At 60.1% G+C, this 115343-nt stretch carries 109 protein-coding genes and 2 tRNA genes (2 of these 111 only partly in view); 69 read left to right on the top strand and 42 right to left on the bottom strand.

Annotated features, from left to right (window positions below; all coding sequences use genetic code 11):
- From ASG68_RS03230 to ASG68_RS03175, 12 genes are all read left to right on the top strand, one after another.
- On the top strand, positions 1-1034 hold the 3' portion of the coding sequence (locus ASG68_RS03230; RefSeq protein WP_062609128.1) for a pyridoxal phosphate-dependent aminotransferase. The gene continues 157 nt to the left of window position 1, outside the view; 1034 of the gene's 1191 nt are visible here — the last part of the coding sequence; its start codon lies beyond the left edge, outside the window; the stop codon is at positions 1032-1034.
- Positions 1031-2644, top strand: a complete 1614-nt coding sequence (locus tag ASG68_RS03225; RefSeq protein WP_062583185.1) for a 5-guanidino-2-oxopentanoate decarboxylase — start codon at positions 1031-1033, stop codon at positions 2642-2644. Before ASG68_RS03230 ends, ASG68_RS03225 begins: the two co-directional genes overlap by 4 nt.
- A 149-nt stretch (positions 2645-2793) precedes the next feature.
- Entirely contained in the window at positions 2794-3222 is a 429-nt protein-coding gene (locus ASG68_RS03220; protein WP_156373768.1) for a hypothetical protein, read from the top strand.
- A 108-nt stretch (positions 3223-3330) separates the two neighbouring features.
- Positions 3331-5865 carry a protein translocase subunit SecD gene (secD, locus tag ASG68_RS03215; protein ID WP_062609126.1) on the top strand — a complete coding sequence of 845 codons (2535 nt, stop codon included), beginning with the start codon at positions 3331-3333 and terminating at the stop codon, positions 5863-5865.
- A 499-nt stretch (positions 5866-6364) separates the two neighbouring features.
- On the top strand, positions 6365-6595 hold the full coding sequence (locus ASG68_RS03210) for a hypothetical protein (RefSeq protein ID WP_062583190.1): 231 nt from the start codon (positions 6365-6367) through the stop codon (positions 6593-6595).
- 153 nt (positions 6596-6748) lie between these two features.
- Positions 6749-7213 (top strand): RrF2 family transcriptional regulator, encoded by a 465-nt coding sequence (locus tag ASG68_RS03205; RefSeq protein WP_062583192.1) that lies wholly within the window; start codon positions 6749-6751, stop codon positions 7211-7213.
- Between the two features lie 142 nt (positions 7214-7355).
- On the top strand, positions 7356-8366 hold the full coding sequence (locus ASG68_RS03200; RefSeq protein ID WP_062583686.1) for a KpsF/GutQ family sugar-phosphate isomerase: 1011 nt from the start codon (positions 7356-7358) through the stop codon (positions 8364-8366).
- A gap of 81 nt (positions 8367-8447) precedes the next feature.
- Positions 8448-9749, top strand: a complete 1302-nt coding sequence (locus tag ASG68_RS03195; protein ID WP_062583194.1) for a capsular polysaccharide biosynthesis protein — start codon at positions 8448-8450, stop codon at positions 9747-9749.
- 158 nt (positions 9750-9907) lie between these two features.
- Positions 9908-10678: an ABC transporter permease gene (locus ASG68_RS03190; protein WP_062583195.1), complete on the top strand. Its 771-nt coding sequence runs from the start codon at positions 9908-9910 to the stop codon at positions 10676-10678.
- A complete protein-coding gene (locus ASG68_RS03185; protein ID WP_062583197.1) occupies positions 10675-11334 on the top strand; it encodes an ABC transporter ATP-binding protein in 660 nt (219 codons plus the stop codon). Before ASG68_RS03190 ends, ASG68_RS03185 begins: the two co-directional genes overlap by 4 nt.
- Positions 11334-12695, top strand: a complete 1362-nt coding sequence (locus tag ASG68_RS03180; protein WP_062583199.1) for an RkpR, polysaccharide export protein — start codon at positions 11334-11336, stop codon at positions 12693-12695. The genes ASG68_RS03185 and ASG68_RS03180 overlap by 1 nt, the downstream gene beginning before the upstream one ends.
- 138 nt (positions 12696-12833) lie before the next feature.
- Complete coding sequence (locus ASG68_RS03175; protein ID WP_082478225.1) at positions 12834-13550, top strand: acyltransferase; 717 nt, start codon at positions 12834-12836, stop codon at positions 13548-13550.
- On the opposite strand, the gene ASG68_RS03170 is transcribed toward ASG68_RS03175, so the two are convergent.
- From ASG68_RS03170 to ASG68_RS03150, 5 genes are all read right to left on the bottom strand, one after another.
- Positions 13531-14811, bottom strand: coding sequence for a capsule biosynthesis protein (locus ASG68_RS03170; protein WP_062583202.1), 1281 nt, complete (start codon positions 14809-14811; stop codon positions 13531-13533). The genes ASG68_RS03175 and ASG68_RS03170 overlap by 20 nt on opposite strands.
- 42 nt (positions 14812-14853) lie before the next feature.
- Positions 14854-16434 (bottom strand): LTA synthase family protein, encoded by a 1581-nt coding sequence (locus ASG68_RS03165; protein ID WP_062583687.1) that lies wholly within the window; start codon positions 16432-16434, stop codon positions 14854-14856.
- Positions 16435-16660: 226 nt separating this feature from the next.
- Positions 16661-17461: an SDR family oxidoreductase gene (locus tag ASG68_RS03160; RefSeq protein ID WP_062583205.1), complete on the bottom strand. Its 801-nt coding sequence runs from the start codon at positions 17459-17461 to the stop codon at positions 16661-16663.
- A 57-nt stretch (positions 17462-17518) separates the two neighbouring features.
- Complete coding sequence (locus ASG68_RS03155; protein WP_062583206.1) at positions 17519-18934, bottom strand: aminotransferase class I/II-fold pyridoxal phosphate-dependent enzyme; 1416 nt, start codon at positions 18932-18934, stop codon at positions 17519-17521.
- Entirely contained in the window at positions 18931-26529 is a 7599-nt protein-coding gene (locus tag ASG68_RS03150; protein ID WP_062609125.1) for a type I polyketide synthase, read from the bottom strand. The genes ASG68_RS03155 and ASG68_RS03150 overlap by 4 nt, the downstream gene beginning before the upstream one ends.
- A gap of 414 nt (positions 26530-26943) precedes the next feature.
- Here ASG68_RS03150 and ASG68_RS03145 point away from each other — a divergent pair, with 414 nt between their 5' ends.
- Positions 26944-28131 carry a polysaccharide biosynthesis/export family protein gene (locus ASG68_RS03145; RefSeq protein WP_062583210.1) on the top strand — a complete coding sequence of 396 codons (1188 nt, stop codon included), beginning with the start codon at positions 26944-26946 and terminating at the stop codon, positions 28129-28131.
- Positions 28132-28218: 87 nt separating this feature from the next.
- Here ASG68_RS03145 and ASG68_RS03140 read toward each other — a convergent pair whose 3' ends face one another.
- From ASG68_RS03140 to ASG68_RS03110, 7 genes are all read right to left on the bottom strand, one after another.
- Entirely contained in the window at positions 28219-28977 is a 759-nt protein-coding gene (locus ASG68_RS03140) for a FadR/GntR family transcriptional regulator (protein WP_062583212.1), read from the bottom strand.
- 5 nt (positions 28978-28982) lie between these two features.
- On the bottom strand, positions 28983-30086 hold the full coding sequence (locus tag ASG68_RS03135; RefSeq protein WP_062583214.1) for a four-carbon acid sugar kinase family protein: 1104 nt from the start codon (positions 30084-30086) through the stop codon (positions 28983-28985).
- Positions 30083-31075: an ABC transporter ATP-binding protein gene (locus ASG68_RS03130; RefSeq protein ID WP_062583215.1), complete on the bottom strand. Its 993-nt coding sequence runs from the start codon at positions 31073-31075 to the stop codon at positions 30083-30085. Before ASG68_RS03130 ends, ASG68_RS03135 begins: the two co-directional genes overlap by 4 nt.
- Positions 31075-32106 carry an ABC transporter ATP-binding protein gene (locus ASG68_RS03125; RefSeq protein WP_200943250.1) on the bottom strand — a complete coding sequence of 344 codons (1032 nt, stop codon included), beginning with the start codon at positions 32104-32106 and terminating at the stop codon, positions 31075-31077. Before ASG68_RS03125 ends, ASG68_RS03130 begins: the two co-directional genes overlap by 1 nt.
- Positions 32106-33050 (bottom strand): ABC transporter permease, encoded by a 945-nt coding sequence (locus tag ASG68_RS03120; RefSeq protein WP_156373808.1) that lies wholly within the window; start codon positions 33048-33050, stop codon positions 32106-32108. The genes ASG68_RS03125 and ASG68_RS03120 overlap by 1 nt, the downstream gene beginning before the upstream one ends.
- A 17-nt stretch (positions 33051-33067) precedes the next feature.
- Complete coding sequence (locus ASG68_RS03115; protein ID WP_062583219.1) at positions 33068-34024, bottom strand: ABC transporter permease; 957 nt, start codon at positions 34022-34024, stop codon at positions 33068-33070.
- 144 nt (positions 34025-34168) lie between these two features.
- The gene (locus tag ASG68_RS03110; protein ID WP_062583221.1) at positions 34169-35821 is read right to left on the bottom strand and encodes an ABC transporter substrate-binding protein; all 1653 of its coding nucleotides are present in this window, start codon (positions 35819-35821) and stop codon (positions 34169-34171) included.
- 298 nt (positions 35822-36119) lie between these two features.
- Here ASG68_RS03110 and ASG68_RS03105 point away from each other — a divergent pair, with 298 nt between their 5' ends.
- A complete protein-coding gene (locus ASG68_RS03105; protein ID WP_062583223.1) occupies positions 36120-37025 on the top strand; it encodes a dihydrodipicolinate synthase family protein in 906 nt (301 codons plus the stop codon).
- Positions 37026-37035: 10 nt separating this feature from the next.
- Entirely contained in the window at positions 37036-38232 is a 1197-nt protein-coding gene (locus tag ASG68_RS03100) for a sialidase family protein (RefSeq protein WP_062583225.1), read from the top strand.
- Positions 38233-38418: 186 nt separating this feature from the next.
- Here ASG68_RS03100 and ASG68_RS31080 read toward each other — a convergent pair whose 3' ends face one another.
- Positions 38419-38565 (bottom strand): hypothetical protein, encoded by a 147-nt coding sequence (locus ASG68_RS31080; protein ID WP_156373769.1) that lies wholly within the window; start codon positions 38563-38565, stop codon positions 38419-38421.
- A gap of 102 nt (positions 38566-38667) precedes the next feature.
- Between ASG68_RS31080 and ASG68_RS03095 the strand changes: the two genes are divergently transcribed.
- Both ASG68_RS03095 and pdxA read left to right on the top strand, forming a co-directional pair.
- Positions 38668-39801: an iron-containing alcohol dehydrogenase gene (locus tag ASG68_RS03095; protein ID WP_062583227.1), complete on the top strand. Its 1134-nt coding sequence runs from the start codon at positions 38668-38670 to the stop codon at positions 39799-39801.
- 72 nt (positions 39802-39873) lie between these two features.
- Entirely contained in the window at positions 39874-40851 is a 978-nt protein-coding gene (gene pdxA / locus ASG68_RS03090) for a 4-hydroxythreonine-4-phosphate dehydrogenase PdxA (protein ID WP_062583228.1), read from the top strand.
- Between the two features lie 12 nt (positions 40852-40863).
- Here the strand turns inward: pdxA and ASG68_RS03085 are convergent, their stop codons facing one another.
- From ASG68_RS03085 to ASG68_RS03065, 5 genes are all read right to left on the bottom strand, one after another.
- Positions 40864-41130, bottom strand: coding sequence for a hypothetical protein (locus tag ASG68_RS03085; RefSeq protein WP_062583230.1), 267 nt, complete (start codon positions 41128-41130; stop codon positions 40864-40866).
- Between the two features lie 203 nt (positions 41131-41333).
- Complete coding sequence (locus ASG68_RS03080) at positions 41334-41729, bottom strand: hypothetical protein (protein ID WP_062583232.1); 396 nt, start codon at positions 41727-41729, stop codon at positions 41334-41336.
- Positions 41730-41876: 147 nt separating this feature from the next.
- Positions 41877-42059, bottom strand: a complete 183-nt coding sequence (locus ASG68_RS03075) for a hypothetical protein (RefSeq protein ID WP_062583235.1) — start codon at positions 42057-42059, stop codon at positions 41877-41879.
- Between the two features lie 103 nt (positions 42060-42162).
- Entirely contained in the window at positions 42163-44052 is a 1890-nt protein-coding gene (locus ASG68_RS32130) for a M10 family metallopeptidase C-terminal domain-containing protein (RefSeq protein ID WP_244484082.1), read from the bottom strand.
- Between the two features lie 149 nt (positions 44053-44201).
- Positions 44202-44276, bottom strand: a tRNA-Thr gene (locus ASG68_RS03065).
- 153 nt (positions 44277-44429) lie between these two features.
- Here ASG68_RS03065 and ASG68_RS03060 point away from each other — a divergent pair.
- The 13 genes from ASG68_RS03060 to ASG68_RS03005 all read left to right on the top strand — a co-directional run bounded on the left by ASG68_RS03060 (position 44430) and on the right by ASG68_RS03005 (position 52444).
- Complete coding sequence (locus ASG68_RS03060; RefSeq protein WP_062583238.1) at positions 44430-44660, top strand: hypothetical protein; 231 nt, start codon at positions 44430-44432, stop codon at positions 44658-44660.
- A gap of 254 nt (positions 44661-44914) precedes the next feature.
- Positions 44915-46207 carry a UDP-N-acetylglucosamine 1-carboxyvinyltransferase gene (murA, locus tag ASG68_RS03055; RefSeq protein WP_062583239.1) on the top strand — a complete coding sequence of 431 codons (1293 nt, stop codon included), beginning with the start codon at positions 44915-44917 and terminating at the stop codon, positions 46205-46207.
- Positions 46208-46326: 119 nt separating this feature from the next.
- Positions 46327-46767 carry a DUF2948 family protein gene (locus ASG68_RS03050; protein ID WP_062583689.1) on the top strand — a complete coding sequence of 147 codons (441 nt, stop codon included), beginning with the start codon at positions 46327-46329 and terminating at the stop codon, positions 46765-46767.
- A gap of 62 nt (positions 46768-46829) precedes the next feature.
- The gene (gene hisD, locus ASG68_RS03045; RefSeq protein ID WP_062583241.1) at positions 46830-48134 is read left to right on the top strand and encodes a histidinol dehydrogenase; all 1305 of its coding nucleotides are present in this window, start codon (positions 46830-46832) and stop codon (positions 48132-48134) included.
- Positions 48131-48607, top strand: coding sequence for a UPF0262 family protein (locus ASG68_RS03040; protein ID WP_062583243.1), 477 nt, complete (start codon positions 48131-48133; stop codon positions 48605-48607). Before hisD ends, ASG68_RS03040 begins: the two co-directional genes overlap by 4 nt.
- Before the next feature lie 68 nt (positions 48608-48675).
- Positions 48676-49092 (top strand): low molecular weight phosphatase family protein, encoded by a 417-nt coding sequence (locus ASG68_RS03035; RefSeq protein WP_112406212.1) that lies wholly within the window; start codon positions 48676-48678, stop codon positions 49090-49092.
- A 125-nt stretch (positions 49093-49217) separates the two neighbouring features.
- The gene (gene infA / locus ASG68_RS03030) at positions 49218-49436 is read left to right on the top strand and encodes a translation initiation factor IF-1 (protein WP_004435948.1); all 219 of its coding nucleotides are present in this window, start codon (positions 49218-49220) and stop codon (positions 49434-49436) included.
- A gap of 50 nt (positions 49437-49486) precedes the next feature.
- Entirely contained in the window at positions 49487-50107 is a 621-nt protein-coding gene (locus tag ASG68_RS03025; protein ID WP_062583246.1) for a Maf-like protein, read from the top strand.
- Positions 50108-50111: 4 nt separating this feature from the next.
- Entirely contained in the window at positions 50112-50318 is a 207-nt protein-coding gene (yacG, locus tag ASG68_RS03020) for a DNA gyrase inhibitor YacG (protein WP_062583248.1), read from the top strand.
- A gap of 187 nt (positions 50319-50505) precedes the next feature.
- A tRNA-Phe gene (locus tag ASG68_RS03015) sits at positions 50506-50581 on the top strand.
- A 388-nt stretch (positions 50582-50969) separates the two neighbouring features.
- Entirely contained in the window at positions 50970-51113 is a 144-nt protein-coding gene (locus ASG68_RS31075; RefSeq protein ID WP_156373770.1) for a hypothetical protein, read from the top strand.
- A 102-nt stretch (positions 51114-51215) separates the two neighbouring features.
- Positions 51216-51680: a hypothetical protein gene (locus ASG68_RS03010; protein ID WP_062583249.1), complete on the top strand. Its 465-nt coding sequence runs from the start codon at positions 51216-51218 to the stop codon at positions 51678-51680.
- A gap of 314 nt (positions 51681-51994) precedes the next feature.
- Positions 51995-52444 carry an NUDIX hydrolase gene (locus tag ASG68_RS03005; RefSeq protein WP_244484081.1) on the top strand — a complete coding sequence of 150 codons (450 nt, stop codon included), beginning with the start codon at positions 51995-51997 and terminating at the stop codon, positions 52442-52444.
- Between the two features lie 69 nt (positions 52445-52513).
- Here ASG68_RS03005 and ASG68_RS03000 read toward each other — a convergent pair whose 3' ends face one another.
- The 4 genes from ASG68_RS03000 to ASG68_RS02985 form a co-directional block, all read right to left on the bottom strand.
- Positions 52514-52738, bottom strand: coding sequence for a hypothetical protein (locus ASG68_RS03000; protein WP_062583253.1), 225 nt, complete (start codon positions 52736-52738; stop codon positions 52514-52516).
- A gap of 159 nt (positions 52739-52897) precedes the next feature.
- Positions 52898-54244, bottom strand: coding sequence for an NAD(P)/FAD-dependent oxidoreductase (locus ASG68_RS02995; protein ID WP_062583256.1), 1347 nt, complete (start codon positions 54242-54244; stop codon positions 52898-52900).
- Positions 54241-55740 (bottom strand): aldehyde dehydrogenase, encoded by a 1500-nt coding sequence (locus ASG68_RS02990; protein WP_062583258.1) that lies wholly within the window; start codon positions 55738-55740, stop codon positions 54241-54243. The genes ASG68_RS02995 and ASG68_RS02990 overlap by 4 nt, the downstream gene beginning before the upstream one ends.
- 2 nt (positions 55741-55742) lie before the next feature.
- Positions 55743-56648, bottom strand: coding sequence for a dihydrodipicolinate synthase family protein (locus tag ASG68_RS02985; protein WP_062583260.1), 906 nt, complete (start codon positions 56646-56648; stop codon positions 55743-55745).
- A gap of 235 nt (positions 56649-56883) precedes the next feature.
- Between ASG68_RS02985 and ASG68_RS02980 the strand changes: the two genes are divergently transcribed.
- Together ASG68_RS02980 and ASG68_RS02975 are read left to right on the top strand one after the other, a co-directional pair.
- Positions 56884-57210 carry a hypothetical protein gene (locus tag ASG68_RS02980; protein ID WP_062583262.1) on the top strand — a complete coding sequence of 109 codons (327 nt, stop codon included), beginning with the start codon at positions 56884-56886 and terminating at the stop codon, positions 57208-57210.
- Positions 57211-57284: 74 nt separating this feature from the next.
- Positions 57285-57656: a hypothetical protein gene (locus tag ASG68_RS02975; protein ID WP_062583264.1), complete on the top strand. Its 372-nt coding sequence runs from the start codon at positions 57285-57287 to the stop codon at positions 57654-57656.
- Between the two features lie 11 nt (positions 57657-57667).
- Here ASG68_RS02975 and ASG68_RS02970 read toward each other — a convergent pair whose 3' ends face one another.
- Positions 57668-57940 (bottom strand): DUF982 domain-containing protein, encoded by a 273-nt coding sequence (locus ASG68_RS02970; RefSeq protein ID WP_062583266.1) that lies wholly within the window; start codon positions 57938-57940, stop codon positions 57668-57670.
- 326 nt (positions 57941-58266) lie between these two features.
- Here ASG68_RS02970 and ASG68_RS02965 point away from each other — a divergent pair, with 326 nt between their 5' ends.
- Positions 58267-59922, top strand: coding sequence for a sensor histidine kinase (locus ASG68_RS02965; protein ID WP_162243569.1), 1656 nt, complete (start codon positions 58267-58269; stop codon positions 59920-59922).
- Positions 59923-59942: 20 nt separating this feature from the next.
- Here ASG68_RS02965 and ASG68_RS02960 read toward each other — a convergent pair whose 3' ends face one another.
- Positions 59943-61787 carry a diguanylate cyclase gene (locus ASG68_RS02960; RefSeq protein WP_274534201.1) on the bottom strand — a complete coding sequence of 615 codons (1845 nt, stop codon included), beginning with the start codon at positions 61785-61787 and terminating at the stop codon, positions 59943-59945.
- A gap of 179 nt (positions 61788-61966) precedes the next feature.
- A complete protein-coding gene (locus ASG68_RS02955) occupies positions 61967-62998 on the bottom strand; it encodes an AraC family transcriptional regulator (protein WP_244484079.1) in 1032 nt (343 codons plus the stop codon).
- 195 nt (positions 62999-63193) lie between these two features.
- On the opposite strand from ASG68_RS02955, the gene ASG68_RS02950 reads away from it, so the two are divergent.
- The 11 genes from ASG68_RS02950 (at position 63194) to ASG68_RS02900 (ending at position 74940) form a co-directional block, all read left to right on the top strand.
- On the top strand, positions 63194-63961 hold the full coding sequence (locus ASG68_RS02950; RefSeq protein ID WP_062583272.1) for a 3-hydroxyacyl-CoA dehydrogenase: 768 nt from the start codon (positions 63194-63196) through the stop codon (positions 63959-63961).
- Positions 63962-63982: 21 nt separating this feature from the next.
- The gene (locus tag ASG68_RS02945) at positions 63983-65170 is read left to right on the top strand and encodes an acetyl-CoA C-acyltransferase (RefSeq protein ID WP_062583274.1); all 1188 of its coding nucleotides are present in this window, start codon (positions 63983-63985) and stop codon (positions 65168-65170) included.
- 13 nt (positions 65171-65183) lie between these two features.
- Positions 65184-66311: an acyl-CoA dehydrogenase family protein gene (locus ASG68_RS02940; protein ID WP_062583276.1), complete on the top strand. Its 1128-nt coding sequence runs from the start codon at positions 65184-65186 to the stop codon at positions 66309-66311.
- A 66-nt stretch (positions 66312-66377) separates the two neighbouring features.
- Positions 66378-67610, top strand: coding sequence for a 3-methyl-2-oxobutanoate dehydrogenase (2-methylpropanoyl-transferring) subunit alpha (locus tag ASG68_RS02935; protein WP_062583279.1), 1233 nt, complete (start codon positions 66378-66380; stop codon positions 67608-67610).
- 1 nt (position 67611) lies between these two features.
- Entirely contained in the window at positions 67612-68625 is a 1014-nt protein-coding gene (locus tag ASG68_RS02930) for an alpha-ketoacid dehydrogenase subunit beta (RefSeq protein ID WP_062583281.1), read from the top strand.
- 2 nt (positions 68626-68627) lie between these two features.
- On the top strand, positions 68628-69905 hold the full coding sequence (locus ASG68_RS02925; protein ID WP_062583282.1) for a dihydrolipoamide acetyltransferase family protein: 1278 nt from the start codon (positions 68628-68630) through the stop codon (positions 69903-69905).
- Positions 69906-69909: 4 nt separating this feature from the next.
- The gene (gene lpdA, locus ASG68_RS02920; RefSeq protein WP_062602596.1) at positions 69910-71301 is read left to right on the top strand and encodes a dihydrolipoyl dehydrogenase; all 1392 of its coding nucleotides are present in this window, start codon (positions 69910-69912) and stop codon (positions 71299-71301) included.
- Complete coding sequence (locus ASG68_RS02915; RefSeq protein WP_062583287.1) at positions 71285-72388, top strand: enoyl-CoA hydratase/isomerase family protein; 1104 nt, start codon at positions 71285-71287, stop codon at positions 72386-72388. Before lpdA ends, ASG68_RS02915 begins: the two co-directional genes overlap by 17 nt.
- Positions 72385-73275, top strand: a complete 891-nt coding sequence (mmsB, locus tag ASG68_RS02910) for a 3-hydroxyisobutyrate dehydrogenase (protein ID WP_062583289.1) — start codon at positions 72385-72387, stop codon at positions 73273-73275. Before ASG68_RS02915 ends, mmsB begins: the two co-directional genes overlap by 4 nt.
- Positions 73276-73306: 31 nt before the next feature.
- Entirely contained in the window at positions 73307-74077 is a 771-nt protein-coding gene (locus ASG68_RS02905) for an enoyl-CoA hydratase (protein ID WP_062583692.1), read from the top strand.
- A gap of 80 nt (positions 74078-74157) precedes the next feature.
- Positions 74158-74940, top strand: a complete 783-nt coding sequence (locus tag ASG68_RS02900) for an SDR family oxidoreductase (RefSeq protein WP_062583291.1) — start codon at positions 74158-74160, stop codon at positions 74938-74940.
- Between the two features lie 73 nt (positions 74941-75013).
- On the opposite strand, the gene ASG68_RS02895 is transcribed toward ASG68_RS02900, so the two are convergent.
- Genes ASG68_RS02895 through ASG68_RS02885 form a run of 3 tightly spaced genes read right to left on the bottom strand, consistent with a single transcriptional unit; the run spans position 75014 to position 78287 of the window.
- Positions 75014-75655, bottom strand: a complete 642-nt coding sequence (locus ASG68_RS02895; RefSeq protein ID WP_062583293.1) for a hypothetical protein — start codon at positions 75653-75655, stop codon at positions 75014-75016.
- A 10-nt stretch (positions 75656-75665) separates the two neighbouring features.
- Positions 75666-77825, bottom strand: a complete 2160-nt coding sequence (locus ASG68_RS02890; RefSeq protein ID WP_062583295.1) for a xanthine dehydrogenase family protein molybdopterin-binding subunit — start codon at positions 77823-77825, stop codon at positions 75666-75668.
- A 3-nt stretch (positions 77826-77828) separates the two neighbouring features.
- Complete coding sequence (locus ASG68_RS02885; RefSeq protein WP_062583297.1) at positions 77829-78287, bottom strand: (2Fe-2S)-binding protein; 459 nt, start codon at positions 78285-78287, stop codon at positions 77829-77831.
- 90 nt (positions 78288-78377) lie between these two features.
- Between ASG68_RS02885 and ASG68_RS02880 the strand changes: the two genes are divergently transcribed.
- Positions 78378-78605: a hypothetical protein gene (locus ASG68_RS02880; protein ID WP_062583299.1), complete on the top strand. Its 228-nt coding sequence runs from the start codon at positions 78378-78380 to the stop codon at positions 78603-78605.
- Here ASG68_RS02880 and hydA read toward each other — a convergent pair.
- From hydA to ASG68_RS02855, 5 genes are all read right to left on the bottom strand, one after another.
- Positions 78594-79994: a dihydropyrimidinase gene (gene hydA, locus ASG68_RS02875; RefSeq protein ID WP_062583301.1), complete on the bottom strand. Its 1401-nt coding sequence runs from the start codon at positions 79992-79994 to the stop codon at positions 78594-78596. The two genes, ASG68_RS02880 and hydA, sit on opposite strands and share 12 nt — an antisense overlap.
- A gap of 17 nt (positions 79995-80011) precedes the next feature.
- Positions 80012-81292, bottom strand: coding sequence for a cysteine desulfurase-like protein (locus ASG68_RS02870; protein ID WP_062583303.1), 1281 nt, complete (start codon positions 81290-81292; stop codon positions 80012-80014).
- Positions 81293-81321: 29 nt separating this feature from the next.
- Complete coding sequence (locus ASG68_RS02865; protein WP_062583305.1) at positions 81322-82059, bottom strand: amino acid ABC transporter ATP-binding protein; 738 nt, start codon at positions 82057-82059, stop codon at positions 81322-81324.
- On the bottom strand, positions 82056-82730 hold the full coding sequence (locus ASG68_RS02860) for an amino acid ABC transporter permease (protein ID WP_062583307.1): 675 nt from the start codon (positions 82728-82730) through the stop codon (positions 82056-82058). The genes ASG68_RS02865 and ASG68_RS02860 overlap by 4 nt, the downstream gene beginning before the upstream one ends.
- Positions 82731-82798: 68 nt before the next feature.
- Positions 82799-83599 (bottom strand): ABC transporter substrate-binding protein, encoded by an 801-nt coding sequence (locus ASG68_RS02855; RefSeq protein WP_062583309.1) that lies wholly within the window; start codon positions 83597-83599, stop codon positions 82799-82801.
- A gap of 187 nt (positions 83600-83786) precedes the next feature.
- Here ASG68_RS02855 and ASG68_RS02850 point away from each other — a divergent pair, with 187 nt between their 5' ends.
- The 3 genes from ASG68_RS02850 to ASG68_RS30205 all read left to right on the top strand — a co-directional run bounded on the left by ASG68_RS02850 (position 83787) and on the right by ASG68_RS30205 (position 85314).
- Positions 83787-84476, top strand: a complete 690-nt coding sequence (locus ASG68_RS02850) for a FadR/GntR family transcriptional regulator (RefSeq protein ID WP_062583311.1) — start codon at positions 83787-83789, stop codon at positions 84474-84476.
- The gene (gene recX, locus ASG68_RS02845) at positions 84473-85045 is read left to right on the top strand and encodes a recombination regulator RecX (protein ID WP_274534199.1); all 573 of its coding nucleotides are present in this window, start codon (positions 84473-84475) and stop codon (positions 85043-85045) included. Before ASG68_RS02850 ends, recX begins: the two co-directional genes overlap by 4 nt.
- A 65-nt stretch (positions 85046-85110) precedes the next feature.
- Positions 85111-85314, top strand: coding sequence for a hypothetical protein (locus ASG68_RS30205; RefSeq protein ID WP_062602600.1), 204 nt, complete (start codon positions 85111-85113; stop codon positions 85312-85314).
- Positions 85315-85329: 15 nt separating this feature from the next.
- Here the strand turns inward: ASG68_RS30205 and ASG68_RS02840 are convergent, their stop codons facing one another.
- Positions 85330-85860, bottom strand: a complete 531-nt coding sequence (locus ASG68_RS02840; protein ID WP_062583313.1) for a hypothetical protein — start codon at positions 85858-85860, stop codon at positions 85330-85332.
- Positions 85861-86013: 153 nt separating this feature from the next.
- Between ASG68_RS02840 and ASG68_RS02835 the strand changes: the two genes are divergently transcribed.
- A complete protein-coding gene (locus ASG68_RS02835; protein ID WP_062583315.1) occupies positions 86014-86484 on the top strand; it encodes a ferritin-like domain-containing protein in 471 nt (156 codons plus the stop codon).
- A 50-nt stretch (positions 86485-86534) separates the two neighbouring features.
- On the opposite strand, the gene ASG68_RS02830 is transcribed toward ASG68_RS02835, so the two are convergent.
- Positions 86535-87746 carry an adenylate/guanylate cyclase domain-containing protein gene (locus ASG68_RS02830; RefSeq protein WP_062583318.1) on the bottom strand — a complete coding sequence of 404 codons (1212 nt, stop codon included), beginning with the start codon at positions 87744-87746 and terminating at the stop codon, positions 86535-86537.
- Positions 87747-87930: 184 nt separating this feature from the next.
- The gene (locus ASG68_RS02825) at positions 87931-88971 is read right to left on the bottom strand and encodes a glutamine synthetase beta-grasp domain-containing protein (protein WP_062583694.1); all 1041 of its coding nucleotides are present in this window, start codon (positions 88969-88971) and stop codon (positions 87931-87933) included.
- Positions 88972-89437: 466 nt separating this feature from the next.
- Here ASG68_RS02825 and ASG68_RS32935 point away from each other — a divergent pair, with 466 nt between their 5' ends.
- Positions 89438-89659: a DUF2735 domain-containing protein gene (locus ASG68_RS32935; RefSeq protein WP_082478229.1), complete on the top strand. Its 222-nt coding sequence runs from the start codon at positions 89438-89440 to the stop codon at positions 89657-89659.
- Between the two features lie 605 nt (positions 89660-90264).
- On the opposite strand, the gene ASG68_RS02815 is transcribed toward ASG68_RS32935, so the two are convergent.
- The 6 genes from ASG68_RS02815 to ASG68_RS02790 form a co-directional block, all read right to left on the bottom strand.
- Positions 90265-90654 carry a DUF930 domain-containing protein gene (locus tag ASG68_RS02815; protein ID WP_062583329.1) on the bottom strand — a complete coding sequence of 130 codons (390 nt, stop codon included), beginning with the start codon at positions 90652-90654 and terminating at the stop codon, positions 90265-90267.
- Between the two features lie 136 nt (positions 90655-90790).
- Positions 90791-91252 (bottom strand): YbaK/EbsC family protein, encoded by a 462-nt coding sequence (locus tag ASG68_RS02810; protein WP_062583332.1) that lies wholly within the window; start codon positions 91250-91252, stop codon positions 90791-90793.
- 40 nt (positions 91253-91292) lie between these two features.
- A complete protein-coding gene (locus tag ASG68_RS02805; protein ID WP_062583334.1) occupies positions 91293-91481 on the bottom strand; it encodes a hypothetical protein in 189 nt (62 codons plus the stop codon).
- Between the two features lie 56 nt (positions 91482-91537).
- On the bottom strand, positions 91538-91792 hold the full coding sequence (locus ASG68_RS02800) for a GlsB/YeaQ/YmgE family stress response membrane protein (RefSeq protein WP_062583336.1): 255 nt from the start codon (positions 91790-91792) through the stop codon (positions 91538-91540).
- Positions 91793-91973: 181 nt separating this feature from the next.
- Complete coding sequence (rhaI, locus tag ASG68_RS02795; RefSeq protein WP_062583338.1) at positions 91974-93266, bottom strand: L-rhamnose catabolism isomerase; 1293 nt, start codon at positions 93264-93266, stop codon at positions 91974-91976.
- Between the two features lie 12 nt (positions 93267-93278).
- A complete protein-coding gene (locus tag ASG68_RS02790; protein WP_062609123.1) occupies positions 93279-95378 on the bottom strand; it encodes a bifunctional rhamnulose-1-phosphate aldolase/short-chain dehydrogenase in 2100 nt (699 codons plus the stop codon).
- Between the two features lie 200 nt (positions 95379-95578).
- On the opposite strand from ASG68_RS02790, the gene ASG68_RS02785 reads away from it, so the two are divergent.
- From ASG68_RS02785 to visN, 19 genes are all read left to right on the top strand, one after another.
- Positions 95579-96388 carry a DeoR/GlpR family DNA-binding transcription regulator gene (locus tag ASG68_RS02785; protein WP_062583342.1) on the top strand — a complete coding sequence of 270 codons (810 nt, stop codon included), beginning with the start codon at positions 95579-95581 and terminating at the stop codon, positions 96386-96388.
- 137 nt (positions 96389-96525) lie between these two features.
- Positions 96526-97515, top strand: a complete 990-nt coding sequence (gene rhaS / locus ASG68_RS02780) for a rhamnose ABC transporter substrate-binding protein (RefSeq protein ID WP_062583345.1) — start codon at positions 96526-96528, stop codon at positions 97513-97515.
- A 124-nt stretch (positions 97516-97639) separates the two neighbouring features.
- Positions 97640-99187: a sugar ABC transporter ATP-binding protein gene (locus ASG68_RS02775; RefSeq protein WP_062583346.1), complete on the top strand. Its 1548-nt coding sequence runs from the start codon at positions 97640-97642 to the stop codon at positions 99185-99187.
- Complete coding sequence (locus ASG68_RS02770; RefSeq protein ID WP_062583348.1) at positions 99184-100164, top strand: ABC transporter permease; 981 nt, start codon at positions 99184-99186, stop codon at positions 100162-100164. The genes ASG68_RS02775 and ASG68_RS02770 overlap by 4 nt, the downstream gene beginning before the upstream one ends.
- Positions 100161-101165 (top strand): ABC transporter permease, encoded by a 1005-nt coding sequence (locus ASG68_RS02765; protein ID WP_062583350.1) that lies wholly within the window; start codon positions 100161-100163, stop codon positions 101163-101165. Before ASG68_RS02770 ends, ASG68_RS02765 begins: the two co-directional genes overlap by 4 nt.
- A gap of 12 nt (positions 101166-101177) precedes the next feature.
- Positions 101178-101492: an L-rhamnose mutarotase gene (rhaM, locus tag ASG68_RS02760; protein ID WP_062583352.1), complete on the top strand. Its 315-nt coding sequence runs from the start codon at positions 101178-101180 to the stop codon at positions 101490-101492.
- 4 nt (positions 101493-101496) lie between these two features.
- Positions 101497-102873, top strand: coding sequence for an FGGY-family carbohydrate kinase (locus tag ASG68_RS02755; RefSeq protein WP_062583355.1), 1377 nt, complete (start codon positions 101497-101499; stop codon positions 102871-102873).
- 794 nt (positions 102874-103667) lie between these two features.
- Positions 103668-105290 (top strand): globin-coupled sensor protein, encoded by a 1623-nt coding sequence (locus ASG68_RS02750; RefSeq protein ID WP_062583357.1) that lies wholly within the window; start codon positions 103668-103670, stop codon positions 105288-105290.
- 133 nt (positions 105291-105423) lie between these two features.
- Positions 105424-105717: an STAS domain-containing protein gene (locus tag ASG68_RS02745; protein ID WP_062583359.1), complete on the top strand. Its 294-nt coding sequence runs from the start codon at positions 105424-105426 to the stop codon at positions 105715-105717.
- A gap of 3 nt (positions 105718-105720) precedes the next feature.
- On the top strand, positions 105721-106086 hold the full coding sequence (gene cheY1, locus ASG68_RS02740) for a chemotaxis response regulator CheY1 (protein ID WP_018324149.1): 366 nt from the start codon (positions 105721-105723) through the stop codon (positions 106084-106086).
- A gap of 20 nt (positions 106087-106106) precedes the next feature.
- The gene (locus ASG68_RS02735; protein ID WP_062583361.1) at positions 106107-108425 is read left to right on the top strand and encodes a chemotaxis protein CheA; all 2319 of its coding nucleotides are present in this window, start codon (positions 106107-106109) and stop codon (positions 108423-108425) included.
- 4 nt (positions 108426-108429) lie between these two features.
- Positions 108430-108897 (top strand): chemotaxis protein CheW, encoded by a 468-nt coding sequence (locus tag ASG68_RS02730; protein ID WP_062583363.1) that lies wholly within the window; start codon positions 108430-108432, stop codon positions 108895-108897.
- Positions 108894-109793 carry a protein-glutamate O-methyltransferase CheR gene (gene cheR / locus ASG68_RS02725; RefSeq protein WP_062583367.1) on the top strand — a complete coding sequence of 300 codons (900 nt, stop codon included), beginning with the start codon at positions 108894-108896 and terminating at the stop codon, positions 109791-109793. Before ASG68_RS02730 ends, cheR begins: the two co-directional genes overlap by 4 nt.
- Entirely contained in the window at positions 109793-110848 is a 1056-nt protein-coding gene (gene cheB, locus ASG68_RS02720) for a protein-glutamate O-methylesterase CheB (RefSeq protein ID WP_062583369.1), read from the top strand. The genes cheR and cheB overlap by 1 nt, the downstream gene beginning before the upstream one ends.
- 1 nt (position 110849) lies before the next feature.
- The gene (locus tag ASG68_RS02715; protein ID WP_062583370.1) at positions 110850-111239 is read left to right on the top strand and encodes a response regulator; all 390 of its coding nucleotides are present in this window, start codon (positions 110850-110852) and stop codon (positions 111237-111239) included.
- Entirely contained in the window at positions 111236-111790 is a 555-nt protein-coding gene (gene cheD / locus ASG68_RS02710; RefSeq protein WP_062583371.1) for a chemoreceptor glutamine deamidase CheD, read from the top strand. Before ASG68_RS02715 ends, cheD begins: the two co-directional genes overlap by 4 nt.
- 115 nt (positions 111791-111905) lie before the next feature.
- Positions 111906-112298: a chemotaxis protein CheT gene (gene cheT / locus ASG68_RS02705; RefSeq protein WP_062583372.1), complete on the top strand. Its 393-nt coding sequence runs from the start codon at positions 111906-111908 to the stop codon at positions 112296-112298.
- 312 nt (positions 112299-112610) lie between these two features.
- Positions 112611-114305, top strand: coding sequence for a flagellar basal-body MS-ring/collar protein FliF (fliF, locus tag ASG68_RS02700; RefSeq protein ID WP_062583373.1), 1695 nt, complete (start codon positions 112611-112613; stop codon positions 114303-114305).
- Between the two features lie 982 nt (positions 114306-115287).
- Positions 115288-115343: the beginning of a transcriptional regulator VisN gene (gene visN / locus ASG68_RS02695; protein ID WP_413813985.1), read on the top strand. Its footprint extends 634 nt past the window's final position; 56 of the gene's 690 nt are visible here — the first part of the coding sequence; the start codon lies at positions 115288-115290; its stop codon lies off the right edge, out of view.

Here is a 115343-nt window from a genome sequence, read left to right as displayed (position 1 = left end):
AGGCGCAGCGGGCAATGAACGCCGGCCGATACCGCTATTCCAACGGTCGCGGCGAACCCTCCGTCGTCAAGGCGCTGACGGCGCGCTATGCCCGCCGGCGTCCGGACGTCACGGCCGAGAACGTGCTGTGCTTTCCCGGCACCCAGACGGCGTTGTTCGCAGTGATGCTCGGTCTCGTCGAGGCCGGCGACGGCGTGCTGGTTGGGGATCCCCATTACGCGACCTATGAAGGCGTCGTGCAATCGACCGGCGCCCATCGCGTCACCGTACCGCTGAAGCCGGAACACGGTTTTCACATGCAGGCGGCGGATCTGGAAAAGGCGATCACGCCGAAATGCCGGGTGCTGCTTCTCAACACACCGCACAATCCGACCGGCGCCGTGCTGACCGCGCAGGAAATCGGCGAGATCGGTGAGGTCTGCCGCAAGCATGATCTTTGGATCGTCTGCGACGAGGTCTATGAGGAACTGATCTTCGACGCGACCTTTGCCTCGCCCTTCGACAATCCTGATCTCGCCGAGCGCACGATCGTCGTGTCCTCGATTTCCAAGTCGCACGCAGCGCCCGGTTTCCGCAGCGGCTGGGCGATCGGTCCGACGGAATTCGCAAGCCGGCTGCTGCCGGTCTCCGAGACGATGCTGTTCGGTGTCCAGCCCTTCATCGCCGACATGACGGCCTATGCGTTGACCCATGAGATCGGCACGTCAGCGGCCATGCGCTCGTCCTTCAAGGCTCGGGCCGATCTGATCGTCGAGCACCTGTCCAATGTGCCGGGTGTGCGGCCGCTGCCGCCGGAAGCGGGCATGTTCATCCTGCTCGATGTCGTCGGCACCGGGCTGACCGGCGAAGCCTTCGCCTGGGCGCTTCTGGAGCAGGAACATGTCGCTGTCATGCCGGGATCGTCCTTCGGCGTGCATGCGACGCCCTATGTGCGGATGAGCCTGACCGTGCCGGAAGAGGCGATTGTCGAAGCCTGCCGCCGCATCGCCGATCTGGCGCTCCGGCTGGTGTCGCGTCAGGAGCGCCCGGCATGAGCATTGCAGAGATGAAGACCGTTGGCGAAGTGCTGGTCGACCTGCTGGAAGCCAATGGGGTCGATACCGTCTTCGGCATTCCCGGCGTTCATACGGTCGAGCTTTATCGCGGTCTTGCTGCGTCGAAAATCCGGCATGTGACGCCCCGCCACGAGCAGGGAGCCGGGTTCATGGCCGACGGTTATGCCCGCGTCAGCGGCAAGCCGGGCGTGGCGCTTGTGATCACCGGGCCGGGCCTCACCAACACGATCACGGCGATGGCGCAGGCCCGGCAGGATTCGATCCCGATGCTGGTGATTTCCGGCGTCAACCGGCGGGATTCCCTCGGGCACGGGCGCGGGCTTTTGCATGAGCTGCCTGACCAGCACGGCATGATCAAGACGCTGGCGCTTTATTCGCACACCTTGCTCAACCCCGCCGATCTGGCACCGGTGGTCGAGCGAGCCTTCGCCATCCTCACCTCCGGCCGTCCGGGTCCGGTGCATATCGAAATCCCCACGGATGTGATGACGGCGCGGATTTCCACGCCGGCCTTGCGCAAGGCGACGGCAACGCGGCCGCGCGCCGATGCCGAGACGCTGCAAAAGGCGGCGATCCTCTGCGGCAATTCCAGCCGCCCGCTGATCATCTGCGGTGGCGGCGCGATCACGGCGGAGGCGGAAATCCTCGAACTTGCCGAGCGTATCGGCGCGCCGGTGGTGATGACTGTCAATGCGCGCGGCATGCTGGCAGGCCATCCGTTGCGGGTGCCGGCGAGCCCCAGCCTCAAGGCCGTGCGCAGGCTGGTCTCCGACGCCGACCTGGTGATCGCGCTCGGCACGGAAATGGGCCAGACCGACTATGACATGTATGCCGATGGCGGTTTCCCGATTCTCGGCAACCTGATCCGCACGGATATCGATGCGGCACAGCTGGCGCGCGGGCCGCATGCGGCGCTGTCCATCCTGTCGGGCGCCAAGGCAGCCGTCTCGGGCATGCTGGCTTTCCTGACGACGAAGCCTGCGGCAAGGGGCAAGGAGAGGGCCGCCGATGCCCGCAAGGCGGCACTGGCGGAACTGACGGCGAAGATGCGCGCCGAAATCGCCGTGATAGATGCGATCTATCAGGCGCTGCCGGATGCCGTGATCGTCGGGGATTCCACCCAGGCTGTTTATGCCGGCAATCTCTATTGCGATGCGCCGCGGGCCAAATCCTGGTTCAACTCCGCGACCGGCTTCGGTGCGCTCGGTTATGCACCGCCGGCTGCAGTGGGCGCGGCGGTTGCCGATCCGGAAAAGCCGGTGATCTGCCTCGTCGGCGATGGTGGCATTCAGTTTTCGCTGGCGGAACTGGGATCGGCGGTCGATATCGGCGCCAATGTGATCTTCCTCGTTTGGAACAATGACGGCTATCAGGAGATCGAGAACTTCATGGTCGAATCCGGAATCACGCCGGAAGGCGTGAAGCCGTCGGCTCCCGACTTCATGCTGGCGGCCGGTGCCTATGGCGTGCCCGCCGTGCGGCTTTCGAAGGCCGCCGATCTGCCGGCCGCTCTGATCGATGCCCGCAAGCGCGGCGGCACGTCGCTGATCGAAATCCACCAGACGCGGACGACCGGCGTCACAGCGTGAGGCAAGCCGGTGGTGGGATATCCAAACCTGTCGCCGAATGGTAAGATTTGACTTTGGCGTCGAGCGATGGTCTTTAGGCGCGCTTGCGGGCTGAATCGGCGAGCAATGGGGCGATTTTCAGTGAAAACTGTCCGCCAACGGGAAGGAAAATGTCCTTCATGGGCATGAACGGCAACAGGATCGATCGCAGAGGTGCTGGCAAGCTTTTTGCCGTGCTCTGGATTCTGGCGGCTGCCCTTGCCATGCAGTTCGTTGCCTCGGCGCAAGGTTTTTCGTCGCGCCTGTCCACCCAGCAGAATGCCGGCAATGTCGCGGTTCCCGAAAGCGGGCAGTCCGACACGACCCTGTCGCGGCATATCATGCGGGCCTTCCCCGTTGCCGACCTGCGGTTCACCGCGGATCGCGCCGATGGCAAGGCTTCGCCCGGCGGACCAGTGCCGTTCCTGCTGCCAGCTGCTATCGACGTCGCCGCCATTTCCTATGGCGGTATTCCGGCAATGGCCTTTTCGCCGGCTGTCGCCGCTGGCCAGCGCTACGATATCATTCGCGTCCGCGGCCCTCCGGTTCTCGGCGCTTGACGGCTGTCCTTCGGGGCAGCTGATGCGCTGCGGCGCATTTCTCATTTGACTGTCACACCCGCTGTCCTCGGCCCTGCCGATGGATGTGGGCTATAATGGAACCTCAACATGCGCACTTCGAAATGGGCCATTCTGGCCTATGTCGCAGTAACCCTTTTCGGGATACTCGCGGCGCTACCAAACGTGCTGCCGCTGGCTGTCCAGCAGCAATACGCCGCCTTCCTCCCGGTGAAGCCTGTCACGCTCGGGCTTGACCTGAAGGGCGGTTCCCACCTCGTTCTGGAAGTTGATGCGGCCGGCCTGCGCAAGGCTCGTCTCAATACGCTTCTCGACGACATTCGCGGCGCCCTGCGCGGCGTGCGGCTGCCGACCTCGTCGGCGCGCATCGCCGGCGACACGATCGCCGTCAAGATTCCCGATCCGGCCGATCGCGAAAAGGTCATGCCGAAAATCCAGGAACTGGCGGTCCAGACCGGCACACTCGGCTTCGGCACGGTCACGTCGGACATCGATGTTACGACGGCCGATGACACGATCACCGTCAAGCTCACCGAGGCCGGCCTCACCGAGCGCATGACGGCCGCCGTCGATCAGAGCCTCGAGATCATTCGTCGCCGCGTCGACCAGGTCGGCGTTGCAGAACCGCTGATCCAGCGCGTCGGCTCGGACCGTATCCTCGTCCAGTTGCCGGGTCTGCAGGATCCGACGCATCTGCGCGAACTGCTCGGCTCGACCGCGCAGATGAGCTTCCACATGGTCGACACCTCCGTCGATCCGAACTCGCCCAACCCGCCGCCACGTGGCGTCGACATCCTGCCGGGCGCAAACGACGGCGGCAAATATGCCGTCGAAAGCCGCGTCGCCATCGCTGGCGAACGTCTCGCCGACGCCAAGGCCGGCTTCAACCAGCAGACCAACGAGCCGATCGTCTCGTTCACTTTCGACAGCCAGGGCGCCCGCCAGTTCGCCGAAATCACCCGCGACAATGTCGGCCTGCCTTTCGCCATCGTTCTCGACGACAAGGTCCTGACCGCGCCGCGCATCAACGAACCGATCACCGGCGGCCAGGGCCAGATCAGCGGTAACTTTACTGCCCAGGAAGCAACCGTTCTCTCGGCCCTCCTGCGCTCCGGTGCGTTGCCGGCGCCGCTCACCATCATTGAAGAACGCTCGGTCGGCCCGAACCTCGGTTCCGACTCCATCCGCATGGGCATCTATACCGGTCTCGCCGGCTTCGCCCTGGTCGTGACCCTGATGGTCGTGCTCTACGGCGCCTGGGGCATGATTGCCAATCTCGGCCTGCTGCTGCACACCATCCTGACGGTCGGCGTGCTCGGCATGCTCGGCTCGACGCTGACGCTGCCCGGTATTGCCGGTATCATCCTTGGCATCGGCATGGCGGTCGACGCCAACATCCTCATCAACGCCCGTATCCGTGAAGAGACGGAAGGCGGGGCAGGGGCGATGAAGGCGCTCGATATCGGCTTCAACAAGGCCTATGCGACCATCATCGACAGTAACGTCACCACGCTTTCGGGCACGATCCTGCTGTTCATGTTCGGCACAGGCCCGGTTCGCGGCTTCGCGATTACCATGATGCTCGGCATCGTCATCTCGATGTTCACCTCGATCACGGTCGTCCGTCTGGCGATGCGTGAAGTCGTCGTCCGTCGCAAGATGAAGAAGCTGGAAATCCCGTCGCTGTTCGGCGGCGTTCCGCATCTGCCGCAGATTTCCTTCATGAAGGGGCGCTTCGTCGCCATCGGCATGTCGGCTTTCCTGTCGGTCAGTTCCGTCATTCTCTTCTTCCATCCCGGCCTGAACTACGGCATCGACTTCGTCGGCGGTATCCAGGTAGAGGCGACCTCCAAGAACGAGATCGATCTTGCAAAGCTGCGCGGCGAACTGGAAGGCCTGCACCTCGGCGAAGTCGCCCTGCAGGAATTCGGCCAGAACAAGTCCGTTCTGATCCGCATCCAGCGCCAGCCGGGTGGTGAGCAGGAACAGACCGTTGCGCTGAACAAGATCAAGGACAGCGTGGCCCAGGTCATTCCGGACTCAAGCTTCGAGCGGACGGAAGTCGTCGGCCCGACCATCTCGGCGGAACTGGCCCGTTCTGGCTTCCTCGCCGTGGCGCTCGCGATGCTGGCGATCCTGCTCTACATCTGGTGGCGGTTCGAATGGCACTTCGCTGTCGGCGCCATCGCGGTGTTGCTGCTCGATATCACAAAGACGATTGGCTTCTTCGCACTGACCGGGATTGACTTCAACCTGACGGCCATCGCGGCGCTTTTGACGATGATCGGCTACTCGGTCAACGACAAGGTCGTGGTTTACGACCGCATGCGTGAAAACCTGCGCAAGTACAAGACCATGCCATTCTCCGACCTGATCGACATGTCGATCAACCAGGTGCTGGCGCGATGCATCTTCACCTCGATGGCCACGGCGTTCTCACTGGTGCCGATGGCGATCTGGGGTGGCGATGCGGTCAAGAGCTTCGCCTGGCCGATGATCTTCGGTGTCATCGTCGCGACGACGTCATCGATCTATATCGGTGGTCCAATCCTGCTCTTCCTCAGCCGCTGGTGGAAAGATCGGGAAGCAACGCGCGCGCCGGGTACGGAACTGGCCAAGAGCTGATTCCGCCTCCGAGCCGAAGAAAATTTGAAAGGGCAGCCTCGGCTGCCCTTTTTTTGTCCCATGCGGCGCCTACATATCATTGCGGGACGTGAGGAGTTGTCCCGTCGAGCTAGATCATCATTCCAATTTGTCGTGTTTGTTGAAAACAATGTCCCTTTGATCGCTATTATGGCGAAATAATGGGTATTATTTTTCAATAAACGTCAATTTTAATTGACTGAATTGGTGGTCTATTGTAATTCTTGATCATCCGATGACAGGAGAAGTCAGCCGGATGCCTGTAACCCGACCCAAGGTCAAGTGGCTTGGGTCATTGCCAAGGAGAGTGTCATGTTTGCCAATCATCACGTCGCCACTCTTCGCGGCACGCGTTCCTATTGTCGCGCAACGAAAGACCTTTGCATTCGCCTCATTACGCGAATGTGATCTGAAAACAGTCCTTTCCTTGAATTTGCACGATTGAGAATGATCCGCGTCCCGGCGTGGAAGGAGCGTATATATGAACAAGCAGGTTATAGAATTTGGCGGCGAAGCCGTCGGTGTCGTCGTCCCGGATGCGGGTCGCATGAAGTTTGTCGCGGTCAAGTATCACGTCTGGGATCTCGATTCGCGTTACTTCCGTTCTGCGGATGAAGCGCGATCCGCGGTCCGCCAGTTGGTGGCAGCCCAGAGCGGAAAGTCGGCAGTGTTGCGATCCGCTGACACTTCGGCGCTTTATGCAGTGGCGTAAACCATAAATGTGCGTGAAAACCGCAGTTTGGCCATCTTTTGACTAAATCGGTATATTGGCAAGGCTTCTCTTGTGATATGCCGGTTTATGACGATGGCAATCAGCAGATCGAAGCCATTTTTGAGCGCTGATCTGTGGAAAGAGCGAACTGCGATGCTGACGAAAAAGGGAAAGTACGGACTGAAGGCTCTGGTTGATCTTGCGCGGCTTGATCCGGGCGAGACGGCCTTTATCACCGAGATTGCGAGCCGCAACAATATCCCGAAGAAGTTTCTCGATACGATTCTTCTGGAATTGCGCAATGCAGGCATCCTGCGCTCGAAGAAAGGCCCCGGCGGCGGCTATTCCCTGTCGCGTCCTGCATCTGAAATCCGCATCGGTCAGGTCGTGCGCACGCTGGATGGCCCCCTCGCGCCGATCCGTTGTGCAAGCCGTACGGCCTATGAGGTCTGTGATGACTGTCATGATCCGGATACCTGCGAAGTTCGCCACTCCATGACGATCGTCCGCGATGCGATTGCCGACATTCTCGACACGATGACGCTTGAAACCTTCGTCAACAACCCGGGAAAATCCCTGCTTGCGGACGACGACATCGTCGAAAAGCGTGCAAGCTGAGGCCTCTCCAGCACATTTTGTGGTTTTTCTGACGTTTTTCGCGCCACCGTCGCGGGGAAAACGCATGATTTGGCCATTTTGATTTGATCTGGGAGCGCTCTGGTTATAACCGGGCACTTGATAAGGGTCTTGGAGCGTGATGATGGGTCTCAGGCAGGTCGATAACAACACCCCGGAAGAGCGTGCCGTGCTCGAATCGATCGGTCGGTCGATGGCGACCGCTGTCGATGGCATCAATGCGCTTGCCTCGCATTTCGCCACGGATCCCGCGCTCTCGCATAATCTCGTCGAAGCGGTCAGCCTGATCGCCCGTAGCCGGGGCCGCGTGGTGGTATCCGGCGTCGGCAAGAGCGGGCATATCGGCCGCAAGATCGCCGCGACCATGGCTTCGACCGGCACATCGGCCTATTTCGTCCATCCGACGGAAGCAAGCCACGGCGATCTCGGCATGATCACCTCAGAGGATTTGCTGATCCTCCTTTCCTGGTCCGGCGAAACCGTCGAACTCGGCAATATGCTGACCTATGCCAAGCGTTTCAATGTTTCGATCATTTCCGTGACCTCCAACGCTGAAAGTCTGCTGGCGCGCAACTCAACCGTTGCCATCACCCTGCCGAAGGTCCAGGAGGCCTGCCCGCACGGTCTGGCGCCGACGACCTCCGCCATGTTGCAATTGGCCGTCGGCGATGCCTTGGCGATCGCGCTGCTGGAGCGGCGCGGATTTTCGGCGCAGGACTTCAAGACCTTCCATCCCGGCGGAAAGCTCGGCTCGCAATTGCTGCTGGTTCAGGAACTGGCGCATGACGGCGATGCCATCCCGCTCCTGCCGCTCGGTAGCCCGATGGGCGATGCGGTCATCCAGATGTCGTCTAAAGGTTTCGGTGTTCTCGGCGTGACCGATGAAATAGGAAAGCTGGTCGGCGTGATCACCGATGGAGACTTGCGCCGCCACATGTCGCGTGATCTGCTGCTGGAAACGGTCGATACGGTGATGTCGCACAAGCCACGGGTCATCAAGGGGTCCATTTTGGCGAGTGCTGCGATGGAACTGATGCAGGCGCAAAAGGTCACGGTTCTGTTCCTCGTTGAAGATGATGGTGTTCCCAGTGGCATCCTGCATATTCACGACCTGCTGCGCGCGGGTGTCGCCTGAGTTTCGGTAGCGACCGTACGCCAGCGGCCGTCGCGACGTTGATGCCGGTCGTTGGGAAAACGATTTTGCGAGCGAACGCCATTGCCTGAACAGCAACATTTCCTTCAAACGGATCAGGGCGCGGAGAGCGCTCCGGTCGTCACGTTCGCGTTTCACATTCACGGCTGGAAGCAGGCCGTTTTCCAGCGCTACTTCCCGGAATGCGACTTCGTCTTTGTTCCCATGTACGCGCGGGAAAACGAGTTCGAGGAGGAATGGGCGGATCGCATCCTTTCGGCAGACAAGCCGCAGATTTTCGTCTGGAGCCTGCGCGCGCCGGATGGATTGCGGTCCTTTGCAACACAGAACGGCATACCGGTCTACTTCATCGAGGATGGGTTTATCCGCTCGGTCGAAGCCAATGCCAGCCGCACGCCGCCGCTCTCGCTCGCCTTCGATCAGGGAACGGCCTATTTCGACTGCCGTACGGCGTCGGATCTCGAGCGCCTGCTTGCGACCTATGATTTTGACGCCGATCCAGACCTTCTGGAGCGTGCCCGAAACGGAATCCGGTTTTTGCTGGAATCGGGCGTCAGCAAATACAACAGCGATGCCAAGACGGATATCGACAGTGTCTATGGCCCGAAAACGGGCAAGCGCGTTTTGGTCATCGGCCAGGTCGAGGATGACGCCTCCATCCAGTTCGGCTGCCTGCCGCCGATCACCAACAATGATCTCGTACGGCTAGCAGCGGCGGAAAACCCGGATGCACAGATCATCTATAAGCCACATCCCGACATCCTCAATCGTGTGCGCCTTGCGCAATCCGACCCGCAGGATGTTCGTCATCTCTGCCAGATCCTGGCGGAACCGCTGCCGATGGCGCGCGCGTTCGAAACGATCGATCATGTTTACACGATCACCTCGCTGGCGGGCTTCGAGGCGTTGTTGCGCGGGCTAAAGGTCACCGTGCAGGGATGTCCGTTCTATGCAAGCTGGGGTCTGACAGATGATCGCCAGCCCAATCCGCGCAGGGGACGAACCCTATCGATCGAAGCCTTATTCGCCGGCGCCTACCTTCTCTATCCGCGCTATTTTGAACCGGAAACGGGCAGATCGGTTTCGTTCGAGGAAACGGTCGAAAGCATCCGCCGTCATTTCGCCGCACCGGCCGTTCCGGTCAAACCCTATCGGGCGCCCGGACCGAAGTGGCAGGCCTGGGGACCCTATGGCATTCTCGGCTGGCGGCATCTGCTGACGCCGATCGTATCGCCGTTCATCGCCGGGATCGGCCACGGTCGTGACGCCGAGAATTACCGCGAGGATCCGATCCAGTTCTTCCGAGAGCTCTCGAATCCCAAGTTCAGATTGATCGGCCGAATACTCTATCCGTTCGACAAATAGGTCGTGGCAGTTCTTTGCAAGAAGGACGTGATATAGTGTCGGCTCGAAAATGTGGCGGCATCGCATGGCGATATCGCGCGGATTGGTTTATGGAATGACGCGGCTGCGTCGCCCTCAGGCGGTGATGTGGCCAGAGGCACTGGAAGAAAGCAGCTTGTTTGGGACATGTGGCCACACATACGCGAGTCGTTTCCGCCTTGCTCGTCCGCGAAATGGAAGCCCGTTTCGGCAACAAGCCCGGCGGATATGTCTGGGCATTCCTTGACCCGGCCGCAAATGTCGCCCTGTTGACGCTCATCTTTCAAGCCATCGCCCGGGCTCCACCTCTCGGCACCAGCTTTCCCCTGTTTTTCGGAACAGGCTATATCGGGTTCCAGTTTTACCAAGCCATGGCGACCTATCTCAACGGTGCCGTCCGGGCAAATAAGTCGCTTTTGAATTACCCCAACGTCGCCCCCGTCGACACCATAGTCGCGCGATATATTCTGCAGTTGGTTACGACTGTGGCCGTTGCCGTTGTGGTCATGTCTGTCATCATCGCCACGATGCGGGTCCCGCCGGAAATATCATGGCCACCGATCATCGAAGCGGCCTTTATTGCCAGCATCCTGGGATTGGGCGTCGGACTGTCGAACAATGTCCTGTTCATCAAGTATCCGCTTTATGAGAAGGTCTACGCCATCATCAGCAGGCCGATCTATCTGATTTCTGGCGTGTTCTTTTTACCGGATGCCATTCCGCATCCCTACAAGGATATCGTGCTTCTCAATCCGCTCATTCATGTGACCATGCATTTCAGGACCGGCTTTTATGACGAATATCGGGCTTTGGGTTTGGATATAAACTATGCTTACGGCTTCGCATTTTTGACATTCTTTTTTGGAATGGTGCTTTTTTCCATGTCTTCCGCTGTTTTGAGAAACGAATGATCAGGCTTGAGCAGGCGACAAAATTCGCGCGCACCAGAGGCATCAACAAGCCCATTATCGAGCGCGCTTCCCTCGTCTTGCAGCGCGGAAAAAGCATCGGCCTGCTCGGTCGTAATGGCGCCGGCAAATCAACTTTGCTCAAGCTGATCGCAGGCACAATCCGATTGGACAGCGGGCGTATCATCCGGCAGGGGAAGATTTCCTGGCCGCTGGGCTTTGCGGGAAGTTTCCAGAGCACGATGACCGGCGAGCAAAATGTACGCTTTGTTGCTCGTATCTATGGCGTGGATACCCGCGAACTAATCCAATACGTGGAAGAATTCGCTGAACTGGGGCCTTTCTTCAAGGCGCCGGTTGGTACATATTCGTCGGGCATGAAGGCCCGTCTTGCCTTCGGTTTGAGCATGGGTGTGAATTTCGACTACTATCTCGTCGATGAAATCACTGCTGTTGGCGATGTGAATTTCAAGAAGAAGTGCAGGGTTGTTTTTGAAAGCCGTCTGCAGGAATCCGACGTCATCATGGTTTCTCACAGTACAACAACCATTCGCGATTACTGTGATTGTGGCGTGGTTCTGGAAAATGGCAAATTAACCTATTATGATGATATTGAGGACGCGATCAGCGCTCACAACAGGAATATGAAGGAACGGTAATGGCGGTCATCAAGAATGCGGCTTCGAATGCCGCGCCGACGGACCTGACTGATAACCGTCTGGCTGGCAAAGAAGTCGTAAAGCCTAGAAGCGTTCACCTCCTGGAAGGTCTGTTGGGTAATGACGATCGTCTTCTGGTTCCGACCAGACCCGCGCCGATTGCCAAGGTTAACCCGACCCGTAACAAGATTCACACGATCATCACGCAGGAAGTCAAAAAGCGGAGCTTTTTGGGGTCGCTACGGCTGCGCCATGCGATGATCATCGTCAGTTTCATTCTGTTCGTCGCGATCCCGGGTACCCTCGCGTCCATCTACATGATCTTTTTTGCGGCTGATCAGTACCACAGCACGGCTTCGTTTTCCGTCAGAAGCATAGAAGCTGCCGGTGGGTCGGATATTCTGGGCATGTTCACTCAGGCATCCACAGGCAACACGCAGTCCGACAGCTACATCCTGATGGATTACATCCGAAGTGAGCGCATGTTGGCCGACGTTGAAAAGAAGTTCGACCTGGAAAAAATCTATGAAGCCCGTGGGGTCGACTATTTTTACGGGTTGGGGGCTGGTCTCCCGATCGAGAACAAGCTCGAATACTGGCGCAGTATGGTCGACGTAAATTACGACCATGCGTCGGGCATCATGCAGTTGCAGGTCAGGGCATTCGATCCGAAGCAATCGCAGGAAATTGCCCAGTTCGTGATCGAAAAGAGCGACGATCTTGTCAATAACCTGTCGGCAGAGGCTCGCAATGGCGTCTTGAAGACGGCTGGCGACGAAGTTCGTTCGGCGGAAGAACGCCTCACCAAGGCGCGTGTCGCAGTCCGAGACTATCGCGATGTTTCCCAAGAGGTCGATCCGGTTGAGGGAGCGAAGCTGGCGGCTCAGTTGATTGGTGGACTGGAAGCGCAGTTGGTGCAGATGAACGCCGATCTGGCGACCGCCCTGACACAGATGGGCGAAGATACGCCGCGTGTCCGTGTGCTGAAGGCACGAATTGCAAGTGTCGAGCAGCAGCTGGATTCCGAACGCCGGCGGCTTGGTAGCGGGAATGTCGCCGAGAAGTCGGCGCGTGGAAGTGCAACGGGCGATGTCGCTGGCCGAATTCAGCAGTTCGAAGAGCTGGAAACGGAGCGCGAATTTGCTGAGCGCGCCTATACCGCATCCTTGGCGAGCCTGGAAAAGGCCCGTCTGGATGCCAGCAGCAAGCAGCGCTACCTTGCTGTTTTCAACCAGCCAACCCTTTCGCAGATGGCGCAGTATCCAGCGCGCTACCTGAATTCGTTCCTGGTTTCGCTTGGGCTTCTCTTCGCTTGGGCCGTGTTCGTCATGGGCTATTACAACATTCGAGATCGAACCTGAGCGCCCAACTCGCCGGATGAGATTGGTGAATCTCGTCCGGCGCTCCATGCATCAGTCTCACGCCGGCTATCCTCCCATCTACGCATGATCTATGAGGAGTCTGCTCCAGAGCGCTTGTACTTCTACGGTAATCAATAAATGAATGTCTTTGCGAGGGTTGGCAGCTTTTTAAAATCGCTGCCGAAGGTTCGATTTCTCAGGCCACTCGCAGTGCTGGTCGATCAGGGCGAAAGCAATACCATTGACGCCAAGGGGCGGCTGGTTGCAACGATTCGCCTTTCCGGCAGTGGGCACAGTATCGAGCTTCCGAAATCCTCGACTTTTACCGGGCATATCACGATCCGCGGTCGTGGGAACCGCATTGTCGTCGGCGAGAACTGCCAGCTTTCAGGTGAAGTGATCATCAAAGGCGCGCGCCAGACAGTGATGATTGGCGAAGGGACGACTTTCGAATCTGTTTATGTCCTCAGCCAGGAGCGCTGCGATGTGACCATCGGGCGCTGGTGTATGCTTTCGCGCGGCATCGAAATCCGCACGAGTGATGCCCATTCGATTCTTCGTAAAGCGGATGGTCGTCGATTGAACCGTGCCCGATCTGTTGTCGTTGGCGATCATGTCTGGGTCGGGGTCGGTTCCATGCTCAGCAAAGGAACTGTGATCCCGGACGATTGCGTCATCGGCGCGAAATCCTTCGTCAACAAATCCTTCACGGAAAGTGGCGTTGTCATCGCGGGGACGCCAGCAGTTGTCGTGAAGCGTGGAATTACTTGGCACAGGCGCCGGCTCCGCCAGTTTTCGAAGGAAGAAATGCAGGAATGGCGCACGGTCGAAACTGTCAATGACGACGACGATTGATTTTTTGCGGCTTTTGCCTCGGGGGTGGATCGACAAAGGCGCCGGGCTGGTTGACGGATCGCTCATGCAGCCGTTTGGCTATGGCATCTGCGCCTGCGTCCGTTCCATCAGTTGAGTAAAAATTACCGCGGACCTGAATGGCCGCCGCCAGCAGTCGAAAGAATGCCTTCCGAATTTTTTCATCAGGCGGCGCAGGCGATCGCCAAAACGTGTCGAGGTCTGCCTGATCACTCAAACCCTTGACGTCGAAGACCGCCACGCCCAATACCTTGATCGGTTTGCCCACCTGCAGGGCGCTGAGCCCCACCGTCGAGTTGACGGTTACAGTTCCCGCAGCCTTCGCAAGCAATGCGTTCAGGTCTCCTCCGTCGAGAAATTGTACGCGATTGCCCACACCCAATCCTCTTGCCAGATCATTGATGAAAGCTCGCCAGGAGATCAATCCGTTATCGAGTGGATGAACCTTGGCGATCAGCTGAGATGTCGGCGGGGCACATCGAGCAAAGGAAGAGAGGACCGTTTCGATAGCTTCCCGCTGGTCATTATAGGGGGAATGTGCTCTCAACTGAAAATCGGTCTGGAGTTGCAGCGGGTAGACGAAAAACGGCTCCCTGCCGGCGAAGATTGCGTTGACGAGCGCCGCGGCCTCCGAACTCCTCCTACGGGCACCGATAAGCCGTGTCACCCAACCCGCATACTCCGCCAAGGGATGGAATAGGGCGTGCCTGCGGTAGTGGGGGAAGAGAAACCACAGGAAGACATTGGGCAGATTGTAGAGGAGATCGTAGGCGGCCTCTGCAAGAAAGCTCTGCGTGTAACGTCGTTTCCAGTCCGGTTCCGGCAAGGCACGGGCAGCCTCGATGATCAGGCCGGGATCAGCAGGAAAATGCGAATTGGATGACATGCCGCCGCGTTCGAGCGTCAGCCAGTCCGGGCGCAGGTACCCCATCTCGATGACCGAAACCTCGATTTGCCGCTCCCGGGCGATCTCAATCGCCTGCTGATGGTAAGCGCGCTCTTCACCAAGGAGCACGAGATCTGTGACGCCGTGATCCTGCACGAAGCCTGCAAAATAAGCTTGCCAGGCAGGACCGCCGTGCCCTCGATAGTTGAACCCGTTCTTGCGTCTCCAGAAAATCTGGTCGCCGGCGTTGAGATTGATCCTCAGGCATCGATGCCCGAGCCTGTCGAGGCGATCGGCAATCTTGGCGAAGATCGGCGAGGACGGCCCTTGTAGGAAGAGAAAGACACGCCGTGTCACGGCTGAAAAACCATTGTCATTCTCCTGAAATCCGCGCCGGCACTAGATCAGATCGTCCTTGCGCAGATTGGCATGCCTGAGCAATACCTCCAACAGTTTCCACGGCTCCTCGCTGCGCGCCGATGTCGGTACATGGTCCGACTTGCGAGCCTTTCCAAGGGGCACGATGAAATAGTCGGTCCGCGGATCGGGAAAAGGATCAGCAAAGGATTTCAGCAACGGTGCATGATCGCCGTAAAACAGCAGCCAGACAGGGCGGTCAAGCGTATTCAAATGATCCACCAGTTTGCCCAAGGCCTCGTCGGATTGCTGAAGAATGTCGAGGTAGATCTCGACAGGATCGGTTAGATCCCTGACACGACCGGGTTCCCAAGGTCCGTGATTGGCCATCGAGGCGACAAAGAGGAAACTGCCCTCCGCGACGGTTTGCTTGTCGAGGTCGGCGATTACCTTCTGGGTCAGCACGAAATCGGAAACGTAGGGGCCATCGGCCTGCGGATCATGATCGAAGTCGTCGAGCATGGTCATTTTCTCGAAACCAAGCTGCGGCATCGCCTTGTGACGCAGGAAGAAGGTCCTGTCATAGGGGTGCATGAAATGCGTGTTCCATCCGGCCTTCTTCAGTTTCGTCGGCCAGACGACATCGGTGTAATGGCTCGCGCGCAGATAGGGATAGCTGGCATCGATATGAAGATCGTCGGGAACCAGCCCGCTGAGTACGGCGAACTCCGTTCTCAGGGTGTACCCACCCTCGAAGACCGTTGCCAGGCGTCCCCACTGCGCGGCCTTTTTCTGCAGCCGGTCGATCGTCGGCAGCTTGATGCTGTCGACACCGCAATGGCGCATATCGATGAACGATTCCGACTGCCAGACGATAACCAGTGGTGCTTTGTTATCGTCGTCGTGTCCGATCAGGTCCTGCACCGCCGCCAGGAAGCGCTCGGAGAGTTCGGCGACGATCTTTTCGCGGCGGCGACCGAGCCAGATAATGAAGTGAAAGATCACCGAGGCGAAGGTGCCAAACCGGATCGTGCTGACCTTCACGTTCGGCTTGCCGACAAGACGTTGCGCCAGATCAGCCACGGGGCGGTTGACCGGGCCGTAGAACAGCAGAATCCACGGCAGGTCTGCGATCAGGAACATGAGAAGGATCCACAGAGGCCTGTTGCTCGACGGCAGCAGGTGCGGCTCGAAATACATGTAGAGTGCTGAAACGCCGAATACATAAAGGAAAGCTACAAGCCAAAAAACGATGTTTAGTGAATTGGCATAGAAGATCGATTTGTATTTAAAGACGTCGGCGACCAAGGCGATATCGGAGAAAACCAGAGGTTCACGAATGAACTTGTATTTCGCGCGCGAAATACCGGTGAAGATGACGAAGAAGCTCATTGCGCCGGCACCGGCATAGAGCGGACGCCAGGAGATCGCGAAAAAGCCTGCAAAGACAAGCGCGATGATGGGAAGTCTCGCAAGGATATCGACGATTGCGCGCTTCACGCTAGCCGGCGGTCGATTGCGGCGACGCTCGCGCTTCGGCAACGCAAAGCGGTCGGTAAACAGGACGACGGAGCAGGCCAGAACGTAGCAGAATAACGTCAGCGCCACGGGATGGTCATGCATGTGGAGCGACGTCAACGCCAAACCGATACCTTCATATTCGTTCGCTTGCCGCAAATCGTATTCGTTTCGGCGCAACAGGACGACACTTAGAATATTTCAAGCCTAACCGAAAGCGATTCTACGAGAATCTGGCCGCCGGTTCGTCCGTTACCTTGGATAACCGCCATCTACTCAAAAAACATGACAGAATCTGATTCTGCCGCTGATGCACGGGGATTGCGCCCATTCAAGGGCGACGGCTGATTTTGAGGATCGCGCGATCGAACCACCAGTTGAGGAAGGGCTTGAGGGTGGAACCGAAACGTCCGAGAGAGCCAAGCGACAGGCCGAAGAAGACCTCGAACGAGCGCTTGTCTATTGCGCGGACGATTCGCGCTGCCACGGCAGAGGACGCCCATGGCGCGACGCTCCCCATGATCACGGCCGCCTCGAGCGGCCGATGCTCAAGCTCGCGTGTGAACTGGGGTGTTTCCGTATCTGGTGGAAAGCAGACGGAAACGCTGACACCTTGTGGTCGTGCTTCAGACCGAAGTGCTTCCGCAAACCCGTGCAACGCAAACTTCGAAGCGGAATAGGCGGCATAACCGTAAATCCCGATCAGACCTGCTCCGGACGAGACCAGCATGATCCTGCCACAGCGACGCTGCTTCATGCCGGCATAGACAGCGCGCACCGCATTGACGCTGCCTGTGAAATTGGTTCGCATCTGTCGTTCGAATGCTTCTGTAGAGATTGTTTCGAAGACACCCGGCTCGACTATGCCCGCGGAGGTGATGAGGATATCGCAGGGGCCGAAGGATTCTTCGCAGCGGCGGATTGCTTCCACCGTCTGGATTTCGTCGGTCACATCCGCGCTGTCGATAAGGACTTTCGCTGTCGCGTTCGTGCGCGCGAGTTCGGCTTGCGCTACCTCGAGCGTCGACAGTGTGCGAGCCAGAAGGGAAATCCGCGCCCCCCGGTCGGCATAGATCCGGGCGATCTCCAGGCCGATCCCGCTTGAGCCGCCCGTAATGATCACATGAGTCATTCTGAAAGACCAGTTCGGTTGATGGTCGATGGAACCGGCTGCCAGATAAACGCCAGATTATCGAGAGGCCAGCATCTTCATCATCTGCTGGATGTCGATCGAGGCCAATCCGAAGTTTCGCTCGGTCAAATCCTTCAGCTTGTCCGCTGTTACGGCGACGGTCTGGCGAATCTGCTCTTCCGTATGTTCGCTGGTGATGAAGAAGCGCAGACGTGCCATCCCCTCCGGCACCGCCGGATGGATGATCGGCAGGGCATTGATGCCGGCGGCAAGAAGGTCGTTCGACAGTTGCACGGCCCGCAGGGAATCGCCCACCAGAACGGGCACCACTGAAAAGCCAGCGCTCAATCCGGTATCGAGGCCTGCTTCCTGCGCGAGTTTGAGGAAGAGCGCACCATTTCGTCTCAAGGAGGCCACTCGCTCGGGCTCGTTTTCCAGGATGTCGAGGCTCGCGATTGCCGATGCCGTCAGCACCGGTGCGAGACCAACGCTATATACGAAGCCGCCAGCTGTTGCTTTGAGAATGGCGGCAAGCGCGGCACTGCCGGCAATGTAGCCTCCGCAGCTTGATGTAGTCTTGGAGAGCGTCCCCATCCAGATATCGACCTGTCGCGGATCGATTCCGAAATGTTCGAAAGTGCCCCGGCCGCGCCTGCCGAGAATACCCAGCGAATGGGCTTCGTCGACCATGAGCCAGAACCCGTATTCGGCTTTCAGCTTCATGATGGCCGGCAGGTTGGCGATATCGCCATCCATCGAATAGACGCCTTCGACGATCACCAGGATATGGCGATAGTCGCCGGAAACAGTGCGCAGCACGTGTTCCAGGTCATTGGCATCGTTATGCTTGAACAGGCGCCGCGTCGCGCCGGACAGCTTGATGCCGGCCAGCGCGCTGTTGTGAATGAATTCGTCATGCACGACGAGGTCCTTCGGACCCATCAGGCAACTGATCGCCGCCACATTGGTCAGATAGCCGCTGACGAAACAGACGGCAGCATCAACGCCGTAGAAAGACGCGATGCGCTCCTCCAGTGCCGCATGGGCCGGACGCTCACCTGCGACGAGGCGACTGGCCGAGGCCGAGATACCGAACGTGCCAATGGCATCGCGCGCATTCGACAGGACGTGCTGGTGACGGTTCAGACCCAGATAGTCGTAGGAAGCAAAATTGATCAGCTTGCGGCCATCGATCACCGTCGTTGCGCCGGCCGCAGTCTGATGCGCCCGGTAGAACGGATTGTCGATGCCCAGCTGCTCACTCGCCACCTTCTGGGTCAGAACCTGCTTGTATTCCGGCAGGTCCTCGAAACGCGTTTGCTTGCGGCGAACAGGCGGAGGAACGTCGCGCTCGGAGCGAGCCATGCGATTACGCTCGGAAGACTGGTGCGCGTTGCGCATCCGGTCCAGCAGGTTTTCCTTCAGGCTGCTGTTCATCTTCGAAGCGGTCTGACGTTCCTCGTTCTTGCTCATTGGCTCACTGCCTTATCCACACTGTTTCCGGCTCCATTGCCTGTGTGGCGCTGGGCAAGCTCGTTGACGATCTTGTTGTCCGTGGGCTCGCCATCTTCGTCGCTGCCATTATCGCGCTTGCTGACCTTGTCGTAAAGTTTACGGGCCACATCGCCGACAGTGGTGTTATCAGCCACGCCACTGAGCGGCATGTCGAAGCCGGTATTCTGCTGGAAGCTGATCCCGAGTTCCACGGCCATCAGGCTGTCGAGGCCGATTTCCTTGAGAATCTTGTTGCGCGAGATCGTATCCTTCGAGACGCGCAGGATGGCGGCGATTTCACCGGCAACCAGATCGTAGAGGATGTCCTCGGCTTCCTGGGGCGATTTTCCTTCGATCATCGCCACGAGATCAATCGTCTTGCCGTCGCTTCCGGACGAATGCTGGTCAGCGGTGCGCAGGATGACTTCGAACAGCGCGTTGCGAACGGCCGGCAGGTTGCGTGCTGCCGACCAGTCGAGTTCGGAGATCATCGTCACAGCCGCATCCACCGTGCCCGGATCGGAACGGATGTGGCTCTCGACGTGGCTGAGGGCTGACTGCGCCTTCAGCGCCGTCTTGCCGATACGCTTGGAGAGCAGGTCGTTGACGTCGGTGTTCTGGGCCAGATAGCCCTTGTCGGCAATCGCGCCGAAACCGATGGCAAGACCGGGCAGGCCTTCGAGACGGCGGGCGCGCGCCAGGCCTTCGAGATAGCCGTTGGCGGCAACATAGTTTGCCTGTCCCGGATTGCCGACGAGCGTCGTTGCCGAGGAAAACAGGATGAAATGATCAAGCGCGTCGCCACGGGTCAGCCGATCCAGAACCGCGGCACCCTTGGCCTTGACATCGATTACCGGACGGTTTCGCTCACGGCTGAGATTGTTGATCAGCGCGTCGTCGAGAACCATGGCGGCGTGAACGACGGTCTTCAGCGGCGCGATCTGGCGCAACGTCTTCAGCAGCTTGTCGGCCGCCGCTTCGTCGGTGATGTCGCAGGCGTGGACGGTTGTCGAAACCCCCCTGCTTTCCCAGCGCTTGATCGCCTCCAGCGTTTCCGCATCCGCCACGCCGCGGCGGGTGGAGAGCGCGATGTTGCGGGCACCCTTCTCGACCAGCCAGTTCGCGGCAGCAAGGCCGAAGCCGCCGATACCGCCGACGACCAGATGCACGCCGTGGTTATCGACCTGCATGCGGCCAGCCGGGCGATTGGCGACCTCGTCCCGGCCGGAAACCGGCGGCAGAACGACGATCTTGCCGATATGGCCGGCATTCTGCATCAGGCGGAAGGCGTTGCCGATCTCGTCGTGCCCGAAGGCGCGATAGGGCAGCGGCACCAACTTGCCTTCTTCGAACAAGGCACCAATCTCTGTGAAAATCCGCTTCGTCAGATCCGGTGCATTGACCAGCAACTGATCGGCGTCGATGCCGAAATAGCTGATATTGCGACGGAACGGCCGCAGGCCGATCTTGCTGTCGGAGTAATAGTCGCGCTTGCCGAGTTCGAGAAACCGGCCGAACGGCTTGACCAGCGACAGGCTCTGTTCCATCGCCTCGGAAAACAGCGAGTTGAGGACGAGGTCCACGCCTTCGCCGCCGGTAACGCCGAGGATATCGTTGACGAAGGCCAGCGAGCGCGAATCGAAGACGTGATCGGCGCCGAGCATCTTGACGAAACGGCGCTTTTCACGCGTACCGGCCGTGGCAATGACCTTGGCGCCGGCAAGCTTGGCGACCTGCAGGGCGGCAAGCCCGACACCGCCGGCAGCACCATGGATCAGGATCGTTTCGCCGGCACGAATACGGCCGAGTTCCATCATCGCATAATATGCGGTGAGGAAGGCGACCGGCACGGTTGCAGCGGCGACCGGGCTGACGGTTTCCGGCAGACGGGCAACGCCCGCACGGGAGACGACGGCGTGGGTGGAGAATGCCGCCGGGCCGATTGCCATCACGGCGTCTCCGATCGAAAGATCCTTGACCGCGCTGCCGATAGCGACGACATGGCCGGAAAGCTCCATGCCGATCGTTGCGCCGGCGAAGCCGTCCTCAAGCGCTTCTTCCGGCAGCAGGCCCATGGCCCACATGACGTCGCGGAAGTTCAGGCCCGTCGCAGCAACGGCGACAACGACATCATTGGGGCCTGGCTGCGGAATATCGGTTTCTTCCCAAGCGATGCTGCCAACCTGCGAGCTGACGCGCTGGCGGATCGTTGCTGCCTTGAAGCTGGAAGTGCGGCGCAGGGCTTGGCTGACTGGGCCTTGAACGGCCCGGATTTCCGACAGGATGCCGGTCTTGCCATCCAGCAGCCATTCGCGGTTTGCGCTTCCATCCGAAAGCAGCGCAATTGCCGTGGCGAGTTGGATACCGGCATCCGCCTTCGGGCCAGTGAGATCGAGTGAATGGATGTCGAGGATATCGTATTCGTTCTGGAGAACGCGCGCGAAAGCCCAAAGACCGCTGTTGACGCTGGAGCCCGCCACATTTTTCTGGCGCGAAGCCACTGTCACCGGCGAACCGCCAGGTGCTGCTACGACGAGGCGTGGACGCAGTTCGGCGGCCGGCTCGTCATCCGCATAATGCTGGCGCAGAGCTTCGGCGAAAGCGCTGAGCGAGAGGACACGGTTCTGCAGGACAGCCGAATCCTGGCTGCGGTCGCCTGATGTCGCCGCCGACAGATAGACGGCACGCACCGGCTTGTCGTGGAGGCCCTGAAAGGCTTCCGCCAGCTTGGCCTTGTCGGCGTCAAAATCGCCGGTCACCTGAACCGGAACGAGCGGTGACTGTATGGCGTCCTTGCCCGATGGCAGACCCTTGTGCAGGGTCGAAACGCTGCCTTCATGCAGGACTAGGACCGGTGTCGTGACATCAGCAGCCGGTGAGGAGTCGGTCGTCTTCGCTTCGGCCGGCTGGCCGCCTTGTGCTTCCACGACGATGATATTGCCATGCGACAGTTCGCGATCCTCAACCGTGACATTGCGCAGGCCGAGGTCGGTCAGGCACTTCTGCCACTGGGTGATGGTAGCAAGCTTTCCGATCGGGAAGTCGATCGCTTGGCTGCGGGCGAACCAGCCCTCGGTCAGACCGAAGACGAAATCGCTGAACACGGTCGGTGCATTGGTCGCGGCAACCAGCGCGCCGTTCTCGGCGAGGTGGGTGCGCATCGCGCCGCGGATCGCCGCATCCTCGTCGACCAGCTGGAAAAGCGTATCCGACGCGCTGACGGCTAGATCGAATGCCGGCAGGGTGGCGAAGGCATCCTTCTTGAGGACACGCACATGGGCATGTTCCTCAAAGGCGATTTCGAGATTGCGCTGTGCGTTTTCCCGCGGCTCAACGATGATCAGGCTGGCATTGTACTTGGTTGCCAGAGCTGCAAGGCGTCCGGTAAACCCGGCCGAAATGGTTCCGGCCTCGACGATCCTCAAATCCCGTTTGCCATTTTCGCTTTCGAGCGCCTTTTCGACGGCATCAAGCACCAGTTCCATCCGCTGGCGGGTGGATTCGGAATGCACTGTCTGGTGGTCCAGCGTCGCATCACTGATGAAGCCTTGCGGCTTGGTGGTGACGTCGGACTCGACGCCGGAAATTTCGGCGGCAAACAGGCTGTCGATTCGATCGAGCGCTTCGGCATAGGAATTGTTGATCAGAACGGCTTCGACGGCACGCTCGGAGCGCTCGCCATAGAGCTCCTTGAGGATGTCACCAACCGGTGGGAGTGAAAACTCGGTCGCGATCTTCCAAGTTCCACCCTTGTTCTCGCACAGGCCGGCATCTTCCAGGACGTAAAGGCAGTTGGCCAGGAAGCAGCGGAAGGCGAAGTCGCCGGGAAGCGAGCGCGTGTCAATCTTCGCCGTACCCTTGCCGAGCTTGAGTGCAATCTCATGGCAGGCGCGGTAGATCGCGGCATTGAACAGAAGCGTGGTGTTGTCGATGCCGGTATCGTCGGTGGCGGCGACCAGTGGCATCGGCAAGGCAGTCGAGGATGCTGCGGCAGCAAACAGTGCTGCGCGATCTGACGGGATCGCCTCGTAGTGGAAGGACAGCATGTCCAGCGTCTTGTGCTGGCGCAGGTAGGTCCGGCGGAAGCGGCAATCATCGAAGGCGGCGATGAGGTCGCCACCGGCGCTGAAGAAACGGAACTTCGCCTTGATCGAGTTGGCACTGATACGCTCGATCTCAACCACGGCGCGCTTGACGGTCAGCCCCGAATTGCTGATGCGCACCGAGCCGAAGCGGACCGGAATATAGGGTGCGCCGCCGGCTTCGCCGGTGAAGCGATCGAACAATGCCACCATCCCGTGGAAGGTCGCGTCCACGGAGATCGGGTTAAGGCTGTAGGATACGAACGGGTTACCGGCGTCTTCCGGCTCCTTCAGTTCGACATCGATGAACCTGTCGTCATAGGAAACGGCCTTCGCCATCAACTGGAAGCGCGGACCGTAGTCGAGGCCGAACTGGCGGGCTGTTTCATAGGCCTTGGCCGGCGTGACCGTCGCAGACTTTTCGAGTCCTGCGAACGGGTTTGCGGCCGGGGCGGTATTGGCCGGGATCGGCTTGCGGCTGCGCGCCACGGCATGCACGGCCCAATCGTCTTCCGACAGGCGTTCACGCGAACGGATTTCGATATCGCCGGTTTCCGGCGAGAGCACTGTCGACAATTCCATCATCCGGCTGTCGGCAAGCTCCAGCGGCCGTACGATTTCCAGATTGGTGATGTCGACTTCCGGCGTGCCGTAAAACTGTTGCGCGGCGGAAATAGCGATTTCAATGAAGCCGCTGCCCGGCAGGATGGCCTTGCCATCGACGACATGCTCGGCGAGGTCCGGGAACAGATGGGCGTCGATGTGGTTCTTCCAGCTACCGCTGTTGAGGTCGGCACGCCAGCCTGCAAGCGTATAGGGCGACTTGGCGCCACGGCCGAACAGATCGGTCGCGTCACTGGTCGAGGCCGGACGCAGTTCGGTGGGCTCGAAGGGCAGGTTGGGCAGGCGGACGAAGGCGTTGCGCTTGCCGAACAGGCGGGCTTCATCGAAGGCGGCGCCATGAGCGATCGCACGGGCCATGGCGCGCGAGATCGGATCCTGCCCCTTTTCACCGGGATCACGCAACAGGGTCGGTACGACCATGCCAGGGATCGACGCCTGCTTGACGGTTTCCTTCAGGTAGGACGACAGGATCGGGCGTGGCGAGACTTCGATGAACAGGCTGCAGCCGAGTTCGATGGCAGCTTCGGTCGCGGCCTGGAAACGGACCGGTTCGCGCACGTTCTTCCACCAGTAGTCCGGATCGAGCTGTGTTCCGTCCAGTCGCGACCCGGTAACGGTCGACAGATAGGCGAGTTCAGACTTGCGCGGAGCAATATCCGGGATATCGCCGAGGAAGGATTTCTTCGCCTGATCGATAATCGGGTGATGGAATGGATAGTTGATATCAAGAATCTGCACCGGAATTTTCGCCTTGCGGGCAGCGTCCCGATAAACAGAAATTTCGTGGGCCCGGCCGGAAATGGTCACCGAATTGTGCGCGTTGACGGCGGCGACGCAGACTTGCTCCAGGCCGCGTGCCTTCGCAAACGCGTTTGCGGCGTCCTCGCCGAGCATGACTGCGGCCATCGTGCCCTGACCGGCGAGAAGATCCTGATGCAGCGAGCGCTTGGCGACGATCGACACGGCGTCCACGAGCGAGAGGGCGCCCGCCGCATAGGCCGCGGCGATTTCACCGACGGAATGGCCGAAGACGGCGGTCGGCTTGATGCCCATGGCAACCAGCGAATCCGACAGGGCAGCCTGGACTGCAAACAGCAGGGGCTGGGCGACCTTGGTGTCTGAGAGCTTCTTGTCGAGGTCCGGATCCGTCAGCAGATCGGTCAGTACAATGTCCGAATGGAACTTGAACAGCGCGCTGACAGAGGTGAAGCACTGGCGGAAGTGCAGATTCTCGCGGAACGCTTCAACACCCATGCCGGCCCATTGCGAACCGTTGCCGGAGAAGACGAAGGCGACCTTTGCATCCTTCGTGACTGCTTCGCCGGTTTCACCGATGTCGGAAGCCGGCTTTTCCAGATGGCTGGCGATGGCGCGAATGATGTCTTCCGGATGGTCGCTGCGAGCAGCAAAACGATGACGCATCTGCGTACGGTTGACGCCGGAAGCAGCAATGATGGAGCGCGCTTCTTCTCGCGAGGCCCTGGCGAAGGTCGACTTGTACGACTTCAGCAGTTCTTCGAGACTGTTGGCCGTATGGGCGCTCGCCATGAAGACATGGCCGGTTGCATTGTTGCGATGCCGCTCGTCCTGAACTGGATCGGGGTCACTGATGACCACGTGGGCATTGGCGCCGCCGAATCCGAAGGAGTTGATGCCGGCGAGGCGGGCGCGTTTGCCGCGCAGGAGTTCGATCGGATTTGCCGTGACGCGGACGTTCAGGCCGTCGAAATCGATGTTTTCGTTCGGTGTATCAAAATGCAGAGAGGCCGGCAGATAGTTGTTCTCAAGCGCCATGACGGCTTTGAGCATGCCAAACAGGCCGGATGCCGGTTCGGTATGGCCGATATTCGACTTGATGGAGCCAATCGGGACAGGCGCGCGGCGATCAGCACCGATCACGGTACCGATAGACCAGACTTCGGCGGGGTCGCCCACCTTGGTGCCCGTGCCGTGGCCTTCGACAAAGGCAACCTGGTTGGCGTCGATATTGTTGCCCTGATAGATCGAGCGCAGCAGATTGGCCTGAGCTTCGCGCGATGGCAGGGAAATGCCGTTGGTGCGGCCCGCAGAATTGACGCCGGTGGCGACGATCTTCGCGTAGCTGCGGTCCTTTTCCTGCTTGGCGCGGTCGGAGCGGCGCAGGACGAACACAACGCCACCCTCAGCGCGCACATAGCCTGCGCCGTCATTGTCGTAGGCGCGGCAGAGCCCCTCGGGCGACAGCATGCGGGCCTGAGCAAATCCGACGAAGGGCAGCGGGTGGGCAAGAATATTCACGCCGCCGACGATGGCGGTGTCGATTTCACCGGCATTCAATGCACGCATCGCCTGATCGAGCGCGACCAGCGAGGAGGAACAGGCCGTATCGACTGTCATGCTGGGGCCGCTAAGCCCGAAAATATGCGAGATACGGTTGGAAACGATCGACAGCGTGTTGCCGGTCATGAAGTAGGGGCCGGCCGCAGCCGGGTCTTCGACCGTCAGGTTCGCATGGTCGAGGCTCGATGCGCCGATATAGACGCCGACATTTTCGCCATGCAGCGACGGAACGGAAATGTTCGCGTCCTCAAGCGCGCGCCAGGCGAGTTGCAATAGAACGCGCTGCTGCGGATCCATATACATGGCTTCGCGCTGCGACATGCCGAAGGCAGCCGGATCGAAATCATAGACGCTGTCCAGAACGCCAGCCGCAAACGAATAGGTCTTGCCCGGATTGCCAATGACAGGATGCCAAAAGCGGGCAAGGTCCCAACGATCTGAAGGTATGCGCGTGACGGTGCATTTGCCCTGGCGCAGGACTCGAAACAACGCCTGGGGCGAATTGGCTCCCGGGGCGAGACATGCGCGCCCTATGATTTCAACTGTCATATTTTATCGAACGCTCTAAACTGCTGTGAGTTGTCTTTGCTGCTTACACTTGAAACGCGAAAAAGCAATCGGAACTTCCTCTTCCGACCCGCAGTGGCGGGCCGTCATCCTTTCGACGCCAGCTATATTAGCGTCCTTTTAACCCATGTTCACTAGCTTTCAACCCTGTTGTGCGAACTTACACTTGGCGGATGGGCGTCCAACACACTTATGGAAACACACCGTAACCGTTGTGGAGAACCTATTGCCGGAAAGGCGCACTGCAATTATTTCGGCGGCTGTGTCCTGGAATGGCTTGTTGTGGGACAGCGATTGTGCTTTTCAAGGGGCAATCGGAATTCCGGTTATCAGAATGCAGCGGCGCCAGTGGTATCCCGCATACCAATTTTTGGGGTCGATTTCGGAGTGCTTTAATTGAACCGTTTGAATGCGATCCTGATTTGCGCCCTCTTGACGGGATGTCAGGCAGTTCCGGGCGAAGGCCCTGTTTCTTCTGAAATTATCAAGGATGCAGGCCTTTCGGGGCAGGAACTTGGCCGGAAGAATGCCGCTGCCTATGACATCATTGACGTCGATGCCCGTTCGGCGCGTCTGGTGTCGCAATACGTTGCGACCGCGATGAACCGGCGATTCGGCATCGGCGGGGGCGTCGGGCGTGTTGTCATCGGTGTTGGTGACCAGCTGAAGGTCACGATCTTCGAAGCCGGCAGCGACGGACTGTTTTCCACATCGGATTCCAAGCAGACCAATCTCGACCTCGTCGTCCAGCCGAACGGCATGGCGTCCATTCCCTATGTCGGTCTGGTTCAGTTCGCCGGCAAAACGCTGGAGCAGGCGCGCCAGACTATTCTTGACGCACTGGTCAAGAAGGCCGTCGAACCCGACGTCATCGTCACCAGCATGTCGACTGCATCGCGCAATGTCACCGTTTCGGGTGCCGTCGGCCATTCTGCCGTCGTTCCGCTCAGCCTGGTCAGCGAGACGATCAACGAAGTCATCGCAAAGGCAGGCGGCCCGACCGCGCAGCCGTATGAAACCTATGTCACACTGGTTCGCGGCAAGAAGACCGGCACCGCCCTGTTGAAGTCCATCATCGAAAATCCGTCGGAAAACGTCCGCGTTGTGCCGGGCGACCAGATTTTCGTGACGCGCGACCCCCGCACCTTCACCGTGCTGGGCTCGACCAGAATCAACAAGCGTGTCGAATTCGGCGCCAACGACCTGAATATCCTCGAAGCAGTAGCGCTCGCCGGTGGCGGCGACGACAACGCGGTCGATGCCAAGGGCTACTTCGTCTTCCGTTATGAAGAAGCCGATGTCGTTTCCAGCCTGCTTGGTCAGGAGCGCTTCAATGCCATGCTCAACAAGGGCATGGCGCCAGACGCCCAAGGCCGTTATCCGATTGTTTACCGTCTCGACATGAGCCGCCCGGACAGCCTGATCGTCGGCCAGACCTTCCCGGTCAAGAGCCGCGATGTGATCTACGCGTCGCGCCATCCGTCAGTCGATTTCGCCAAGTTCCTGGGGATTGTCGCGCGTCCTATTGGTGTCGCCAGTGGCGCGACGAGCGCGGTCCGCAACGTGGAACGCCTCGGCGACTGATAAACGGCCGTGTCGCGCTTGCGTGATACGCACATTCAAAAGCCAGCACTCATCGGGTGCTGGCTTTTTTGTTGGTCCGGATCGAAGTTAAAAAGAGAGATCGAGGACGCGGTCTTCGAACAGACGGTTGCGCGATCCCTCAAGATGCAGCCGCATGGCCTTTTGCGCGTCCTCCGCCCGACCGTCGGCTATTGCCTGGTAGATGGCGTTGTGCTCGTCGAACACCCGCTCCAGCCCGAGCCGTGGTCCCATCAGCGAAAGTCCGTGCAGATGCATGCCGACGGCGATATGCGGCTTCAGCGCATCGATCGAGGCTGTATAATAATGATTGTTGGCCGCTTCGGTAACGCAGCGGTGGAAGACGAAATCGGCGTCGGTGCGATGAAGCTGATGGCTGGTTGCCTCGCGCAGATCGGCAAGCGCAGAAGCGATCTTCTGAATTGCCGCCTCATCGCGTCGCTGAGCCGCAAAGAAGGCAGCAGCCGGCTCGATCGTCAGGCGGAACTCGTAGCAACGCTGGATATCGGCAATGGTCTTGACCGGGGAATAGGCGAGATGTGTCGCCGGTGAGGCCTGTGCGCTGACAAAGGTGCCTGCACCCTGGCGGGAATAGACCATTCCTTCCTCGCGCAGGCGGCCGAGCGCATCGCGCACGATCGGCCGCGAGACACCCATGATCGACGCGAGTTCATGCTCCCCGGGCAGGCGGGAATCCGGCGGATAGTTGCCGGAACGGATGCGCTCCTTCAACTGGTCGAAGACGCGATCGACAAGCCTGACCGACTTACCGCGCTCTGGCTTGGCGTTCGGGCCGGACTCTCCGATTGAGGGGGCATCTTGCGCCATTCTTTTCACCACGCCTGTTTTTCGATCCTTGTCCCGTTGGACATTGTTTGACTTAGCAGATTCTCGGGAACGAGTTTTAGCAAAGAATCAACATTGCCGAAGCCCCCCGACTTGACCGCACAGTTAAATGTCCGGCCATCCACGCTTGTTATCTCGAACCAGGGGATACCCGCCTCGATCTCGCCGTTCGGTACGAGAACTCTGGCGCCAAGCTCCCTCAGGATGGCCAGCGCCGTATCGCCACCGCCCATCATCAGCATGTCAGGGCGTGTCTGCGCGACGATGTCGCGGATGCCCTCGGCAAAGCGGACGACGACCTCTTCCGGCTTCGAGACCTGTTCGCCCGAACACCGGGCAATGGCTGGAAGCGAACTGATCCCGGCTGCGGACAATGCCCCGGCAGGCGCGTCCGAGACCGAGGCGATCCAGCGATGTTCCTGAAGATAGACGATCTGCGCCGCGGTAATCGGATCGCGCGAGCCGAAGGCGAATAGCGTTTCCGAGGTTGGTGACAAAGCAGGAGGAGCGGCTGCTGGCCGGTAAAGGGCGCGGGCAAACGCGCTGCCCAGGCCGCGCGCGCCAACGGCAATCGAGCCTGTCCAGTCGGTCTGGCGAACCAGATCATCAAGGTCTCGATCGGTTGTGGCATCGAACACCGCAACAGAGTCGGTGCCCGCCGGAAACAGTGGGCGGATCGATAGGGGAGTGTCAACGCCACGGCCAGTGACGGCGCCATCAATGGTGAAGCGCTGCTGGTCGGGGATCGCGGGAGCGACAAGGATATGCTGCCGTTCGGCGCCTTTTGCCAGCGCCAGACTTTCGGTGGCGACATTGCCTTTCAGCCGCGAGTCGATTTTCTTGAAGAGAATATCGGGCTTCGCCGGTCCGAGCGTGGAGAGTACCATCTCAATCCGTGCCACCGCTTCCTCGTCGGTCAGGGCGCGGGACGCCGTATTGACGACAAGTACCTCCGGATCGTGTGTCAGCGCCTCGGCCAGCGCCTCCACATCGATCGCCACGACTACCTTCAGGCCGGCCTCGACGAACGGCGTTCCGGTATCGAGCGCGCCCGTCAGGTCATCGGCGATGATGGCAATCTTCAGCGTCATCCGGGCAGGCCCTCGGTCACGGCATGACAGGCGACCATGTGGCCGGGGCGCGCTTCGCGCCACTCGGGCACCACCTTGCCGCAGACATCCATGGCGATCGGGCAGCGGGTGTGGAAACGACATCCGGCGGGCGGGTTGAGCGGGCTGGGCACATCGCCCTGCAGGATTTGCCGCTTGCGGCTCCGCTCATGCGCCGGATCGGCTTCCGGCACAGCGGAGAGCAGAGCTTTGGTATAGGGATGCAGCGGGTGCTCGAACAGTTCCTCGCGGGTGGCAAGCTCCGCCAGCCGACCGAGATACATGACGCCGACGCGGTCGCTGATGTGGCGCACGACGGCGAGGTCATGGGCGATGAACAGGTAGGTGAGCCCGTATTTCTGCTGCAGGTCGAGCAGCAGGTTGATGATCTGCGCCTGTACGGAGACATCGAGCGCCGAGATCGCTTCATCGCAGACGATGAATTTCGGCTGGCAGGCCAGTGCGCGGGCGATCGCCACACGCTGGCGCTGGCCGCCGGACAGTTCGTGTGGGTAACGCGAAGCAAAACGCGGCGGCAGGCCGACATCGGCCAGCAGCGTCGAGATCCGGTCCTTGAGTTCCGCCTTGGTGGCGAGCTTGTGAAACAGGATGGGCTCGCCGACCGCTTCGCCGATCGTCATGCGCGGGTTGAGCGTGGAATAGGGGTCCTGAAAAACGATCTGCAACTGGCGGCGATAGGGCCGCATCGCCCTCTCGTCGAGTTCGACGATGTTCTTGCCCTGATAGATCACCTTGCCCTCGGTGGCCCGATGCAGGTTGAGCAGCGTGAAGCCCGTCGTCGACTTGCCGCAACCGGATTCGCCGACAAGGCTCAGCGTCTCGCCTTCGAGAATGTCGAAATTGACGTCATCCAGCGCATGCACGGTCGCGGCACGTTCCCCGAAGGCACCAAGCCGGACGTGGAAGTGCTTGACCAGATTTTCGATACGCATCAGCGGTTGGGCAGCCATCACGCGGCCTCCAGTTTTCTTTGGGCAACGAAGCAGGCGACGCGGTGCGCGCCGTTCTGACCAATGCCCTCCAGCGACGGGACCCGCTCGTGGCAGACCGCTTCGGCGAGCGGACAGCGCGGCGCGAAAGGACACCCTTTGGGGCGGCGGCCGGGTTCGGGCGGCGTGCCGCCGATAGAACTGAGACGGGCCGAACGCTCGTCGGACAGTTTCGGGATCGAGGCGAGCAAGCCCTGCGTATAGGGGTGGCTCGGGTTCGAAAACAGTGCATCGACCGGCGCATCCTCCACCACGGTTCCGGCATAGAGAACGTTGATGCGATCGACGAGGCCGGCGATCAGCGCCAGATCGTGGGTGATCCAGACGACCGACATGCCGAGCTTGTCGCGCAGGTCCTTCACCAGATCGACGATCTGCGCCTGGATGGTGACATCGAGCGCCGTGGTCGGCTCGTCGGCGATCAGAAGCTGCGGATTGCAGGCAAGGCCGATGGCGATCATCACGCGCTGGCGCATGCCGCCGGACAGTTCGTGCGGATAGGCGTCCAGCCGGTCCTCGGCGCCGGGAATGCCGACGAGCTTCAGCAGTTCACCGGCGCGCTTGCGGGCCTCGGCCTTCGACATGCCGCGATGGTAGATCAGCGGTTCGGCCAGCTGCTGGCCGATGCGCATCACCGGATTGAGCGAGGTCATCGGATCCTGGAAGATGAAGCCGACATCGCCGCCGCGCACCTTGCGCAGCTCCGAATTCGACATTTTCTGCAGGTCGCGGCCTGCGAAATTGGCCTCACCTTTCGTGACGCGGATCTTGTTGGGAAGCAGGCGCATCATGCTCAGCATGGTCAGGCTCTTGCCACATCCGGATTCCCCGACGATGCCGAGCGTTTCGCCCTTGCCGACATGCAGATCGATGCCATCGACGATGGTCGCCGGGCCGTTGCGGGTCTCGATCTCGATGGTAAGCCCCTTGACGTCGAGCAGGCGCTCGCTGGCTGCAGAGGGGACGGGGCGGATATCGTTGGCCATCATCATCATTTCGCTCCTCGCGGATTGAGTGCGTCATTGAGCCCGTCGCCGAGGAACGAGAAGGCGACGGAGGCGAGGCCGAGCACGGCGGCGGGGGCGGCGAGCAGATGCGGATAATGCTGCCAGACGCGCAGGCCGTCGGAAATCATGTTGCCCCAGCTCGGTGTCGGTGGATTGACCCCAACGCCGAGGAAGGAGAAGGCGCTTTCCAGCACCATGGCGGTGCCGAGGCCGGCGCTGACGGCGACGATCAGCGGCCCCAGCGCATTCGGCACGACATAGCGCATCAGGATGATGCGGTTGGTGAGGCCCAGCGCCTGGGCGGCGGTGATATAGGGCCGCGAGCGTATCGACAGGACCTGCGCGCGCACGAGGCGGGCATAGGGTGGCCAGGAGATCAGCGCCATCGAACCGAAGACCAGCAGGAAATCTACCCAGATGGTTTCGCGATAGAACGGATTGAGGGTAGCGAGATACCTGGCTTCCATCCAGCTGGAAATCGGTGACTTCAGGGACGCATTGATGACGACCACGAGCAGCAGGTTTGGGATCGACATGGTCATGTCGGTCAGCCACATGACGGCCTTGTCCAGAAAGCCGCCAAAGAAGCCGGCAAGTGCACCGAGTGTGACGCCGATCAGCACGGCGATGAACGTGACGACGATGGCGACGAGGAAGGCCGTGCGTGTGCCATAGACGACACGGCTGAACACATCGCGGCCGAGATCATCGGTGCCGAAAAGATGGGACAGCGACGGTGCCAGATTGCGGCCGTTCAGATCCTGGCTGAGGAAGTCGTAAGGTGTGAGATAGGGTCCAAACAGCGCTGTGAAGGCGAGGACTATTACGATGATAAGGCCGAAAACGGCGAGCTTGTTGCGGCGCAGGCGATGCCAGGCGTCGCGCCAGAGGCTAACGGGCGGTTCGATCTCGATCGGCGTAGTGGTCATGGGAACGACAGACACGGTCAGCGGCTCCTTCTGGTATCGTTGGCGCGCGGGTCGAGCAGCGGATAGAGCACGTCGACCAGCAGGTTGGAGATCATCACCAGGAATGAGCCGATCAACGTGATGGCGAGGATGACTGGGTAATCGGTATTGGTCAGCGCCTGTACCGTGAGGCGGCCAAGGCCCGGCAGACCGAAGACCAGCTCGACGAAGATGGCGCCATTGACGATGGTGATCATGATGAGGCCAAGCTGAGTGACGACCGGTGTCAGAACCGGGCGAAGGATATGGCGCAGCGCGACCATCGTTTCCGGAACGCCTTTGGCGCGGGCGGTGCGAACGAAATCCTCCGACAGGACTTCGATGACGGCGGCGCGGGTCTGGCGCACGATGAGCGCGATCGGCTGGAAGGAAAGGACGAGCAGAGGCAGGAGGATGCGCACATCGAACACGCCGCCCCAGCCGTAAGGAACTGCCGAGCCCGGCAGGACCATGATCAGCAAGACCATCAGCATCGGGCCGGCGACATAAGCGGGGATCGCCCAGAGAAACAGGGCGGAGCCAAGGATGGCGTAGTCTGTGCGAGTGTTCTGGTTCAGCGCCGCGATCAGGCCGAGCGGGATGGCGACGACAGCGGTGAGGATGACGGAACAGAGCGCGAGCTTGAAGGAAACGGGGGCTGCGGCCGAGATCATCGCCCAGACGGAGCGGCCGGAGCTCAGCGAATTGCCAAAATTGCCGTGCAGCAGGTTCCAGATATAGCTGCAGAACTGGACGAGGAACGGCCGGTTGAGGCCAGCGCTTTCGCGGATCGCCTCGATGCGTTCCGGATTATAGGCAACGTCGCCGGGCGCGCGCAGGAAGATCAGCTTGATCGGGTCGCCGGCCCCGTAATAGGCCAGCGCATAGACCCCGAGCATGACAAGAAGGACGGATGGAATCCAGACCACGAAACGGGTCGTAATATAACGCAGCATGGCAGTCTCCCACCGTTCGTTTCAGAAGATGATGCCGTGAGCCAGCGCCGTGGCACCGACTCCCGCGCAATCATACTCCGGCATAAGCAATCTGTGCGGAAGCGGGTCTCCGCTCCCGCACAGAAATGTCGGTCAATCCCGGCCTCAGGCGATCGAGATGTCCCAAGGGGCGACGACTTGCCAGTCGAGGTTCTTGTCGATGCCAGTCACCTTTTCGGTGGCCCAGCGCGACATCGCCTGAGCGTACCAGGGGATGAAGTTCCAGTCTTCGCGGAAGGCCTTCTGGGCTTCCTGGGCAAGGGCGATGCGCTGCGGATCATCAGCGGCCTTGGTGGCGGCTTCCGCCAGCAGGCTGTCGACCTTGTCGTTCTTGTAGCCGCCGAGCTTGTTCTGCGCGTTCGACGAGGTCGAGGCGATGGAACCGGCAAGATAGGACACGGCATCGGGAACGCGGGTGCCGACGTCGTCGCGGAAGATCTGGACCGCGTTCTGGTCCGGACCGGCATAGGCATCCTGCTGCGGCTTCATATCGACTGCGGTAATGCCGAGGTTCTGGCGCCACTGTTCGGCGATGAACTGGGCGGCCGCTTCGATGGCCGGGCCGGACACGCCGACGAACAGAAGCTTCGGAAGCCGCTCGGGGCCGCCATAGCTCGATTCCGCCAAAAGCTTCTTTGCGCCTTCCGGATCATATGGATAGGGCTCGAAACCGGAATTGTCGGCGCCCGGTACGGAGTTGAGGACCTGATCGGTCTTCTTGTGCGGGCCATCCGGGAAGGAAGCCTTCATCAGGCCATCGCGGTCGACGGCCATGATCAGCGCCTGGCGAACTTTCGGATCATCCATCGGCGCGCGCGACGAATTGAGCCAGAAATGCTGGCTGGTCGGGATCAGCGGCCCCTCGGCAAAGCCGGCGCCGAGATCCTGCACGATCGTCGAGGTGACGAGCTCGGTATGGGCATTGTATTCGCCGGACTTCAAAAGCGAGGTCGCGGTGACATTGTCTTCGATCGAGTCGATCTCGATACGGGCGAGTTTCGGCTTCGGGCCGAAGAAGTTTTCATTCGGCTCGAATACCAGCTTGCCGGCGTCGAGATCGATGCTGGTGAGCTTGAACGGGCCGGAATAGACGGCACTGTTGGCAGGCGAATACCACTCGGCGATTTCCTCACCATCTTCGCCGCGCGACTGCGAGGCCTTGGTGATCGGTGCGATATGGTTGCCGAGGCGCATGAAGAAGATCGGATCGGATTCCGACAGGGTGACGACGACAGTGTTTTCGTCCGGCGTGGCGATACCGGAGATTTCCTTGGCCTTGCCGCCGCTGACATCCGCATAACCGACGACCTTGCTCAGAACCTGATCGGCGCGCTGGTTCTTGGTGTTCGGCATCGCCGAGACGTTCCACGAGCCCTTGACGTCTTCAGCGGTGATCTTGCTGCCATCCGAGAAGACAGCCTTCGGGTCGATCTTGAAGGTCCAGACCTTCTTGTCGGCGTCCGGCTCCCAGCTTGTAAAGACGTAAGGGTGCAATTCGCCCTTGGAGTCGAAATACATCGGCGAAGCCCACCAGGCCGAATTCCAGCGATACGGAGGGCCGCCGCCACGCAGGGGCGACCAATCCTGGTTGAAGGCCGGATGTGCGACCTTGAGTACCTGCCCCTCCTGGGCAACGACGATACGCGCATTCAGGCCGAAGAGACCGAGCGCGACACTGGTGCCGAGGCCCAGTTTCAGGGCGCTGCGGCGTGTCATCTGCGGCTGTGACGAGCCGCCTTGATTGTTCTGGTTAGACATCTGATCCTCCAATAGATGCTGTCATCGCGCCCTCCGCTGTCCGGTTCCCTGACAGATTGCCGCGCCATGATGAGGTCAGACACTGGATCGATATTGTAAATATGTCAACATTAATTCTTTGGAATATTCGCATCCGTTTTGCAGATAAGAATAAAGTCATTATTTTTCAATGAGATATTTTTAGATTACGATTTTCTCCGCGGAATTTTTATTGACAACTTGTCATAACTGATGAAAAAGCAGACAGGCGGTGCTCGGAAATCCCGGCCGTCGCAGGCGACGGGAGGAGTTCGCACCCATGACCAATCACAAGATCACCGGCGTCTATTGTGCCGCCGCGACGCCGCTCAACGCTGACGATACGCCGGACCTCGGCCTGTTCACGGCCCATTGTCAGCGCCTGCTTCAGGAAGGATGCCATGGTGTAGCGCTGCTGGGAACGACCGGCGAAGCGAATTCCTTTTCATCGGCGGAGCGCCGCGCCATTCTCGAGGCAGCCCTGAAATCTGGCATTTCCGGCGAGCAACTGATGCCCGGCACTGGCGTTGCGGCCATTCCCGACACGATCGAGCTGACCCGGCATGCGATTTCGGTCGGCGTTTCTCGTGTCGTGATGCTGCCGCCCTTCTATTACAAGGGCGTGTCAGATGACGGCCTTTTCGCCGCCTATGCGAAGATCATCGAAACGATCGCGGATGACCGGCTGCAGGTGGTTCTCTATCATATTCCGCAGGTGTCCGGCATTCCGCTCACCCTTTCGCTGATCGGCCGCCTGATCGAAGCCTTCCCGAATACGGTCGTCGGTATCAAGGATTCCTTCGGTGATTTCGCCAATATGGAGGCGCTGATCGCCGCATTCCCGGGCTTTTCCGTTCTCGCCGGGGCGGATCCGCTGCTGTTGCCGCTGATCAAGGCGGGCGGTGCCGGTTGCATCACCGCCACCTCCAATCTCGTCGCCGACTCGCTGCGCACCGTTTACGATCATGCCAATGATCCGGCCAAGGAGCAGGAGGTCGAGGCGGCGCAGGCGCGGATCAATGCCTACCGGTCCCTGTCGAATTCCTATGTGCAGATCCCAACAATCAAGGCGATGGTCGGGTTGAAAAACGGCAATTCTGCCTGGGCACGGCCGCGTGCTCCGCTGATGGCGCTCAGCGCTGCCGATCAGGCCGATCTCGCTGCCAAGTTCGCGCAGTTGCCTTGAGGAGCGAACCATGTCCGGATTGAATCCTGAGGAAATTCCGTCGCTTATGGATGGCGTGATTGCATCGCATACGGTTGAGGCGCATCGCCTGGATGCCTTCCTGCCATCGCCCTGCGTGCAGAACCATGCGGCCAATCTCGCCTTTCTTGCCGATGGCACGCTGACCTGTGTCTGGTTCGGCGGCACGATGGAGGGCATGGGGGATATTTCCATCTATCTGTCGCGTCTGACGCCGGGGTCGGCTGCATGGTCGGCTCCCGAGAAGATGTCGGACGATCCGGCGAAATCGGAGCAGAACCCGCTGATCTTCAATGCCCCGGATGGTAACATCTGGCTGATCTTCACATCGCAAACATCCGGCAATCAGGACGGCGCAATCGTCAAGCGGCGGATATCCAGTGACGGCGGCCTGACCTTCGGCCCGGTCGACATTCTTTGTGATATTCCCGGCACTTTCGTGCGCCAACCCATTGTCGTCAACGGTGGCGGCGCCTGGCTGCTGCCGGTATTCCGCTGTATCGGTGAGCCCGGTCAGCGTTGGACCGGTGATGTCGATACGGCCGCTGTGCTCGTTTCACGCGATGCCGGCGCCAGTTGGCAGATGGTCGATGTGCCCGACAGTATCGGCGCCGTGCACATGAACATCCTTCCGCAGGGAGACGGAAGCATGGTTGCTTTGTTTCGCAACCGCTTCGCCACACAGATTCTGTGCAGCGTGTCCGACGATGACGGGATGACCTGGAGCGCACCGAAGCCGACCCAACTGCCGAACAACAATTCCTCCATCCAGGCGGCGGTCCTTGCGGATGGACGCATCGCGGTTATCTATAATCATTCCAATGCCTTGACATCGACCGACAGGCGCCAGTCGCTCTATGATGAGATCGAGGCGGAGGAGGGCGTGTCGCCACCGGCGCCGGAGGCCGTTGCGACGGAGCGGAGCGATGCGCATAAAGCCATCTGGGGCGTTCCGCGCGCGCCGATGAGCCTTGTGTTCTCGGCGGATGGTGCAAAGGCATTCACGGATCCCGTCGACCTCGAGACCGGCGACGGATATTGCCTGACCAACAATTCCAAGGACGCGCTCAACCGTGAATATTCCTACCCATCGATCGTCGAAGGGGCGGATGGCGCGCTGCATATCGCCTATACCTACTACCGGCGTGCCATCAAGTATGTGCGGCTGGAGCCAAGCTTCATCGATTGAGGCCCGGCTTGAAGGCGAGGAATCGGCGGAGGCCGATCGTCAGTGTCCGTGGACTATTTTACAGGTTCCGGAAACCCTTGCTCCAAGCCGCATTGTTTTTGACAAGTTGGCTTGAAGAGGCAGTGATTTCCCGCCTTCTGGCGGCGGATCCGCCGTGATTTATACAATTTCCAATCTCTGTCGGCATTATCCGTTGAATTCCTTCGTGATCAGCGACAGAAGCGAACGCCAATAGATCGCCATCGGAATAATGTTTGAAAACATGTAATTATAGGGAATAAGAGAGATGGCTGCATGGATCTCGCCGGTGCTCCCGGCGGAAAAATGCATCACGGTTGTTCTTCGCTCTTGCCAAGAAACAGGGATTCATGTAACAAATTTACATGTTGTAGCGCCGTCAGGCGATACGAGAATGGAGCCGACGAGGAATACGCCATGACAAGCCTGAGCGCCCCAATCGCGATCATTCGTCCGGAAATCATCGAGTTCGGCGTTGGCGTTGCCGGAAAGCTCGGTGCCTGGGCAAAGGCGCAAGGCTATTTGCGGGTCCTGGTCATCTCAGATGCGTTCAATGCGTCGCGTGTCGGCATTCTGGAGCTGCCGGGCGATGTCACCGTCTTTTCACAGGTTAAGCCCGAGCCTGATACCGACAATCTCGATCTGGTGCTGGCGGCGGCGAATGCGGCGCGGGCCGACCTGATCGTCGGGTTCGGTGGCGGCAGTGCGATGGACCTTGCAAAGCTTGCATCGGTTCTGTCTGGCTCCACCCAGACGCTGCGCGATGTGGTCGGCGCCGGTAAAGTCGTGGCCCGCCGCCGTGCGGCGCTGGCCCAGGTGCCAACGACATCGGGAACCGGCAGCGAGGCCGGCATTCGTGCACTGGTGACCGACCCCGCGACGCAGGCGAAGCTTGCCGTCGAAAGCATCCACATGCTCGCCGATATCGCCGTGATCGATCCCGGCCTCACCTTTACCGTGCCGGCCGCGACGACGGCGGCAACCGGGGTGGATGCGATGGCGCATTGCGTCGAGGCCTTCACCAATCGCAAGGCGCATCCGATGATCGATCTCTACGCGATCGAGGGCGTGCGTCTCGTCGGCCGTTATCTTGCCCGCGCCGTCGCCGACGGTTCGGATGCCGAGGCGCGGGCCGGCCTGTCACTCGCCTCCCTCTACGGCGGCTTCTGTCTCGGCCCGGTCAATACGGCTGGCGGCCATGCGCTCGCCTATCCCCTGGGCACGCGCTGGCATGTCGCGCATGGCGCGGCCAATGCCCTGATCTTTCCGCATGTGCTTGCCTTCAACACGCCCTCGGTTTCGGAGAAGACGGCGCAGGTTATCCATGCGCTCAATCTGAGCGCCGGAAGTGATCAGGCGTCGGTGTTCGATGCGACCTTCGGCTTCTGCTCCGGGCTTGGCATCGAGATGCGGCTCTCTGCGCTTGGTGTACCGGAGGCCGATCTCGAGGCGATGGCCGATGATGCCTTTGCGATCCGGCGACTGCTCGACAACAATCCGCGCGATCTTGGCCGAGGCGATATTCTTTCGATCTACCAAGCCGCATACTGACTGGAACGAACCCACGTCCGGCGCTGCCGGATTGCGGAGGAGGCGGTTCATCCGCCATGGAGGACTAAAACCATGAGCACATCGCGCGTCGCCGTCACGCTGGGAGACCCGGCCGGGGTCGGGCCGGAGGTCATCGTCAAGGCACTTGCATCCCTGCCGCAGGCGGAACGCGACAGCTTCGTCATTGTCGGCAATGTCGAGGCGCTGGAGCGGGCGAACCGGCTGACGGGCACGGAACTAGCGTTTTCAACCGCGCCGGCCGCCGGCGTGATCGCTGTTGACGAGGTCGCCATCGATGGCACCTTGCCGGATATCGGCAAGGTGAGCCCCGTCGCGGGAGATGCGTCGGTCCGCTATATCAAGCGTGCGGTCGAGCTTGCCCAGTCCGGTGCTGTCGATTGCATCGTCACCGCACCGATCAACAAGGAGGCGATGAACCTCGCCGGCCATCATTTCGATGGCCATACCGGGCTTCTGGCGCATCTCACTGGCTCGAAAAGCTCGTTCATGTTGCTGGCATCGGAGCGGCTGAACACGATCCACGTTTCCACCCATGTCTCGCTGCGCACTGCGATCGAGCGGGCGACAGTCGAGCGGGTCCTGGCGACCATCGAGGCCGGGCACCGGCATTTTCTGCGTCTCGGCAAGAAAGCCCGTATCGCCGTTGCCGGCATCAACCCGCATTGCGGGGAGGGCGGCCTGTTCGGCGACGAGGATACGAAGTTTCTCGCCCCGGCAGTCGAACTGGCGCAGGCCAAGGGGATCGACGTGGTCGGGCCGATTTCCGCCGATACGGTTTATGCCCGTGCCTATGGCGGCGCGTTCGATCTGGTCGTGGCGCAGTATCATGACCAGGGCCATATCCCGATCAAGCTGGTCGCCTTCGAGACCGCCGTCAATGTTTCCCTTGGTCTGCCGATCGACCGTGTCTCTGTCGATCACGGCACCGCATTCGATATCGCCGGAACCGGCAAGGCCAACCACGCCAACATGCTTTCAGCGATCGACTATGCCCGGCTGGTCGCTGCGGCTCCAAGGCCCGCGGCCTGAATAGGGCTTTGCTCAGTTGGTGTCGTAGAAGTCACTGCGGATCTCGCGCCGGATGAGTTTCAGGGAACGATCCGGCTCGATGACATAGGTCTCATAGGCAACGCCGTTGACGACGCGGAAGGAGTTGTGAAGGCGACTGCCGACCGGTGCCTTTGTCAGCTTGGTTCGCGGCTGGCCGCCATAGGTGATGCTGCCGGGAATGGGTTCGACTGTGGGCGGCGTACTGTTGCAGGAGGTCAGCAGCAGGGCCGCAGCACTCAGAAAAACGAGAGATTTCATCCGGCTTACTCCCTGAAGGTTGCCGTTTTGCAGCATGTCATAGACGAGGCGACACGGTCAACATTCTCGTGTGGCTGTCTCGACGACGCTCGTTCAAAACCTCGTGGAGACATTCGATTTTCGAAATCAATGCCGACACACGATTGAGGGGCAGACCCGAAAGCGGACCCAACTTTCTTTCCCTGCCAGCTTGGCAGGGAAACTTACTTGATTTCGGTTTCCTGCTGGAAGTGCTTGACGCTCAGCGCGGCGATGCAAAGTGCCAGGGCCGGCGTGTTGGCCGTGAAATAAGGGCCGTCATCGATCTTCGCCGTCCCCCCGCGCGAATCCCAACTGACGCCACCGACGCAGCCTGGAACCAGACTCTGCGCCAGAAAGTAGGCATCGTCGATCTTTCCGGTAAAAGCCGGCAAGTTGCTGCTTTCATCTCCATCGGACGGGTAAAGCCACACGACCTTCCGTTCTTCCTTGCCGTCTTCTCCCTTGGCGATTGTCTTCACATGACGCTTGTAGCCCATGACAATCCCGATGGAGATATCGAGATCCCTGCTGGGCTCTTTGGCATGCTGCAATTGCAGGATCAGGTCGGAAATTGCCATCGTCGGAACTCAAAGCCTTGTTTCAATGCCGCCTAAGTAGACCGGCGCAATCACGCAATCAACACCGATGCTCCATATCACGAGATGACGCATGGGGCAGGACCAATATTGTGACAAAGGACTTTAACGCACCGAGCTTGCGTGTCGCTAGTGCTTCGCACTGTTCTTGTTTGACGCCGAAAAGACGAAATGAAGCTGGCCGGACTTGATCGAGGCGCGCTCGATCAGAGCCTTGTGCTCCTCCCGCATCGCCTGCGACCGCTCCCGAAATGCCCGCGACCGCGCCAGCACTGCCTGCGTCCGTGCGGTGATTTCCTCGATGTGACTCATGATTGACCTCAAGGCTCAGACGCGATGTCGTCGCGCGGCGAGTTTGTTCACTATATGTTCTCATTTCGGGCGAAAGTCAAGATGCGGTGCTGACGGTTTCGCGCTAAAGGATGAAGTAGCCTTTTGAGAGCGTCACGGCGTCATCCAGATGAATGGAAAAGTCCGCCTTTTTGTCTCCGTTCACATCAGCGTAGATGTAGGTATCGGAAGCGCGTTTTTCATATCGCACCTCGCCGGCCTTGCCATGAAACAGGGATTTCCCGATGAAGCTGAACGCCTGATTGCCTTCCTTGAGCGTATTCGCGTCGATCATGCTGAGATCAATTCGATCGCCGGCTCTCCCGGAAAAATCAAGGATAGTGTCACGGCCGATGTCGGTCGCCGTGGACTCGCTCACGGATTTGTAAATGAACCGGTCGCCGCCATCGCCGCCGGTGAGCACGTCTGCGCCACGCCCCCCGGTTATTTTGTCATTGCCCGCATAGCCCAGCAAAATTTCGGATTGCGTGCCGCCGGTAAGGACATCGCCTTTGGAAGTACCCCGCACAGCTTTCAACAGGTCGAAAGTGACAACATTGCTGGTTCTGTCGGTGTTTGTACCTTGGTGTGCAGTCCCGCCGTCATCGACCACCCTGAAGGAAAGCGTGGCCACGTCTTTACCGAGTTTGTTTGCCGGCGGTTTCCAGACAAGTTTGGAGATGTCCGCCACGGCAACGAAGTCTCCAGGCTTGACGTCGTGACCGGAGAGCGTGACCTTGCCGGAGGTCGGCAGCTTATCGAGGACCACACCTTTCAGGCGGTCTCCGTTCTTATCGACGAGTCGGAATTCATCGGTCGAGAAGCGATGCGCGCCATCCTTTTCGACGGCGATGGTGTAATCGAAGCCGGCAGGCGAGTCGTTCTTGAACCATACCTTTCCGTTGGCCTCATACCTCTTTTGATAGACTTCGCCGTCCTGCGACCATGTGACGATCCAGCCACCGTCTTTCAGCACGCTGACCGAAGATGCCTGTACAATGTCCGATCCATAGTCACTGACCTGCCGACTGCCGCCGACGGGCAATCCATCGGCATCATACTGTCGCTGCCGGATCACGGTCAAAAAATACGGCTCACCATACTCTCCATCCAAATGCATGCGGTCCGTGGAGGTAATGAGCCACCCACCGCTAGGAAGGATCGTTATCGTAGGACTGTAGGATTGCTCTGTCGGTACGTCGGTAACGAGGGTAGAATTCCCCAGTTGCTTTCCATGGCGGTCGAACTGAAGCATTCTTATTACCTGGTCCACCTCTCCCGCCGATACCCAACCTCCATCGGGAAGCGCCGCCGTCACTTCAACGAATTCAACCTTTGTTGCGACAGTCGTCCTTTTCCCGTCTGCATCAAATCGTTGCCAGACAGGGCTGCGAAGCACTTCCGAGTGATACTGGTTGATCCAGCCGCCGTCGGCCAGAGCAGTGATTTGGGCGCGAGTTTGGTCGTAATGTTTGTGAGGTTCTGTAATAAGCGTTTCGCTACCGATTTTCCGGAAGTTCGCATTGTATCGCTGTTGATAAATGTCTCTGGAGTCGTTTACCGGATCATACCGGAACCATGTTGCGACGTAATCGCCATTTTCCAGCTTTGTCGGCAAGGTTAACAGGTTGTCGAGCTTTTCGACGAGGCGTCCATGCTTATTGAATCGCTCAAAAACAGGCGGGCCGTCGAAACCGTGAGAAAACATCGCAACCCATCCACCATCGGCTAAGGTGAGTGTTGCAGGATCGGATTGATGGCCTTTTAGGCTGCTATCCACTTGGACGTCGTTACCAATTCGGCGGCCCGCAGCGTCAAACCTTGTCTGATACACGACGTCATTTTTGTCTTGGTAGGCAAGAAGCCACGTGGAAATCCATCCACCATCCGCCAGCGCGTCAACATCATACGAATGTTTGTCGGCGCCAGATACCTCTCCGGTACTGGTCACCACCTGCTGACGAATCCTTGCCATTTCATGTCTCGCAACCGATTTGCTTTCAACCCGGCAACAACAACCGCCGCTGGTGCGAGCATTTCTATCAAGGGAAAACCAATGGTCAAGCAAGGACGGCATGAGCGTCGTCGCGCTGCCGAGGGAAACAATTCAATTCGGAAAAAAACTGGTGCTGCTAGAGAGATTTGAACTCTCGGCCTCTCCCTTACCAAGGGAGTGCTCTACCCCTGAGCTATAGCAGCATCGTGCGGCGGATCAGTCTTGTCCGGCGCGAGCGAGGGCCTATTGCCATAGGTCGTTGCGGAGTGCAAGCCGCAAAACTGAAATTCGTCACATGAACCGGGGAAAAGACGGGTGGACTTCCGAAGCGTCGGGTTTTCGGCTATTTCAGCGTCATGCAAGACGAGAGCGATCAGACAGAGAATAATGCAGGTCCCGAGCGCCGCGGCCATCTGGAGCCGGGGCACGAGGCCGAGCGCCAGGCCGAGGCGCGACGGCTGAGGGCCGCGAAGACGCTGCGCGACAATCTCATGCGGCGCAAGCAGCAGGGCAGGGCAAGGCGTTCCGGCGCTGCCGATGAAACTTCCGGCCTGCCTGCCGCAAAAACGGACGAATCGGCGGAATAATCCAGCGGCGGCAGGATGACGGGGGCCGGAAACAGATATCGTCAGTTGCCGGTGTCTGTCTGCACAGTGTCGTTCTTCCGGTGAGGGGCATCGTTGAAAGCGGATTGACGGATTATGATTCTGCATCTCTCCCCGCCGGCGGTTTACCGTCACGGTTCAATTCGCTTCTCATTTCACGGCGCATCCTTTATGGAGGCGCCAATCTCTTCAAGACGGACTGTCAGGAAAGGCGGGCGGCGCCCGTAAGGTACCCTATGGATCGCATCAGAATTACCGGCGGCAACGAGCTTCGCGGCATCATCCCGATTTCCGGCGCCAAGAATGCCGCGCTGCCGCTGATGATCGCCTCTCTTTTGACGGACGACACGCTGACCCTGGAAAACGTGCCGCATCTGGCCGATGTCGAGCAGTTGATCCGCATCCTCGGCAATCATGGCGCCGACATCTCCGTCAACGGCCGCCGCGAGCGCCAGGGCGAGAGCTATTCCCGCACGATCCATTTTACCTCACGCAACATTGTCGACACGACCGCTCCTTACGAGTTGGTCTCCAAGATGCGCGCCAGCTTCTGGGTCATCGGCCCGCTTCTCGCCCGTGAAGGCAAGGCCCGCGTGTCGCTGCCCGGCGGCTGCGCCATCGGCACGCGTCCGGTCGACCTGTTCATCGAGGGCCTGACGGCGCTCGGCGCCAATATCGAGATCGATAGCGGCTATATCAATGCGACCGCGCCCAAGGGCGGCCTGATCGGCGCCCGCTACGTCTTCCCGAAGGTTTCTGTCGGCGCGACCCATGTGATGATGATGGCGGCGACGCTCGCCAACGGCACGACGACGATCGGCAATGCCGCGCGCGAGCCTGAGGTCGTCGATCTCGCCAATTGCCTCAACGCCATGGGCGCCAAGGTCAGCGGCGCCGGCACCTCGACGATCACGATCGAAGGCGTCACGTCGCTGTCCGGTGCGCGCCACCGCGTCCTGCCGGATCGCATCGAGACCGGCACCTATGCCATGGCGGTTGCCATGACCGGCGGCGATGTCGTGCTCGAAGGCACGAACGGCGCCTTGCTGGAGACGGCACTGGAAGCCATCCGCCGCGCCGGTGCCGAAATCACAGAGACCGAAACCGGACTGCGTGTGGTTCGCAACGGCGGCGGCATCAAGCCGGTCGATATCGTCACCGATCCCTTCCCGGGCTTTCCGACCGACCTGCAGGCGCAGTTCATGGGCCTGATGACCAAGTCCTCCGGCGTTTCGCACATCACCGAGACGATCTTCGAAAACCGCTTCATGCATGTGCAGGAACTGGCCCGTCTCGGCGCCAAGATATCGCTGTCGGGCCAGACCGCCAAGATCGAAGGCGTCGAGCGCCTGAAGGGCGCGCCGGTCATGGCGACCGACCTGCGCGCCTCGGTGTCGCTGGTCATTGCCGGTCTGGTGGCGGAGGGCGATACGATGGTGTCGCGCGTCTACCATCTCGATCGCGGTTTCGAGCGTCTGGAAGAAAAACTCAATGCCTGCGGCGCCCAGGTGGAACGCGTCAGCGATTGATCCTTCCCGAACGTCTTCCTCGCAGTTGCGGATTTAGCGTCGGCGTCCTATGTCCTGTTCCATGATGGTGGCGGCCTTCGGGCCGCCGCGACAAGCGCTTGGGCAAGGGATTTGACGGCATGGACAGTTTGAAGCTGATGGCGCTCGACGCCGAGGACCTCGCGATCGTGTCCGCCCATGTGCAGGATGCGGTCTTCAAGGTTTCCGGGCTCGCCTATGCGTCGCGCTCGCGGCAACTGTCGCTGGTCATCAACCGTTTTGTCTGGGAAACGGCAGAAGGGCGCGGCAAATCCTTCGAGCGCCGCCGCAGCCTGCTGCTGTTCAAACGTGTCTCCGCCGTCCGCTCCATCGGGTTCAATCGCAAGGATGCCGAAGCCGTCTTGTCGCTGCTGGCGATCCAGTTCGAACAGAATGGCGAGGGACCGGACGGAACCGTCGAGTTCGTGCTGTCGGGTGGCGCTTCGATCATGATCGATGTGGAATGTATCGAGGTTCAGCTTGCGGATACCGGCGGCGCATGGGAAACCGGTTTCAAGCCTCGCCATCCGGCTGGCGCCTGATTTCCCGACTGCCGGCGATAAGCCGTGCGCAACTGCCGATTACCGATTGAGGATACTTTCCCTTGGCCATTCGTCTGGACTATCTCACCCCCGGCTTTGAAGAACAGTTCGCAGCCTTTCTGACGACCAAGCGGGAAGTGTCCGAGGATGTGAATGCCGTCGTGCGGGCGATCATCGACGATGTTCGCGCTCGTGGTGACGCGGCGCTTGCTGACTATACGAAGAAATTCGACGGTCTCGATTTTGCCGTGACCGGTATGCGGGTGATGGCTGAGGAAATCGACGCGGCCATCAACCAGGTCCCCTCCGAAGTGCTCGGCGCGCTGAAGGTCGCTGCCGTCCGCATCGAGGCGCATCACACGCGGCAGCGCCCGAAGGACGATATCTACGAGGATTCGATGGGTGTCGGCCTTGGTTCTCGCTGGACGGCGATCGATGCCGTTGGTCTCTACGTGCCGGGCGGCACGGCGAGCTATCCGAGTTCGGTGCTGATGAACGCGCTGCCCGCCAAGGTGGCGGGTGTCGAGCGTATCGTCATGGTCGTGCCGGCCAATGGCGGTGCGATCAATCCGGCGGTTCTTGCCGCCGCGCGCATGGCGGGCGTCGAGGAGATCTACCGGATCGGCGGCGCCCAGGCGATTGCGGCGCTTGCTTACGGAACGGCCAGCATTGCCCCGGTCGCCAAGATCATGGGACCGGGCAATGCCTATGTGGCGGCCGCCAAGCGGCAGGTGTTCGGCACGGTCGGCATCGACATGATCGCTGGCCCGTCCGAAGTGCTCGTTATCGCCGACCGCGACAATGATCCAGACTGGATCGCTGCCGATCTGCTCGCCCAGGCCGAACATGATGTCGGCGCGCAGTCTATCCTGATCACGGACGACGCGCCCTTTGCGGCAGCGGTCGAGGCTGCTGTCGAGCGTCAGTTGCGCACGCTTCCGCGCGGCGAGACGGCCCGCGCCAGCTGGCGCGATTTCGGTGCCATCATCCTTGTGCCGGAACTCGACGTGGCGGTGCCGCTCGCCAACCGCATCGCCGCCGAACATCTGGAACTGGCGCTGGCCGATGCCGATGCGATGATCCCCAAGATCCGCAATGCCGGCGCGATCTTCGTCGGCCGCCATACGCCGGAAGTGATCGGCGATTATGTCGGCGGCTCCAACCATGTCCTGCCGACGGCACGGTCCGCCCGGTTCTCCTCCGGCCTCGGCGTGCTCGATTACATGAAGCGCACCTCAATCCTGCGGCTCGGCACAGACCAGTTGCGTGATCTCGGCCCGGCGGCGATCGCGCTGGCTCGCTCCGAGGGACTGGAGGCCCATGCCCGCTCGGTTGCCATCCGCCTCAATCTCGGGGATAAGGGATGACAGCCAAGGCCAGCCACCGCCTCTGCGATGTCGTGCTGGACGAAACCATCGGCCGCTCAACGCCCGATGTCGAACATGAACGGGCGGTGGCGATCTTCGACCTGATCGAGGAAAACGCCTTCGAACCCGAAGGCCATCCCGGCGGGCCTTACCGGCTGAACCTGTCACTGATCAATTCCAAGCTGGTCTTCGCGATCACGCTGGAAAATGGCGAGCCGGTGGCCACCCATATCCTGTCGTTGACGCCCTTTCGGCGGATCGTGAAGGATTATTTCATGATCTGCGAAAGCTATTACGAGGCGATCCGCTCCTCGACGCCCAGCCAGATCGAGGCGATCGACATGGGCCGGCGCGGTATTCACAACGAAGGCTCGCAAACGCTGATGGATCGGCTCTCGGGCAAGATCAAGCTGGATTTCGATACGGCGCGGCGTCTCTTCACGCTTGTCTGCGTGCTCTACTGGCGGGGCTGAGCGTGACGATCGCCGCTTCGCCCCAGATACCGCAGCGTAGCATCAAATCGCCCGCTTCGGTGCTGTTCATGTGCGGCATGAATGCGATCCGTTCGCCGATGGCCGAAGTCCTGGCCAAGGCCATGCTGCCGGCCGGGACCTATGTCGCCTCTGCCGGCGTGCGGCCGGGCGAGCGCGATCCCTTTGTCGATGTGGTGCTGGAGGAGATCGGGCTGACGGCCGGGCGGCACCAGCCGCATACACTGGATGAACTTGAGGACGATTATTTCGACCTTATCGTGACGCTGGCGCCGGAGGCGCATCACGCGGCCCTTGAACTGACGCGCTCGATGGCGATCGATGTGGTATATTGGCCGACGCCGGACCCGACGGTTGCGACCGGTACGCGCGAACAGATCGTTTCGGCCTATCGCGACGTTCGAAATCACCTGGCGACGCTGATCAGGCATCGTTTGCTTGGACAAATGCCCGAGAAGATGGCATAGCGCCTTCACAAAACCGGAAAAGAAGATCGCTGCTGTTCACAAAACCGCGGCGATTGTGTAGTTTCCGCGAAATTTTTTAAGGACGCGGTCGCGTCCGCATCGAAGCACAGAAAGACATATCCTACATGGCGAAAGAAGAAGTCCTCGAATTCCCGGGCGTCGTTACCGAATTGCTTCCCAACGCAACCTTCCGCGTGAAGCTTGAAAACGAGCATGAAATCATTGCCCACACGGCAGGCCGCATGCGCAAGAACCGCATCCGTGTTCTCGCCGGCGACAAGGTGCTGGTCGAAATGACGCCGTACGACCTCACCAAGGGCCGTATCACCTATCGCTTCAAGTAAGCGTCGCGGCATCTGCGCTGCAAATTTCTCAGAATCACGGCTTGGTTGCGATGGCATTGACACAGAAGCTGATCCTGGCCTCCGGTTCGCCGCGGCGTGTCGAACTGCTCGCGCAAGCGGGTATTGAGCCGGCGCGCCTGATGCCGATGGATCTCGACGAGACGCCGAAGCGCACCGAGCATCCGCGTTCGCTTGCCTGGCGCCTGTCGGCTGAGAAGGCGCGCGCGGCGCTGGCCGCGATCAAAGGCGAGCCGGCCTGGGAGGGCAGCTATATCCTGGCTGCTGATACCGTCGTTTCCGTCGGACGCCGCATCCTGCCGAAGCCGGAGCTTGTCAGCGAAGCCTCCAGCGCGCTGCATCTTCTCTCGGGACGCAGCCACCGGGTCTATACCGGCGTCTGCCTGATCACTCCGGACAGGACTGTGCGCCAGAAGGTCATCGACACCAAGGTCCGCTTCAAGCGGCTGTCCAGCCATGACATCGACAGCTATCTCGCGTCTGGGCAATGGCGCGGCAAGGCCGGGGCCTACGGCATCCAAGGCATCGCCGGCAGTTTCGTGGTCAAGCTGGTGGGATCCTATACCAATGTCGTCGGACTGCCGCTCTACGAGACCGTGAGCCTTCTCTCAGGCGAAGGCTATGAGGTGCATGGCACCTGGGTGAAGGGGTGAGGCCATGAGTTCTGAAAGTAACAAGGGCATGTCCAACGTGGCGCCACTGCGCAAGACCGTTCAATGCCCGGAATGCAAGCGGCCCTCGCACCGCGAACATTACCCCTTCTGCTCCGATCGCTGCCGCAATGTCGATCTAAACCGCTGGCTGACCGGTTCCTACGCGATTCCGGTTGCTGACGATGAGTCAAAAGTCGGCGAGGACGAGTAAGTCCCGCGGAATTTCGGCGGATATCCATTATTTTTCAGATATTTGCATCAACTGACATTTTCCGGTCGAAAAATCGTCATTTGGTGCTGGACACCGCCGAACAAGATGTTATAACCCCGCTCGCTTCCGGGGCGCAACCAACCGCCCCACGGTTCTTCAAGCGGAACCACTGCTGACAAGCAGGGATGCCCGGATAGCTCAGTTGGTAGAGCAGCGGATTGAAAATCCGCGTGTCGGTGGTTCAAATCCGCCTCCGGGCACCATAATTTTCTCAAAGTCAATGTGCCGAAAAGTTGGTGTCAGACTGTTGGCGTCGATTATCTCGGTGACATGCTCTCAACATTTGTTTGCCATTCACTTCACAAGCCGCTTTGACCGAAACTGACCTATGATCCTCTCTCTGCGGACTTTGCCACCCGGATATTCGATCTGATCGAATACTGAGCCATGGGCCCATGTTTGGGGCGTTTGATGATTCCAGTCTTGCGGTCAAGAAGCAAATGGTTCATGGATTATCCACAGGCGCCGTTCAATTGGCCCCTGATATGTTTTTCGGCAAAAGCCCCAGGTTGTTTTGACGCCAGGATTTGCCGTTAAGGTTGATTCATCAGGCAAGATGTGGTTTTTGCGCGTTTCAATCTGGAGCCTTCAATGATCACGGAAAAGCCAAAAACCGGAGACATCTCTGATGAAGAGGATGTCATCGAAGACGACGCTCCTCTGGAGTTTTTTAACCCCTGGGACAACCATTTCAGCGGTGCTTTCAAGGCGAAGGAAAGGGAATTTGAATTTTAGCCCCCGAGGCGCGAATAACTTTTGACGTCTGAACGTATAGCGTGGGTCATCTCTGGACTAATGCAAGCAAATATTATCCCATCGTATCGAATAGGAGGCGTGATGTTTACAAACCTTACACGGACTGAGGGTAAAGGCGCAGTTTATATCAATGCGGAACTGGTGGTTGCCGTTTTTTCGGCACAGGCCAAAACTGTAATCCGAACAGCGGCAGGTGGTGAAAACACGAGCTTTGTGGTTTCCGAACTCGCGGACGATGTCGTGAAGCGACTTTCCGCAGCTGGCGCGACCTTCATCACCTTTACCCGAAGGAAAGATGGAGGTGCTATCCATTTCAATGCCAAGCAAGTGGTCGGCATTTACCAGCGCGCAGACGCAACCGTGATCCGGACGACCGCAGGCGGTGAGCATGCTGAATTCGTCGTTCCGGAGTCCATCACCGCGGTGGAGGGATTGCTGAACAAGGAGGCGCCCGCCGAGGCCCCGGCAGAGAAGTCGCTTATCAATTCTTTCCTGTCCGGCGCGTCGGCGCGCAAGAAAACCGCTGATAAGCAGGCCGCAAGCTGAGTTGCCAGCCCGCGTGGATTGACAAGAAGCCCGGTTCATAGCCGGGCTTTTTCGTTGAGCCATTTTCGCAGGAAATTCAGTTACACGCTGGTTGCGTTCAATTCTGAATGATGCGTCGTGCGGAAATGACAGGCCGGATTCTGCGCCCGGTTTGCCTGCGCAAAGCCCTGGAAGTTCCACCGCAGGGCTTGAATATGACAATTATATGACTAATGTGCGCCGGCAACCCAGTGGAGGCTGACGGCTGTGTGGACGGAGATTATCGCCCACCGTAGTGCTGTTCAATCAGGCGACGGCAGCGATCGGAAATGAGCATGGCATTGTATTCGTCTGAAACCCCGGCCTTCAACTGGCAGGCCGGAGCCATCTGCTATCGCAGGAACATCCAGGCGGGCGAAATGGAAGTGTTGCTGATTGGAAGCCTGCGGACTGGGCTATGGGGCATACCCAAGGGGCACATCGAAAGCGGCGAGACGGCCAGAGAAACCGCAGAACGCGAAGCCTTCGAGGAGGCCGGCATTTCCGGCCTAATCGAGAAGGACGCCCTCGGAACGTTTACCTATGCCAAGGAAACAAGCCCCAACCGTTTTCATGTCACTGTTCATCTTTTGCGCGTTCTTTCACGCTCCGATGATTTCCCGGAAGACCGGATTCGGAAATCGAAATGGGTCCCGGTCGAGATGGCCATGCGCGAGGCGGGCCATCCCGAATTGAGCGATCTGTTCGCAAGGCTTCTGAAGCAGTCGGAATGCCCGGTGCATTAGAACCGTGCGTGCCATTCCTTTACCGGTCATTCGCCCTGGGTTCGAGGCGAGACCGGTTTCCGGATTTCGTCACGAATGAAGAACCTTCTCCAGAATGAAGACATTGTCGTCTTCCTCATCAACGAGGCGGCAGGCACCGGTTTCCTCGACCGACGAGCAGATGAAATCGACCTGCATCTGATCGCGATCCGTCAGCATCAGCAGGGTTTCCTTCAACTCCTGCAGGGCAACGAGCCGGGACGGGCCTGTGAGCGCGCCGTCGTGCCATGCGGTCAAACGGATGGTCTGAAACATGCTGCATCTCCTCGTTCGATGTCCGGGATTGTGTCTCCGGACCGATTCGACGTCCATCGCGACAATTCACTATGTGCTGCCATCAAAAAGGCGCAGTGACTGCACGGCCCATGACGATCTGTGCCTGCAGAACTCACCGGAGAATGGGAGGAAGCACCTTCACTCTTCCCTTGCCCTCCACTCTTTCCAGCGGAAATAGATGTTGGCGCCGATTTCGGCGAAGGGGGAGGGGGCGATTTTTTCGGGTTCGGCTTCCGCGAGGAAATGGGCGGATACGTCCGAGCGCTGATTGAGCAGAAGGTCGGCCGCGCCGATACCTGTTAGCGTGCTGCGCACGGTGCCGAGACCATTGTCGGCACAGGCGGAGAACAGGCCGGGTTCGAGCTCGCGCATCACCGCCACGCCGTTCCATGTCAGGCAGAGATGCCCGGCCCAGCTGTATTCCATGGGCACATCGGCGATGGCCGGGAACCGGTCCGCGAATTTGCGGCGATGGGTTCCGGCGGCGCGCTCGACGGCGGCCTGCGACGGGACCATGCCGGGAAGGAAGCTGGCGCAGGTGCGGGTGACGATGCGATTGCCGCCCTGGGCGGTGTCGATTCGGCGCATCGTCGTCCCCATCGGGTCGGATGGCGTGATACCCCAGCGCGGATGTCCACCCAGCCGGGAGCGCGCGTTCCGGTCCAGTTCGACGGTCATCGAGGCATAGAGGAAGACATGCATCAGCCGCCGGCGGGCGAAGCCGAAGCTTTCGAGATGGCCGTTGTTGGCGAGGATGACTTTCCCGGCGGTGATCCGGCCTTTTGGCGTTGCCAGTATCCAATCAGGGCCGGTCTTTTCCAGTTTGGTAACGGGCGAATTTTCGTAAACTGCGACGCCATTGCGATGAAGGCCGGTGCCGAGCGAGCGGATGTAGCCGGCCGGCTGCAGCATGACTGTGCCCGGCGTATAAAGGCCGGACGTGTAATGGCGGCTGCCGGTCACCGCGTGCATCTCCCGCGCATCCAGCATGTCGTTGGCCTCTCCGAGTTCGGTGAGGTGTTTGGCATAGCTGACATTCAGATTTCGGCCCGTCTCGGTCGCCGCCCCGTTGATCTTTCCCGCCGGGTCGAAGTAGGCGGAATCGATCGAGTAATCATCGACAGCGCCCTTGGCAAAGGCGATCGCGGACCGGTTGAGCGCGATCATCGTCTTGTCGGCTGCCACACCCTTTCCGGCATAATCGTCGGACTGCAGGTCGTGCGGCAGGTCGATCATGAAGCCGGAGTTTCGCCCGGAAGCGCCTTCGGCAAGCGTGCCGGCTTCAAGTATCGCGATGCGCAGGGTGGGATCGAGTTGGCGAAGGCGACGGGCGGCTGAAAGACCGGCAAAGCCGGCACCGACGATGGCGACGTCGGCCAGGACGTCGCCATCGAGCGGCGCGAACGCCGCCCGTGCCGGAAGGATCGCGTTCCACGCTGCCGGTCCGCGATGGACCGGCAGTCTTTCAGCCGTGTGGATGGTCACGCGACGGCCTCATCGCCGTCGTCGGTGAGATCGAGCCAGATCGTCTTGATGCGGGTGTACTGGTCGTGGGCGTGGATGCCGTTGTCGCGGCCGCCGAAGCCGGAGGACTTGTAGCCGCCGAACGGGGTGGAGATGTCGCCCTCGCCGAAGGAGTTGACGGTCACCGTGCCGGCGCGGATGGCGCGGGCGCCGCGGATGGCGCGCTTGGCGTTTGCCGTATAGATCGACGCTGCCAGACCATATTCCGTGTCGTTGGCAAGTGCGATTGCCTCGTCGAAGCTCTCGACCGCCAGGACCACCAGCACCGGGCCGAAGACTTCCTCGCGCACGATCTTCGCGTTGCGATCGCTGACATCGATGATCGTCGGTTCGACGAAGCCGTCCTTGGCCGTGCCGCCGAGCAGAACCTTCTGGCCCTTTTCGAGATAGGACGAAACCTTGTCGAAATGGACCTTCGAGACCAGCGCGCCGACCCGGTTGACGGGATCGAGCGGATCGCCCATCGGCCATTCGCGGGCATGAGCGATGACGCGCTTGAGAAGCTCGTCCTTGATGCCGCGCTGGACGATGAGGCGCGACGATGCCGAGCAGTTCTCGCCCATGTTCCAGAAGGCGCCGTTGACGATGTGCGCCGCCACCTTGTCGATATTCTCGGCATCGTCGAGCACGACGGCCGGGTTCTTGCCGCCCATTTCGAGGGTGACTTCCTTGAGGTTGGAATCGGCCGAATATTTCGGGAAGCGCCGGCCGGTCGCGGTCGAGCCGGTGAACGACACCATGTCGACATCCATGTGGAGACCGAGCGGTTCGCCGACTTCGCTGCCGCCGCCGGGCAGCACGTTGAATACGCCGGCCGGAATGCCGGCTTCCATGGCGAGTTCGGCGACACGCAGCGCTGTCAGCGTCGTTTCCTTGGCCGGCTTGACGATGACCGAATTGCCGGCTGCCAGTGCCGGGCCGATCTTCCAGGCCAGCATCAGGAGCGGGAAGTTCCACGGCAGGACGAGGCCGACGACACCCACCGGTTCGCGCACGATCATGGCGATGTGATTGTCGGAGGCGGGCGAGACCTGGTCGTAGATCTTGTCGATCAGTTCGGCATGCCATTTGATGCAATGAACCGTTTCCGGCACGTCGACGCTTTCGCAGTCGTAGATGGTCTTGCCGCTGTCGAGGCTTTCGAGCACCGCCAGTTCATGGGCGTTGCGCTTGATCAGCTTCGCAAGCTTGATCAGGGCTTCTTTGCGTTCGCCCGGATGCAGGCGCGACCAGCGGCCATCCTCGAAGGCGTCGCGCGCCTTCTGGACAGCAAAATCGACATCCTCGGCGCCGCAGGCCGCGACCTTGGCGAGCACCTTGCCGGTTGCCGGATTGATGGTCTCGAAGGTCTTGCCGGATATGGCCGGACGGAAGCTGCCGTCGATGAAGGCTTCCGTCGGGAATTCGATGTTCGCGGCAATCGCCTTGTATTCGTCATGTGTCAACAGATTGCCCATGGTCATGTCTCCGCCTGAATGTCTGCGATCGTCTGCTTGAGGACCCGCACCACCTGTTCGAGCTGGCGCTTGTCGTCCTTGTTGAGTGCCTTGAGGGGCGGCCGTGGCGGGCCGGCGTGAAGACCGACCATCTCGCAGCCGTGCTTGATGCACTGGATGAACTTGCCGCCCTGTTCGAGCACGCGCATCAGCGGCATCAGAGCCGACATGATGCGGCGGCCCTTGGCAAAATTGCCGTCGAGTGCGCAGGCCTTGTAGAGCGCGAGATGTTCTGCAGGCAGGAAATTCGAGCCGCCGCAAACCCAACTGCGGGCGCCCCAGGCGAAGAATTCCAGCGCCTGGTCGTCCATGCCGCAGGACATCTGGATATGCGGATAGTCGCGGGCGAGTAGATGGACGCGGTTGATGTCGCCGGAGCTTTCCTTGATCGAGCAGAAGTTGCGGCTGCGCCCGACCCGGTCGAGAAATTCTTCGCCCATGTTGATGCCCATGCGGCCGGGATAGTTGTAAAGCATGATCGGCAGGTCGGCGGCACGGTCGATGGCGAGTGCATTCAGCGCGTTTTCGCGCTCGGTCGGCACAGAATAGGGTGGCGAGCCGACGAGGATGGCCGACGCACCAATCTTCGCAGCAGTTTCGGCCATCACGATGGAATCGGGCAGACGGATGGCGCCGGTGCCGATGATGAGGGAGACGCGATCGCCGATCACCTCCTTGGCAAGCGTTGTCAGCTCGATCCGCTCGTCCATCGTCTGCGCGTAATATTCACCGGTTGAACCACCATTGATGATCCCGTGAACACCCGATGCGACGAGGTACTCGATCGCCTTGGCAAATGCATCACGATCGATCGAACCGTCATCGCGATGCGGGGTGATGACAGGCGTGTAAATCCCCTCGAACTTCATCATTTGCTCCTTGGGCTATGCTCTGATGGCAGTCACGGTTCCGCGCGTTCGGCTCACGCTTCCGGTTCGCGGCCGGTATGACGACCATATATCGCAATATAATACATATTGTCTACTAAGAATATTATGCAGTCGCTTGTGACGGATCGGTGTTGAGAAGGCCCGGCTGGAACAAAGTCCAGCCGCGTTCATTATTCCTGCCAAACATTGGGTAACGGAAAGCGTGGTGGTTGATATGGTTCGGACCTTCCTGAAGCGGACATTGCTGGTTACCGCCGTTCTCGCCGCGTTGCCTTCGGCGTCGTTCGCGCAATCGCTTGATCTTTCAATCGACCGGGACGGGCCGCGCCTCGAATATCGCGACGGTGACCGGCGGTATGATGAGCGGCGCCGCGGTTGCAGCGAGCGGCAGGCGATCCGTGTTGCCCGTTATTTCGGGATGCGCGATCCCGCGATCCAGTCCGTCACGCGCCGGTCCGTCGTCGTTGACGGGATTGGAAGTCGCGGCGAGTTCACCGCACTTCGCTTGGCTAACCGTGAAGGCTGCCCGCGCATTGGTTAGGGCTGCAAACGGAAGGCGGTAACTGGCTGGGATGAGGCCTTCCGTTTTCTGTCCGACTGGAAGGAGGAACGATCATGATGCATGGCGGTAGCAAATCCATCGGTGCGAGGAATGCAAAGGCCGGCGGCCATGAACTGGAAGACTATTTTGCCGGGCTGGATGATGGAAATCCCGAACCGCGTGCGGGTACGCCGGCAAATGTCGATCCTTTCGCTGAAAAGGCAGATAGGTGGTCCGCACAACGGCGGGAGCTGCGCCGACTGACAGCCTATGCCGCGCATCTCAAGCAGGAGATTTCGAAACTGGCGCCGACGTCATCGCCATCAGGAGAAGTCGTCCAGCCTCCGTCCGCTCGTCCCGCTTGGGCAGGCGGTTTGGCGGCCGCACTGCTGATCGCCGCTGTTGCCGCCGGATTGCTGACGTTCCATCTGTCTGACAGGCGGTAGCCCCGACTCCTTCAGTTCCGTGTGACCAACATATGGGCTTCCGCGGCAGCGGCGACAAACGCGTCACGCACACCCGCGCAGGGTATGCGTTCACCCAGCGCTGCCATGCAGAGTTTCTTGGCTTTCCAATACTGTTCGCCCTCCGCTTCCGGCCACCTTTGCGCCAGACAGTTCAGCGCCTGTAGCGGGCCGCTGATCTTTTCCGGTTCACCCTGTCTCAGTTGGATCATGACCGGTTCAGCCCATACAACATCGGCACAGCGGTCTGATTTTTGAATGATCATTTCGATATTCCTCCCAAAGCGACCATCCAACTCCGAGCAATGATTTATGTTCCTTAACAAACGCTAAAATGAATATTGAAGGCGAAATTTCGATTGATGCAGTTTTCGGGACCGGTTCCTGAATTGAAGCATGGCATCATCATGCAGACATCGGCCGGTACGTCCTGCAAACAAACACGCTATTGGGAAACCGTTGTCGGATCGGCATAATTCACTGATTTTCACAGGTGAAGCACTGCGATTTCCTGCACTTGGCATGTGACATCGACGCATGTAAGACGGTCATGATATGTCCGGCATTTCCGGTCGCGGCGGGGGACGTGAACGTGAAAAAACGACTTGTTGCCGTCGCGTTGACAGCACTGACACCTGCCATCGGCATGCTCGCCTACAATGAGATTGCGGCGCGCGCCGAGCGCAATGCAGAAGTGCATCGCGAGGCCGCCCAGATGGCGCGTCAGGCTGCCTCGGAAATCGGCAGCGTCATCGAAGGCATCAAGGGCCTGCTGATCGCGACCGCCGCCATTCCTTCGATTGCCGAACGGGATTCTGCCAATTGCAATAAAGTCCTCAAATCGGTGGCCTCGAAGCTTGAACCTGTTCGCAACATTCTGGTCCTGGATGAAACCGGCAAGCTTGTCTGCGACAGCATGGGCTGGAATGCCGGAACGGATTTCGGCGATCGCGACTATGTTCAGCGCGCCTTGAAATCGGACGAACTGGTCGTCGGCGAATATACCGTCGCACGGGTGTCGAATGCACCAATCCTGCCCATGGCGCTGGCAATCAAGCAGGGGAACAAGACGACCGGCGTGCTTGCAACCGGCGTGCGGCTCGAGTGGCTGGAGGAGCAAATCCTCGAGCGTGGTCTCCCGATAGGCGGTTCCGTGACGATCGCCGATCGCAAGGGTGTCATCCTGGCGCGCAATCCGGATCCGCAAAAATTCGTCGGGACAACGATACCAGCGCAATATCAGCCCCTCCTGTCAGCGGAGTCACCCGGCACGATGGAACTGACAAGCCAGGACGGGACCAGACGCATCATGGGCTATACGCCGGTGTCCAGGAGTAACCCGCTCTATGTCAGCGCCGGCCTTTCGGAAGCCGTGGCTCTGGAACCCATCAACCGTGCCTCCGTGACGGGGCTGGTGATGATGGTGATCGGGGCGGTTTTGGCCTTGTTCGCCGCGGTCTTTGTCGGCAACCGGTTCATCCTCAATCCCATCAATCACATCGTCTCGGTGCTTCAGCGATGGAGAGATGGCGAAACCGACGCCCGCACCCGGATGAAAGGCCACTATGGTGAACTCGGTCAGGTCGGCGCATCCGTCGATGGGTTGCTTGATGAGCTTGAAGTGCGCCGATGCGAAACGAATCGGGCCGAGGAGCAGCGCAAGCTGATGGCGAAGGAACTGTCGCATCGGGTGAAGAACACGATGGCCGTCGTCCAGGCCATCGCAAGGCAGACGTTCCGAAACCGCTCGGAGGAAAATACGGTTTTTGCCAGTCGGGTCGGTGCTTTGGCTGGCGCCTACGATGTGCTTCTGTCCGATGACTGGAAGGCTGCGGAACTCCGCGATGTTGTCGACAGGACGCTTCGGCCCGTCGGGGGCGACCGTGGCGGTCACATCAGCCTTTCGGGGCCACCCTGTCTGCTGGAGCCGGAGGCGGTGACCGCACTGTCACTCGTCGTGCATGAACTGGCGACAAATGCCCTGAAATACGGGGCGCTGAGCGAGACGGATGGTCGCCTGGACGTGACATGGTCGCTCGATGGTGATCGCGTCACATTCGATTGGAAGGAGCGCGGCGGGCCGGTAATCACCACGCCGGGCGGCGAAGGCTTCGGGTCAAAACTTATCCGTAGCGCATTTCCGGCTACGCTCGAACCGCAGAATCGAACCGAATTCGAGACTGATGGTCTCAAGTTCCATCTGTCGTTCCGCGCGACGGACAAGGCGGACGCCGACAAGGTGGTATAAAACCCCTCAACCCGCGAATATCAATTTTCCTGACTGCCTGCCGCCTGCGGAAACCACGTGTCAGCAGGCGCAGCGTGCACCCGGTTGCGTCCGTCCCGCTTGGCGCCATAAAGTGCTGCGTCAGCCCGGGCAACGAGTTCGGTTGGGTTGAGAAACGGGCTCCCGCCGCCCATGGTCGAAACGCCAAGGCTGCTCGTGACAAATCCGAACTCGCTCGATGTATGCGGGATATTCTCTTCCTGCAGCGAAAGACGGAACTGCTCCGCCAGTGCCAATGCTTCCGTTCCGTCGGTCTCGGGAAGCAGCACGACGAACTCCTCGCCACCGTAGCGCGCCACGACGTCGGTCGAGCGGCGGCCGATCTTCTTCAGGCATTGGCTGACGATTTTGAGGACAGCATCTCCAGCGGGGTGGCCATATGTATCATTATAGGCCTTGAAGCGATCAACATCGACAAGCAGCAGGCTGAGCGGCGCACCGCTACGCACGGCGCGAGAACATTCCGAAGCAATGGCCTCATCGAAGGTCCGGCGGTTGAAGAGCCCCGTCAGGGCGTCCGTTTGCGCCAGGCCCTTCATGTGATCCGCAAGCTGCCGCAGCGATTGTTCCGACTGCTTCATCGCGGTGACATCGGAGACCACCACGAGCGCCGATCCGTCTTTCGCCATGCGGGTGCGCAAGCTGAGCCAGCGGCCATCGAAGAGCGGGATTTCCTCGTTCTTGTTCGAGTGCAGGCTTTTCGCCGCGCTCTGGATCCATTCTTCGCTGACATCGGTCGGCAGATCCTTGCGCTCTGTGTGGCGCACCGAGGCGCGGACAATATCGCTGATATGAGCCCCTTCGCGCCGCGCATAGGCGGAGCGTGGAAACGAGGTCCGATACTGTTCATTGCAGAAGACAAGATATCCGGCAGAGTCGAACATCGCGAGCCCATCCGACATTTCGTCCATTGCCTGGGACAGCAGATCGCGGCTTTCCTGGACTTGGGCTTCCAGCATCTTGTGATGCGTGATGTCGCGGGTAACGCCGGCAAGGCCGATCGTGTCGCCGTGCCGATTTTTCAAAACCACCTTCGATGTCAGGAACCAGCGCTCCTTGCCGTTCGGCGTCCTGATCTGCTCCTCCTGGTCGATCACAGGTTGGCCCGAGGCGATGATATCCTGTTCCGCCTCGAACAGATGCCGCGCATGCTCTGCATCGGTGATGTCGAAATCCGTGAGGCCGACCATTTCCGACGACTTCTGGCGGCCGTTGTAGCGCGCCACGTTCCGGTTGGTGACGACAAATTCGCTGTTCAGGTTCTTGACGTAGTGAAAGTCCGGAGCCTGGGTGAGCGCGGCCCTCAGGATATCGCGCTCCAATGTGAAGCGATGGAAATAGGTGATGATGCAGGCAATGGCGGCCGTGGCGAGGACGTTCAGAAGTACAATAGGAACGCCGATGTTCCGGAAGCCTCCGGGGATCGACAGCATCGGCGAGATTACCATCAGTGCAGTGGAAACAAGGCCGGCGCTTCCTGCCATTGCAAGGATGCCCATTGGTCCGAAGGGACGCCGGCCCACGGCATAATGAACGGCCAGGCCAAGCATGGACATGCCGAAGATCGTGACCACACCCTGCACGGCGCCAGCGCCACCCATGAGCGCGCGAAAGGCAACGGCCATCGGCATTGTGATTGCAATGGACAGTGGTCCGCCGAAGACGGCAGAGGTCAGGATGACCGAGGTGCGCAAGTCGACATAGACGCCGGGCACGATTTCAACAGACAGCAGCATGGAGGCGATGGCGCACAGTCCCAGTGTCACGCCAAATCCAATTTTCAGTTGTGTCCTCGACAGGCGGTAGAATTTATATTGCAGATGCATCCACAGCGAGATGATTGCGGCAATGCATGTGAAGTTTCCAATGAGGACTTGCCAAACAATCACTGCAATACTTCCCCGACATCTTGCATATGGTCTATTGAAACGAACTTGTGCCGACCTCGCCTTTGGGCTTTTGCCCGAACGATGAGCTTTCGTTAATTCCGATACGCGTTATTGTTTTAGATTTGAATAACGCTTCTGCTTTTCAGTCCGCTCACGGCAGCGTCCTGTCGAAACGCGGCGGGGCTTTTTGACGTCCATTTGCGAAAGGCGCGGTGGAAAGCGCTGGGCTCGGAGAAGCCAAGCTGCACGGCGATTTCGCCGACGCTGCGATCGCTGCGAAGAAGCATGTCGATCGCAAGATCGCGTCGGATTTCATCCTTGATCCCCGCATAGCTCTGCCCTTCGCCATGCAGCCGGTGGCGGAGTGTGGAAGGCGACATGCGCATTTGCGCGGCGAGGTCAGCGAAGCCGGACCAGGAAGACGGCGGTGTCTGGCGCAAGCGTTTTCGAACACCGGCGGCCAGACCGGCGTCGTAGCGATAGCGCACCAGAATATTGGCCGGCGCGCCGCGTAGGAATTGCTTCAAAGCCTGCTCGCTGCGCACGATCGGCAGCTTCAGCACGGTGCGGTCGAAGGCGAGCAGGCTGACGGACTGCCCGAACTGGACGGGCGCGCCGAAGAACAGGCGATAATCGGCCCCCTGTCGTGGTTCCGCACAGCGGAAATCGACCTTACGGATCGGGATGCGCCGTCCGACCAGCCAGCACGTGATGCCATGCAGCAGAATCCAGTAAGTGCGGTAGGCAAAGGCGGAGCGTGCAGCGCTCTCGTCTGTCAGCACGATCTCAGCCAACCCGTCGCGGATATGCAGTTCTCCACGCGGATCTTCCAACAGAATGTTCAAAAAGCGCAGCGCCCGCCGCAGCGCCTGTTCAAGCGTCCCAGCATGGAGCACGCAGTGGCAGAGCAGGGTGAAGCTGCCCCGCCGCATCGGCCGCCCGCCCATGCCGAAGAATTCATCATCCAGTTTGGCAGCAACGGCAAGCCAGAGGGCACCATATGTTTCGGCGGAAATAGGTTTGTCGACGACCGGCGGCAGACCGAGCGCCGCCAGCAACGGTTCCGTCGGCTTGCCCTTCCTTCGCAGGCTGTCGAGGGCTTCCTCCACGAAGGAGGGGGAGATCATGCGCCGGTCGGGGTCGGTCATCGGGCCTGTTCCAGTGTGGTAAAAGTGGCCGAAAATGAAGGACACTTCTGTCATCGCTTGCAATAGCGCGTCAGCGTAGAGTTCTGCAAGACGGTGTGGCCGAAGCGGCTTGCACCAGCGATCGGACGTGGCACGGGAGGGCTGCAGGATGGATCGAACGTCGGCTCAGGTCCGCGGTGGCAGGACAATCGTGCCATGATGATTTCCGGGAAAGTTTTTGTTGTCACCGGTGGCGGTTCTGGTCTTGGTGCCGCCGTTGCCCGTATGCTGATCGAGGCAGGCGCTTGCGTCGTTGTCGCCGATGTGAATATCGAGGCGGGGAACAGCGTTGCCACAAGCCTTGGACAAAGTGCTCGTTTCATCCGGACCGACGTGACCAGCGAGGCCGATGGTCAGGCGGCAGTCGATATGGCTTTGGCAACGTTCGGGCAGCTAAACGGCTTGGTCAACTGTGCCGGCATCGCGCCGGGCGAGAAGGTTCTGGGGCGCGACGGGCCGCATCGTCTCGAAAGCTTCGCCCGTGCGGTCGGCATCAATCTTGTCGGCACGTTCAACATGATCCGGCTGGCGGCGGCGGCCATTGAGAAGCAAGAGCCGGACAGCGGCGGTGAGCGTGGCGTGATCATCAACACCGCGTCAGTAGCGGCCTTCGACGGGCAGGTCGGGCAGGCGGCCTATGCGGCTTCCAAGGGCGGCGTTGTCTCCATGACATTGCCGATCGCTCGGGAGCTTGCGCGCTTCGGTATTCGCGTCGTCTCCATCGCCCCGGGCATTTTCCAGACGCCGATGATGGCGGGCATGCCGCAGGAAGTGCAGGATGCGCTTGGAAAGAGCGTACCGTTTCCGCCGCGTCTCGGCCGACCCGATGAATTTGCCGCACTGGTGCGCCATATCTGTGAGAACAGCATGCTGAATGGCGAAGTCATCCGGCTGGACGGCGCGTTGCGCATGGCGCCGCGCTGAGGCCGATATGGGAGTTTTTCAATGACAGTGCATGATCCCATCGTCATCGTCGGTTCGGCCCGCACCGCCATGGGCGGCTTCCAGGGTGACCTGCAAGGTGCCACCGCGCCGGAACTCGGATCCGCCGCCATTCGCGCCGCGCTGGAGCGCAGCGGTGTTGCCCCGGATGTGGTCGAGGAGATCGTGTTCGGCTGCGTCCTGCCGGCGGGGCAGGGGCAGGCCCCGGCGCGGCAAGCGGCGATTGGCGCCGGCTTGCCCTTCGGCGTTGGCGCCACCACCGTCAACAAGATGTGCGGGTCCGGCATGAAGGCGGCGATGCTGGCGCATGACCTGATCCTTGCCGGCAGCGCCACCATCGCCGTTGCCGGCGGCATGGAGAGCATGAGCAACGCGCCCTATCTGCTCGATCGCGCCCGCGGCGGTTATCGGCTCGGTCATGGCCGTGTGATTGACCATATGTTCCTGGACGGACTGGAGGATGCCTATGACAAGGGGCGGCTGATGGGAACCTTCGCCGAGGATTGTGCCGAGGCCTACCAGTTCACGCGCCCTGCCCAGGATGATTTTGCCGTGACCTCGCTGACCCGGGCCAAGAAGGCGATCGAAGACGGATTGTTTGATGCCGAAATCACGCCGGTGACCGTCAGAAATGGTCGCACCGAGCAGACTGTCAGTCAGGACGAACAGCCCGGCAAGGCCCGCCTCGAAAAGATCCCGACCTTGAAACCCGCATTCCGCGAAAACGGCACCGTCACAGCGGCGAATGCCTCATCGATTTCGGACGGCGCGGCTGCACTCGTGCTGATGCGCCGCTCCGAAGCGGATCGCCGGGGTTTGAAGCCACTCGCAACCATCGCCGGCCATGCGACCCATGCGCAGGCGCCCAATCTGTTCGCCACGGCTCCGATCGGCGCCCTGACGAAGCTCAGCGAACGCACGGGTTGGGATTTGAGGGATGTCGACCTGTTCGAGATCAACGAGGCCTTCGCCGTTGTCGCCATGGCAGCGATGCGGGATCTCGACCTGCCGCACGACAAGGTCAATGTTCACGGCGGTGCCTGCGCGCTCGGCCACCCCATCGGGGCCTCCGGCGCCCGCGTCATCGTCACATTGCTGGCGGCCCTGGAGCGCTATGATCTGAAGCGCGGCATGGCCTCGCTCTGCATCGGCGGCGGCGAGGCGACGGCCATCGCCGTCGAGCGGCATTAGGGAGAGGCGGCTGATGATCCTGTCCGAACAGCAAATCCAGATCCGCGACATGGCCCGTGATTTCGCCCGCGAGCGTCTTTTGCCGGGTGCCGCCGAACGCGACGTGAAGCATGCCTTCCCGAAGGACGAATTGAAGGAGATGGGCGAACTTGGATTCCTCGGCATGCTCGTGCCGGAAGCCTATGGTGGTTCGGAAACAGGCACGGTCGCCTATGCCGTCGCGCTGGAGGAGATCGCCGCCGGTGACGGTCCCTGTTCGACCATCATGAGTGTGCATAGTTCCGTCGGATGTGTGCCGATCCTGAAATTCGGCACCGAGGAACAGAAGCAGCGCTTCCTGCCGAAACTGGCATCCGGCGAATGGATCGGCGGCTTTGCCCTCACCGAGCCGCAGGCGGGGTCCGATGCATCCAATCTGCGCACCCGCGCCCGCCGTGATGGCGATCATTATGTGCTCGACGGCGCCAAGCAGTTCATTACCTCCGGCAAGAACGGCAATGTCATCATCGTCTTTGCCGTCACCGATCCCGATGCCGGCAAGAAGGGCATCACCGCCTTCATCGTGCCGACGGATACGCCCGGCTACGAGGTCGTCCGCGTCGAGCACAAGCTCGGCCTTCATTCATCCGACACCTGCCAGATCGCCTTTTCCAACATGCACATCCCCGCGGACCTGCGGTTGGGCGCGGAAGGCGAGGGGTACAGGATCGCACTTGCCAATCTCGAAGGCGGCCGCATCGGCATCGCCGCGCAATCGGTCGGCATGGCGCGGGCGGCCTTCGAGGCGGCACGTGATTATGCCCGCGAGCGCATCGCCTTCGGCAAGCCGATTATCGAGCACCAGGCCGTCGCCTTCCGCCTTGCCGACATGGCGACGCAGATCACGGTGGCGCGGCAGATGGTGCTGCATGCCGCCGCACTGAAGGAAGCCGGCGAGCCCTGCCTGACGGAAGCATCCATGGCCAAGCTGTTCGCCTCGGAAATGGCAGAGAAGGTCTGCTCGGACGCGATCCAGATTCACGGTGGCTACGGTTATATGTCGGACTATCCGGTCGAGCGCATCTACCGCGACGTCCGCATCTGCCAGATCTACGAAGGGACCAGCGACGTGCAGCGCATCGTCATTGCGCGTAGTCTATAAGAAAAAACGCCCTACTTCCGGGAGGGACTGGAAGGCAAGGGTGAAAAACGGGAGGAAGAACGAGGCATGATCGAGTTCCCGCAATTGAGCCTGCATGTACCGGAACCGGCGGTCCGGCCCGGCGGCATGCCGGATTTTTCCAACGTCAACATCGCCAAGGCCGGCTCCGTGCCGCGCCCGCCGGTCGATGCGGCACCGGAAGACATCCGCGATCTCGCCTATTCGATCATCCGCGTCCTGAACCGTGACGGCGAGGCTGTCGGCCCCTGGGCAGGCTTGCTTTCCGACGAGGAGTTGCTGACCGGCCTGCGCAACATGATGAAGCTCCGGGCTTTCGATGCCCGAATGCTGATGGCGCAGCGGCAGGGCAAGACCTCGTTCTACATGCAGCATCTCGGCGAAGAGGCCGTTAGCTGTGCCTTTCGCAAGGCTCTGCGCAAGGGCGACATGAACTTCCCGACCTATCGGCAAGCTGGTCTGCTCATCGCCGATGATTATCCAATGGTCGAGATGATGAACCAGATATTCTCGAACGAGAAAGACCCGTTGCGCGGCCGGCAGTTGCCGATCATGTATTCGTCGAAGGAACACGGCTTCTTCACCATTTCCGGCAATCTCGCCACCCAATATGTGCAGGCCGTCGGCTGGGCCATGGCGTCCGCCATCAAGAACGACACCAAGATTGCCGCCGCCTGGATCGGCGATGGTTCGACGGCGGAATCGGATTTCCATTCGGCACTGGTCTTTGCTTCGACCTACAAGGCACCGGTCATTCTCAACATCGTCAACAATCAATGGGCCATTTCGACTTTCCAAGGCATCGCCCGCGGCGGCTCCGGCACGTTTGCCGCCCGTGGCCTCGGCTTCGGTATCCCGGCGCTGCGTGTCGATGGCAACGATTATCTCGCCGTCTATGCCGTCTCCTGCTGGGCAGCTGAGCGCGCCCGGCGCAATCTCGGTCCGACGCTGATCGAATATGTCACCTATCGCGTCGGTGCCCATTCGACCTCCGATGACCCGAGCGCCTACCGTCCGAAGACCGAATCCGAAGCCTGGCCGCTCGGCGACCCCGTCCTGCGGCTGAAGAAGCACCTGATCGTGCGCGGCGTCTGGTCGGAGGAGCGGCATGTGCAGGCGGAAGCCGAAATCCTCGACGAGGTGATCCAGGCGCAGAAGCAGGCGGAGGTACACGGCACTCTGCACGCCGGCGGCAAGCCTTCGGTGCGGGACATCTTCGAGGGTGTCTATGCCGAAATGCCCGCGCATATTCGTCGTCAGCGGCAGAAGGCAGGATACTGACATGGCCAGAATGACGATGATCGAGGCCGTACGCAGCGCCATGGATGTGTCGATGGAGCGCGACGACGATGTTGTCGTGTTCGGCGAGGATGTCGGCTATTTCGGCGGCGTCTTCCGCTGCACGCAGGGGCTCCAGGCGAAATACGGCAAGACCCGCTGCTTCGATGCGCCGATCAGCGAAAGCGGCATTGTCGGCACGGCGATCGGCATGGCCGCCTATGGATTGAAGCCCTGTGTCGAGATCCAGTTCGCCGATTACATGTATCCGGCCTATGACCAGATCACCCAGGAAGCAGCCCGCATCCGCTACCGCTCCAACGGTGACTTCACCTGCCCGATCGTGCTGCGCATGCCGACCGGCGGCGGCATTTTCGGTGGCCAGACGCACAGCCAGAGCCCGGAGGCGCTGTTCACCCATGTCTGCGGCCTGAAGGTTGTAGTCCCCTCCAATCCCTACGACGCCAAGGGCCTGTTGATCGCCTCGATCGAGGACCCGGACCCGGTCATGTTCCTCGAGCCGAAGCGCCTCTATAACGGCCCCTTCGACGGCCATCACGACCGGCCGGTGACACCCTGGTCGAAACATGAGCTCGGCGAGGTGCCCGAGGGGCATTACAGCATCCCCATCGGCAAGGCGGAAATCCGCAGGCCAGGCTCCGCGGTAACCGTCGTCGCCTATGGCACGATGGTGCATGTTGCGCTGGCCGCAGTGGAAGAAATGGGCGTTGATGCGGAGGTAATCGACTTGCGCAGCCTGCTGCCGCTCGATCTCGATACGATCGTGCAGTCGGTCTCGAAAACCGGGCGCTGTGTCGTCGTGCATGAAGCTACGCTGACTTCGGGCTATGGCGCGGAACTCGCGGCTTTGGTGCAGGAGCATTGCTTCTATCATCTGGAAGCACCGGTGGTTCGCGTCACCGGCTGGGATACGCCTTACCCGCATGCGCAGGAATGGGATTATTTCCCCGGTCCCGCCCGGGTCGGACGTGCGCTTGCCGAAGTGATGGAGGCGTGACCATGGGTGAATTCACCATCAAGATGCCGGATGTCGGCGAAGGTGTGGCGGAAGCCGAACTTGTCGAATGGCACTGCAAGGTCGGCGATCCCATCCGTGAGGACATGATCCTCGCCGCCGTCATGACCGACAAGGCGACCGTCGAAATCCCGTCGCCGGTCAGCGGCACGGTCTTATGGCTGGGTGCGGAGATCGGCGATGTCGTCGCCGTCAAAGCGCCGTTGGTGCGCATCGAGGTTGCGGGGGAGGGCGGCGAGGCGGAGGCTGTTGCGACGGCGGAAACTGTGGAAGCCGAACCCGTAAGGCTGCTGACGGAAAAGGCCGAAAGCCCGCCGTCTTCCGAGATTCAGAAGCCGGCCGCAACCGCGCCCGTTGCCAAGGTCAAACCTCACACGGACGCTGTTGCCGATAAGCCGCTGGCATCACCCGCTGTGCGGTTGCGTGCACAGGAGGGCGGCATCGATCTCAGGCAGGTGACGGGCACCGGTCCTGCCGGCCGCATCACCCATGACGATCTCGACCAGTTTCTTGCCCGTGGCACGCAGCCGCAGGCTGCACCCGCCGGTCTTGCCAAGCGGACCGCAGTCGAGGAGATCAAGGTCACCGGCCTGCGCCGCCGCATTTCGGAAAAGATGGTGCTGGCCACCTCGCGCATTCCCCATATCACCTATGTCGAGGAAATCGACGTGACCGATCTGGAAGATTTGAGGGCGACGATGAATGCCGGTCGCAAGCCGGAACAGACAAAGCTGACCATCCTGCCCTTCCTGATGCGGGCCATGGTGAAAACCATCGACGAGCAGCCCGTGGTCAACGCCACTTTCGACGATGACGCAGGCATTATCAGCCGGCATGCGGCCGTCCATATCGGCATCGCCACCCAGACACCTGCGGGCCTGACCGTGCCGGTGGTGCGCCATGCGGAAGCACGCGGCATCTGGGATTGCGCGGCCGAGGTCGTACGGCTGGCAGAGGCTGCCCGAACTGGATCGGCGCTGCGCGAAGAACTGTCCGGCTCGACCATCACCATTACCTCGCTCGGCGCCATGGGCGGCATCGCCACGACGCCGATTATCAATCATCCGGAAGTGGCAATCGTCGGGGTCAACAAGATCATGACCCGCCCGGTCTGGGATGGCAGCCAGTTCATTCCGCGCAAGATGATGAACCTGTCCTCCAGTTTCGATCACCGCGTGGTGGACGGCTGGGATGCGGCGACCTTCGTTCAGCGGGTCAAGGCGCTGCTCGAAACGCCGGCGCTGATTTTCATTGAAAGCTGAGCCCATGAAAGAGATCGTCTGCAAACTTCTCGTCATCGGCGCCGGACCGGGAGGCTATATCTGCGCCATCCGTGCCGGCCAGCTTGGCGTCGATACCGTCATCGTCGAAGCCGTCAAGGCGGGCGGCACCTGCCTGAATATCGGCTGCATCCCCTCCAAGGCGCTGATCCATGCGGCCGAGGAGTTCGAGAAGGTCAGTCATATGGCTGGTGGCAAGAGCCCTCTCGGCATTTCTCTCGACGCGCCGAAACTCGATCTGGGCAGAACTATCGCCTGGAAGGACGGGATCGTCGGCCGGCTGAACAGCGGCGTGCTGGGTCTGCTGCGCAAGGCCCGGGTGAAGATCGTCCATGGACGGGCGAGGTTCCGCGACGGCAAGACCGTCGAGGTCGAGACGGAAACCGGAATGCAGGTCATCCGCGCCGAGACGGTGGTGATCGCCACCGGTTCCGAGCCGGTGGAGTTGCCATTCCTGCCGTTCGGAGGCCCGGTCATTTCCTCGACCGAGGCCTTGTCTCTGAAAACCGTCCCGCAAAATCTTGTCGTTGTCGGTGGCGGCTATATCGGGCTGGAACTCGGAACGGCCTTCGCCAAGATGGGGTCTGCCGTGACGGTGGTCGAAACGACCCCGCAAATCCTGCCGCAATATGATGCCGAACTGGTCAAGCCGGTGGTAAAGCGTCTTGCCGATCTCGGTGTCCGCGTGCTGACCGCTGCCAAGGCCAAGGGGCTTGCCGGCAATGCGTTGCTGATCGAGACGGCTGAGGGAGCGGAGGAGCAGCTTGCCGCCGACAAGATCCTTGTGACCGTGGGCCGCAAGCCGCGCACGGAAGGCTGGGGGCTGGAGGAACTGGATCTCGACCGCAGCGGCCGGTTCCTGCGCATCGACGATCGCTGCCGGACATCAATGCGTGGTATCCACGCTATCGGCGATATCACCGGCGAGCCGATGCTGGCGCATCGCGCCATGGCGCAGGGCGAAATGGTCGCCGAGATCGTCGCGGGCCGGAAACGGACATGGGACAAGCGTTGTATCCCGGCCGTCTGCTTCACCGATCCGGAAATCGTCACCGCCGGCCTGTCGCCGGACGAAGCGCGAGCGCAAGGGTACGAGATCCGCGTCGGGCAGTTTCCGTTCAACGCCAATGGGCGTGCCATGACCATGCTCTCGGAAGAGGGCTTCGTGCGCATCGTGGCGCGATCCGACAGCAACCTCGTCTTGGGTGTTCAGGCCGTCGGTGCCGGCGTGTCCGAACTGTCGAGCGCCTTTGCGCTGGCTCTGGAAATGGGCGCGCGGCTGGAGGATATTGCCGCGACGATCCACCCGCATCCGACCCGCAGCGAAGGTTTTCAGGAAGCCGCTATGAAAGCACTTGGTCATGCCCTCCATATTTGATCCCGCGGCATTGCACTCCGAAACACTGGTCGAGCGACAAGGTGCGCTTGGCCGCATCCGGCTCAATCGCCCGAAGGCGCTCAACAGCCTGACCCTGGGCATGGTGCGCGATATCGAAGCGGCGCTGGATGATTTCGAGCGCGATCCCGCCATCGTGGCCGTCATCGTCACGGGGGAGGGGGAGCGCGGGCTCTGCGCCGGTGGCGATATCCGCGCCATCTATGACGGAGGAAAAGCCGGGTCCGATGAACCCGCAACCTTCTGGCGCGAGGAATATCGGCTCAACGCCCGCATCGGCCACTATTGGAAACCCTATATCGCCATCATGGATGGCATAGTCATGGGCGGCGGTGTCGGCATTTCCGTCTATGGCAGTCACCGCGTCGTCACCGAGCGCACCCGCTTCGCCATGCCGGAAACGGGGATCGGCTTCTTTCCGGATATCGGTGCCTCCTGGTTCCTGACGCGGCAGGACAGTGAGCTTGGCACCTATATCGCGCTGACGGGGGAACCGCTTTCGGCAGCAGACGCCATTCTTGCCGGCCTCGCGGACAGCCTCGTGCCATCGGATCGCCTGCCCGCGTTGATTGAGGCGCTGCCCGAACTCTCGGCAGGCGGATCCAGTGATGCTGTATCTGCGGTGATCGAGTCCCACTCAGCGAAACCCGAATCCGGCAAGCTGGAACAGAACCGGCAGGCCATCGACCGGCTGTTTGCTTTCGATACCGTCGAGCAGATCATGGAAGCCCTGCAGAAGGACGGCGGTGTGTTCGCGCAGCAGTGTCTTGCCGACCTCTCCACCAAGTCCCCGCTCAGTCTCAACGTGACATTGCGCCTGCTGCAGCTTGGCCGGCAGTCACCGAGCCTGGAGGCATGCCTGGAGCGCGAATTTGCGGCCACGGTCGCGGTTCTCGCCAGCCATGATTTCTACGAAGGCGTCCGCGCCGCCGTCATCGACAAGGATCGCAATCCGCAATGGCGCCCGGCCCGGCTTGCCGATGTGATCGATGCCGATGTCGCCGCCTATTTTCAGCCGGTCGACCGGCCGATCTTCACTGACGCCAGCAAGCAAGGAGCCAACCCATGACCTCAATCGGTTTCATCGGTCTCGGCCATATGGGTGGCCCAATGGCGGCCAATCTAGTCAAAGCAGGGCATGCGGTGAAGGGGTTCGATCTCGCCCAACCGCTACTGGATCAGGCTAGCAAAAACGGGGTCACGGCCTGTACATCGCTTGCCGAAGCCGTCGAGGATGTCGATACCGTCATTACCATGCTGCCCGCCGGCAAGCATGTCCTATCGGTCTGGCAGGAATTGGTGGCGGCGGTGCCGTCCAGTACATTGCTGATCGATTGCTCGACCATCGACATCGACAGCGCCCGCAAGGCGCATGAACTGGCCGCCGGGAAGGGCTGCCCCTCGCTCGATGCGCCGGTTTCGGGCGGCACGGGTGGTGCGGCGGCCGGTACGCTGACCTTCATGATCGGCGGCGAGCAGCAGGCCTTTGCCGATGCCGCACCGATCTTCCAGGCCATGGGCAAGAAGATCATCCATTGCGGTGGCGCATCAGCCGGACAGGCTGCCAAGATCTGCAACAACATGATCCTTGGCATCAGCATGATCGCCGTCGGCGAGGCTTTCGTGCTCGGCGAAAAGCTCGGACTTTCCCATCAGGCTCTGTTCGATGTCGCCTCGGTTTCGTCCGGCCAGTGCTGGTCGCTGACGACCTACTGCCCCGTACCGGGACCAGTCCCGGCATCGCCGGCCAACAACGATTACAAGCCAGGCTTTGCCGGTGCCTTGATGCTGAAGGATCTGAAGCTGTCGCAGGAGGCGGCCGCAGCCAGTGGAGCAACAACACCGCTTGGCGCCAAGGCCGCCGAACTCTATCAGATGTTCAACGATATCGGGCATGCCGACACGGATTTTTCCGGTATCATCAATCTCCTTAGGGAAAAATCCGCCGATCTCTGATCGTCCGCTCCTCATGGCCAAGGACCAGTTCATGGAAAAACCGATCATCGTCGAACAGCAGGACCGGGTCGTCATCGTCACGCTGAACCGGCCGGCCGCCCGCAACGCGCTGAATTCCGAAATCATGAATGCGCTCGCCACCGAACTTGCGCCGCTCGATCGTGATCCCGGCGTCGGCTGCTTCGTGCTGACCGGATCGGAAAAGGCCTTCGCCGCCGGTGCCGATATCAAGGAAATGGCCGACAAGTCGTTTCCGGATATGTTCGGCGACGATTTCTTTGCCGCATGGGACAAGTTCGCATTGTTCCGGACGCCGAAGATCGCTGCCGTCTCCGGCTATGCGTTGGGCGGCGGCTGCGAGCTGGCGATGATGTGCGACATTATCTTCGCGTCGGAAACCGCGATGTTCGGCCAGCCGGAGATTAAGCTCGGCGTCATCCCGGGTATGGGCGGATCACAGCGGCTGACCAAACTGGTCGGCAAGTCCAAGGCAATGGATATGATCCTGACCGGCCGGATGATGGATGCGACGGAAGCGGAGCGCTGCGGCCTCGTCTCCCGTATCTTGGCCGCTGACAAGCTGATGGACGAAACGCTGGCTGCTGCCCGCACGATCGCCGGCTATGGCAAGCTCGCGACCATGGCAGCGCGCGAGGCCGTCGATCGGGCACTGGAAAGCGGTCTGCGTGAAGGCATCCTGTTCGAGCGCCGAATTTTCCACGGCCTGTTTGCGACCGAGGACCAGAAGGAAGGCATGGCTGCCTTCGTCGAAAAGCGGCCGCCGCAGTTCAAGGGCAAGTGACCGCTCCCATTTCGCTTGATCAAGACTGAACTTTTCGTCGCCTGAAGAATTCCGCTTCCTCACAGGGAGAGCGGGATATCATGGAATTTTCAGGAAAAGTGGCGCTGGTCACTGGCGCCGGTTCCGGCATCGGCAAGGCCTCGGCACTGGCGCTGGCGCAAAAGGGCGCTGTTGTCGGTCTGCTTGGGCGAACCGAGGATGAACTTAGGGAAACAGCAGATCAAATCACGGCTGCCGGCGGCAAGGCGATGACGCTCGTCGCTGATATTTCGCAGGCGGACGAGATGCGCCAGGCGGTCGATCGCCTCATCGGCGCGCATGGGCGGCTTGATATTGTCGTCGCCAATGCCGGCATCAACGGTGTCTGGGCGCCGATCGATGACCTGAAGCCGGCCGAGTGGGACGAGACGATCGCGATCAACCTGCGCGGCACCTATCTGACCGTCCACCTGACGGTTCCTCATCTCAAGGTCGGCGGTGGGGGTTCGATCATCGTCGTCTCGTCGATCAACGGCACTCGCACATTCACGACACCCGGCGCGACCGCCTATTCGGCTACCAAAGCGGCGCAGGTGGCGATGGCCCAGCAACTGGCGCTCGAACTGGCGCGACACAATATCCGCGTCAATGCGGTCTGCCCCGGCGAGATTGAAACCAATATCGACGCCAATACCAAGCTGCGCGGTGAGGAGGAAACCGCCATTCCCGTCGAGTGGCCGGAGGGTCAGGTGCCGATTACCGGTGGCGAGCCGGGCAAGAGCGCCGACGTGGCAGACGTCGTGGTGTTCCTCGCCTCCAACCTTTCCCGCCATGTCACGGGAACGCCGATCTGGGTGGATGGAGGGCAGGGCCTGCTGCGCTGACAGCTTATTCGTAATGACGAAGGGCGCGGTCGATGCCGCGCCCTTCCTTGTGGTGGTCAGCGAAGATGTAGGGTCATTCGCAGGCTGCGCCGCTTTCGACCCAGGCCGCAATCAGTTCGCCGAACACCGCCTGCGAGCCGGGAACCGGTTCGCGCCCGGCGCCCGGCTGCCAGCCCCAGCCGACGAGGCTGTCATGCGCCATATGCTCGGTGATCTCGGCCAGCGTCTTGCCGCCGTTGCGTTCGGGGTCCTTGATCTGTCGACAGATGTCTCCGAGCGACTTGCCTTCCCATGCCATCTCGATCGGCGCCAGATGCCAGGAGGGATGGCCGGGAATGCTCTTCAGCGTTTCAGCCTGACCGATGACCTCGACATTGGCCTGCCCGTGACAGGTATTGCAGGTCATGCCCGGCATGCCCATGCCGCCATCGCCGCGCGTCACCGGCGGCTGGTGCTTGTGCATGGCCATGGTCTGCAGCGGCCGGTCGGTTGCCGGATGACAGTTGACGCAGCGTGGATGCTGAATGACCTTTCCGGCCTCCTCGAACAGCGCCCAGGAGCGCTGCTTGGCATCGGTGATCGACTGGAACTCCGCAGCCGGTTTGAGCGGTGCGGATGTTTCCGTCCCGGTATCCTGCGCGACCGATAAGGTGGCGGCGAAGAGAGAGGCGGCGACACCAAGCGTGGCGCCGAGGGCGATGATACGGTTCTTCATGGTGCAGCCCTCACGATGTCACGACATTGACGATCGGCAAGGTCCGGACCGGACTGCCCGTCAATCGTCGCCAGGCATTGGCGACGGCCGGCCCGACAGGCGGAACGCCGGGTTCTCCCACTCCGCTCGGTTTTTCCGTCGATGCAACGATGGCGACCTCGACCGCCGGCATCTCGTTGATGCGCAGCGAGCGATAATCATGGAAGTTGGACTGCATGATCTTGCCGCCCTTGCCCAGCGTCACCGCATCGAAGAGGACGGCGCCGAGGCCGTAGCCGATGCCGCCTTCCATCTGCGCCTTGATGACATTCGGATTGACAGCGACGCCGCAATCCACCGCGCACCAGACCTTGTGGACGCGCGGCGCTCCGTCGTCGCCGAGCGAGAGTTCGACGATCTGGGCGACATAGGTGCCGAAGCTCTTGACGACGGCGACGCCGCGCGACCGGCCATCGGGAACCTTCGAGCCCCAATCGGCGATCTCCGCCACCTTCTTCAACGTGCCGGTATGCCGGGGCTCGTTGGTCAGAAGCGCAAGGCGACCTTCGACCGGATCCTTGCCGACCTTCTGCATCAGTTCGTCGACAAAGGTCTCGACGGCAAAGCCCGTATGTGTATGGCCGACCGACCGCCACCAGAGCGGCGGAACGGCGAGTTGGGTATTATGGGCGGTCACGCGCAGATTGGGGATCGCATAGGGCAGGTTCGACGCGCCCTCGACCGAGGTCTCGTCGAGATCGGCTTTGCCCATGATCGACTGGCCGACGATGACCTGTTCCCAGGCCGTGATCTTGCCGTCCGCATCGATCGCGCCGCGCATCTTATGGGCATACATCGGCCTATAGAAGCCGCCGCGAATGTCGTCCTCGCGGGTCCACATGTGCTTGAGCGGCCGGCTGCCGTCCGTCGCGGCAAAGACGCCGGCGGCTTCCTGCATGTAGGGCGAGCCGAACTGTGCCTTGCGGCCGAAACTGCCGCCGGTCATCTGCGTGTTGACGCGGACCTTGGAGGGATCGATCCCGATGATCTTGGCTGCCGTCATCTGGTCCATGGCAGGGAATTGCGCGCCATTGTAGACATCAAGCGATCCGTCCGCGGCCTTGATGAAGACAGCGTCGAGCGGCTCCATCGGGGCATGGGCGAGGAAGGGAAAGACGAGTTCCGCTTCCAGGGTCTGCAAGCCGTCCCGCTTGAAGGCCGTGTCGACATCGCCATTGTTGGTCGCTTCGAGACCCTTTTCAGCAAACTGTTTGGCGTAATCCGCCGCCAGTTCCTCGCTCGAGCGAGTCTCGGCTTTTGACAAATCCCATTCGACCTTCAGATTGGCCCGGCCGCGCAGGGCCGCGAACGTGTTGTCGGCATAAACCGCGACGCCCTGCGGCACCTGTTTGACATCGACCACGCCCATCACCTTGAGCGTTTCGCTGTCATCGAAGGATTTGACCGTCGCGCCGAAATGCTCGGGATGCGCAACGACGGCGACCAGCACATTGTCGGGAGTAATGTCGAGCGTGTAGATCGCCGTGCCGTTGGTCTTGCCGACCGTATCGAGCTTCGGCAGTTCTTGGCCGATCAAGACGAATTTCGACGGGTCCTTGAGCACCGGATTTTCCGGCGGCGTCTGTGCCGCCGCCTTGACGGTCAGCGCGCCGAAGCCGCTTTCCTTGGCCGATCCCGCATGCTTGATGCGTCCCTTCTCGACGGTGATCTCGCCAGCCGGCACGCCCCATTCTTCGGCGGCCGCCGCGACCAGCATGGCGCGTGCGGTGGCGCCGGCCTTGCGCAATTGCTCGTAGGAATTGGCGATCGAGGTGGAGCCGCCGGTTCCCTGCAGACCGAAGGCAAGATTGGCGTAGACCTTGTCATCGGCGGGAGAATGCACGGCGCGCATTTGCGACCAGTCGGCGTCGAGTTCCTCGGCGACGAGGGTCGCCAGTCCCGTAAACGGCCCCTGACCCATCTCGATATGCTTGGAAAGCACCGTGATGGTGTCGTCGGTGCCAATCTTGACGAAGGTGTTAAGGGCGGTCAACGCATCTTCGCCTCCGGCCTTGATACCGCTCGGGGAGGCGAAAGCGGCCATGTTGCGCGGAACAAGCGCGAGACCGATGACGAGGCCGCTGCCGGCGAGGAAGGCGCGGCGGGTGGTGGAAATCTGTTGCACGGTCATGGCTCAACCCTCCATCGCATCGGCGGCATTGTGGATCGCCTGCCGGATTCGATGATAGGTCGCGCATCGACAGAGATTGCCGGCCATGGCGCCATCGATATCGGCATCGCTGGGTTTCGGCGTGACTTGCAGAAGCGCGACGGCAGACATGATCTGCCCGGATTGACAGTAGCCGCATTGCGGAACGTCGATCGCGACCCAGGCGGCCTGCACCGCCTTTGCTTCCGGTCCCTCGATCCCCTCGATAGTGATGACCTCGGAACCATCGACCGTCGAGATCGGCGTGATGCAGGAGCGGCGCGTCATGCCGTCGAGATGAACGGTGCAGGCACCACACTGGGCAACGCCGCAACCATATTTGGTGCCGGTCAGTTTTTCGAAATCACGGATCACCCAGAGTAGTGGCGTATCCGGATCTCCGTCGAAACTCCGTTCTTTTCCATTCAGTGTGAAAGTAACCACGGTGCAGCCTCACGATTTTTCCGGGACCGCATGCGGCCGCGCGGGATTGAAAATTGAATTTCAACTGGATGCCGATCATGAACAGGTAGTTTGACCGAACCGCATTTCCAGTGCTGGAAGCGGATAAAAGAGCCGGTTCTCGCTGAGGTGGCCGAGAATATGATCGGCGGCAGCATGAGGTTGCGTTTTGTGGCCGATCGAGAGATTGCTGCCGCGGTCAGCCGGGGACCATCATCCATGGAAACGGAGCAGACCGATATCGATCCGCCTGCTTCCATAAACGCTCAGATAATATTTCCGTCCGGGTTATTTGAGTGAGGACCTGCCTCGTTCAAGGTAGTTGCCGGCCCCCTTGGCGGCGACGCGTTCGTCGCCATCGGTCACTGTCTTGCCACGCACCATCACCCGCACCGGCCATCCGGTCACCTCCAACCCCTCATAGGGTGTGTAGTCAGCACCGTGGTGCAGGATGTCGTTGGTGATCACAACGGATTTATTCGGGTCCCAGAGCGCGATGTCGGCGTCCGAGCCGATGGCGATTGTGCCCTTGCGCGGATAAAGGCCGTAGAGCTTGGCGTGGTTGGTGGAAGAAAGCGCAACGAACCGGTTGAGATCGATCCGGCCCTTGGCCACACCTTCCGAAAACAGGATCGGCAGCCGTGTCTCCACACCGGGAATGCCGTTTGGGATCCAGCGGAAGTTTCTCTTGCCCTTCTCGTTGAGCTTTCCGGTGTCGTCGTCGTAGCGGAACGGGCAGTGGTCGGAGGAGAACAAATCGAACGTGCCGTTCTGCAGACCCTCCCAGCACGCAATCTGGCTTTCCCTGTCGCGAGGCGGCGGCGAGCAGACGAATTTCGCGCCTTCCAGTTCGGTGGCATCGAGATCGTCGGCGGTCAGCATCAGGTATTGGGGGCAGGTTTCGCCGGCCACCTTGCTGCCGCGCCCGCGCGCCCGCTGGATCTCTTCCATCGCCTCGCGGTTCGAGACATGAACGATGACGATCGGCGTGTCGACGATTTCGGCGAGCGAAAGCGCACGGTGGGTTGCTTCCCGTTCGGCGGCGACCGGCCGGCTCGTCGCGTGATATTTCGGAGCAAGTTCGCCATTGGCCTCATGGCGGCCGATCAGGAAGCGGATCGCGTCCTCGTTTTCGCAATGGACCATGACCAGCGCGCCGGAGGTCCTTGCGCTGTCCAGCGTCGCCAGGATTTCGTCGTCGCGCAGGCGCAGGTTCTCATAGGTCATGAAGACCTTGATCGAGGTGTAGCCGTCTTCGACCAGGGCAGGGAGTTCCTGGCCCAGCACGTAGCTTGTCGGGTCGGAGACGATGATGTGAAAGCTGACATCGACATAACATTCGCCATCCGCCTTGGCGTGATAGACCTTGAGCGCTTCCCTCAGCGTCATGCCCTTTTCCTGCAGGCAGAACGGCATGATCGTCGTATTGCCGCCGAAAGCCGCGGACAGTGTACCGCTGGCGAAATCGTCGGCCATGACGATGCCGTCGCCGGAGGGTTGCGCAATATGTACATGGCTGTCGATGCCGCCGGGCATGACATAGAGACCGCTGGCATCAATGATCTCCGGCGCATCGGTGAGGCTTTCGGCCATGGCCGCGATGCGACCGTCGCGAATGCCGACATCGCAGCGGAAGGTATCGCTGGCTGTGACGACGGTGCCGTTACGGATGATCGTATCAAATGGCATGCGGTCTCTCCGGTTGGTCAGGCAGCGGTTGCGGAGCCGGTGGTCGATCCCAGAATCGTGTCCAGCGCCTTGGTCATCCGGTCGATCTCCTCGATCGTGTTGTAATGGACCATCGAAACACGGACCATGCCGTTGTTTTCCGTGAGATCCAGATATTCGGCGAGGCGCCGCGAGTGGAAGTCGCCGAACCGGATGGCGATCCGGTGGGCATCCATCGCCTTGCAGATCTCCGCCGAATCCCTGCCGTCGAAGACAAAGCTGATGGTCGGGATGCGGGTACCGTCGCGGTTGGCGCTGTGGCCGATGATACGGCAGTCGTTGCGGCCGCGCAGATAGGTCAGAAGGCGCTCGACAAGGGCATTTTCCTGCACGGCGATCGCGCCATAGGCCGCGACGATCTTCTCGCGGATCGATCCCGTTGTGCCTGCCTGTTCGCCGAGTTCTCCGAGGTAATCGACGATGCCGCAGGTCGCATAGGCAAGCTCGTAGTTCGGATTGCCGGGCTCCAGCTTGCCGGGCACTTTGTCCTTGCCGTAGAAATAGTGGTAGAGCGTATCCAGTTCCAGCAGATGATCGTATTTGCCGTACATCAGCGCATAATGCGGGCCATAGGTCTTGTAGAGGCTGAAGACGTAATAATCGGCATCGAAAGCCTGCACATCGACCGCGCGATGGGGCGCATAGGCGACAGCATCCACGCAGATCCGTGCCCCCCTTTCATGGACGAAATCGGCGATCGCGCGCACGGGGTTGATGGACCCCAGGATGTTCGACACATGGGTGATGCAGACGAGTTTCGTGCGCTCCGACATCAGCGGCTCGAGGTCGGCGAGATCGAGCGTGTAGGTGTCCTTGTTGAGCGGCCAGGTCTTGATGACCATGCCGGCGTCGCGCAGCCTGTCCCAGGGGCCAATGTTGGATTCATGATCGGCGATGGTGACGATGATCTCGTCACCAGGCTTAAATTGGCTCGTCATGGCGCGGGCGAGATTCTGCAAGAGCGCCGTCGTCGAATTGCCGAAGACGATTTCCTCCGGCCGTGACGCATTGACGAGGTGCATCGCTGCAGTGCGTGCTTCGTAGAGTGCCTTCGCGGCAGCTTGGGATACTTCGTAACTGCCGCCGATCTGGACATTCCTGTCATAGAGGAACGTGTTGATTCGCTCGACCGCGCGCTTCAGGATCTGCGATCCGCCGGCATTGTCGAAGAAGGTCCAGCCATGGGAAAGACCGGGAAACTGGCTGCGGACAAAGTCTATATCCAGGCCGTTCTGAACGGATGTGTCTTGATGGGGCATGTGGTCCTCCAGACCCGATTTTGTTTTTCTCAGTGTTCGAGAACGGCGCGCAGAAAGCTGCGTGTCCTCTCTTCCTTGGGATTGTCGAAGATTTCGGCCGGCGTGCCCTGCTCGATGATGCGGCCGCCATCCATGAAGATGACGCGATCGGCCACCTGGCGGGCAAAACCCATTTCATGGGTGACGACGACCATGGTGACGCCGGTGCCGGCAAGCGTCTTCATCACGTCCAGCACTTCGCCAACCATTTCCGGATCGAGTGACGAGGTGGGCTCGTCGAACAGCATCACCTTGGGCTCCATCGCCAGTGCGCGGGCAATCGCCACGCGTTGCTGCTGGCCGCCCGAAAGCTTGCCGGGATATTTTTCCGCCTGGGTTTCGATGCCGACGCGGGCCAGCAGTTCGCGGGCCTTTCGTTCGGCCTCCGCGGGCTTCGTGCCGCGTACCCGCATCGGTGCCAGCATGACGTTTTTCAGCACCGTCAGATGCGGAAACAGGTTGAACGACTGGAACACCATGCCGACCTCGGCGCGCACCTTCGCCAGCGCCTTGCCGGGGCCGACCGTAACGCCGTCGACCACGATACTGCTGTCGTCGGAAAAGGCCTCCAACCGGTTGATGCAGCGGATCAAAGTGGACTTTCCTGATCCCGAAGGACCGATGACGCAGACCACCTCGCCTTCGGCAATGTCGAGATCGATGCCATGCAATACCGTGAAGATACCGTAGGCCTTTTTCAGATTGCTGATCCTGATGAGCGGGCTCATGGGCGCTTCTCCCTGCCGAAGCGTTTTTCCAGCCGTGCCACGATGCTGACCAGCGGCCAGAGTAGGGCGACATAGATCAACGCCGCACCGATGAGTGGCGTCGGATTGGCCGACAGTGCTTGCGCCTGGGTTGCCTGCTTCAACAGGTCCGGCATGGCGACGACGGACGCGAGCGCCGTGTCCTTCAGGACGTTGATGCAGTTGTTGGTCAGTGGCGGAATGACGATCTTGATCGCCTGCGGCAGGATCACATCGACCATCATGTGGCGCGCAGAGAGGCCGAGCGCCTGGGAGGCTTCGAACTGGCCGTGCGGAATGGCCTCGATGCCCGCGCGGAAGATTTCGGCGGTATAGGCCGATGAAACCAGCGTCAGCGCCACGACGGCGGAGACGAAGGGGGAGAAGCGGATGCCGACGAACGGCAGGGCGTAGTAGACGACGATCAGCAGCACCAGAAGCGGGATCGAGCGGAAGATGTCGATATAGATCTTGGCAAGAAAGGGCACAGGGCCAGGGCCATACAGCCGAATCAGTGCCAGGAAGAGTCCACCGATCAGGCCGGCGATGATGCTGGTGACACCGATCTCCAGCGTGACCAGCAATCCCGAAAGGAGAAGCGGAAACGTGTCGATCAGGATCGGTATGTTGAAGAAGGTATTGAGCAGGTTCATGAGGCCACCGGCAGTCTGCGTGGATGTGATGGCGGCGTGGCAGCGCCACCATCACAGGAGGTCGCGGTTTACTTGGCGGCAGGCATGTCCATGACCATCACGGTCGAAGTCGTGTCCTCGGCCTTTGCACCGAACCAGGTTTCATGCAGCTTTGCGACAAAACCTTCCTTCTTCAGCGTTGAGATCACGTCGTTCACTTCCTTGGCGAGAGGATCGTCCTTGTTGAACATGACCGAATATTTCTCGCCGGTGGTGATGCGTTCGACCACCTTCAGGTCCGGCTTGTCCTTGACGTAATAGAGCAGGGCCGGGATGTCGCTGATATAGCCATCGATACGGCCGGCGACGAGATCGAGCATGGCCGGCGACAGGCCTTCAAACTTGCGGATTTCGCCCAGCTTGTACTGCGCGGTGTTGTTGGTGGCCCACATGTCTCCGGTCGAGCCGGTGTCGACGCCGACGACCTTGCCTTCCATGCCGGAAAGGCCGGTGATGCCGCTTGCCGCTGTTACCGTCAGCGACTGGTCGCTGTCGTAGTAGGGCTGCGCGAAGGTCACGGATTCCAGCCGCTTTTCAGTAATGGTGATGGAGGACACCGCCATGTTGATACGCCCGGACTGAACAGCCGAGAACAGGCCGCTGAACGGGATGTTGACGAACTCGACCGACTTGCCGAGCCGCTTGCCGATTTCCGTTACGAGATCGATTTCGAAACCAACCGTCTTGCCGGAAGCGTCTTGGAACTCCCAAGGGACGTTGCCGATATTTGCTCCGACGGTCAGGTCTGCAGCGATGGCGGAGGAAGTGAATGTTGCTGCGGCCAAAAGGCCGGACAGAATGGTGGAGGTGATGAGTGTCAGCGCTTTCATGAGGTTCCCCTTGATTTTTTGGCATTAACACGGCTACGCTTGGTCTAACTGGTCAGACCAGTAAGACCAAGGAAGCATGCCTGTTTGGCAATTGCAAGACGTGGTGTCGATAAAATAGACTTGGCGCGGGATTGGGCTCTTCACAATGCCAGAGAGCCGCACCGCAGGGGCAGATGGAAAACACGCAATGCTGAACAAGACACTGGTCCCGCAATCCGTTGCCCGCGAAATCCAGAGCATGATCCAGAACGGCAGTCTCAAGCCGGGAGAGAAAATTCCCTCGCAACGGGAGTTTTCGCAGAAATTCGGGATCAGCCGCGCGTCGCTGCGGGAGGCGTTGCTGACCCTGGAAACATTGGGCCTGCTGAAAACGGAGGCGGGGCGAGGGACCTTCGTTTCCGGGGGGCCGTCTTCCGCCTCCAATCACATGGGTCCTTGGCCATATTCTGACAGTTACTCCGTTTTCGATGTTTTCCAGACACGCATCATGCTGGAAGGGCAGATTGCGGCCCTTTCGGCGGGTCGCCTGATGGCTAACCAGCTTGATCAGATGGAGCGGGCGACACAACAGATGGAAGAAGGATGGGCTAAGCAGGACTTGCTGGCCAATGTCGAGGCGGATCTGGAATTTCATGCCATTATTGCATCCGCCTGCAGCAATGCCATGTTGCGTGCGCTCTACCAGACCGTTCGCGAGCAATTGACGGCGACCCAGCGGCAGCCGATCCCCATTACCGACCCGGCACGGATGAGCGCGTCCATCGCGGAACATCGCCGCATCATCGCAGCATTGCGTGCCAACGATCCGGCCGGGGCGCGACTGGAAATGGAAACGCATATCCGCAACACGGCGCGCTGTGCGGGGCTGGAACCGTGACAACTGACGGCGAGCAGCAACCGGACATCGAAGCGCAATCCGACGTACCGACCAAGCGGATGTTGTCCTGGGCGAAAAATTCGACGGTGTATCGCCTCGGGCGTAAGATGATGACGGAAAAGGAACTTTTCGACGCCGTATCCCGCAAGGCGAAGGAGAAGTTCGAAGACATCACTCCGGCACAGGTGAAGGCGACTGCAACCTTCGCCGTGACGTTCGCCCATGAGATCAAGGGGCTGGACGATGCGGCCTATGCTGGGATCAAGACGCGCAGCGCCGTGCGCAGCGGCAAATCGAAACGCGTCATCGCACAAAAACTGTCGGCCAAGGGCATCGATAGCGAAATCGCCATTGCCGCTCTGGAAGAAAGCAACGACCTGTTCGCGGCGGTCGTCTTTGCCCGCAAGCGTGGCTTCGGCCCGTTCCGGCGCAGCGATCTCGATGAGCAGCGAAAGGTCAAGGAACTGTCAGCCTTTGCCCGGCAAGGCTTCTCGTTCGAAATCGGCAAGCGCGTCTTTGCCATGAGCCGCGACGAGGCCGAGGAGCTGGTGCTGTCGGGGCCGCAATAGTCGGCCCGACTTTGGGAACATAGTCCGGATATCCGTGTTTGGGAAAGGACACAGGGAGATCCGAAATGACCATACCCGCTGATCCAATCCCCGGCCCGGAGACACCCGGAGGCATTCCTACTATTCCGCCTCTGGAGCGGCCGGTGCCGCCGGTCGAGGAGCCGGAACCTGACAGGCTACCCGATGAGGTGCCGGTGCCCAATCCCGACGAAAACCCAGACCCGCCGCAGCATGTCGGTCCGTTCGATGCCATGAGGGATCTGAGCTAGGCACCGTAGACTTGCTCAGTGGTGGCCATACCAGGTGTAGGTACCGTCGGTACCATTGGAATTGTGCTGGGCCTGCCGGTGCATTTCGCGTCTTGTCGCAAGGTCGATGGAAGCCTCGAACAGTCCGCCAAGTCGTTTCAGATCGGATGTCACCAGCGCATAGGCGCTGTCGAACCTGTCGAGATAGGCCTGCTGCTCCTCGACGGTCATGTCGGGAGTGGTGTGCCACGGCGTGTCGTTCGGGCAAACCGGGATCAACGACATTCTGGGGCCAATATCCCTGTGAAACCTGGCAAGCATAAGCCCGGCTCTCGCAAGTTGCCGGCGATAGTCCGGGCGAAGTTCTGTCGCGATCACAAGGCGAAAGGCGTTGACGAGCGTTGTCTTGGATGTCGGCAGGGTGTTGACGTCGAGGATATCGTTCCAGATTTCCTCGCGCCGCATGAAGGCGAGGAAATCGTCAACGAGGAGCTCTGCCTGATCCAGGATTTCGGCGTCCGACAGCAATGCGTCGCCAGAAGTGCCGAAGGGATGAGCATGCGCCATATGGTTCTTCTCCCATGATCTTCATCAACGCGCGTGATTCCAGAAAGTTCAATGACCGTCAGCCCTAGCGTCGGGCGGATTGGGGAAATTGGGCAATACGAGGGAACGAAGTCGAGGGAGGGGCGTTTCGAAAGCCACAACCAGGAGATTCCAATGAAAACGCTCGCCGAACTCTTCGAACATACGCTGCAGGACGTCTATTACGCGGAAAATGCCATCACCAAGGCGTTGCCCAAGGTCGCGAAAGCGGCCAAGGACGCGAAATTGAAGGCGGCGGTCGAGCATCATCTTGAGGAGACAAAGGGCCAGATCGAAACCCTGAAGAAGGTCTTCAAGACAATCGGAAAGAAGCCGGAAGGCGTCAAGTGCGATGCCATTGAAGGTCTGTTGAAAGAGGCCGATGGATTGATCGAAGAGGGAGAGGGCGTAGCGCTGGATGCCGGACTTCTGGCTGCATCACAGGCTGTCGAGCATTACGAGATCGCCCGCTACGGCTCGCTGCGCGAATGGGCCAAGGTCCTCGGAAACGAGGAGGCTCATGTCCTTCTCAGCGAAATCCTCGACCAGGAAAAGGCAACCAACAACAAACTGACCAACCTGGCGGTTACGTCAATCAACAAGTGAGCGCTATGCGGCATTGAGGCCTTGTGCGGCCTGCTTCCGCAGGCCTCGCATCAGAATGCCAAGACTTCGATCGGGTCGCCAAGCCCACGAAGGGGATGGAAACCAAGGTGTTCCATGCCGGCCTGGCATCCCGCCATCTCGACGAAAGCGCGCGACAGAAGAACCGGGCGCTTCAACTCCTTGGTCAGGCTCTCCAGCCGAGATGCGATGTTGACGGCCGGCCCGATGACGGTGAAATCGAGGCGACTGCGCGAACCGATATTGCCATACATCACGTCACCCACATGGACACCTATGCCGTAGCCCAGCGGCTTGTGACCTTTCTTGATATTGGCGGCATTCAGGGCCTCCATCGAGACCTGCGCCTCGCGGATTGCGTGCAGCAGATCGGTGGAGGCGTTGGGGTTGCTCAACGGAAAGATCGCCAGCAGGCCATCGCCCATGAACTTCAGGATTTCCCCGCCGTGCTTTTCGATCGGTTCCGACATGGCGTCGAAATAACCGTTGAGCAGTTCGATGACGTCGTCGCGCGGCCAGAGGTCGGAAATGCCGGTAAAGTCGCGCAGGTCGCAGATCATGATGGCGGCGCCGACGGTCACGCCGCTGCCGCGGGTCGTGGCCCCGGCCAGGATCTGTTCGCTGGCATGCGGGCCGACATAGGTTTCCAGCAAAGTTCGGGCGAGCCGGTTCTTCAACCGGATTTCGCTGACGAGCGCGAAGGCAGGCAACAGATCGGCGAGGAAACGAAGGTCGTCGTCGCTGAAGCCGCCCGGGCGGTCGCTGCCGAAGGTGATGATATGCTGCTTGCCCAGCGTATGCTTGAGCGGCCAAGCGATGTAATCCGTATGCCCTTCGGCCCGGAGTTCGTCATAGAGCGGATAGGCCGGCGACGGGAAGCCGGGTTCCAGATGCTGGCGCACCACAGCGGCCCCGCCGTGGATATCACTCACAGGGCTGTGGCGGAATTGCGCGGTGTCCTCGACCCCGTAACCGAAGGTGCTGATTTCCGCTTCGCGCAGACCCTTGCGCCAGAGAATCTTCGCGCCGAGCCATTGCGGGTGCAACGTCCGGAAATGCAGCGTGCCGCGAGAGACGGGGATCCCGGCCTCCAGCAGCTTGTCGCACAGCTCGACGAAGATGTTGTCGATGAAGCGCTCTTCCTGCGTTTCGGTCATCAGCCAGTCGATAAGGCTGCTGCTATCGACCGACAGCACGTCGCTGTCACGGAGGAGGCTGGAAGTGGTGCCGGGAGGAAATTGCATGGCTACACCGCGTTCTCTTCATCTGTCTGCAAGCCGTGAATCTAGTGACGGCGAGATCGGATTACCAGAGTACAATCAGCAGAAGTATAGGTCGAAAGCGAGTTTCCTGCGCTGGGGCCGGATCTGCCATGGCCAGACAGAATCATGGCGCCGATTGAAAACAATCGACGCCATGGGATTTCGATTAAGCGGCGGCGGAAACGCTGCCTTCCGTCGGAACTTCGGCGATCGTCTTCAGAATCTGCGAAGCGATCTGGTAGGGGTCGCCCTGCGAATTAGGGCGGCGGTCTTCCAGGTAGCCCTTGTAGTCGTTCTTGATGAAGGAGTGCGGTACGCGGATGGAGGCGCCACGGTCAGCCACGCCATAGGAGAACTTGTTCCACGGAGCGGTTTCATGCTTGCCGGTCAGGCGCTTGTCGTTATCAGGACCGTAGACGGCGATGTGGTCCATCAGGTTCTTGTCGAAGGCAGCCATCAGGGCTTCGAAATAGTCCTTGCCGCCGACAGTGCGCAGGTATTCGGTCGAGAAGTTCGCATGCATGCCCGAGCCGTTCCAGTCGGTGTCGCCGAGCGGCTTGCAATGGAACTCGATATCGACGCCGTACTTTTCCGTCAGGCGGAGCAACAGGTAGCGAGCCATCCAGACTTCGTCGGCAGCCTTCTTCGAGCCCTTGCCGAATACCTGGAACTCCCACTGGCCCTTGGCCACTTCGGCGTTGATGCCTTCGTGGTTGATACCGGCAGCGAGGCAAAGGTCGAGATGCTCTTCAACGATTTCGCGGGCGATGTCGCCGACGTTCGAATAGCCGACGCCAGTGTAGTACGGACCCTGCGGAGCCGGGTAGCCGTGTTCCGGGAAGCCGAGTGGACGGCCGTCGCGGTAGAAGAAGTATTCCTGTTCGAAGCCGAACCATGCGCCTTCGTCGTCGAGGATGGTGGCGCGGGCGTTGGACGGATGCGGTGTGACACCATCCGGCATCATGACTTCGCACATGACGAGAGCGCCGTTCGTACGGGCCGGATCGGGGTAGATAGCAACCGGCTTCAGGACGCAGTCAGACGAGCGGCCTTCGGCCTGCATCGTGGAGGAGCCGTCAAAGCCCCAGAGCGGGAGCTGCTCGAGCGTCGGGAAGGATTCGAATTCCTTGATCTGCGTCTTGCCGCGAAGATTCGGAACCGGCGTATAACCATCGAGCCAGATGTACTCGAGCTTGAATTTCGTCATTTCTAACCTCTCATGGGTTGATGATGCGAACCACTGAAAATCAGAACCGTGGCCCGCCGCCAACGGCTGCCCTTTGACATGCATGCGGCGTGCCAGTTTGAAGGCGGCGAGAAAAAAGAGCGATTTTTTAAGCGCGCTGACCATTTTTCGGCCGATTGGTGCAGTGCAAGGTGCTGCGGTGGCCCGAAATTGCGAAGTCACTGGCAAATTTGGAGTTTTTTGGCCAAAACGGCCTCATTTTTCTCAATTTCAGAGTCGTTTTTTTGAGAAAACACGTCGCTTTGCGCGAAATTTGCGCAAAATTCGGGGTAATTTGATTTAAGTGCACACGCACAAAATTTATCTCGAAAATCCCTCCAAAGTGCACCTGCCTAAAAAATGGCCTATTTTTTAGGCTTTGTGATTTTTTTTTAATCAATCCGCGCATTTCCCGCGCAAGTCTGCTATAGTCAAAAAAATCGATCGGATGAGATCGATTAAAAAAGGAAAATGGCAGATGGCAATGATTTCGACTGGCGAGACCGCCATGATATTTCAGTTTCCCGCCGGTGGGCGGAATTTGATGGGCCGCCGCTTTGACAAGCCGGCAACTGTTACCGATTTCCAGCCGAAGAATGTGATGGTTGTCGACTATCACAGCTGGTACCACGATGAAGCGGTCCGCGAAGAACAGAAGCCGAAGTCCTGATCTCGACAGGTCAGCACCGGTTGCCCCGCCCGTAGCCTTCTCATCGATTTCCCTCTCATCGGTGCGCGTTTGACATAGTCCGCGTTTGCCTGAAGTCTGCGCCAAGACTTCCCCGATGTTGCAGCTTGCCTGCCCAGCGTCCATGAAGGGCTTTTCCCACGAAAACCTCTGATTCCAGCGTTCGCCGCCGCTAACGCTTCGCCGTTGCGATCACGTCGGTCCCGCGCAAGCAAGCAGGCGCATCGTGGTTAACAGGCTTTAACGATGCGCTCGTCGTGTGTGACGCATTCTTAATCAATCAGGCGCAAATTAGAGCAGAATCGTCCACGCATGGATCAAAAACACGGTTGATCCGTTGTGCGATAGGAGATTTGGCGCAATCGGCGGCGATGCTGCCGAAGCGGGCTAAGTTCACCGCGAGGCAGGTGGCAGAGCCGGATGGCAAAGGCTGTTCCTGTCCGAACCGAGGTTGTTCGACATGACTGACCATATCATGAAGACGCTCTTGAACATCATGGCCGCGCTTTCGCTCGGCTCAGCCATGATCCTGTTCGTCGTCCTGTAACGGGCGAGAGAAAAGGCTGCGGAGGCCTCAAGCGCCGGGCTTACGGATAGAGATAGTGCGCGTCCCATTCTTCGTGCGGGATCAAATCGCCGATCTTGTACTTGAATGACAGCACCTCGATGTGGTCCGGGCCAGTGCTGCATTTGTATTTGAGCTTGTACCATTCCCCCTTGCTGCGGAAGACTGCGCCCGGCGCTCTGATCTGATCATTTTCGACCACCGGATCCGCAAACGTGTAGGCAATCACCTTATCCGGCTTATAGGCGGTCTTGTCCGCAATGATTTTCCACATCGCTTCCGTGTCGCATCGCTGTTCGAGGCGGGTCTGCGGGTCAAGTTTCTCGAATTGCCGCACCAGCGACTGATCCATGGCAATTGCCGGTCCCGCAATCGCGGTCGTCAGCAGAGCCAAGCACACAAGCCTGTTCATTGCGTCGTAAACTCCTTCGTCATGACAGGAAAGGAAAAGGCTGAATGCGCCTCAGGCCGAAGCGCGCCATGATCCGGCGTTAACTTCAAGGCAAGCTTTGTGTTCATTAAAAGGCAGCACTGCCTCAATCGTGTCGCTAAATCTCGGAAACGTCGATCCATTCGGCCGAAGCGAGGGTAGCCATGCGCTCCGGATTGATCCTGACGGCAGCATGCGGCGCACCGGCGGCGGGGACGACTTCGTCGAACGCCTTGAGCGAAATATCGCAATAAATCTTGTGCGGCTTGACCAGTCCGAACGGGCAGACACCGCCGACGGGATGGCCGGTCTCGGCCTCGACCTCATCGAAGCCGAGCATGCGCGCCTTGGTGGCAAAGCGCGCCTTGTATTTCTTGTTGTCGAGGCGGGCGTCGCCACGGGTAACAATCAGGATCACTTCGTCGGCGACCCGCAGCGCCAATGTCTTCGCGATCTGTGCCGGCTCGACCCCGTGACCTTCCGCCGCAAGCGCGACCGTCGCGGTACTTTGCGTGAGTTCGATAACGTCGATATCGGGCGCATGTTCGGCAAAGAAGGTCTTGACGGAGGAAAGGCTCATGATGTCTCGGGAGATGGAATGAGGAATGACCGGATTTGTTTCAGTCGTCGTTCGACGCGTCAAGGTTTTCCGGACGAATGCCCTCCTGGTCGTGCGGCAGATAGCCGTGGCTGGTGAACCAGTTGACCAGGATAGCGGCGATCGCCTGTTCACGCGTGTGGATTTCGGGATGATCGCTGATGAAGGAACTCAGGGCTTGCTCGATCCGCGGATCGTAAAGGTCGGACATGATATCTCCCATAGGAAAAGGCCCGCCTGGGGGCGGGCCCAGGTCAAAAAGGCGTGTCAGGCGCGTTTTACGATCCTGATCAGCACGAGAAGAATGACGGCGCCGAGGGTGGCGTGGATGATCGCCCAGAGAATGCCGCCATCGGCGCCGAAGCCCAACCGCGGGAAAAGTGCGCCGGCGATGAATGCGCCGATAATGCCGACGACGATATTGCCCAGGAGGCCGAAACCGAAGCCGGAAACGATGACGCCGGCGAGCCAGCCAGCAACAGCGCCGATGAGAATGAAGACGAGGATGCTTTCGATACCCATGGATGGTTCCTTTCCGTTGTATCTCCAAAGCAAGATAGCGCAGCAAAGCGATTGCGATAGAGGCCAGAAGGGAAATTTTCCAGCCGAATCGAGTGCTGGCGAGCCTCGGCTGCATCGACATGGCCCGGAAATGAAAACGGCCCCGGAGCGGACATGCATCGGAGCCGTTTTGTCAGAGGTGTCAGACGATCCCGCCACCGCCACTCTTCGAAGCGGGCCGTTCGCCCGCCACCTTGGCGCGGTAACCGCTCGCCCGGTAAGCGGCGACCGGGGCGATGGCGCCGCCTGCTTCATAGCGTGACATGGCGAGGATCGGTTCGACATGGGTGCGGAAGGCGGCCTTGAGCGTTTCCGTCGCCATCAGTGCGTCGTTGCCGTCCTGATATCCTTCAAGCGCCTTGCGATCGACCAGCAGGGCCTGCGCATAGGCGCGGCTGACTTCGGTCGCGGAGTTCATCAGGCTCTCGATCGGGTCGGTGACATTGTGGCTCTGGTCGAGCATGTGCGCCGGGGCAAAGCCTTCGGCGTTGCGAGTTTCGGCGTCGACCAGTTCGTTGAAGACGAGGAACAGGCGGTAGGGGTCGATCGAACCCGTATCCAGATCGTCGTCGCCATATTTCGAGTCGTTGAAGTGGAAACCGCCGAGCTTCTTGAACTGGATCAGGCGGGCCACGATCATCTCGATATTGACGTTCGGCGCATGATGGCCGAGATCGACGAGGCAATAGGCCTTGGGGCCGAGTTCCTGGGCGATCAGGTAGTTGGTGCCCCAGTCCTGCACCACGGTCGAATAGAAGGCCGGCTCGAACATCTTGTGTTCGGTGAACACCTTCCAGTCCGACGGCAGGGCCGCATAGACCTTTTTCATGGCATCGAGATAACGCTCGAAGCTCTTGGTGAAGTTGGTCTGGCCGGGGAAGTTGGAGCCGTCGCCGATCCAGACGGTCAGTGCCTTCGAACCGAGTGCCTTGCCGATCTCGATGCATTCGAGATTGTGATCGACCGCTTGTTGGCGCGTTGCGGCATCTGCATGGGAGAGCGAGCCGAACTTGTAGGAATGCGCCTGATCTGGTGCGTCCGAGAAGGTGTTGGAGTTCATCGCGTCGAAGCCGAGGCCCAGCGCGTTGCCCTTTTCCTTCAGGCCCTTCAGGTCATCGACCTTGTCCCACGGAATGTGCAGAGACACGGTCGGGGTGGCGCGGGTCAACTGCTGGATGACCGAGCAATCCTCGATCTTGTCGAAGATGTTGCGTGGCTCGCCGGCTCCGGGGAAGCGGGCAAAGCGCGTGCCGCCGGTGCCCACACCCCAGGACGGGACGGCAACTCCGTAAGCCGATACTTTCTCTTTGATAGCATTGATATCGACGCCCCGGCGCGCAAGCTGCGTGCCGAGATGGTCATAGTCCGCCTTCAGGTCGGCGATGCGCTTGGCATTGTCGGCGTCGATGACGTCGCGTGTGATCATCAGTGTCATGTCAGCCTCCGATCAGCGTGTGAACGACTGGGCATTGCCCGCATCGACATTGATGATGTTGCCGGTCGACTTGGCCGACATGTCGGAAGCGAGGAAGTAGATCGCTTCGGCAATGTCTTCCGGGAAGACCGAAAGCTTCAGCATGGAACGGTCGCGGTACATCGCCTCCAATCCTTCCATGTCAGTCTTGTAGACGGCTGCGCGCTGTTCCTTCCACTCACCCGACCAGATCTTCGATCCGCGCAGGACGGCATCGGGGTTGACGACGTTGACGCGGATCTGGGCGCTCGCACCTTCGAGCGCGAGGCAGCGAGCCAGGTGGATTTCGGCCGCCTTTGCCGTGCAATAGGCCGAAGCGCCCGGCGAAGCGGCAAGGCCGTTCTTCGAGGCGACGAAGACGACGTTGCCGCCGGCCTTCTGGTTGCGGAAGATGCGGAAGGCTTCGCGCGAAACGAGGAAATAGCCCGTCGCGAGAATGTCCATGTTCTTGTTCCACAGCGCCAGCGACGTATCCTCGATCGGTGCGGAAGAGGCGAGGCCGGCATTGGAAACGAGAATGTCGAGGCCGCCGAATTCGAGAAGCGTATCGGCGAAGCTCTTGGCGACGGCGGTCTCGTCGGTGACGTTCATGGTGACGGCACGGACGAAATCCTTGCCGTAGCGGCCGCCGAGTTCACCCAAGGCGGAATCGAGAGCTGCTTCGTCGATGTCCGCGAGCACAACGCAGGCACCTTCCTGCATCAGGCGATGAGCGGTTGCCTTGCCGATGCCGCCGGCGCCGCCGGTGACGAGCGCGATCTTGCCGGCCAACATCTTCGGCTTCGGCATGCGCTGCAGCTTGGCTTCCTCGAGCAGCCAGTATTCGATGTCGAAGGCTTCCTGTTCCGGCAGGCCGACATAGGTCGAAACGCCGGAGGCGCCGCGCATGACATTGATGGCGTTAACGTAGAATTCGCCGGAAATGCGGGCCGTCGCCTTGTCCTTGGCAAAGGTGATCATGCCGACGCCGGGGATAAGGTAAACGACCGCATTCGGATCGCGCATCGCCGGGCTGTTGTCGCGCTTGCAGCGCTCGTAATAGGTGGCGTAGCCGGCACGGTATTCGGCGATCGCGGCTTCAAGGCCGGCAAGCGTCTTGTCGATATCCGGATTGGCCGGATCGAAATCGATGACCAGCGGGCAGATCTTGGTGCGCAGGAAATGGTCGGGGCAGGAGGTGCCGAGGGCTGCCAGCGGTGCGAGGTTCTTCGAGGTGACGAAGTCGAGCACGGCCTGGCTGTCATCGAAATGGCCGAGCTTGCGCTCGTCGGCGCTGATCATGCCGCGGATGACCGGCATCAGTTTTTGCGCGATCGCGCGACGTTCGTCCGATGGCAGAACCGGCTTGACCGCGCCGCCAAAGGCCGGCGCCGTGTTGGTCTCTTCAAACCAGGCGATCGCCTTGTTGATGATCTCGACCGTCGTCTCATAGGCTTCCTTGGCGGTGTCGCCCCAGGTGAACAGACCGTGGCTTTCCAGGATCAGGCCGCGCGCGTTGGGGTTCTCGGCGCAGAATTTCGACAGCCAGAGGCCGAGTTCGAAACCGGGACGCTTCCAGGGCAGCCAGCCGATGTCGTCGCCAAAGATCTTCTGGGTCAGTTCGCGGCTGTTCTTGGAGGCGGCAATCGCAATGATCGCGTCCGGGTGCATGTGGTCGACGTGCTTCTTCGGCACATAGGCATGCAGCGGCGTGTCGATCGACGCGGCGCGCGGATTGAGGTTGAAAGTGCAATGGGGCAGGTAGCCGACCATTTCGTCTTCATGCTCGAGGCCGCGATAGAGGCCCTTCAGGGCTTCCAGCTTTTCCATGTAGAGTGTCGAGAAGCCGTCCATCTTGATCGTGCCGACATCGCCGCCGGAACCCTTGACCCAGAGAACCTCGACCGTACCGCCGCCGAGCGGATCCTTTTCCATGACTTTTGCGGAGGTATTGCCGCCGCCGTAATTGGTGATGCGCTTGTCGGAGCCGAGCAGGTTGGAGCGATAGAGAAGCCGTTCCGGCTCGCTCATTCCTGCCGCCTTGCTGTCATCCCAAAGATTGGCAAGGCGCGAGCCTTGTTGCTTGTCGAGCATCTCATTTCCTCCCGGTAATGCCGCGCATGCCCGTGGGTCGGGAGCGCATTGGTTGGCGTCAGATCACATAAAATCCGCGCCGCTGTCAATCACAAACGATCAAAAACAATCATATTGCACTGCACAATGAAAAAATATGACTGATTGTGATTGACAATGCGCGTTCGTGATGGAAGCATAGACACTGTTGGAGGAGCGCAATGCACGAGAAAGAGCGACACAGGATCATTCTGTCAGCTGTCCAGGACAAGCCGGTCATCACCGTGCCTGAACTGGTCGATCTGACGGACAGTTCCGAAGCGACGATCCGCAGGGATATCGCGGCGCTGCATGTGCAGAAGCGTCTTCGCCGGGTGCGCGGCGGCGCCGAAGCGATCAACCCGCCGCAGTTCGTCGGTCTGGCCGGGCGCCCCTTCAGCGTCAATGAGGGCCTGCATGCCCGCCAGAAGCAGGCGATCGCCAAGGAAGCGGTGGCGCTCTGTCAGGACGGCGAGCCGATCATCATCAACGGCGGCACGACCACCTTCCAGATGGTGCATTTCCTCGCCAACCGCCGCATGCAGGTGTTCACCAATTCCTTCCCAATCGCCGAGCATCTGCTGAAGCACTCGAAGAACACGGTGATGCTGTCCGGCGGCACGATCTACCGCGAGCAGAACATCATCCTCAGCCCCTTCGATAATGACGTGACGCGCAATTTCTATGCGCGCCGTATGTTCATGGGCGCCCAGGGCCTTGGCCCGCTCGGTTTGATGGAGGGCGATCCGCTGCTCATCCAGGCAGAGCAGAAGCTGATCGATCAGGCCGACGAACTCGTCGTGCTGATCGACTCGTCGAAATTTCACAAACGCTCCAGCCTCATTCTCTGCGGGCTGAAGCGCATCACCACGGTGATCACGGATTCCGGCATCGAGGACCGACACGTCCAGATGCTCGAAGATGCCGGCGTCGGTTTGGTTATCGCCAATACGAAGCCGGACACGAAGGAAAACGCTTCCTCGACGGCATGATGCCAACGGGGAAGGGGGGAGTTCAAAGGGGGCTTGCGACGGCGTTTCGCCCGAAAGGTAACCGATGAGATTGATAGAACTGAGCCGGACAAGGCGGGCCAATGGGGCTGCGCGCGGCTTATAGGGAGGAGAACGTAATGAAATTTCTGAAGACTTTGGCCCTGACGACCGCTCTGGCGGCAACCATGATGACCGCTCCTGCAATGGCTGCGGAAAAGATCGCTCTGGTGGTAAAGTCGCTCGGCAACGGCTTCTTTGACGCCGCAGCCAAGGGTGCTGAAAACGCAGCCAAGGAAATCGGCGGCGTTGAAGTGATCTATACCGGCCCGACTTCGGCAACCGCCGAAGGCCAGATCGAAATCGTCAACTCGCTGATCGCCCAGAACGTCAACGCGATTGCCATTTCGTCGAATGATCCGGACGCGCTCGTTCCGGTTCTGAAGAAGGCCATGGATCGCGGTATCAAGGTCATCTCGTGGGATTCCGGCGTGGCTCCGGAAGGCCGCCAGATTCACCTCAACCCGTCCGATACCAACCTGATCGGCGAAACCATCATCAAGCTCGCTGCTGACTACCTGCCGGAAGGCGGCGACGTCGCCATCCTCTCGGCTTCCTCGACAGCCACCAACCAGAACGCCTGGATCGATGCTGCCAAGAAGATCCTTCCGGAGAAGTTCCCGAAGATCAACCTCGTCTCGGTCGTTTACGGCGATGACGACTCGGTCAAGAGCACCAACGAAGCCAAGGGCCTGATCTCGTCCTACCCGAACCTCAAGGCCATCATTGCTCCGACCACCGTCGGCGTCGTTGCCGCTGCCCAGGTCGTGACAGACGACAAGCTGATCGGCAAGATCAACGTCACGGGCCTCGCTCTGCCGTCCGAGTTCAAGCAGTTCATCGACAACGGTTCCTCGCAGGCCGTTGCTCTGTGGAACCCGATCGACCTCGGCTACTCCGCTGTCTACCTCAGCCACCAGCTGATCGGCGGCACCGAAGCCAAGCCGGGCGCGAAGTTCTCGATCGGCAAGGTTGGCGAAATCACCCTCGATGACACGAACTCGGCCGCCATGGCTGCCCCGTTCACGTTTGACAAGTCGAACATCGAGGAATTCTCGAAGATCTACTGATCCGCGCATCAATCTGGCCGGCGGCTGATGTCGCCGGTCAGATCCGCGGACGCGGTTTACGCACCGCCTGGCGGCCCGGCCTTTCGGGCGATTGCCGTAACCGATTGAAACGAAGCTGACCCAAATGACATTGCCCCAACGCAAGCCCGAGAGCATGCCTGCATCTTCGACGCCGAGGATCACGCTGTCCGGCATCACCAAGACCTTCCCCGGTGTTCGCGCCCTGCACAAGGTTGCGCTTGAGCTGTATCCCGGTCAGGTCACCGCCCTGATCGGCGAAAACGGTGCCGGCAAGTCGACGCTGGTCAAGACCATGACCGGCATCTATCAGCCCGACGAAGGCGAAATCCGCATCGACGGCGAACCGGTCACGCTGTCCTCCCCGCATGCTGCCTTCAAGCTCGGCATCACCGCCATCCATCAGGAAACGGTGCTTTTCGACGAGCTGAGCGTTGCGGAAAACATCTATCTCGGCCATGCGCCGAAGACCCGTTTCAAGACCGTCGATTGGGGCCTCATGCGCGAGAAGTCGGGCAAGCTCCTGAAGGAGATCGGTGCCGGCCATATCGAGCCTGACACTCGCTTGAAGGATCTCAGCATCGCCAACAAGCATCTCGTCGCCGTGGCGCGCGCGCTGTCGATCGACGCCGACGTGGTGATCATGGACGAGCCGACGGCCGCGCTCTCCTACAAGGAAATCCAGGATCTGTTCGAACTGATGGAACTCCTGAAAAAGAACGGCAAGGCGATCCTGTTCATCTCGCACAAGTTCGACGAAATCTATCGCATCGCTGATCGCTATACGGTCTTCCGTGATGGCGAAATGGTCGGAAGCGGCCTGATCGCCGATACGAACCAGGATACGATCGTCCGCATGATGGTTGGCCGTTCCGTCGAGCATGTTTTCCCCAAGCAGGAAACGACACTCGGCGAAACCGTGTTGACAGTGTCCGGCTACTGCCACCCGACCGAATTCGCCGACATCAACTTCTCGCTGCGCAAGGGCGAAATCCTCGGCTTCTACGGCCTCGTCGGTGCCGGCCGGAGCGAACTGATGCAGGCGCTGATCGGTATCACCAAGCCGTCTAAGGGTGCGGTCCGGATCGGCGATGACATCGCCGTCATCCGCAGCCCGGCGGCGGCGATCGAGAACGGTATCGTCTATGTGCCGGAAGAGCGCGGCAAGCAGGGCGTGGTCGTCGATATGCCCATCGTCCAGAACATCGCGCTTCCCTCGCTGCGTCGCACCTCGAAGAACGGTTTCCTGCGTCTCGCCGAAGAGTTTGCGCTGGCACGCGAATATGCGACGCGGCTCGACCTGCGTGCCGCTTCGCTCAGCCAGAACGCCGGCACGCTGTCCGGCGGCAACCAGCAGAAGGTGGTCATTGCCAAGTGGCTCGCCACCAAGCCGCGTGTCATCATTCTCGATGAGCCGACCAAGGGCATCGACATCGGCTCGAAGGCGGCCGTTCATGCATTCATGAGCGAGCTTGCCGCTCAAGGATTGGCCGTCATCATGGTTTCGTCTGAACTACCGGAAGTGATGGGCATGAGCGATCGCATCATCGTCATGCGTGAAGGCCGCATCGTCACGACAATCGAAAAGAACGACGGCTTCGACGCGGAGACGCTGGTCCGCGCCGCCGCCGGCATTGGGGAGAAAGCGGCATGAAAACCGTTATCCGATCCCGCGAATTCTGGCTGGCCGCCATCGTCGCGGTCATGGTCATCGCAACCAACCTGCGCGCGCCGGGCTTTGCCGCCACGGACAAGCTGGCCGGCATCTTCAACGATACCGCCATGCTGATGATCCTGGCGCTCGGCCAGATGGCGGTTATCCTGACGCGCTCGATCGACCTGTCCATGGCCTCCAATCTGGCGCTCACGGGCATGATCGTGGCGCTGATCAACGCCGCCTTTCCGGCGATCCCGATTCCGGCGCTGATGCTCTTTGCCTGCCTCTGCGGCCTCGCGCTCGGCGCCTTCAACGGTATTCTGATCTGGCTCCTGAACATTCCGGCCATCGTCGTGACGCTCGGCACGCTCACCATCTATCGCGGTATCATCTTCCTGATCGCCGGCGGCCAGTGGGTGAATGCCGACAAGCTAAGCCCGGCCTTTGTGCAATATACCCGCATCGAGTTCCTCGGCCTGCCGGCGCTCTCCTGGTATGCCATCATCGTCGCTATCGCCTTCTTCATCCTGATGACGCGTACCTCGCTCGGCCGCGCCATCTATGCGGTTGGTGTCAACCCGACGGCATCCGTCTATGCCGGTATCGATGTCGGCCGCACCAAGTTCGCGACCTTCCTGATCTCCGGCCTGCTGTCCGGTTTTTGCGGTTATCTCTGGGTTTCTCGTTACGTCATCGGCTCGGTCGAGGTCGCCAAGGGTTATGAACTCACCATCATCGCAGCCTGTGTGATCGGCGGCATTTCCATCTCCGGCGGTGTCGGCACGGTTGCCGGCGCGCTGCTCGGCGCCCTGTTCCTCGGCGTCATCAACTCGGCGCTGCCTGTTATCAACGTCTCGCCCTTCTGGCAGATGGCGATCTCCGGCGCTGCCATCATCCTGGCTGTTGTGCTCAACGCCCGTGGCGAAAAGCGCGGCAGCCGGCTTATCCTTCGTGAAGCAGAGGCCACGTCATGACCGACCTAGCGCATGCAACGCGCCATATCCCCGATCGTCTCGACAGCCCAGCGCGTGCGGCCCTGTACTCCTGGCCGACGCTTCTGCTGATCGTCGGGATCGTCCTGTTCATCGTCAACTCGCTGGCCTCACCGTATTTCCTGTCGCCCTGGTCGCTGTCGGATGCGACCTTCAACTTCACGGAAAAGGCGATCATTGCGCTCGCCATGGCGCTGTTGATCATCGCCGGTGAAATCGATCTTTCGGTCGCCTCGATAATCGCGCTTGCCTCGACCGCGATGGGCGTCGCCCTGCAGTTCGGCGTCGGTGTTCCCGGTCTGGTCGTCATCGGCATCCTAACGGGCCTTCTCTGCGGCATCTTCAACGGCTTTCTCGTCACCGGCCTCGGCCTACCCTCGATCGTTGTCACCATCGGCACGATGAGCTTTTTCCGAGGCATCTCCTATATCGTGCTGGGAGATCAGGCGTTCAAAGGCTATCCGCCGGGCTTCGATTATTTCGGCCAGGGCTATGTTTGGTGGGTGGTGTCCTTCGAGTTCGCACTCTTCCTGCTATTCGCTCTTCTTTATTATGTGCTGCTGCACCATACGAATTTCGGCCGGCAGGTCTTCACCATCGGCAATAATCCGGTCGCGGCGCGGTTCTCCGGTGTGCGGGTCGAGCGGGTCAAGTTCATCCTGTTCTGCCTCACTGGCCTCATGTCCGGCATTGCGGCTGTCCTGCTCACCTCGCGCCTTGCCTCCACCCGTCCGTCGATTGCGGTCGGCTGGGAGCTGGAAGTGGTGACCATGGTCGTTCTCGGCGGCGTCTCGATCCTCGGCGGCTCCGGCACCATCCAGGGCGTCGTCATCGCCGCCTTCATCATGGGCCTCGTCACCTTCGGTCTCGGCCTCCTCAACGTGCCCGGCATCGTCATGTCGATCTTCATCGGTGCGCTCCTGATCTGCGTCATCGCGCTGCCGATCATCTGGTCCCGCACACGCCGCCGGGCGACGCGGTAGGAGGAAGCCCCCATGGAAAAATACGCTTTCCGCATGCGGCTCAATCCCGGCATGACCGAGGAATACAAGGCGCGCCACGATGCGATCTGGCCGGAGCTGTCGCAGCTTCTGACGGAGGCCGGAGTCTCCGATTACTCTATTCATCTCGACGAAGAGACCAACCTGTTGTTCGGTGTCCTCTGGCGGCGCGACGATCACACCATGGCGGAACTGCCGTCGCATCCGGTGATGCAGAAGTGGTGGGCCTATATGGCTGACATTATGGAGACGAAGGCTGACAACGAGCCTGTCGCCGTGCCGCTTCTCACCGTCTTCCACATGAAGTGATCCCATGAGAATCATCGCTGTCATCGATATCGGCAAGACGAATGCCAAGGTCGCGCTCGTTGATCTCGATCGCTTCGAGGAAATCGCCGTGCGCAAGATCGCCAACGGCGTGTCGGGTAACGGGCTCTATCCGCATTTCGATGTCGAGCGCCTGTGGCGGTTCATTGCCGAAAGTCTCGCGGCGCTCCACGCGGAGACACCGATCGACGCGATCTCGGTGACAACCCATGGCGCGACGGCGGTGCTGCTCGATGCGAACGGCGACCTCGCCCTGCCGCTGCTGGATTATGAGTTTACCGCGCCCGATACACTTTCGGCTGATTACGATAAGGTACGGCCACCCTTCGCGGAAACCGGCGCCGCCCGCTTGCCGATGGGCCTGAACATCGGCGCGCAGATCTATTGGCAGCAGCAAACGTATCCCGAGCATTTTGCCAATGTCGCGACCATTCTCACCTATGCGCAATACTGGTCCTACCGCCTGAGCGGCGTGCTCGCCAACGAACTGACCTCGCTCGGCTGCCATACCGATCTCTGGAACCCCTACACCGGCGATTTTTCGACCATGGTCGATGAACGCGGCTGGCGGCCACTGTTCGCGCCGGTTCGCCGGGCCAGCGATCTGCTGGGCGGGCTGACGGCACAGGCGGCTCGGGACACCGGATTACCGGAGGGCCTGCCTGTGTTCTGCGGTATCCACGATTCCAATTCCTCGCTGTTGCCGCATGTCCTGACGCGGCCCGCACCCTTCTCCGTCGTCTCCACCGGTACCTGGGTGGTGATCATGGCGATGGGCGCACGGAAGGTGGCGCTGGACGAGGCACGCGATACGCTGATCAACGTCAACGCGCTCGGCGATCCCGTGCCGTCGGCGCGGTTCATGGGCGGACGCGCTTTTTCCATTCTGATGAAGGATCAGCCGGTGACGCCGTCTGTGGAGGCGGAAGCTGCCGTCGTGGATCGCCTATGGATGCTCCTGCCATCGCTGCCGGAAGGTTCTGGACCTTTCCCGCAGACCAAGGCACGCTGGACCTGCGATGAGTCAAGTCTGATGCAGGCGGAACGGCTTGCTGTCGTGTCGTTCCACTTGGCGCTGATGACCGCGACCTGTCTCGATCTGATCGGGGCGGAAGGGGAAATCGTCGTCGAGGGGCCGTTTGCCGGAAATCCGGCCTATCTGCGCATGCTGGCTGCGGCCACCGGCCGGCCGGTCCTGATCGGCAGTCAGAGCGCCACGGGCACCAGTCTCGGTGCGGCCTGTCTTGCGGATGGCAGCCGGGCGCAGGTTCAGACGTCACGCTTCAGTGACGAAACGTCTGCAGGATATCAGGCCTATGCGGAGAAATGGTTCGCCGAGGCAAACCGTTCAAACGTGGTCTGAGCAAAAACGGGAAGAGATGCGTTGGCGTGCAGCAACGCTGGCAAGTGAAAGTCGCGTCTGACGACGTTTGTTGCGGCTGTTCTTAAAAAACCCGGGAGTTCAAAGACTTGCGGTCATCCTCAATATTCAGGAGGATGGAGATCGCTGCCATTGTGAGGGTGGCGATAAGCACGGCGCTCAGTCCCAGAACAATCATTGCTCGTCCCTTCTACGTCATCATCATGATGCCGCTTCAACGTGACCGGCTATGCTTGTGCATGGCTTGCGCCGGTCAGAATAGGCATTAGTTAATAAACCGCCCTCATCAGATCAATTCCCAAGTTTTACCATTGAGAACCTGTTGTTTCTCTGTCCGGCGCAAATGCCCGGCCAGCATGCCCTTGCGCTCATCCACAGCAATATCGGTCTAATTTTAGTGAAAGAAGATACGGGCTATCAACCGTTAACCTTCAAGCAAGGAATTAACCATAAACATGGTCTCACACGTCGGAGTGGGAAATTCTGTTTCCTGACATGGCATGACGCCGCACCGCCGAACCGGTTTTGATCCGGTATGCACTTCACCGAATTGACGATGAGAACGAAGCGGCGCGTGCCGTGGCTTATGGCATGGCTGCCATCTCCACAAGCATCTGCGGGCGGGATGCCAGTGTTCTTCATGGATTGGTTCGTTGAGGGGGAGGGTGCCGCAGTCTGCAAGGCCGGCGGACATGCAGGAGCACTTTGAATTTCTTTGAGAATACTTGTGAAAGCCGTTCGGTTTTCAAGAATTGCGTAGCAGACCGGGGAACAGCGTGAGGCAGGAAACGTCGCCAGATCAGACCAGGAAGGCTCAGGCAGGCAGCCTGCTCGAGCGCTTGCGTTTTGCTGGCCTCGACGGGGACCAGACCGACGTCCTGCGCAAGAACCGCCAGTCCCTAGGCGCCCAGGTGGAACTCGCCCTGCGCGATCTGTTCCAGCGCCTCCAGACCTTTCCCGATGCGGCACGCCATTTCACCAGCGACCGCCAGATCGATCGGCTGCACGATCTCAAGGCTTCCCATTGGAGCGTCCTGACGGATGCCCGTTTCGACAGCCTTTATGCCGAGCGCGTCAAGGTCCTCTCCGACACTGAAAGCAAGATGGGCCTCGATCCGCGCTGGCAGATCGCCGGTCATGCGGTCGTGCTTGAGCGCCTGATCTGCTCGATGATCGAGGAATGCTGGCCGAAGTCGGTGCTGCCGCTTGGCAAGTCGCGCAAGCAGGAGCTTGCCGATCTCGTCGCCGCCCTCGTGCGCACTGTTTTCGTCGATACCGAAATCTCCGTTTCCCTGCGCTTCAACGAACAGCGTCACAACCATCAGCGCGCCCTTGCCGAACAGCGCAAGGCCGGCGAAGCCGAGGCCTTGGCGATCTTCGGCGATGTCACCCAGGCATTGGGCCGCAATGACCTCTCCGTCCGCGCGCCAACCGACGGCGCTGCCGCTTACCAGCCGCTGGCGCAGAACTTGAACGAGGCGCTCGACGGTGTGCAGCGTCAGATCATTGGCCTGTCTGACCGGGCTGCCATCATGGAAACCGCGTCGCAGCAGCTCTCCGGCCAGACTGGTCAGTTCTCGACCAAGGCCCGTGAACAATCCGAAGCCCTCAGCGACACCTTAGCTTCGCTTGTTTCCATCGTCGACCGCGTCAAGCACAACGCAGTACAGACGCGCACCGCCGAAAAGAGCGTCGCTACCACCCGCCAGTCGGCTGAGCGCAGCGGCGAGATCGCGGGACAAGCCATTTCCGCCATGGCCGATATCGAAGCTTCGGCTGAGAAGATCGGCCAGATCATCGGCGTGATCGACGAGATCGCCTTCCAGACCAATCTGCTCGCCTTGAACGCCGGCATTGAGGCCGCGCGCGCCGGCGAAAGCGGCCGTGGCTTTGCAGTCGTGGCCCAAGAGGTCCGGGCACTGGCCCAGCGCTCAGGCGATGCGGCCCGGGAAATCAAGCAACTGGTCTCGAGCACCAAGTCCCAGGTCGAAGTCGGCGTCGAGCATGTCGGCCGCACTCAGGATGCGATTAGCAGCATTGTCGAGCAGGTGCGCGGCATCAATGACGCGATCGCCGGAATTGCCGTGGAAACCGGCGAGCAGGTGACGAGCCTCGAATCGGCGGCGTCTGATCTCGGCCGCATCGGCGCCGAGATCGCGGCAAGTGCCGGCCGGGCAACTGATGCCAAGGAGACCTGTGACGACCTCCAGACCGTCATTCTCGAGCTTGGTCAGACGATCCGCCAGTTTCACGTCCAGCGGCAGGCCCCGAAGGCTGCTGTTGCCATGCCGAAGGCCAGGATCGAAATCGGTCATCGTGACGAAGCGGCCGAAGAAGCTCTGGACAATTTCGACGATGGCTACGGCCTTCAGGGCCGCCTTGCCGGATGGGGGCGCTGATGCAGAGCCGCCACAAGCATAGTCTGCCGTCATCGGCGATGTTCGAAGTTCAGCGCGTCAGGTCCGTCCCGCGCGCGGAAAGCCAGTCAAACCATCTGTGTAAATTACTCCCAGTCAGACAAGGAAAGTAGAGATGGCAGCAAAGAAGGCCGCTCAGAAAAGTCTAAGCCTCGCGCCGGTCCTCGATCTGAACGAGGCGAACGCGCTGCACACGAAGCTGATGGGCTTGCGCGGCAATACATTGGTTATCGATGCCTCGGCAGTCGAGCGTGTCGGTGCCCTCTGCGTTCAGGTCCTGATGGCCGGAGCGAAAAGCTGGGAAGAGGACAAGCAGTCGTTCACCTTCGCCAAGGTGTCGGACGCATTTACGAAAACGACGCAGCTCATCGGGGTCAATATCGACCATCTGATGGCAAAGGAGATTTGAGACATGAAAAAGAAAGTTCTCACAGTCGATGATTCCCGGACAATCCGGAACATGCTTCTCGTCACGCTGAACAATGCCGGGTTCGAAACGATCCAGGCGGAAGACGGCGTCGAAGGCCTGGAAGTGCTCGAGGACGCCAATCCCGACGTCATCGTCACCGATATCAATATGCCGCGTCTCGATGGCTTCGGCTTCATCGAAGGCGTTCGCAAGAACGAGAAGTACCGGGCTATCCCGATCCTCGTGCTGACGACGGAAAGCGACGCTGAAAAGAAGAACCGTGCCCGCCAGGCAGGCGCGACCGGCTGGATCGTCAAGCCGTTCGATCCGACCAAACTGATCGATGCCATCGAGCGCGTAACCGCCTAAGCTAAGCCAGGATTCCAGCCATGGATATGAACGAAATCAAAGAGATTTTTTTCCAGGAATGCGAGGAGCAACTCGCTGAGCTGGAATCCGGTCTCCTGCGGCTCAATGACGGCGATCGTGACCCGGAAACGGTGAACGCGGTCTTCCGTGCGGTCCACTCCATCAAGGGTGGTGCCGGAGCTTTCGGGCTGGATGATCTTGTCTCTTTCGCACACGTGTTCGAGACAACGCTTGATTGCGTTCGTTCCAATAAGCTGGAACCGACCCAGGAAGTCCTGAAGGTGATGTTGAAGTCGGCCGACGTCCTGGCCGACCTCACGAATGTCGCCCGTGATGGCGGCAGCGTCGATCAGGCCCGCTCGGCACAGCTGATCCGTGAACTGGAAGCGCTTGCGAAGGGCGAAGCCCCGCCGGCCGCCGCAACGCCTGCACCCGTCGCCGCTGCTCCCAAGGCGGCCCCGGTTGCAAAGGCAGCACCTGCCCCCGTCGCCGCCGCGCCCCTGGTCAATGACGAAGGCTTCATGCCGGTCGCCTTCTCCTTTGACGATTTCGGTGGCGAGGAAGAATCTGTCAGCGATCTGCCGGCCTACGACATCGTCTTCAAGCCGAAGTCGGAACTCTACACCAAGGGCAATGAGGCAACGCTTCTCCTGCGCGATCTCTCGCGCCTCGGCGAGATGAGCATTCATTGCAACATGGACAACTTGCCGGGTCTCGACCAGATGGACCCGGAAACCGCCTATTTCTCCTGGAAAATCTCGATCAAGACCGACAAGGGCGAAGACGCCATCCGTTCAGTGTTCGAATTTGCCGAGTGGGATTGCGATCTCGAAGTCACTGCTCTCGACGCTGGTGAAGCCGGCGAAGGCTCCGACGACGACCTGCCGATGCAGCCGGTTCCCTTCGATCTCTCCGTCCTTGACGGCGAGCCGGATGCACCGATCGGTGTCGTCGAGGAAGAAGAACAGCTGGCTGCCGCAGCAGCAGCCCAGGAAGCAGCAGTTGCCGCCGCCGAAACGGCCAGCAACGTCCTGCAGATGGCCGGCAATGCCGCCCGGGCTTCCGCCGCCGACAAGGGCGCAGCTGCGACTGCCGCTGCGCAGAACAATGCGCAGCAGGCTGCTTCGGCCGCTGCTCCGACGATTCGCGTCGATCTTGATCGCGTCGATCGCCTGATCAACCTCGTCGGCGAGCTTGTGATCAATCAGGCCATGCTGTCGCAGAGCGTCATAGAAAACGACTCGAACGGCGTTTCCTCGATCAATATGGGCCTGGAAGAACTCCAACAGCTCACCCGCGAGATCCAGGACTCGGTCATGGCCATCCGCGCGCAGCCGGTGAAGCCGGTCTTCCAGCGCATGGCCCGTACCGTCCGCGAAATCGCCGATATCACCGGCAAGTCGGTGCGCCTCGTCACGGAAGGTGAAAACACCGAAGTCGACAAGACGGTCATCGACAAACTGGCTGAACCGCTGACGCACATGATCCGCAACGCGGTCGACCATGGTCTGGAAATGCCCGAGAAGCGCCTTGCCGCCGGCAAGCCGGCCGAAGGCACTGTCAAGCTGACCGCCAAGCATCGTTCGGGCCGTATCGTCATCGAACTCTCCGACGACGGCGCCGGCATCAACCGCGAGCGCGTTCGCCAGAAGGCGATCGACAACGACCTGATCGCAGCCGACGCCAACCTGTCGGATGAGGAAATCGACAACCTGATCTTCCACGCCGGCTTCTCGACCGCCGAAAAAGTCTCCGACCTTTCCGGCCGCGGCGTCGGCATGGACGTGGTCAAGCGCTCGATCCAGGCACTCGGTGGCCGTATCAACATCTCGTCGAAGCCGGGCCACGGCTCCGTCTTTACCATGAGCCTGCCGCTGACGCTCGCCGTCCTCGACGGCATGGTCGTCACCGTCGCCGGCCAGACGCTGGTCGTGCCGCTGACGGCGATCGTCGAGACCCTGCAGCCGGATGCCGCATCGATCCATTCCTTCGGTGCGACGCAGCGCCTGATCTCGATCCGCAACTCCTTCTGCCCGCTGGTCGATGTCGGTCGCATCCTGAATTTCCGTGCCACCCAGGCCAATCCGGTCGAAGGCGTCGCTCTTCTGGTGGAATCCGAAGGCGGCGGCCAGCGCGCACTGATGGTCGATGCCATCCAGGGCCAGCGTCAGGTCGTCATCAAGAGCCTGGAAGCAAACTATACGCACGTGCCCGGCATTGCCGCCGCCACCATTCTCGGTGATGGCCGTGTCGCTCTCATCCTGGACGTAGATGCTGTCGTCGCAGCATCGCGCGGCCAGTCCCTGCAACAAGAATCGTCGCTCGCTGCTGCAGGATAAGCCTATGACGTCTCTCGCAAAAAATCTGACCAAGGCAGGACGCGAACTCATCGCGTTCCGGATTGGGGATCAGGAATTCTGCGTCAACGTAATGTCGGTGCGGGAAATCCGGGGCTGGACCAAGGCAACGCCGATGCCGCATGCACCCCGGTACGTGCTTGGCGTGATCAATCTGCGCGGCGTCGTGCTGCCGATCATCGATCTGTCGGCCCGGCTCGGCATGAAACCGGCCGAACCGACCGTGCGCCACGTTATCATCGTGACGCAGGTCATGGACAAGGTTGTCGGGCTTCTCGTCGAAGCGGTGTCCGACATCCTGACGATCAACGAGGAAGACATTCAGCCGACGCCGGACATGTCGTCGGAATTCGAGCGGACATTTGCCCGCGGTGTCCTGGCGATCGACAAACGCATGATTTGCCTGATCGAACTGGAAGCCGTCTTCCCTCATTCTGAAAGTGAAGCTGCATGAGCATGCCGGCCGCCTTTGACAGCAGATTGCCCCCCGACGAGTGCCTGGCAAGCGGCGAATATCCGTTGACGCGCCGCGACCTCGCCGAAATTGCGGCAATGATCTATGCCGATGCCGGCATTTATCTGAACGAATCGAAGGCCTCGCTCGTCTATTCGCGGCTTTCGAAGCATATCCGCAATCTCGGGCTGAAGGGTTTTCGCGAATATTGCCAGCTGGTTTCCTCGCCGGCCGGTGCCGCCGAGCGCCGCGACATGCTCTCGCATCTCACGACCAATTTCACGCGCTTCTTCCGCGAGAACCACCATTTCGAGCACCTGAAGACAGACGTGCTGCCAGAACTGATCGCCCGTGCCAAGGCTGGCGGCCGCGTGCGCATCTGGTCGGCGGCCTGCTCGGACGGGCAGGAGCCCTATTCGATCGCGCTCACCGTCCTGTCGATGATGCCGAACGTCACCGATTACGACTTCAAGATTCTGGCGACGGACATCGACCCGAAGATCCTGGCGCTCGCCCGGGCCGGCGCCTACGACGCGACCGCGCTCGAGACTGTCAGCCCGGCCATGCGCAAGCAGTGGTTCGCGGAAGTCAACGTCAATGGCCGCCAGAAGTGGCAAGTGGATGATCGCGTCAAGAAACTGATCACCTTCAACGAACTGAACCTGATGGCGCAATGGCCGTTCAAGGGCCAGGTCGACGTGATCTTCTGCCGCAATGTCGTGATCTATTTCGACGAGCCGACGCAGCAGAAAATCTGGACCCGGTTCGCCGGCATGCTCAATGCAAAGGGTACTCTTTATATCGGCCACTCGGAGCGGGTGTCCGGTGATGCAAAGTCGGTCTTCGACAATATCGGCATCACCACCTACCGCTATACCGGCAAGGGAGGGCGCTAATGGCAGCAGCACGCGTTCTTGTCGTCGATGACAGCGCCACCATGCGTGGCCTGATCACGGCAATCCTGAGTAACGATCCCGATGTCGAGGTTGTCGGCCAGGCGGCCGATGCCATGCAGGCGCGTCAGGCGATCAAGGATCTCGATCCGGACGTCGTCACGCTCGATATCGAAATGCCCAACATGAACGGGCTGGAATTCCTCGAGAAGATCATGCGGCTGCGGCCGATGCCGGTCATCATGGTATCGACGCTGACGCACAAGGGCGCGGAAGCCTCGATCGCGGCGCTTGAAATCGGCGCGTTTGATTGCGTCGGCAAACCCTTGCCGGGCGACCCGCGTCCGTTCAGCGATCTCGCCGACAAGGTGAAGGCGGCTGCACGTTCGCAGCGCAAGTACATCATCTCCGGCAACAAGGCGGCTGCCCCAAGCGCCGCTAATACGAACGGAGCGTCCGATTATCGCGCCGGCCGCAAGATCATCGCCATCGGTTCGTCGACCGGCGGTGTGGAAGCGCTGATCGCGGTTCTGCAGAAATTCCCTGCCAATTGCCCGCCCACGGTGATCACGCAGCACATGCCGCATACCTTTACCAAGAGCTTTGCCGAACGCCTGAACCGCCTCTGCGCCCCGACAGTGCAGGAAGCGACGGATGGTGCCCGTCTGGAGATCGGCAAGATTTATCTGGCGCCGGGTGGTGAACGCCACCTGCAGGTCGTCAATCCTTCTTCGCCCAGCTGCCGTCTGCTGGATCGCGAACCGGTCAATGGTCACCGCCCCTCGGTGGATGTGCTGTTCGATTCGGTCGCGGAACTGGCAGGCAGAAACGCAGTCGGTGTGATCCTGACCGGAATGGGCCGCGATGGCGCATCCGGTCTCTTGAAAATGCGCCACGCAGGTGCCCGCACATTCGGTCAGAATGAAAAAACCTGCGTTGTGTATGGAATGCCGAGGGTTGCCTGGGAACTGGGCGCCGTCGAAACGCAACTACCCCTCAGCTCAATCGGGGAAGAAGTATTGAAAAGCACCGCCGCCCGAAGAGAAGGAAGCGAATAAAATGTCCATAGCGGAAAAAATCAAAGTTCTGATTGTCGACGATCAGGTCACCAGCCGTCTGTTGTTGGGCGATGCCCTGCAGCAGCTCGGTTTCAAGCAGATCACGGCCGCCGGCGATGGCGAGCAGGGCATGAAGATCATGGCCCAGCAGCCGCACCATCTGGTCATCTCGGACTTCAACATGCCGAAGATGGACGGCCTCGGTCTCCTGCAGGCCGTGCGAAACAACCCTGCGACGAAGAAGGCCGCCTTCATCATCCTGACCGCACAGGGTGACCGGGCGCTTGTGACGAAGGCAGCGGCGCTCGGCGCAAACAACGTGCTGGCCAAGCCTTTCACTATCGAAAAAATGAAGGCCGCAATCGAGGCTGTATTCGGGGCATTGAAATGATCACTGAGGCTGCGATCAAGCGTGTGCATGTCATCCAGGGCGAATGGAAAGTGGTCAATGATCCTGACGTCGTTTTGTCGACCATTCTCGGTTCCTGCGTGGCTGCGTGCATGCGCGACCCGATCGCAGGTGTTGGTGGTATGAATCACTTTCTTCTGCCGGGCTCGGCGGATGCAATTTCATCGGGGGGAGATGCCACGCGCTACGGCGTCCATCTGATGGAATTGTTGATCAACGGGCTTCTGAAGAAGGGCGCTCGTCGCGATCGGTTGGAGGCGAAGATTTTCGGTGGTGCGAAGACAATTGCCCGCTTCTCCAATGTCGGCGAGCAGAATGCCCTGTTTGCCCGGCAGTTCCTGATGGACGAAGGCATTCAGGTGGTCGGCGAAAGCACCGGTGGCGATCACGGCCGCAAGCTCGAATATTGGGCGGTGAGTGGCCGTGCCCGGCAATATGCATTGACGGGTGTCGAGGCGCAGAAGGCTGTCGCACAGGAACAGCGTCCGCGCCCGGCTCCGAAGCCGGTCGACAATTCGATCGAATTTTTCTAGCGCTTGGGTTGCCTTCCGGGTTCAGCACTCGGGTGGCAATTTTGGCAGAGTATTGAGTATTGGCTGTTCAACGGGGGCGTTCGAACGGCAATTGTTGCCAGCGTGAGGATGAGTAATGCTGACTGAACTGAAGAGCCACATGCCTCACGTCGACGAGGCGCTCCCCGATGTGATGATGCGCATCGTGTCCGAGCTGTACGACGTCGCCTATCTCATCGAGCGCATCGAACCCATGCTCAGCGATGTGCATGGCGAGGCGGTCCTGGAGGCCGTCGATCGCATGAAGGTGCTGCAAGGCATCGATCTCGCCGTCCAGAAGACGCGCGGCCTTGCCGAATTTATCGACACGGTGACGGCTGCCATCCCGCAGTCCTGGCTTGTGGATGTCACCACCGCGCTCAACCTTGTGAAGCTTGCCGACATGCAGAAGTCGCTCGGCAATGGCATGCTGCGCCATGGCCATTCCCAGCCGCTGACGGACTCTTCGGGTGATTTCGAGGCGTTTTGATCTCGTAAGACATTGATTTCATATTGTATCGACGGCCGCTGCCTTGGAGATGTCCAAGGCGGCGGTTTTGTTTTCTGACACCGGTGACGCGAACGGTTCTTTTCGCATTGCCGTTGAAAGCGGCTTCCAAAGACAAGTTCGCGCAAGTTTCGTTTCTTAGTGTGCCAATCGGGACTGGTAGATTTGCGCGTGATTTGACGAAGCCACAGGCGCCGGATCGATCCAGAAACCCGAATGTTTGGATCTGCGCATGTTAACTCCCCCGGGCGATGTTGCCCGATCGGAACATGTGCCACTGGGTGCGGAAACAGAATGAATCTGTTGGATCAACTCTCGTCGGTCACGAAAAATCTGGCCAATCTCGGACAGGGCAAGCTCATCGCGCTGATCTCTGCCGGCGTTGTCGCGGTCGCGATCGTTCTCGCTGCCGGGCTCTATGTCAATAAACCAGCCTATGAAACGCTCTATGTCGGTCTGGAGACGAACGACCTCAATCAGGTCAGCGTCGCGCTCGCAGAGGCTGGCATGGATTTCGAGGTTGGCGCGGATGGAGCAAGCATCCAGGTCCCGGTCGGCATGACCGGCAAGGCCCGCCTGCTTCTCGCCGACAAGGGCCTGCCCAACAGCGCCAATGCCGGTTACGAACTTTTCGACAATGTCGGATCGCTGGGCTTGACCTCCTTCATGCAGGAAGTCACCCGCATCCGGGCGCTTGAAGGCGAAATCGCCCGCACCATCCAGCAGATCTCCGGAATTTCAGCCGCCCGCGTCCATATCGTCATGGCCGACCGCGGCAGCTTCAGGAAGACGGAACAGAAGCCCACCGCATCGGTCATGATCCGCGGCAATGCCAGTGTCGGCCGTTCCTCGGCAGCATCGATCCGCCATCTGGTGGCATCCTCCGTTCCGGGCCTCAGCATCGACGACGTGACGATCCTGGATTCGGCCGGCCAGCTCCTGGCGTCCGGCGACGATCCGTCCAACAGCGCCATGAACCAGTCGCTCGGCATCGTCCAGAACGTCCAGAACGAAATCGAAAGCAATATCGACAAGGCGCTCGCTCCCTTCCTCGGCATGGATAACTTCCGCGCCAGCGTCACCGCCAAACTGAACACCGACACCCAGCAAATCCAGGAAACTGTTTTCGATCCGGAATCCCGCGTCGAACGCTCGACCCGCGTCACCAAGGAAGAGCAGAAGTCCAGCCAGCAACAGGCAGACAATGCCGCTACGGTCGAGCAGAATGTTCCGCAGGCGGCACCGCAGGGTGCGACGTCCGGCCCGCAGTCGAACGATCAGACCGAGAAGAAGGAAGAGCAGACCAACTACGAGATAAACTCGAAGACCGTCGCGACCGTCAAGAACAGCTACACGGTCGAAAAGCTCTCCGTTGCCGTTGTGGTCAACCGCGGTCGTGTCGCCGCCATGGTTGGCGAAGGCGCTGACCAGGCGAAGATCGATGCCTATATCGCGGAAATGCAGAAGATCGTTGCCTCGGCGGTCGGCCTCGACACCGCTCGCGGTGACGTGATCACCCTGACCGCCATGGACTTCGTCAACACCCAGCTGCTGGACGAGCCGGTTTCCGGTCCTTCCATCATGGAAACGCTGACCCGCAACCTCGGTGGCATCATCAATGCGCTGGCCTTCGTCGCGGTCGCTTTCCTGGTGGTCTGGGTCGGCCTGCGCCCTCTCGCTCGCTCCATGGGCCTCGGCGCTGGCGGCGGCACTGCTCTGGCCGAAAACGAAGCCGTTGGCCTCGAACTCCCGGACTTCTCACCTGCCGCAACCGGCAGCGCTGCTGGCGGGGCGCTGATGGAAGGCTTCGGCTCCGACTTCGGCTTCGACAGCACCGACGACCTGCTCAGCCTGGGCGACGAGAGCGAAGGCGGTTTCAACCGCAAGGTCAAGGAAGGTCCGGAGCGCAGGCTTTCGCGCATGGTCGAGATCAGCGAGGAACGCGCCGCCAAGATCCTGCGCAAGTGGGTCGCCGAAAAGGCAGCCTGAACCCGCGGGCAAATTCCCACCGGCACCGATGGAACGAGATGACCCGCCTGACCGGCGGGTTTTCTTTGCCTGCTCCAGCAACATATGGATTCAATTGGCGATTGCGCTTTGTAAGTGTCGGCTACCCGCCATAGTCGCGCCTGATTTACATCGCCTGTTCCAGAAATTCGCCCTGTTTGCGATGACCCCGAAAATAGACCCGACTTCGCTTTCTGTATTCAATCGTGGCTGGGCAGGGTGAGAAGAATCTCGGACTGCTCAAAGTCACGTAACGAGGCGCCCTGGGATTCGTTATATTTAACAAACCGTTAATTTTTTCCTGGGGACAGCAGGTTTTTGCCTCAATCGTCGCAGTCGATGTCGCGGGTATAGATTCAGCGGTTCAGGTTAGATTCAGTGAATTTCAAATATTACGAAGTTAATATTTAAAGGTTAACCTCGTTGTTTGCGGAGAATTACAAAATCTAGCTATGAAAGATGCTGATGCAATTTCGCAACATGCTGCGAAAACAAATAAGAAAATGGAAACTTGACAATTTTCGCGGCTCGGAGATCGGGTGATTTGCGTGCCCGTTTTTCCATTCTTGCGAGTGGCATTCGTACGCCTTTTTGAGCTCGAAAAGCGTCGCAATTCAATTTTTTTATTAGAAATATGTTTTAATTCAATATGTTATTCTAAATTCAAAAATCCGCGGTTCATGCAACCTCCGGATATCCTGCCACATTCACGAATCGATTCACGGATCAGCTGAAAAGTAAATCCCGAGATGAAGGCAGTAGTTTTTCATAGGGGTAGATGTACATTTTACGTAGTGATTCGCGTACTGATTTGCGTCTGTCTGGGACGGCGGACTACCCAGACACAGTTGCCGGCGGCGGCGGCGGAAAACGCTTCAATGAGCACGGACGAATCCATCACGGGGGTAATGTCATGGATGCTCTACATACGGAGATTGCGATCCGGCCTGCGCCGATCGCCACGATGCGTGGTATTGGACGGGCCGTTTCCAAGGAACAGCTGATCCGCAAGCTCGGCGA

Origin of the sequence: Rhizobium sp. Leaf453, from assembly GCF_001425605.1 — a bacterium.
Taxonomy (GTDB): Bacteria; Pseudomonadota; Alphaproteobacteria; order Rhizobiales; family Rhizobiaceae; genus Pararhizobium.
The sequence above is the reverse complement of the archived record's forward strand: the minus strand, read 5'-3'. Positions and strand labels throughout refer to the sequence as shown.

Coding starts and splice junctions, on each gene's coding strand:
- rhaI (WP_062583338.1), bottom strand. CDS start 93,266: ATGACACTGATGATCACACGCGACGTCATCGACGCCGACAATGCCAAG.
- ASG68_RS03225 (WP_062583185.1), top strand. CDS start 1,031: ATGAGCATTGCAGAGATGAAGACCGTTGGCGAAGTGCTGGTCGACCTG.
- ASG68_RS02730 (WP_062583363.1), top strand. CDS start 108,430: ATGACGTCTCTCGCAAAAAATCTGACCAAGGCAGGACGCGAACTCATC.
- ASG68_RS03205 (WP_062583192.1), top strand. CDS start 6,749: ATGCTGACGAAAAAGGGAAAGTACGGACTGAAGGCTCTGGTTGATCTT.
- secD (WP_062609126.1), top strand. CDS start 3,331: ATGCGCACTTCGAAATGGGCCATTCTGGCCTATGTCGCAGTAACCCTT.
- ASG68_RS03130 (WP_062583215.1), bottom strand. CDS start 31,075: ATGGCTGCCCAACCGCTGATGCGTATCGAAAATCTGGTCAAGCACTTC.
- ASG68_RS03135 (WP_062583214.1), bottom strand. CDS start 30,086: ATGACGCTGAAGATTGCCATCATCGCCGATGACCTGACGGGCGCGCTC.
- ASG68_RS03075 (WP_062583235.1), bottom strand. CDS start 42,059: ATGAGTCACATCGAGGAAATCACCGCACGGACGCAGGCAGTGCTGGCG.
- ASG68_RS02805 (WP_062583334.1), bottom strand. CDS start 91,481: ATGTCCGACCTTTACGATCCGCGGATCGAGCAAGCCCTGAGTTCCTTC.
- ASG68_RS03060 (WP_062583238.1), top strand. CDS start 44,430: ATGCAAGACGAGAGCGATCAGACAGAGAATAATGCAGGTCCCGAGCGC.
- ASG68_RS32130 (WP_244484082.1), bottom strand. CDS start 44,052: ATGGCAAGGATTCGTCAGCAGGTGGTGACCAGTACCGGAGAGGTATCT.
- ASG68_RS02810 (WP_062583332.1), bottom strand. CDS start 91,252: ATGAGCCTTTCCTCCGTCAAGACCTTCTTTGCCGAACATGCGCCCGAT.
- ASG68_RS02940 (WP_062583276.1), top strand. CDS start 65,184: ATGATCCTGTCCGAACAGCAAATCCAGATCCGCGACATGGCCCGTGAT.
- ASG68_RS03050 (WP_062583689.1), top strand. CDS start 46,327: ATGGACAGTTTGAAGCTGATGGCGCTCGACGCCGAGGACCTCGCGATC.
- ASG68_RS02925 (WP_062583282.1), top strand. CDS start 68,628: ATGGGTGAATTCACCATCAAGATGCCGGATGTCGGCGAAGGTGTGGCG.
- rhaM (WP_062583352.1), top strand. CDS start 101,178: ATGGAAAAATACGCTTTCCGCATGCGGCTCAATCCCGGCATGACCGAG.
- cheY1 (WP_018324149.1), top strand. CDS start 105,721: ATGAAAAAGAAAGTTCTCACAGTCGATGATTCCCGGACAATCCGGAAC.
- ASG68_RS03005 (WP_244484081.1), top strand. CDS start 51,995: ATGGCATTGTATTCGTCTGAAACCCCGGCCTTCAACTGGCAGGCCGGA.
- yacG (WP_062583248.1), top strand. CDS start 50,112: ATGAGTTCTGAAAGTAACAAGGGCATGTCCAACGTGGCGCCACTGCGC.
- ASG68_RS03080 (WP_062583232.1), bottom strand. CDS start 41,729: ATGGCAATTTCCGACCTGATCCTGCAATTGCAGCATGCCAAAGAGCCC.
- ASG68_RS02870 (WP_062583303.1), bottom strand. CDS start 81,292: ATGCCCCATCAAGACACATCCGTTCAGAACGGCCTGGATATAGACTTT.
- ASG68_RS02855 (WP_062583309.1), bottom strand. CDS start 83,599: ATGAAAGCGCTGACACTCATCACCTCCACCATTCTGTCCGGCCTTTTG.
- ASG68_RS03200 (WP_062583686.1), top strand. CDS start 7,356: ATGGGTCTCAGGCAGGTCGATAACAACACCCCGGAAGAGCGTGCCGTG.
- ASG68_RS02815 (WP_062583329.1), bottom strand. CDS start 90,654: ATGAACAGGCTTGTGTGCTTGGCTCTGCTGACGACCGCGATTGCGGGA.
- ASG68_RS02980 (WP_062583262.1), top strand. CDS start 56,884: ATGGTTCGGACCTTCCTGAAGCGGACATTGCTGGTTACCGCCGTTCTC.
- ASG68_RS02900 (WP_062583291.1), top strand. CDS start 74,158: ATGGAATTTTCAGGAAAAGTGGCGCTGGTCACTGGCGCCGGTTCCGGC.
- ASG68_RS02775 (WP_062583346.1), top strand. CDS start 97,640: ATGACATTGCCCCAACGCAAGCCCGAGAGCATGCCTGCATCTTCGACG.
- cheT (WP_062583372.1), top strand. CDS start 111,906: ATGCTGACTGAACTGAAGAGCCACATGCCTCACGTCGACGAGGCGCTC.
- ASG68_RS03220 (WP_156373768.1), top strand. CDS start 2,794: ATGTCCTTCATGGGCATGAACGGCAACAGGATCGATCGCAGAGGTGCT.
- ASG68_RS03115 (WP_062583219.1), bottom strand. CDS start 34,024: ATGCTGCGTTATATTACGACCCGTTTCGTGGTCTGGATTCCATCCGTC.
- ASG68_RS02975 (WP_062583264.1), top strand. CDS start 57,285: ATGATGCATGGCGGTAGCAAATCCATCGGTGCGAGGAATGCAAAGGCC.
- ASG68_RS03000 (WP_062583253.1), bottom strand. CDS start 52,738: ATGTTTCAGACCATCCGTTTGACCGCATGGCACGACGGCGCGCTCACA.
- ASG68_RS02950 (WP_062583272.1), top strand. CDS start 63,194: ATGATGATTTCCGGGAAAGTTTTTGTTGTCACCGGTGGCGGTTCTGGT.
- ASG68_RS02745 (WP_062583359.1), top strand. CDS start 105,424: ATGGCAGCAAAGAAGGCCGCTCAGAAAAGTCTAAGCCTCGCGCCGGTC.
- ASG68_RS02990 (WP_062583258.1), bottom strand. CDS start 55,740: ATGGGCAATCTGTTGACACATGACGAATACAAGGCGATTGCCGCGAAC.
- ASG68_RS02735 (WP_062583361.1), top strand. CDS start 106,107: ATGGATATGAACGAAATCAAAGAGATTTTTTTCCAGGAATGCGAGGAG.
- ASG68_RS02790 (WP_062609123.1), bottom strand. CDS start 95,378: ATGCTCGACAAGCAACAAGGCTCGCGCCTTGCCAATCTTTGGGATGAC.
- ASG68_RS02755 (WP_062583355.1), top strand. CDS start 101,497: ATGAGAATCATCGCTGTCATCGATATCGGCAAGACGAATGCCAAGGTC.
- ASG68_RS03110 (WP_062583221.1), bottom strand. CDS start 35,821: ATGTCTAACCAGAACAATCAAGGCGGCTCGTCACAGCCGCAGATGACA.
- ASG68_RS02915 (WP_062583287.1), top strand. CDS start 71,285: ATGCCCTCCATATTTGATCCCGCGGCATTGCACTCCGAAACACTGGTC.
- ASG68_RS03175 (WP_082478225.1), top strand. CDS start 12,834: ATGAATGTCTTTGCGAGGGTTGGCAGCTTTTTAAAATCGCTGCCGAAG.
- murA (WP_062583239.1), top strand. CDS start 44,915: ATGGATCGCATCAGAATTACCGGCGGCAACGAGCTTCGCGGCATCATC.
- ASG68_RS03210 (WP_062583190.1), top strand. CDS start 6,365: ATGAACAAGCAGGTTATAGAATTTGGCGGCGAAGCCGTCGGTGTCGTC.
- ASG68_RS03165 (WP_062583687.1), bottom strand. CDS start 16,434: ATGCATGACCATCCCGTGGCGCTGACGTTATTCTGCTACGTTCTGGCC.
- mmsB (WP_062583289.1), top strand. CDS start 72,385: ATGACCTCAATCGGTTTCATCGGTCTCGGCCATATGGGTGGCCCAATG.
- ASG68_RS02770 (WP_062583348.1), top strand. CDS start 99,184: ATGAAAACCGTTATCCGATCCCGCGAATTCTGGCTGGCCGCCATCGTC.
- ASG68_RS02765 (WP_062583350.1), top strand. CDS start 100,161: ATGACCGACCTAGCGCATGCAACGCGCCATATCCCCGATCGTCTCGAC.
- ASG68_RS02840 (WP_062583313.1), bottom strand. CDS start 85,860: ATGGCGCATGCTCATCCCTTCGGCACTTCTGGCGACGCATTGCTGTCG.
- ASG68_RS02905 (WP_062583692.1), top strand. CDS start 73,307: ATGGAAAAACCGATCATCGTCGAACAGCAGGACCGGGTCGTCATCGTC.
- cheR (WP_062583367.1), top strand. CDS start 108,894: ATGAGCATGCCGGCCGCCTTTGACAGCAGATTGCCCCCCGACGAGTGC.
- ASG68_RS02830 (WP_062583318.1), bottom strand. CDS start 87,746: ATGCAATTTCCTCCCGGCACCACTTCCAGCCTCCTCCGTGACAGCGAC.
- ASG68_RS02785 (WP_062583342.1), top strand. CDS start 95,579: ATGCACGAGAAAGAGCGACACAGGATCATTCTGTCAGCTGTCCAGGAC.
- infA (WP_004435948.1), top strand. CDS start 49,218: ATGGCGAAAGAAGAAGTCCTCGAATTCCCGGGCGTCGTTACCGAATTG.
- ASG68_RS02865 (WP_062583305.1), bottom strand. CDS start 82,059: ATGAGCCCGCTCATCAGGATCAGCAATCTGAAAAAGGCCTACGGTATC.
- ASG68_RS02850 (WP_062583311.1), top strand. CDS start 83,787: ATGCTGAACAAGACACTGGTCCCGCAATCCGTTGCCCGCGAAATCCAG.
- ASG68_RS31075 (WP_156373770.1), top strand. CDS start 50,970: ATGATCACGGAAAAGCCAAAAACCGGAGACATCTCTGATGAAGAGGAT.
- cheB (WP_062583369.1), top strand. CDS start 109,793: ATGGCAGCAGCACGCGTTCTTGTCGTCGATGACAGCGCCACCATGCGT.
- lpdA (WP_062602596.1), top strand. CDS start 69,910: ATGAAAGAGATCGTCTGCAAACTTCTCGTCATCGGCGCCGGACCGGGA.
- ASG68_RS03010 (WP_062583249.1), top strand. CDS start 51,216: ATGTTTACAAACCTTACACGGACTGAGGGTAAAGGCGCAGTTTATATC.
- ASG68_RS02895 (WP_062583293.1), bottom strand. CDS start 75,655: ATGAAGAACCGTATCATCGCCCTCGGCGCCACGCTTGGTGTCGCCGCC.
- ASG68_RS03095 (WP_062583227.1), top strand. CDS start 38,668: ATGACAAGCCTGAGCGCCCCAATCGCGATCATTCGTCCGGAAATCATC.
- fliF (WP_062583373.1), top strand. CDS start 112,611: ATGAATCTGTTGGATCAACTCTCGTCGGTCACGAAAAATCTGGCCAAT.
- ASG68_RS03120 (WP_156373808.1), bottom strand. CDS start 33,050: ATGACCACTACGCCGATCGAGATCGAACCGCCCGTTAGCCTCTGGCGC.
- ASG68_RS03085 (WP_062583230.1), bottom strand. CDS start 41,130: ATGAAATCTCTCGTTTTTCTGAGTGCTGCGGCCCTGCTGCTGACCTCC.
- ASG68_RS03160 (WP_062583205.1), bottom strand. CDS start 17,461: ATGACTCATGTGATCATTACGGGCGGCTCAAGCGGGATCGGCCTGGAG.
- ASG68_RS03125 (WP_200943250.1), bottom strand. CDS start 32,106: ATGATGATGGCCAACGATATCCGCCCCGTCCCCTCTGCAGCCAGCGAG.
- ASG68_RS02715 (WP_062583370.1), top strand. CDS start 110,850: ATGTCCATAGCGGAAAAAATCAAAGTTCTGATTGTCGACGATCAGGTC.
- cheD (WP_062583371.1), top strand. CDS start 111,236: ATGATCACTGAGGCTGCGATCAAGCGTGTGCATGTCATCCAGGGCGAA.
- ASG68_RS02970 (WP_062583266.1), bottom strand. CDS start 57,940: ATGATCATTCAAAAATCAGACCGCTGTGCCGATGTTGTATGGGCTGAA.
- ASG68_RS02930 (WP_062583281.1), top strand. CDS start 67,612: ATGGCCAGAATGACGATGATCGAGGCCGTACGCAGCGCCATGGATGTG.
- ASG68_RS02955 (WP_244484079.1), bottom strand. CDS start 62,998: ATGACCGACCCCGACCGGCGCATGATCTCCCCCTCCTTCGTGGAGGAA.
- ASG68_RS03035 (WP_112406212.1), top strand. CDS start 48,676: ATGTGCGGCATGAATGCGATCCGTTCGCCGATGGCCGAAGTCCTGGCC.
- ASG68_RS02945 (WP_062583274.1), top strand. CDS start 63,983: ATGACAGTGCATGATCCCATCGTCATCGTCGGTTCGGCCCGCACCGCC.
- ASG68_RS02935 (WP_062583279.1), top strand. CDS start 66,378: ATGATCGAGTTCCCGCAATTGAGCCTGCATGTACCGGAACCGGCGGTC.
- ASG68_RS02860 (WP_062583307.1), bottom strand. CDS start 82,730: ATGAACCTGCTCAATACCTTCTTCAACATACCGATCCTGATCGACACG.
- ASG68_RS03185 (WP_062583197.1), top strand. CDS start 10,675: ATGATCAGGCTTGAGCAGGCGACAAAATTCGCGCGCACCAGAGGCATC.
- rhaS (WP_062583345.1), top strand. CDS start 96,526: ATGAAATTTCTGAAGACTTTGGCCCTGACGACCGCTCTGGCGGCAACC.
- ASG68_RS02825 (WP_062583694.1), bottom strand. CDS start 88,971: ATGACGAAATTCAAGCTCGAGTACATCTGGCTCGATGGTTATACGCCG.
- pdxA (WP_062583228.1), top strand. CDS start 39,874: ATGAGCACATCGCGCGTCGCCGTCACGCTGGGAGACCCGGCCGGGGTC.
- hydA (WP_062583301.1), bottom strand. CDS start 79,994: ATGCCATTTGATACGATCATCCGTAACGGCACCGTCGTCACAGCCAGC.
- ASG68_RS02890 (WP_062583295.1), bottom strand. CDS start 77,825: ATGACCGTGCAACAGATTTCCACCACCCGCCGCGCCTTCCTCGCCGGC.
- ASG68_RS03150 (WP_062609125.1), bottom strand. CDS start 26,529: ATGACAGTTGAAATCATAGGGCGCGCATGTCTCGCCCCGGGAGCCAAT.
- ASG68_RS03025 (WP_062583246.1), top strand. CDS start 49,487: ATGGCATTGACACAGAAGCTGATCCTGGCCTCCGGTTCGCCGCGGCGT.
- ASG68_RS30205 (WP_062602600.1), top strand. CDS start 85,111: ATGACCATACCCGCTGATCCAATCCCCGGCCCGGAGACACCCGGAGGC.
- ASG68_RS03040 (WP_062583243.1), top strand. CDS start 48,131: ATGACAGCCAAGGCCAGCCACCGCCTCTGCGATGTCGTGCTGGACGAA.
- ASG68_RS03100 (WP_062583225.1), top strand. CDS start 37,036: ATGTCCGGATTGAATCCTGAGGAAATTCCGTCGCTTATGGATGGCGTG.
- ASG68_RS03180 (WP_062583199.1), top strand. CDS start 11,334: ATGGCGGTCATCAAGAATGCGGCTTCGAATGCCGCGCCGACGGACCTG.
- ASG68_RS03140 (WP_062583212.1), bottom strand. CDS start 28,977: ATGGCGCAAGATGCCCCCTCAATCGGAGAGTCCGGCCCGAACGCCAAG.
- ASG68_RS32935 (WP_082478229.1), top strand. CDS start 89,438: ATGAGATCGATTAAAAAAGGAAAATGGCAGATGGCAATGATTTCGACT.
- ASG68_RS02960 (WP_274534201.1), bottom strand. CDS start 61,787: ATGCATCTGCAATATAAATTCTACCGCCTGTCGAGGACACAACTGAAA.
- ASG68_RS02985 (WP_062583260.1), bottom strand. CDS start 56,648: ATGAAGTTCGAGGGGATTTACACGCCTGTCATCACCCCGCATCGCGAT.
- ASG68_RS03105 (WP_062583223.1), top strand. CDS start 36,120: ATGACCAATCACAAGATCACCGGCGTCTATTGTGCCGCCGCGACGCCG.
- ASG68_RS02800 (WP_062583336.1), bottom strand. CDS start 91,792: ATGGGTATCGAAAGCATCCTCGTCTTCATTCTCATCGGCGCTGTTGCT.
- ASG68_RS03155 (WP_062583206.1), bottom strand. CDS start 18,934: ATGAGCAAGAACGAGGAACGTCAGACCGCTTCGAAGATGAACAGCAGC.
- ASG68_RS02835 (WP_062583315.1), top strand. CDS start 86,014: ATGAAAACGCTCGCCGAACTCTTCGAACATACGCTGCAGGACGTCTAT.